Genomic DNA, 98,015 nt, shown 5'->3' with positions numbered 1-98,015 from the left:
ACCTGATCCCATGCCGAACTCAGCAGTGAAACGTAATAGCGCCGATGGTAGTGTGGGGTCTCCCCATGTGAGAGTAGGACATCGCCAGGCTCCCAATTGCTTAAGTGCTGAATAGACACGCTGCGGAGCGGTAGTTCAGTTGGTTAGAATACCGGCCTGTCACGCCGGGGGTCGCGGGTTCGAGTCCCGTCCGCTCCGCCACTATATTAAGCCCAAGTCTTACGACTTGGGCTTTTTTACGTCTGAAAATCATCTGAATTTGAGTAAAATAGTAGCTTACTTGGTTAGCCTCTTTATCTTGAAAGCAGCGGCCTGTCATGCCGGGGAGCTGATGTTCGGTATTGCAAGTCCCATCCGCTCAGCCATTTACACTAAGCCTGTAATATTTAACTAGGCGTAATACTATTTATGGCTATCGAATAGCTCTAGCAGCGCATTAAGTAATGGCTCTTTTTGTCGGCTTTGTTTACAGCATAATCCTAGCCGAAGCGGTTCTATTTTCTCTTTCTCCATCCGTTTGACTTTTCCTCCTACTGGACTGTTTTCGATCACGATATCAGGAGCAATCCCTATCCCGCAGCCTAATGCGACCATGCTTACAATGGCTTCATGCCCCCCCACCTGAGCATAGATGTTAGGGTGTATTACTTTACGTTTAAGCCATTTATTTGCTTTATACCGAGCCATTCCTGATTCTGGCAGGATATAGGGTAGCGTAGCCCACTGTGGGTTATCGGAGAGATATTTCTGTAATCCGGGCGGGGGTAGCAAAGGTGCAATGACTGACATAGAGACGTTATCTAGATCGATAAAGGTCAATTTGCTTGGTAAGTTGTCAGGCTTGGCTGCAATGGCAATATCTGCTTCATCATGCAGGATTTTATCGATAGCTTGAGCTGGATCTCCGGTAAGCAACTGTATTTCAACTTGAGGATATAGCTGACGGAATCGGTTGAGAATCTCGGGAAGGTGGCTATAGCTGGCGGTGACAGAGCAGAATAGTTTGAGTTTGCCGCGGAGAGTCTGTTGATGGGTTATCAGATCAGCTTTAACTTCTTGCCAGCTGGAAACAATGAGTACGGCCGTTGGGAACAGCGTTTGCCCGGCTAACGTTAGCTCGACACTGCGATTGTCTCGATTAAACAGAGCTTGCCCTATCTCTCCTTCAAGCCGTTGAATGACACGGCTCAGAGCGGAAGGGCTAATATGCATCGCTTGGGCGGTCTGACTAAAGTTTTTTGATTCGCACAGGTGTAGAAAAAATCGCAGATATTTTATATTCATCGTCCATGTTGCATATTTTGCAATAAGTTCTTGTGAATATAGCACTTTGCGCAATTAAGTGCGTGATCTACTATCGAAGTATTCGACAATACTGTCGACCTAAGGATAAGTACTCACGGAGTTTGTGTTATGGCTAATTATTTCAATACCTTAAATTTACGCCAACAGCTTGATCAGTTAGGCCGCTGTCGCTTTATGGATCGTGCAGAATTTGCAACGGAAGCGGATTACCTTAAAGATAAAAAGGTCGTGATCGTGGGCTGTGGCGCGCAAGGTTTAAACCAAGGTTTGAACATGCGTGATTCAGGTTTGGATGTGTCATACGCATTGCGTCAAGCGGCTATTGATGAGCAACGGCAGTCGTACAAAAACGCGAGAGAGAACGGTTTTGAAGTTGGTAGTTATGAAACTCTGATCCCGCAAGCGGATTTGGTGGTTAATCTGACGCCGGATAAGCAGCATACTAATGTGGTACAAACTGTGATGCCGTTAATGAAAGATGGAGCTGCGTTAGGTTATTCGCATGGCTTTAATATCGTTGAAGAAGGTATGCAGATTCGTCCTGACTTGACGGTGGTAATGGTTGCGCCGAAATGTCCGGGGACCGAAGTCCGTGAAGAATATAAGCGTGGGTTTGGGGTACCGACACTGATCGCGGTTCACCCGGAAAATGACCCGCAGGGTGATGGCCTTGAGATTGCGAAAGCTTGGGCTGCGGCAACGGGTGGGAATCGTGCTGGTGTACTTGAGTCATCGTTTGTCGCCGAAGTGAAGTCAGATTTGATGGGTGAGCAGACAATTCTTTGTGGGATGCTACAGGCTGGTTCTATTGTGTGCTACGAGAAGATGGTCGCTGAGGGCATTGATGCCGCTTATGCTGGTAAGTTGTTACAATTCGGCTGGGAAACTATTACAGAAGCGCTTAAGTTTGGCGGTATTACCCATATGATGGACCGCTTGTCTAACCCCGCAAAAATCAAAGCCTTTGAGTTATCAGAAGAGCTTAAAGAGCTGATGCGTCCACTGTATAACAAGCACATGGATGACATTATTGCCGGTCATTTCTCTAGTACTATGATGGCAGACTGGGCCAATGATGATAGTGACCTGCTGGGCTGGCGTGCAGAAACGGCAGAAACTGCATTTGAGAATTACCCTGATAGTGCGTTAGAAATTGCAGAGCAGGAATACTTTGATCACGGTATCTTGATGGTGGCGATGGTGCGAGCTGGGGTTGAACTGGCCTTCGAAGCAATGACTGCTTCGGGTATTATCGAAGAGTCGGCTTACTATGAGTCCTTGCATGAGCTGCCTTTGATCGCTAATACCATTGCGCGTAAGCGTCTCTATGAGATGAACGTGGTGATCTCTGATACTGCAGAATATGGTAACTATCTTTTTGCTAATGTAGCTACGCCACTGCTGCGTGAGAAATTCATGCCAAGAGTCGGTACTGATGTGATCGGTAAAGGGCTAGGCAATGTGGGCAATGATGTTGATAACGCAGCTTTGATTGCGGTGAATGAGGCATTACGTAGTCATCCGGTAGAGTGGATCGGACAGGAGCTACGTGGGTATATGACAGATATGAAGCGTATCGCGGTGGGTGGCTAATTTTCTGTCCTGTATAGCTTGATCTCTTTGTCGAAAATACTCATTTGTTAGCGCAAACTCCGTGTTTTCTCTGTGATCTATAGCTCTACAGTTTTGAAAATAGTTAGTGCCTTGTGGCTGAAAAAAGAAAGGCTTGGTCGATGACCAAGCCTTTTGTGTTTGCGGAATAAGCAGATAGTGCTGATTAAGCGTCTTTGTCTTCTGCTTTGTTTGTTAGCTTGGCTTCCAAGTCGGCTAGCTTTTGCTCCATCTCGGCCAGCTTTTGGCGAGTACGTAGTAGCACTTGTGTTTGTACGTCAAACTCTTCACGGTTGACGACGTCCAGCTTGCTAAGTTGAGCTTGGATCACCTGACGTACTTTCTGTTCAACATCGTTACCTAGCTCTTTGACTGGCTGCGGCATGGATTCGTGGATTTGTTTAGCGATTTGCTCTAGCTTTTTTGGATCGAACATAATGTGTGGCTCCGTAGCGACTAATCGTTGTTGTGGTCATTTTATGCAATGCTAAGCGGATTGTCGTGGATGAATAATGAAAATGAAAGAGGTCGCACAAGGCGACCTCTTTATTTCAGTGAGTCACTTAACAATCTCTAGCTTTCAGAGCGTTACGAGCCTCATCTGCTCGCTTTAGTTTTTCCAAATCTTTGTCTTCCACAAATACCGGTAGCGGTTTGTGAACACTTGCCAGATAGGTGTAAATCACGGGCAATACAAACAAAGTAAATATTGTACCGATCGCCAGACCTGCCACGATAACAATACCAATACTGAAACGCTGTGCGGCACCAGCACCAGTTGCATATAGCAGTGGGATCAAGCCTGCAATCATCGCGGCAGTAGTCATCAGGATTGGACGTAGACGAATTTTGGCTGCCTCCATCACCGCTGCCATTCGGTCTTTCTTGTGTAGCAGCTGCTCTTCCTTGGCTACCTCACAGATAAGAATACCGTGCTTGGTGATTAAACCTATCAGGGTGATCAGGCCGACCTGCGAGTAGATATTCATGGTTGCTGCGCCCCATGCCAGAGCAATTAACGCACCACAAATTGCCAATGGTACAGAGACCAGAATTACCAGCGGGTCACGCAATGATTCGAACTGGATAGCAAGTACCAGGAAGATAATTGCAAGTGCCAGAAGGAAGGTGGTGTAAAGCGCATTCCCTTCAGTAACAAACTGGCGAGCTTCACCCATGAAGTCGTACTGGTAGCCTGACGGTAGGTTCTTAGCTTCAGCTTGGAACCATGTAATAGCATCTCCCATCGCCACGCCAGGAGCTGGTACAGCACCTACCGTCGCTGAGTTTAGCTGGTTGAAGTGCGGTAATGAGCGTGGCTCTGCAACCACATCAATACTCACTAAGCTGCCCAGTGGGATAGCATTACCATCAGCGGCGCGTACATAGTAGCCTTTCATCGATTCAGGGTTGAGACGGTACTTACGCTCAACCTGCGGGATCACCTCATAAGAGCGGCCATTGAGGTCGATACGGTTGACGTAACCATCTGCCATCATGGTGCTCAGGGTAATACCGATGTCTTGCATCGTCACGCCGTAGGCTCCAGCCTTGTCTTTATCAATTTTGATTTTCATGGTGGCCGAATCGTAGTTCAGATCGAGATCCGAATAGACGAATAGGGCATTGTTCTTCACCTTGGTCAAAATATCGCTACTGATCTGGAACAGGCTTTCGAAGCTGTTCGGGGTAGTGATCACGAACTGGATCGGCAGACCTGAACCGGCACCAGGTAGTTCTGGCATCTGGAATGCAGTGACTGACATCTCAGGAACGTCTTTGACTAATCCTGTGACACGCTTAACCACTTCTGCTTGGCTAGCCTTACGCTCACTCCATGGTACCAGTGAGGCGATACCAAAAGCCTGATTGGAGCTCGGCACGCCTGAGAACACCTGTGCAAATGCCACTTCAGGTTGATCAACCAAAATACGGTTGACCTCATCCATGGTATTTTCGATGTAATCGAGGTTAGCATTGGACGGTGCGGTACCCATCATTACCAGTACGCCCTTATCTTCCGCTGGTGCCAATTCACTCGGGATAAACTGGAAGAGTAGCGGTAGGGTGCCAAAGACGATCACGGCAAACACAATAACCACTGGGCGCATTTTCATGATTCCGCCGAGCATTTTCTCGTAGCGGTTGGTCATGCGATCAAGGAAGTGATGTACGGTGGTTTCGAATTTGCTTGGTTTATCGTGGGCTTTCAGCATTTTCGAACACATCATTGGCGACAGTGTCAGGGCGATGATCCCTGAAACAAAGACGGCACCAGCCAGTGTTAATGCAAATTCTTTAAATAGAGAGCCAGTGATCCCGCCCATCATGGCGATAGGTGCGTATACCGCGCCCAGTGTCAGGGTCATGGCAATTACGGGTATTGCAATCTCGCGAGTACCGATGATCGCAGCCCGGAATGGCGATTCCCCTTCTTTGATATGACGGTCGACGTTTTCCAACACCACGATAGCATCATCAACAACTAAGCCTATGGCCAGTACCATGGCGAGCAAAGTCATCAGGTTCCACGAAAAACCAAAGATCTGCATCACCATCGCCACACCAATCAGCGACAATGGAATGGTTACGATAGGGATGATTACAGCGCGGAATGAACCGAGGAACAAGGTGATCACCACCAATACAATCAGTGCCGCTTCAGCAATGGTTTTGATAACTTCATTGATTGACTCGTTAATCGCAATTGTCGAGTCATACATGATGTTCATCTTGATATTGCTTGGCATATTGCGCTGCAGCTCAGGCAGCAGTTTATACACATTCGCAGCAATATTGATGGGGTTAGCACTTGGCGCAGCATTGATAGCCGCGACGACAGCTTCTTGGCCATTGGCTGAGGCACGGTAGACATCATGGCTCTTTTCTAGCGTGACTTTAGCGATATCACCGAGACGGATCACCTGACCATCTTTTGTCGACACGACCAGTCGTTCTAGCTCATCGGTATTGGTAACTTGCGTATCAGCGGTACCATTATAAACAACAAATTCGCCCGTTGCCTGACCAGTTGCCGACTGATAGTTATTGACGTTAAGGACATTCATGACATCCATCGCCATGAGGTTATAGGCCGCCATTTTGGCCGGATCTAACCACACGCGTAAGGCGTATTTCATGCCGCCGTACAGGTCAACTTTAGATACCCCGTTAACAGTAAATAGCTGTGGCGTGATTACTCGCTCAAGGTAGTCGGTGATCTGGCTCGATGCCAATTCTTCACTGGTAAAGCCGATGTACATCACCGCAGTCGTTGAACCGGTTGACATCGTTACCGTCGGGTCTTCTGACTCTTTTGGCAACTGAGAGCGAACCGAGTTGGTCTTGGCCAAGATATCAGCCAGCGCTGCATTCGGATCCGTATTTAGCTTCATCGTGACCGTGATGGTTGATGAACCCAGTACGGAAGACGAGGTCATAAAGTCGATATTATCTGCTTGAGCAATGGCTTGTTCAAGCGGTTGGGTAATAAAGCCCTGAATAAGATCGGCACTGGCACCGTAATAGCCAGTTGTTACCGTTACCACGGTATTGGTCATGTCTGGGTATTCCCGGACCTGCATTTTGAATATTGCTTGCAGGCCAAGGAGGGCAATCAGAAAGCTGATTGATACCGCTAAGACAGGACGTTTGATAAAAACATCTGTAAAGCGCATCTATCCTCCGAGTTATAGCATTGGGGTTTCAGCAGGGGCTTTTAGCGAATTGCTATCGACCACACGCACTTTGGCATGGTTACTTAGGCGAACTTGGCCTGATGTGACAATAGTCTCACCCACTTTCACGCCACTTAGGATATGGGCGTTGTTGCCTTTACGCTCACCCACTTTAATTACTGACTGCTTCACGCGCAGATCACCTTTGTCATCTTTGTAAGTGATATAGACATTGTCACCATACAAGGTGTAGGTGATAGCCGTTTGCGGCATGATGATCTGATCTGTCAGGGTTGGGAGAATAATATGGGCGCGTGCGAACATCCCGCTGCGAAGTTGACCGTCATTGTTTGGAATATCGGCTTGAACTTGTACGAGTCCACTTTGGTAGTTTACCGCTGGCTCAATGGCGCTGATCTTACCGCTAAAGGGTGTTTCAGGATAAGCGTCGACAAATATTTCAACGTCTTGGCCAAGGTGGATCTCCGGAATATCCGTTTGTGGCACAGTGAAGCGTAGCTTCATCAATGTGGTATCTTCCAGACGTACGACATCAGTACCAGGCTGGATATATTCCCCAAGGAAGACATTACGTAGGCCGATAACACCGCTGAATGGGGCATTGATAGTACGACGATCAATGGTGGCTTTCAGACTTTCGATATCAGCAACTAATGAGAAATATGACGCTTCAGCATCATCATAGGCTTCTTTTGAGATCGACCCTTTTTTGAATAGGCCTTGGTAGCGCTTATACTTGGCTTGGGCGGCAGGTAAGCGTGCTTGTGCACTTTGCAGGTTAGCAAGTTCAACATTGGCATCTAATGATAGCAGTTGTTGGCCCGCATTAACCGCTGCTCCTGATTCAAAATCAATACTTTTGATGATTCCAGCAACTTCGGTAGTGATGGTTACACCTTGGTTTGGTTCAATAAAACCAATGGCTTCGATGGCAGGGATCCAGTCGCGAGATTGTGCCGTGGTGACCGTGATCGGGAACTCAGGCTCTGGCATATTAGCCATGTATTCGGCTATTTTCTGTTGTTTAAATAGATTGAAACCAATAACGCTTCCGAAAAGCAGAAGGGCAATCAGTAGCATCAATATCCATTTTTTCATTGTCGGTTATGCTCCGAAATTGGTGAATGTGAGTGCTGAAGAATAGCGTCCCAGCAGGCTTGGATGGTGGCCTCAAGGGTCTCATCGCTGACCGTGTAAACTCCGTTTATATGTTTGCGAGCCAGGCAAGCACTTGGCTCCAGGCTTAGTACACTAAGGATTTCGTTATCGAGGTTCTTGAACAGCCCTGTGGCTTTCCCTTCGTCAAATAAGCGATCGATCTTAGCGAACATTTTCTTTTCTCGTGATCGTTGCTCCTGACCTTCGCGGCGCGGTAGGCTTTCGAATTGGCCACGATTGATCAGTGGTGCATTATCCTGCGTTGCCATGTTCCAAAGATTGAGCCAGATGGTATGAAATCGTTGTTGCAATGGCATGTCATCTGATACGTTTTTCCCCATTTTATCAGCAACATAGTTGAGGATGTGATCATGGAGTTGGCTGAGTAAATCTTCTTTGTCTTCGAAATAACGATAAATGGTTCCCGCGGCAACCCCTGCTTCCTTGGCAACCATTTGCATGGAGATACCATGAAAGCCGTGTTTGGCCAGCAAGATTTCAGTTGCATCAAGGATGCGTTTCTTTTTATCACTCATAGCAGACAGTTGTTAAAAAATATAATGAATGAATGTTCATTCGCGATTTTAAAGTGTCAGAAAAAGAGTGCAAGTCTTATTTCATATCAACAGGTTCGGTGGGCAACATGCGAGGGTGAATAGACAATAGCCAATAACCCGTTACAATGCGCCAGACTGGCCCGAAGAACAACATAGGATACACCCATGAAACTGAACCCAAGGCAAAACGAAGCGGTAAAATTTATCGCCGGACCCTGTCTCGTCTTAGCGGGAGCGGGTTCAGGCAAAACCCGGGTGATCACCAATAAAATCGCCTACTTAGTCCAGCAATGCGGTTACAAGGCGCGCAATATTGCTGCGTTGACCTTTACCAATAAAGCTGCCAGAGAAATGAAAGAACGCGTAGGCCAGACGCTGGGACGCCAAGAAGCTAAGGGGCTGATGGTATCGACATTTCACACATTGGGGCTAAATATTATACGGCGTGAGTATAAATCGCTTGATCTTAAAGCAAGTTTTTCGCTTTTTGATGATCAAGATCAGATGGCCTTGCTCAAGGAGCTCACCGACGCTGAACTTGAGGGGGATAAAGATTTACTTAAGCTGTTGCTGTCGACCATTTCGAATTGGAAAAACGACATGCAGTCACCGGCCGATGCCAAAGCGCAGGCTCAGTCGGAGCGAGATCAGCTGTTTGCTTATTGTTATGAGATGTACCAGCGTCAAATGAAGGCGTATAACGCACTCGACTTTGATGATTTGATCTTATTGCCCGTCTTGCTGCTACGTGACAATCAAACAGTACGAGAATACTGGCAAAACCGTATTCGCTATTTACTGGTGGATGAATACCAAGATACCAATACCAGCCAGTACCTGTTTGTAAAATTGTTGGTCGGTGAGCGTTCACGCTTTACTGTGGTTGGGGATGATGATCAGTCTATCTATTCGTGGCGTGGCGCGCAGCCAGAGAATTTGGCGTTATTGAGTAAAGACTTCCCGACGCTGAAGGTGATTAAGCTGGAGCAGAATTATCGCTCAACCAGCCGGATCTTACGTACCGCGAATATACTGATCGCCAACAATCCACACTTGTTTGAGAAAACCTTATTTTCAGCGTTGCCTGATGGCGAGTTGCTTAAGGTGATCACCGCCAAGAATGAAGATCATGAGGCCGAAAAAGTGGTGGGGGAGCTCATTGCCCACCGTTTCCTTAATAATACCCAGTATAAGGATTACGCGATTCTTTATCGGGGTAACCATCAGTCCCGGTTGTTTGAAAAAGCGTTGATGCAAAACCGTATCCCTTATCGGATTTCCGGTGGCACCTCTTTCTTTTCTCGGGCTGAGATCAAAGACATGATGGCGTACTTGCGGTTACTGACTAACCTTGATGATGACAATGCCTTTTTACGTATTGTGAATACACCACGTCGAGAGATTGGTCCTGTCACCCTGGAAAAGTTAGGCACTTATGCCAATATGCGAGGCAAGAGTCTGTTTGCTGCCAGTTTTGAGCTAGGATTGGAGCAGCACCTTTCCGGGCGTGGTTTAGAGTCGCTACAGCGCTTTACCCGCTGGGTGGTTGAGCTGTCCGATAACGCTGAGCGTGGCGACACCATCGCTGCGGTACGGCAGTTAGTGCGCGATATCCATTATGAAGATTGGCTGTACGAAACATCAGCCAGCCCGAAAGCGGCTGAGATGCGGATGAAGAACGTGTCTGATCTCTATAGCTGGATCACTGCGGATCTCGAGGGCGATAACTACGATCAGGAAGTGAAAACGTTAAAAGAGGTGGTGCAGCGTCTGACCTTACGTGACATGATGGAGCGCGGTGAAGATGATGATGATGCGGATCAGGTCCAGTTGATGACCCTGCATGCTTCCAAAGGGCTGGAATTTCCCTATGTATACTTGATTGGGACGGAAGAAGGTATTTTACCGCATCAGGTCAGTATTGATGAAGACAATGTCGATGAAGAGCGGCGGCTGGCCTATGTCGGGATCACCCGGGCTCAGAAAGAACTGACTTTTACCTTGTGTAAAGAGCGGCGCCAGTACGGTGAGTTGATCAAACCAGAGCCGAGTCGTTTCTTGTATGAGCTACCACAAGATGACTTGGAGTGGGAAGCGGATCGAAAACCCGTGACTCAGCAGGAGCGGATGCAAAAGGGTCAAGCCCATATTGCCAATATCCGGGCCATGTTTAAAAAATAACGATCAAAAAAGGGTTGATGGTGCACATCAACCCTTTATTTTTTCAGCACCTAGCAACCGCTATAGCCCATCAATCATGTGGTTGATGGCTGCCACTATCTCATCATCGCTGCAATCCATACAGGAGCCTTTAGCGGGCATCGCATTGAAACCGTTGATGGCATTGTCGGTCAATACCGCATTGCCTTTGGCGAGACGCAGGCTCCAGTCCGATGCATCGCCCTTCTTAGGGGCTCCCATCACGCCACTACTATGGCAGGCCGCACAGAATGTTCCATAGACAGCATCACCACTACGTGGGCCTACGGCAACGACAGGCGCTGCGGGGGCATCCCCTTCAAGATAGACCGAGCCCACAGGCTTGATGCGTTCTGCGATAGCATCGTCTGACATATCTGACGCTACGGCAGCGCCTGCGAGCGATAATGCAGCAATAGCAGATACCATGAGTTGTCGAAGAGATAATTCCATTGAGCTCACCTTACACTTCCAGAAAATTATGTGCGATTGCCACCGCCTGCTTGTATGCTTGTTATTAGTGATACTGTTGAAACAAGGCAGTGATTATTTACAAAATGTTTAAATTGTAAAAACTAAGTAAGTATATCGCCTATTGTCGCTTGGATAAACAAGGTGGCTGCGTTTGTATGATACGAATCAATGCTTATCTGTCTATATTTACAGCGAACGATAAAAAAAACAAAAAAAACACTTTACGAAAAGGAGCGTAATCCGTAATATCCACCTCCGCCGATAGGGTATGCGCCCGTAGCTCAGCTGGATAGAGCGTTGGCCTCCGGAGCCAAAGGCCGAAGGTTCGAATCCTTTCGGGCGCACCATTCCGGATTAAAGGACATTGGCAAAAAGAAACATTGGTGGCTATAGCTCAGTTGGTAGAGTCCCGGATTGTGATTCCGGTTGTCGCGAGTTCAAGCCTCGTTAGCCACCCCATATTTTAGAAGATTGATGTTATCATCAGTGTTCACAGTCTTTATGACTTAAAACAGATTTCGTCGGTGAATAGCGCAGTTTGGTAGCGCATCTGGTTTGGGACCAGAGGGTCGGGGGTTCGAATCCCTCTTCACCGACCACTTACATTGGTGGCTATAGCTCAGTTGGTAGAGTCCCGGATTGTGATTCCGGTTGTCGCGAGTTCAAGCCTCGTTAGCCACCCCATTTTCAGGTAATGTTAATATTTCCTTGGCACTGTAAGAGCCTAAAACTTGTCGGTGAATAGCGCAGTTTGGTAGCGCATCTGGTTTGGGACCAGAGGGTCGGGGGTTCGAATCCCTCTTCACCGACCACCATATGAAACCCTAGCTTTCGAGCTAGGGTTTTTTTCTATCTGTCATATTAATATTTCCCTTCGCTGTTTTAACCTATCCCTCATCATCCATATTTTGCTCGCTTAGCCTGACAACCATCTGGTGTCATTGTCGTTTTGATCTGCTGGTTTTGATTTTCACAGTAGAAAGAGTGATCGACTATATAGCTAACAACCAGATGCAAGATTATGCTTTGATATCTCTATCTCTCTTTATTTGCTTCCATTTATAACCCGCAATTCAGTTGTTTGTTTTTTAAATGTTAATTTTAAAATTGTTGGTTTTGAGTATTTATGCAAATTGCGCATTTGTGAGGTATGTCTTATAACCAATATTCTAGATTTATTCACTAGTGTTTACTGGTCGTGGTTGGTTGTGATGTGCATACGGTTGCTCCGTTTTCCTCGGAGCAATAGAACTTGATATGACTATTTATTCTTTTTTTATTCATTTTGATGGTTTTTACTCGTGTTTTGTTGATTTCCTGTGAAATGTTTGACAAATTGTGCTCTTAGTCGCTATTCAGCAAATTATGCTGATGGAAAGGATTCGTTTTTCAGACAGGGCAGAACACTGCCAAGCAGCTGGGGTCTGGTAATGGCTTTATTGGAAGTAAAAAACCTACGGATTGAATATCCGTCACGTCATGGGGTTCACGCGGCAGTGAAATCACTCTCGTTTTCTATTGAGCGGGGTGAGATTGTCGGGGTAGTGGGTGAATCTGGTGCGGGGAAGTCGACCGTCGGTAATGCGGTGATCGACTTGCTAAGTCCGCCGGGACACGTTGCTAGTGGTGAGGTATACCTTGATGGTCAGCTCATTTCTGGCCTGAGTGCTGAGCAGATGCGCTCAATTCGAGGGTCGAAAATTGGATTTATATTTCAAGATCCGATGACGTCACTGAACCCATTGTTTACGGTGGAGCAACAGTTGACCGAAACCATTGTGACCAACCTGAAGGTCAGCCAGCAGGAAGCAGTCAAACGGGCGATTAATCTCATGGCTCAAGTTGGGATCCCCCAACCTGAACTGCGTATCAAACAGTATCCGCATCAGTTTTCTGGCGGCATGCGCCAGCGAGTCGTGATTGCCATTGCATTGGCGGGTGAGCCTGACTTGATCATCGCTGATGAACCGACCACTGCTCTGGATGTGTCGATACAGGATCAGATCCTAACGCTGATTCGTGATTTGTGCGTGAAGAAGAATGTCGGTTGTATGTTGGTAACCCATGATATGGGCGTTGTATCCAATGTGACAGATCGGGTTGCGGTGATGTACCGTGGTGATCTGGTCGAGTTCGGCACGACTGAGCAGGTACTGTGCCGACCTATTCACCCTTATACCCAGAGTTTGATCGCGGCTGTGCCACGTTCCGATATCAAGCTTAAGCGTTTTCCTTTGGTGAGCTATATCGAAGAAGCGCACGAGATGAGCACTCTGGATGTTAAAACCCACTGGCTGGGCCAACGTGAAGATCAGCGTCACTATAGTGGGGCTTTGCTTCAGGTTGAAAACGTTAACCTGCGGTTCGTCACCAAAGATTCCTTTTTCGAAAGCCGGCGTGAATACGTGCAGGCATCAAACAATGTCAGCTTTGCGATTAATGAAGGGGAAACCTTTGGTTTAGTGGGTGAGTCCGGCTCAGGTAAATCAACCATTGCCCGAGTGATAGCGGGTCTGTATCCACCTAACTCAGGGCGGGTTGTGTTTGAGGGGATCGATCTGACAGCCTTGAAAAGTGAGACCCAGCGACGTCCTTTGCGCCGTCAGATGCAGATGGTGTTTCAGAATCCTTATACCTCAATGAATCCGAGAATGCGGGTGGCCGACATTATTGCCGAGCCGATCCGGTTTCACCGCTTGACCGACAGCGAATCGCATACCAGCCAAATCGTCAATGATTTGCTGGATCATGTCGGTCTCGGCCGCGGAGCCGGGGTGAAATACCCCCATGAATTTTCTGGCGGCCAGCGTCAGCGGATATCGATTGCCCGTGCGTTGGCGACTCGGCCTCGCTTACTGATTTGTGATGAGCCAACCTCAGCCCTGGATGTCTCGGTACAAGCTCAGATCCTTAACTTGTTGAAGGATCTACAGGATGAGTTGAATTTAACCATGCTGTTTATTAGCCACGATTTGCCCGTGATCCGTCAGATGTGTGATCGCATTGGGGTGATGCAGCAAGGTGTTTTGCTGGAAGTGGCACCAACCGAACAGTTGTTTACCGCCCCGCAGCATGCGTATAGCAAACACCTTATTGCGCTGATGCCTGAATTTACCGGTATGAGTCAGGAAGGATTAAAACTGGCTTAATCCCGCAATAGAAAGCACAACATACAAATACAACAATAAGTAAACACAACAAGATGGGAGTTCACTCCCAGCATAAAGGAGTTATGCAATGAAAACCCTCAAGTCCAAGCTGGCCGTTGCTGTAATGGCTGCCTGCCTAAGCTTTAGTGCTTCCGCCGCTGAAATTAAAGTCGCATATGATGCTGATCCCGTTTCGCTTGACCCGCATGAGCAGCTATCCGGCGGAACGTTACAGGTTTCCCATATGGTGTTTGATCCGCTGATTCGTTTCACCCAGTCACTGGACTTTGAACCGCGTCTCGCTGAAAGCTGGGAGCGAGTGAATGAAACAACCTATCGTTTTAAATTACGCAAAGGGGTTACGTTCCATTCCGGCAATACCATGACAGCAGACGACGTGATATGGACGTTCAACCGTTTGAAAACATCGCCTGATTTTAAGGCCATTTTTGACCCGTACTCGTCAATGAACAAGCTGGATGACTTTACTGTTGAGCTGATCTCTAAGTACCCGTATCCGTTGGTGCTTCAGACTGCGACCTACTTGTTCCCAATGGACAGTAAGTTCTATAGCGGCAAAACCGCTGATGGTAAAGATAAAGATGCCGTCGTGAAGCACGGGGATTCTTATGCTTCGACCCATGTATCAGGGACGGGGCCATTCATTGTAACGGCGCGTGAGCAAGGCGTAAAAGTTGAGTTTGAGCGTTTTGCTAACTATTGGGATACCGAGACCAAAGGTAATGTCGATAAGCTGACTCTCGTGCCAATCAAGGAAAATGCAACCCGTGTTGCCGCCTTGTTGTCAGGTGGCGTCGATATGATCCATCCGGTTGCGCCAAATGATCATGAGCGAGTGAAAAACGCGAAGGATATTGAGCTGGTTACGCTTCCTGGTACCCGTTTGATTTCGATGCAAATGAACCAGAAATCCAATGCGGCACTGAAGGATGTTCGGGTGCGTCAGGCGATCATTCATGCCATTAACAATGAAGGCATCGTGAAGAAAATTATGAAGGGGTTTGCCACTGCCGCACACCAGCAGGGCCCTGCCGGGTATGCGGGTTATGATGAGGCACTGGCACCGCGTTATGATCTGAAAAAAGCCAAACAACTCATGAAAGAAGCGGGCTACGAGAAGGGCTTTAAACTGAGCATGCTTGCGCCTAACAACCGCTATGTGAATGATGCCAAAGTGGCTCAGGCGACGGCTGCGATGCTGGCAAAAATTGGTATTAAGGTCGATTTGAAAACTTTGCCTAAGGCTCAGTACTGGCCGGAGTTTGATGTCTGTGCGGCAGATATGATGATGATTGGCTGGCATTCTGATACTGAGGATTCAGCGAACTTGACCGAGTTTTTGACCATGACCCGTAATACAGACACCGGTCGGGGTCAGTATAACTGTGGTTATTACTCGAACGCGGAAGTGGATAAGCTGATTGAGCTGTCGAATAAGGAAACTGACCCGGCGAAGCGTAGTCAGATGCTGAAAGATGTTGAAGGGATCCTCTATCGTGATGCGGCTTTTGTCCCGCTACACTGGCAGAGTGAGGCGTGGGGGGCTAAATCAAATGTCCACGCGGCTGAAATCGTCAACCCGATGGTGATGCCTTATTTCGGTGACTTGATTGTCGACTAAGGTGCAGTATACCGTGCCGGCCGAATTGGGTCGGCACGTTTTAAGGATGAGAAAAGGGGCAGGGAATGTTTACGTTTCTGGTCAAGCGCCTGTATCAGGCACTGATAGTGATGTTTGTGATCAGTCTGGTGGCTTTTGCCATTCAGGATAACCTTGGCGACCCGCTACGAGAGTTGGTGGGACAATCGGTATCAGAAGCTGAACGTCAGCAACTTCGAGACGATCTGGGTCTAAATGATCCGTTTATGACAAAATACAGCCGATTTATTACCAACGCGGTGCAGGGTGACTTGGGTACGTCGTATTTCTTCAAACGACCTGCTGCAGAAGTGATCCTCGATAAGTTAGTCGCGACCTTAGAGTTGGTGTTTGGAGCCAGCCTGATCATTGTGGTGGTGTCGATCCCGCTTGGGGTCTATTCAGCGATTCACCCGAACAGTGTTGTCACCAAAACCGTGATGGCACTGAGTAGCATCGGGATATCTATTCCGGTGTTTTTGACCGCCATTATGCTGATGTATGTGTTTTCCATTGAATTAGGGTGGTTGCCATCGTATGGCCGTGGTGAAACGGCCAATGTGCTGGGGTGGGAGTCGGGGTATTTTACCCTCGATGGTTTACGGCATTTGATCTTGCCATGTATCGCCCTCGCCTCGATTATGCTGCCGCTGTTTATTCGACTGGTTCGAGCCGAGATGCTGGAAGTACTGAGCTCGGAATACATCAAGTTTGCTAAGGCCAAAGGACTGGCAATGAATAAGATCTACTACCAACATGCTTTGAAAAATACCATGTTGCCAGTATTGACGGTTGGTGGGGTGCAAATTGGGACCATGGTGGCTTATACCATTCTGACCGAAACGGTGTTCCAGTGGCCGGGGACCGGGTTTCTGTTCCTTGAGGCGATTAACCGGGTTGATACCCCGCTGATCACCGCTTACGTTATTTTTGTTGGGCTGCTTTTTGTCGTTACCAACACCATTGTTGACCTGTTGTATGGACTGGTTAACCCCACTGTAAACCTGACTGGTAAGGGAGAGTAAGTCATGAGCAGTACGGCAATCACTACCCCAAGCCGCTGGGAACGCTTCAAGCAATCGGATTTTCTGTATTATTTCCTCAAAGATAAAGTTGCCATGTTCAGTTTTGCGGTGTTCATGGTGTTTGTATTAGGGGCGCTATTTGCTCCACTCCTGTCTCCGACAAACCCGTATGATTTGTCGACCATCGACATCATGGACTCAGAGCTGCCGCCATCCTGGATGGCAGATGGGGACAGTCGATTTTTGTTTGGCACTGACGATCAAGGTCGTGATATTTTCTCGACCATGCTGTATGGCTCGCGGCTGTCACTGACCATTGGTTTGTTGGCCGTTGGCTTGCAGCTATTGTTGGGCGTCGTCATTGGCCTGAGTGCCGGGTATTTTGGTGGGCGGGTCGATAGCTTCCTGATGCGGGTCGCGGATGTGCAGCTGTCATTTTCGACCATGATGGTAGCGATTATTGTCTCGGCCATATTCCGCACCGCACTGGGTTCTGAACTGTTTGCCCAGTATGCGGTGGTGATGCTGGTGGTGATCATCGGTGTCGCTGAATGGCCACAGTATGCCCGTACCGTGCGTGCGTCAGTGCTGGCAGAGAAAAAGAAAGAATATGTGGAAGCGGCGAAAGTGATGGGCTTTAAATCCCCAAGGATCATGTTCCGTCATATTTTGCCTAACTGTTTATCTCCGATTTTGGTGATATCCACGGTGCAGGTGGCCAATGCCATTATGTCGGAAGCGGCGCTGTCTTTCTTAGGGTTGGGTTTACCCGTGGATCAGCCGTCGTTGGGATCGCTGATCAGTATTGGCTTTAACTACATTTTCTCCGGCTCGTGGTGGATCACCGCATTTCCTGGGCTGGTCCTGATCAGCTTGGTTTTGGTGATCAACTTGCTGGGGGATTGGCTGCGGGATGTCTTTAACCCGAAAATTTACAAAGGGTAATAGCCAAATGGCCCCGAGTTCATTACCGTGTTGAGTCATAGTTTGCCAGATGAGACAGCACCATGATTGATATCGGGGTTAACCTGAGTAACAGCCGTTTTGATAAGGATCGGGATGCGGTGATCAGCCGCGCCCAAGCCGCCGGGGTGCATGGTTTGATCCTGACCGGTACCAGCATTGATGAAAGCCAGCAAGTCTTCGCTATGGCCCAGCAGTGGCCGGGATATTGCTACAGTACTGCTGGTATTCACCCGCATGACGCCAAGTCAGTGAGTGACCTGACCCTTTCCGAAATCCGAGCATTAGCCGTTCAGCCGCAAGTGGTGGCGATCGGTGAGTGTGGACTCGATTTCAATCGTGATTTTTCTCCTCGTTCGCAGCAAGAGGCAGTATTTGATGCGCAATTAGCCTTGGCGGCTGAGTTGAACCTACCTGTTTTTATGCATTGCCGCGATGCTCATGAGCGGTTTATGGCAATCCTAAAGCCGTGGCGTGATAAGTTGCCTGCCGCAGTATTGCACTGTTTTACGGGATCAGAGCAGGAGTTGCGTGATTGTTTGGCGCTGGATCTGCATATTGGGATCACGGGCTGGGTATGTGATGAGCGCCGAGGCACTGAACTGCGTGAGATTGTTGGTTTGATCCCTGATAACCGATTAATGATTGAAACTGATAGCCCGTATTTATTACCCCGAGATTTACGACCAAAGCCAAAATCTAGTCGTAATGAACCTCAGTATCTGCCCCATATTGCGAGCGTCATTGGCCAGTGTCGAGAGCAATCAACTGCGCAAGTCATTGCTAATTCTTACGCTACCACTCTGGCTTTTTTTGTCATAGGATCGCCCGTTGCCTGATGGGAGTGGTATGATCGGGAAAAAGCGATTTAACCCCCTAACAAGGAGAATGCAGTGTCTGTATCTATTCAGGGCGCGTTTCCTGCTCGCCGTATGCGTCGTATGCGCAAGCATGATTTTAGCCGTCGTTTGATGGCAGAAAACCAAATTTCTGTGAATGATCTGATCTACCCGATGTTTATTCTGGAAGGTGATAATCGCCGTGAAACGGTGGATTCAATGCCTGGAATTGAGCGGTTATCGATTGATCTGATGCTAGACGAAGTGCGCTATCTGGCGAACCTTGGGGTCCCGGCGATTGCACTGTTTCCAGTCGTATCGCAAGAATTTAAAACCGTGTGGGCGGAAGAAGCGTATAACCCACAGGGTTTGGTTCAGCGTGCAGTACGCCAGCTGAAAGAGCAGGTCCCAGAAATGGGTGTGATCACGGATGTGGCGTTAGACCCGTTCACCATCCATGGCCAAGATGGCATTATTGATGATCACGGGTATGTGATGAATGATATCACCACCGAGGTGCTGATTAAGCAGGCTTTGTCCCATGCAGAGGCGGGTGCGGATGTGATTGCGCCATCTGACATGATGGACGGTCGTATTGGCGCGATCCGTGAAGCGTTGGAAGAGGCTGGCTTTGTGCATACACAGATCATGGCATATTCCGCGAAGTATGCATCTAATTATTACGGCCCGTTCCGTGATGCGGTTGGTTCCGCCGGTAACCTCAAAGGAGGGGATAAGAAAACGTACCAAATGGATCCAGCCAACAGTGATGAAGCCTTGCATGAAGTGGCGATGGATGTGAATGAAGGGGCTGACATGGTGATGGTCAAGCCGGGTATGCCTTACCTTGACGTGGTGCGTCGGGTGAAGACCGAGCTACAGGTACCGACTTTTGCCTATCAGGTATCGGGTGAGTATGCGATGCATATGGCGGCGATTCAGAATGGTTGGTTGAAAGAGCGTGAGACCGTTATGGAGTCACTGGTCTGCTTTAAGCGCGCAGGGGCCGATGGTGTCCTGACTTATTTTGCCAAAGCAGTGGCAGAGTGGTTAGCGGAAGATGCCGCAGCGCGCAAAGCCGCATTGGATAGCCGTGCAAAATAATGGGCAACGTTGCCAGTGAGTCTGTCTGGCATCGCCAATCGAACCAAGCAAGGGCTGGGACGAGCGTTCCGGCCCTTTGTCATTAGTGTCTAGAGCGGTCAATCGTACTAGGGCTGGATGTTACGGTTGATAGGGTTTTGCAGTGAAATCAGAGTCTCTGTCGACTGGACTTCATCAATGGCCTGCAGTTTGTCGATCAGGACATATTGCAGCTCTTCAATCGATTTGCACATCAGCTTGACGAAAATATTGTAGGCACCAGTGGTGTAGTAAGCCTCTACCACTTCATCGAGTTCGCTGAGTTTAGCGAGCGCAGAGTGGTAGTCACGCGCCGCGTTCAGGTTGATACCGATAAAGCAGCAGACGTCATAGCCTAATAATTTGGGATTGACTACCACTTCGGTGCCTGTGATGATCTTCGCCGCCCGCATTTTTTCCACACGAACGTGCACGGTAGCTGGGCTGACATTAAACCGTTTCGCCATTTCGGCATAGGGTGTCCGGGCATCATTCATCAGTGCATTGAGAATTTCGCGGTCTAAGTCATCGATTTTGATAGGCATATTCATTGCGGCAATCCTTTGTGTATACGAGCATGGTCATATCTTATACTCTTGTCACTTAACACCCTCAACTATATCTAAACAAATAGGGATGATTGCTACGCTATGCGGTTTCTTGCTGTTGTACTTTTTTGTGGGATGATGCCAGTAATGGCCGCGGCCAATAGCCTACCTCTGAATACTTCCTTCGTTAACTTTTCTATTCTTTATCACCCTTTAACGAGAGAGGTTTTGATTAATCCACCGCTGGTGGACAATACCTCCGCCTCGGTCAATGTGGATTTGTCTTCTTTGCCACAGATAAAACCGTCAGAAAGCTGGTTTCATCGCTATCAGCGTGAACTTCGGGTGTTGGCTGTCGCATTTGGTGTGCTAGGAGGGGTCATTGCACTATTGACGATGGTGATAGGTCGATTGCGCAAGGGAGAGCAACGGCTACAGCAAAGCATGGCCTTATTTGAAGGGGTGTTTGATCAGAGTTTTCAGTATATCGGGATTTTAGATGCTGATGGCGTGCTGGTATCGGGTAACCTTGCTTTACAGGAATTGGTAGGGCGGTCTGTGGTGAAATATGATCGTTCGATGTGGCGCTGGTATTGTTGGAGCTCGCCCGCTGATAGTCAGTTGAAACAGGCTTTTATGTCGGCCAGTTGTGAGCAGCCGATACGTATGGAGCTCGTTATTCAAAGTCATGAAGATGGCAACAGGGTTCTGGATGTGGCGATTAAGCGCTTGCCAGAGGATGAGAGTGGTGTCGCTCAGTTATTGTTTGAAGCCCGAGATGTGACAACCCGTCATCAGATGGAGGAAAAGCTGAGAGAGCGTGAGGTCAGTTACCGTTTATTGTATGAACAGCAGCCTGTGATGCTGCTTACGGTGGACTGTCAGTCACGTATCCAGTCAGTGAACCAGTTTGCAGCCGATCTATTAGGTTACCGGAAGCGAGAGCTGTTAGGGCACAAGGTTGAGCATTTCTATGAAGGGGGCGAGCCGATGCCTCAGCAGTTTATCACGCATGCACTCGCGAGTGTGGGTCAGCGTGTCTGGCGGCGTCAGTTGCGGTACTGCTGCGCTGATGGGCGCAAGGTCTGGATACGAGAAACGATCCGTCAGGCTCAGAATCGGCAGCTATTAGTGGTGGGGGAAGATATTACCTCGACTCGTGAACTGGAAGTACAGCTGGCTTATCAGGCTTGCCATGATTACCTGACGGATCTCTATAACCGTAATCATTTTGAACAGGCGCTAGAGTGGGCATTGGTGGAGGCGCAAGAGAAAGGTGCGCAGCATGCCATGCTTTATATTGATCTGGACCAATTTAAAATCATCAATGATACCGCTGGGCATGAAGCCGGGGATGAAGCGTTAAAACAGGTTGCTTTACTGCTTAAGGGGCTGACTCCGGAGAAGGCGACATTGGCTCGACTGGGGGGGGATGAATTTGCGATTATTCTGAACCATTGCAATCAGGAAGCGGCGATAACATTTAGCCGGGAAATATTGCATCAACTTGAAGCCGCAGAGTTTTATTGGCAGAACACCCGTTTCAGTTTCAGCGCATCGATTGGTTTACGGTTGATTAACGACACGGCTGGATCGCCGCAGCAGGTGCATGCACAAGCTGATACCGCCTGTTATGCTGCAAAGGATGAAGGGCGTAACCGTTATCACCTCTATCATCCTGATGATGAAGAGTTGCGCCGCCGTGAGCGGGAAATGGCGTGTGTTAGTTTGATCCGTTGGGCGTTAGCTGAGCGGAAATTGGAGCTGTATGCGCAGCAGATCTCGCCATTGGCGGCAGGTCGTGAGCGTCAGCATTATGAAATTCTGGTCCGGATCCGTAATGAAGCGGGAGAGATTGTGCCGCCGGGATTATTCATGCCCGCGGCTGAGCGTTACAACCTGGCACACCGGATTGATCGCTATGTTGTCAGTGAAGTGATTGATTGGTTGGTCGCCCATCCTGAGGCGGTAGATGCGCTAGAAATGTGTGCGATTAATTTATCCGGCCAGTCGATGGGGGATCGCGGTTTTGTCCACTTCTTAGTCGATAAAATACGTCAATCTGGTTTACCGACTCGCAAACTGTGTCTGGAGATCACCGAAACGGCTGCGATTGGTAATATGAGTGAAGCTATCTGCTTATTTACTCAGCTTCAGGCATTGGGGTGTCGCATATCATTGGATGACTTTGGTTCTGGCCTGTCTTCGTTTGGTTATCTTAAGCGGATGCCCGTCGATATCATTAAGATCGACGGCATGTTTGTCCGTGATATGGCCGATGATGAGATGGATTTTGCGATGGTTAAAGCGATCAATGAACTGGCCAAAAAAATGGGTAAACAAACGGTGGCTGAGTTTGTTGAAAATGAGGCAATTCTGGCGCACCTTGAAGCGTTGGGGGTGGATTATGCACAGGGTTACCTGTTTGGGCAGCCTCAGCCATTGGCAGAGTTGGTTGCTCAATTGAGCCATCGCCAAGAGGTGGTATAATCCCCGCCCTATTCCCGCTGTGGCGTCGCAGCGGGAGCCTGTATCGATCGGAGATCCCTGTGCAACTAGCCCTTATTTGTGATAACCCTGAACGCCAACATGAACTTGATCAGCTTGCCGAGCGTTGGGGGCTGGCTCATGATCCAGACAGTGTGTTTGCCTTGGTTTTGACCGATGAGCAATTAGAACTGCATAAGCGGGATGAGCCGAAACTGGGCGCCGTCTATGTTGATTTGATCAGTGGCGCAGCGGCACACCGACGTAAGTTCGGCGGTGGTCGAGGTCAGGCAATTGCGAAGGCAGTAGGATTGAAAGGGGGCGTTTCGCCGACAGTGGTCGATGGGACGGCTGGTCTAGGACGAGATGCTTTTGTACTGGCATCTCTGGGGTGTCAGGTTCAGATGGTTGAAAGGCATCCTGTCGTGGCTGCATTACTGGATGATGGTCTACGCCGGGCCAAAGCGGACCCTGAGATTGGTGGTTGGATCAGCGAACGAATGACCTTGCTGCATGCATCAAGTCATAATGCATTAGAACAGCTGGCGGCGGATCCGGCCTTTGTTGCACCTGACGTGGTGTATCTTGACCCAATGTACCCACATAAAAAGAAGTCGGCGTTGGTTAAGAAGGAGATGCGGGTGTTCCAGACGCTGGTCGGGGCGGATCATGATGCGGATGCATTGTTAGCGCCCGCATTGGCACTGGCTTCGAAGCGAGTGGTCGTGAAGCGACCGGATTATGCTGACGATCTGGCAGGACAAAAACCGTCAACGGTTATAGAAACAAAGAAAAATCGCTTTGATGTGTATGTCAAAGCAGCAATGAAGTAGCCATTCTGGCGGGCTGGCGGTATATTGTAAATGAGAATGATTCACCGATTCTGTCAGCGATATTGATGCAGGGTCGGTTTGGACTGGAGGAAAAGGCGTGGTCAAGTCACTGTGTAAGTTTCGTCGGGTTGAGCTTGCCGATCAATTTTCAGCCATTAGCCGGATAGTCAGTGAACCCAACTATATCTGTAGCAGTTGTGCCCGGGTGGCGGCAGAAAAGGGGTATCTGTGCAAACCCAGTGCTCTTGCGCGTCCCCCTGTAGCAGAAGCAACAACGGCAGTGCTGACAAGGGGGATATCTCACCAGGCTCCCCTGCTTGCTCCGGTGATGTCGCCAGAAAATGCGTCTTCGCCGATGAAGTCAAAACGTTTAGCGAAACAGCTCAAGGCGGTAAAAAAGCTGGCCAAAAAGAAAAAGAAACAATTCAAAAAGGCAGCTAAAGCGTTAAAACATTATGATAAGGCGTTGCGTAAAGCGAAAACAGCGCTGCAGTTGTCGTGACGGACTTGAGATAAAAAAAACCTCCTTGCGGAGGTTTTTTTATATCTGGGTATTACGATTCTTTGACCAGTACGGCTGTCATCAGACACGTGATCACAGAAACGATGATGCCAGACACGATTAACCAAGGAAGCATATCCATCATGAGTTATCCATCGGTGAGCAACAAGAATACCCATTGAATACTTTTTACATTTTGGTATCAATAGGGTAGATACAAGATGAAACTGCTGTTAACAGTTGGAAACACTATAAGAAAATGTTTCAGAGTAATGTGCTGATAGAGAATAAAAAAAGCACCGCGGCGGGTGCTTTTTGGGACAAAATATTACTGTCGAGGACGGCTAACTTTTGGCAGGAAGGGCCAGCGTGAGTGCTTGGCGCGATAAATCGGCAGCAGCTTGGTGGTCATCGAGTTTATCCAGTACGTCGACGAGGTAGCCATAGTCCGTTACGCTCGGACGTAGTGCAATGGCTTGCTCAAAATGCCGCTTGGCCTCTTCCCATTTTTGCTCGCGCATGAATAACTGACCCAGCGCACTGTGTGTACTTGGGTTACTACCATCATGACGCAGGAGATCTTGCAGGCGAACAATGGCAGGGTGGCTGTCGGCGAGCTTGAGCGTGGGCACCAGTGTAATGAGGGACTCATCATTATGACTTTTCTTCAATGCATCACGCAGAATGGTATAGGCTTCGTTGTCGGCATTATGCTGACTCATCAGAGTAACAAAGTTGGCGATCAAGGCTGGACGCTGCTTGGCTTTACGGCTTAGGCTGTTCCAGTAGCTGAGCAAGCCCTCACTACCATGTTGCTTGGCGATGTGATTCATGATCCCGCATTCTGCTGTCAGTTCCAGTTCTGCGGTCTCATTGGCGCTGATCACGCCCGCTTTCTCTAGCTGTGGCAGCATAGCCAGCAGTGGCTTCCAGTCTTCCAGTTTTAGATAGCAGTCTTTCAGTAGGGTGAGTAGTACCGGATTACGGCTGTTGTCTTGTTTAATGCCATGTAGTGTGGCAATAGCTTGTTCGTATTGGCGTTGATGAAATTGCAGCTTCGCACGTGTCAGAGCCACCGCAAGGCTTTGGCTATCAATGTCAGCGGCAAGCTTAAGGTATTCATCACGTTGGCTGGCATTGCCTTGGCCCTGAGCCGCTTCGGCTGCGGCCAGATAATTTAGCAATGGTGTGTCACTGTACTTGGCTGACTTGATGACCAGTTTTTCTGCTTGCTTCCAGTCACCCTCAATGACCTTCATTAGGCCTGCAGAGGTTTGCTGACGTGCCTTACGGTTTTTACGACCCGTGAACCAGCCACGCGTTGTGCTGCTCATGGAAAGCAGTCGTTTGATTAGATTTTCCAGCAGGAAAAAAGCACCGAGCAAGATGATGACAAGCAAAATCAGCGTGGTCAGGCTCATTTCCAACGTTTGGTTGGCGACAGAGATCAGTACATAGCCTTGATTGCCCGCGATCATCGGGCCAGCCACGATACCGGCTATCAGTGCGACCACCAACAATAAAAGTTTGATCATGCTGGCGTCTCCTCTGTCGTCAGTGGTTTCACTTGCTGGCGCAGGCGATCACTAATGGCATCACTGATCAGTGATGGGGATTGAAGTTGGCTTGGATAGTTAACTTCGACATTTTCTTGAATGAGTTTATTTAGGGTTGCAACAAAACTTTGCACCGCCGGCGCATCCATGTCGTAGAACTGTTCAACCCACTCTTTGGCCATAGTCAGCGAGACGGTGTAAAGTTCGCCTTGTTCTCGGTATACCGACTTGATGGCCGTTTCGAGCTTCGACTTAATGTTCTCTTGCAGATAGAAATCCTGCTTTGGTGAGAGCAATGGGATCACATTGCCGTCGCGTTGACGATAAGTAATAAAGTGATCGCTGAAGCTCTTCAGGGAGGTCATCAGGTTCTGTTTCCAATCATCGACGGAATCTGAAACCTGCGCCTGTTTGACAGGTTTTGCGTCAGGCATGATGGCATTGGCTAGTGGTAGCTTGGCAATTTCCTGTTGCAAACTGGTCAGACGCATCACGAGGCCATCACGGTCAATACGCGCCACGGCTTTGAGGGCGGTGATATCACTGTGCATCGCTTGACGAATAGGCGTCAGGCTCGGGTCATTGAGTTCAGCTATTCGATGATCGGCGGATTCCAACAGAATGGTCGCGCTAACTGTGTCATGCTCTAACCACAGTTTGCGTCCTGCCATTTTAACCAGATAGTCGGCCTCTGCCAGTAGCCAGTCATTCGGGCGGCGTCCTTCCATTTCAGACAGTGCGAGCTGTAGGCCTGTGATGGATTTTTCCTGCTGCTCGAGAGAAACATCAGTACGTTGCAAGTTGGTCGTGACTTGGGCAAGCGCGGCTTGCTGATCAGTCTGTAGTGACGACTGCAGGTTGCTGATTTCTTGCTGCAAAGCGGCCATTTGGGTATTTTGTGCCAGCGTTTGCTGGTGGCCGTGATAGTACAGCCCGGCACCGAGTGCGATCACTAAGGCGATGGCTATCGCCCCAGTTTTGCTGCCACTTTTCTTGTCTGCTGGCTGCGCGGTGGCACTGGGTTTTTGCTCAGCTTTGGTCTTGTTGTCAGGTGTTGTTTTTGGCGCTTGCGCTTTGGCGCTCGCATTACCAGACTTGCCGGAAGAGGTAGGGGCTGCAGATTGTGATTGATCTGCAGGGGTATCATTATTGGTTTTTTTATCAGTCATCCGAATATCCCTTCGTGCCTATATTGCTTAGGATGGTGAAAAGCGGGCCATTGGCCGCACTGCCCACATTGGAAATTAAACGAAAACCAAGCGTGAGAGCTTGATCGGCGATTCGCTGGCTTGGTACGAATAGCTGGCAGTGAAAAAGCCAAGCCTTGGCGTTATCTGGTATCAGTTGGGTTAAATGTGCCAGTTGTTCACCGCTGGTGACGACCAGAGCGGTGACCCCGGCTTGTCGCCATTGTTGGTATAATGACAGACCATCCAGAGGTAGCCAGTCGCGTCGGTAAGTTTCACAGTAATTGACCTGCGCTCCGAGTTGTAGCAAGTGCTGGTAAATTAATTCTCGCCCCCCATTACCCCGTAAAATCAGCACCTTTCGGCCTACGGCCTGAGACAGGATGGGCAGTTTGAGTAACCCTTCACTGTCACAGTGTGTTTGTGGGGAATAGACGGGTTGGTCCGTACATTTTTTGAGTGCTGCTGCCGTTTTATGACCCACAGCTATATAATGCACGTTTTTTGGCCAGCTGGCACCTATCGATAACAAGTAATTATGCGCGAGATCAACCGCATGAACACTGACGGCAATCAGAAAATCGCCGTGTTTTAAGTGTTTTAGCTGCTGTGGCAGTAATGGCAGTTGCTGCCCCTGCTGAATTTGTAGCAGGGGCTGGGCGATGGCGCTGATCCCCGCGGCATTCAGTTGCTGGGTCAGCTGGAGGCCGTCAGGTGCCGGACGGGTGATCAGTATCGTCATCAGGCGTTGCCGTATAGCTTATCGAGAATGTTTTTAGCCCCATCGGCCAGCAGTTGTTCTGCCAGTTGGGTACCGAGCTGTTCGGCCTCGGCGATTGGGCCGCTGATCTCACCGCTCACAATCAAGCTGCCGTCAGGCTCACCAACGAGGGCGCGAAGCCAGATTTGATCGCCTTGCAGTTCAGAATAACTACCAATTGGCACTTGGCAGCCACCTTGGAGGCGATTGTTCATGGCGCGTTCGCACAGCACCCGGATTGCGGTCTCTGGGTGATTAAGTGCCGCCAGTAAGTCTCGTACCCGGGTATCATCCAAACGACATTCAATGCCGACAGCCCCTTGCCCTACGGCAGGCAAACTGATTTCTGGGGCGATGGCGGTACGGATTCGGTCTTCCATTTTGAGGCGCATCAGGCCAGCGCAGGCTAAAATAATGGCGTCATATTCACCGTCATCCATTTTTCGCAGGCGGGTATTTACATTGCCGCGTAGATCTTTGACGATAAGATCAGGGCGTTGAGCGCGCAATTGGCATTGGCGACGCAGGCTGGAGGTGCCGACAACCGCTCCCGCGGGGAGTTGATCAATATTGTCATAGTGATTAGAGACAAAGGCATCGCGAGGGTCTTCACGTTCACAGATCGTTACCAGCCCCAACTCCTCAGGAAATTCAACCGGGACATCTTTCATTGAATGCACGGCAATATCAGCGCGCCCTTCAAGCATAGCGACTTCCAGTTCTTTAACGAACAAGCCTTTACCGCCCACTTTGGCCAGCGGCGTGTCTAGAATAATGTCACCTTTAGTGACCATAGGAACCAGTTCAACAATCAGTCCAGGATGGGCCTGCTCGAGTGCCTCTTTTACAAATTCAGCTTGCCACATCGCGAGTGGACTTTTGCGGGTAGCAATGCGGATAGGGGTTTGGGTCATAGGGTAGGTTCCATGATCTGGGTTAGCAAATATCGTTTAATAATAGTAATCCTACCACTCCTGAGCTGGGATGGTAATTTGTCTGTTGCTGTCAGTGCGATGAAGCAGTATTGTCTTGATATCGACAGCGATTAATGTGATATCTCTCACGAAAGCTTGACGAAAATCTGTGATGACAGTCTGTAACGTGGCGGTTTGACAGGTTTGTACTAGCTTGAGGTGCATAAGACGAAGGATAGTCATCTGGCAAGATTTCAGTTCATTCATAATTTGTCACAAAACAGTGCGAACTTTACGGTTAATTCAAAAACTGTTAGATTGATCACGTTTTTACTCCTGGGTAGCGTCATGCCTACCGCATTAGTGACAAGATTTGGGCCGCTCTCAAGCTGGCAGCTCTTGGAAGAGTAATTTGCAGAACTATATCGAAACGCTTAAAAGTAGATTGGGTCAGCTTAACGAGCTAAGACTTGAACGCGCTCGTGCCGCAATGACGGCGCAGTCAGAGCAGGTATTTAACCTGCTGCCTGTCCTACTTCACTACAATCACCCTGCGGTGCCTGGTTATCTGGATCAGGCAGTACCGGTGGGGATCGCGTCGTTTTCTGCGACTGAGCAACAGCAACAGTTTATTGATGACTGTGCGTTAACTTTTTCAACGTCAATTACTCCTCCTCGTGACCGTAAATTGCCTATTCTTGGCCTGTATGCCATGGGCAGTACTTCCTCTTTAGGGCAAAGCCTGACCAGTGACCTAGATATTTGGGTGTGTATTGATACCGAGATGCCCGTCGATGCGCGTAAGTCACTAGAAGCGAAATGCTCACTGGTGTCTGAATGGGCGATGGCGCTGGGTGTTGAGGCAAATTTTTTCCTCATTGATGAAAATCGTTTCCGCGATAACTTTTCTGAGCAGATGACGGGTGATAACTGCGGTTCAAGCCAGCATTTGCTGTTGCTTGACGAGTTTTATCGCTCAGCGGTTCGGCTGGGTGGCCAGTGGTTGTTGTGGTTTATGGTGCCACCTGAGATGGAAGAGTGCTATGACGATTACATTCATTTTCTCAGCTCGCATGATTATATCTGCCGCGATGAGTGGATCGATTTTGGTGGCCTCTCCAGGATCCCTGCGGAAGAATATTTTGGCTCCAGCCTGTGGCAGTTGTATAAGAGTATTGACTCACCGTATAAGTCGGTCCTGAAAGCTATTTTACTTGAAGCCTATTCTTGGGAATATCCCCATACCCAGCTACTCAGCGTTGACGGTAAACGGCGTTTTTTTGCTATTGATCGAACCGAGTTCTGTATGGACGCTTACTTCCTGATGCTGGAAAAAGTGACCCGTTATCTTGAACGGATCAATGACCACCGTCGGCTTGATCTGGTCCGTCGCTGTTTCTATCTTAAAACCCATGAGAAGCTGACGCGTAAACCTGCATCAGGTTCCGTACCGTGGCGACGAAAGATACTTGAGGAATTAACCTCCGGCTGGCAGTGGTCTCATGACGTGCTGCTGGAGCTCGACAACCGTCGAGACTGGAAAGTCGAGTTGGTAAAAAATGCCCATAATGAGCTGCTTGATGCATTGATGCTGAGCTATCGTAATTTGATCCGGTTTGCGCGGAGAAATAATATTACGTCAGCGATTAGCCCAGAAGATATCAGTATCCTTGCGCGTAAATTGTATGCGGCCTTTGAGGTACTGCCTGGGAAGGTGACCTTACTTAATCCGCAGCTATCTCCTGATTTACATGAGCCTAATCTGACCTTTATCCAAGTACCTGCTGGCAGGAAAAATACCTCTGGGTGGTACTTGTATAAACAATCTCTGGATCCATTGGCGATCCTTGGGCGTGCATCGCTTGAGCATAACCGTTATCTCAGCAAATTAGTGGCATGGGCATATTTTAATGGTCTACTGACTGAGTCGACCTGTCTTCATTCTGTGGTGCGGGATTCAGCATTGGATATTGATAAGCTTTATCAGCTGGTCAGTGATATTCGCAATACTTTCCCAATCCGTCGTCCTCAGCCTAGCCTACAGGCCTTATCAAGTCCGTGTGAAATTCGCCAGCTAGGGCTGTTTATTAATTTAGAACATGATCCGACGACTGCTCTGAAGAGTCGCTCAGTTCGGTTTGATTTCAAAAATACTGATATTTTTAGTTACGGACCTGAGCAGATGTGTCTGGTCGGCAGTGTGGATTTGATCTACCGCAACTCGTGGAATGAGGTGCGTACCCTGAACTTTACCGGTGAGAATGCGATGCTTGATGCACTCAAAACCGTGTTAGGTAAAATGCATCAGGATGCGCTTCCCCCTGAGTCTGTGGATGTCTTTTGTTACAGCAAACATATGCGTGGCTTGATCCGTAATCTTGTGTACCAGCTCGTGGCTGAATGTATCGAGATGCGCCTAAAACCCGTTGAACAAGAGAAGCGGCGCCGTTTTAAAGCGATCCGTATTGGTCAGCAGACGCATGGTTTGTTTTTTGAACGCCGTGGCGTATCAGTGCAAAAGTTAGAAAATTCCGTTGATTTCTATAGCTGTATTTCGACCAATAAGTTGATTGGCTCAGCCAATTTAGTGATGGGTAAAACGGATGAGCCGCATCCGCCTGAAATCGTCGATGCGTATGCCAGTGAAGGGTTGATCCAGTTTTTCTTTGAAGACTGCGAGCAGGGATTTAATATTTATATTCTTGATGAGGCTAACCGGGTCGAGGTTTATCGCCAATGCAGTGGCGATAAGGATGAGATGGTACACGGGGTGAATCAGTTCTACACTTCGGCCAATGATCGGTTTAGTTACAGTGTTAATTTTATTAATTTTAATTTGCCACAGTTTTATGACATTGCTTACAACGAGAATGGTGAACCACAGGTCTTGCCTTATAAAAGTGGTCAGCAACCATCGCGCCGCGATAATTCTTCCGCAACGGCTGCAATGGCGAGCCTAAGCCCGCGCTAGGTCGGATCAGGGCAGCGATGATCCCATACAGAAAAGCGAGAGTGTCGAACTCTCGCTTTTTTTTCACCGCTAGTGCGAGATAGGGGGGAAGACTTACTTACCAACTGACGGTTTCGCCAGCGTGCAGTGAGCACTCTTGCTTGACCAGTGCAATCAGTTCAGCACCACTACGGGTACAGCGCCATTCACCCGCGTTATATTTAAAATGATAGCCACCGGATTTCGACGCGAGCCAGATTTCATGTAGCGGCTCTTGGCGATTGATCACTATCTGGCTGCGGTTTTCAAACTCCAACGTCAGGACATTGCCTGTTGTTTCGTATTCGATATCAGCGCCGGACTCATCGATGCCATCTTCGATGCTCATGAGTACGACATCGGCCAACTTATGAAATTCTGTATCATTCATCCCGGTTCATCCTATTGCTTTTCCTAGTGTGGGTGCGATTATAGAGGGCTATGACATGATAATCACTGGCTTTGACATATGCGTAAAGGTTTATTAGCAATTTTACTCCTAGGGGTGCTTGCCCTGACCGGTTGTGGTCAGAGTGGGCCGTTATACATGCCTGACGATGCCGAGCAGCAGCAACAACCATAAGCGATCAGACAGGGAAGAGACTACATTGGATTATTTTAACTACCAGCAAGACGGTCAGCTCTGGGCCGAAGATATTCAACTTACCACGCTAGCGGAGCGTTTTGGTACGCCGCTGTATGTTTACTCACGAGCGACGTTAGAGCGCCATTGGCATGCTTTTGATCAGGCGGTTGTGGATCATCCACACTTGATTTGTTATGCGGTCAAAGCGAACTCTAATATTGGGGTGTTGAATGTATTAGCCCGCCTTGGTTCCGGCTTTGATATTGTGTCCGGTGGTGAACTAGAGCGTGTGATTGCCGCTGGCGGTGATCCGGCCAAGGTGGTTTTTTCCGGGGTGGGGAAAACCGCCGCAGAAATGCAGCGAGCTCTTACTCTGGGGATTAAGTGTTTTAATGTGGAATCAGAGCCTGAGCTGGAGCGTTTAAATCAGGTTGCTAGCAATATGGGGCTTGTGGCTCCGGTGTCTTTGCGGATCAATCCTGATGTCGACGCCCACACTCACCCTTATATATCGACCGGATTGCGTGACAATAAGTTTGGTATCGCCTTTGAACGTGCTCCAGAGGTGTATCGTTTAGCACATCGCTTGCCACACCTTGAGGTGGTCGGCATGGACTGCCATATTGGCTCTCAGTTAACCGCTATCACTCCCTTTATTGATGCGACCGATCGCTTGCTTGCGTTGATCGATAATTTAAAATCCGAAGGCATTGTGATCCGTCATTTGGATGTCGGGGGGGGGTTAGGGGTGACCTATAATGATGAACGCCCACCCGAGCCGGCTGAGTATGCTCAGGCGCTGATGTCGCGTTTGACCGGGCACCCTGAACTGGAATTGATTTTTGAACCCGGACGGGCAATTGCTGCCAATGCCGGAGTGATGCTGACGCGCGTGGAATACCTCAAGCATACCGAATATAAAAACTTCGCCATTGTTGATGCGGCGATGAACGATATGATCCGACCAACGCTATATCAGGCGTGGCAGGCGATTGTGCCCGTGATTCCCCGTGCTGGTGAGGCGGTGAATTATGATTTTGTTGGGCCCATTTGTGAAACTGGTGATTTTTTAGGAAAAGATCGTGCGTTATGCCTAGAGGTCGGTGATGTGCTCGCAGTACGTTCTGCCGGTGCGTATGGTTTCGTGATGTCATCAAACTACAACACCCGTGCCAGGGCCGCAGAAGTCATGGTGGATGGTCAGCAAGCTCATGTCGTACGTGAGCGTGAAGTGTTGACTGAACTGTGGCAGTTAGAACATCTGCTGCCGGAATCACGATAAGGAACATCATGCAGGTACTCTTTTCGAAAATGCACGGTTTGGGTAACGATTTTATGGTCGTCGACTGTGTTACCCAGAATGTATTTTTCTCGCCGGATGCGATCCGGCGCTTGGCAGACCGCCACCGTGGTGTGGGTTTTGACCAACTCTTGGTGGTAGAGCCGCCTTATGATCCGGAGACGGACTTTCATTACCGGATTTTTAACGCTGATGGCAGTGAAGTCGAGCAGTGTGGTAACGGTGCTCGCTGTTTTGCGCGTTTTGTCTGGATGAAGGGGCTAACGAATAAGTACCAAATTTCAGTCAGTACCAAGGCGGGTAAAATGTCACTGAAGCTGGAAAATGATAATCAGGTGACAGTGAATATGGGGGCGCCCATTTTTGAACCGAGCAAAATTCCTTTTCGAGCCAAACAGAGTGAGAAAACGTATATCTTACGAGCGGGTGACGCGACACTCTTCTGTGGTGCGGTGAGTATGGGGAACCCACATTGTGTCACGGTGGTGGATAATGTAGATACTGCGGATGTGGACACGTTGGGACCGATACTCGAATCTCATGAGCGCTTTCCTGAACGGGTTAATGCTGGCTTCATGCAAATTGTGGATCGCAATACGATTCGGCTGCGGGTGTATGAGCGAGGTGCCGGAGAGACCCAAGCTTGTGGTAGCGGTGCTTGTGCCGCCGTCGCCGTGGGATGTAGTCAGGGGTTGCTTGATAGTCATGTGACGGTTTCGCTGCCTGGTGGTGATTTACAGATCCGCTGGCAAGGTGAGGGGAAACCCTTGTATATGACCGGTCCAGCGGCCCATGTGTTTGATGGGCAAATGATACTATGACGGTAATGACAGAGGTCTCGCGGCTCAACTGTGTTGAAACTGCTGCTGTAGCGAAAGAGACGGGAACATTAACCGAGCAGGATGTGGCGGCGTTTTTACAGGAAAATCCTGACTTTTTTATCCGTCAATCCGATCTGTTGACGCGGATCCAGGTTCACCACAACGAACGCGGAGTGGTATCACTGGTTGATATTCAGCTCGAGCGGCTACGTCAGCAAGTGGGGGAGCTAGAGAGTAAAATGCAGGGCTTGATTAACGCAGCAGCGAAAAATAGTCAGCTCTTTGACATCTTTGCCCGTGCTCAGCAGCAACTGTTCCAGACCCATAATATTTATCAGGCTTTTGGTGTATTGGAAACATTGGCCGATCAGTTGGGGTTAGAGGTCGGGTTACGGTTGTTTGATAGCATGGATGACAGCCTTTATCTCGATCGTCGATCGTTTGAGCATTTTCGCTGTGCTCGACTGGCTTCACGCTCTGTGTATTTGGGCCGATTACGTAAACAAGAAAGCGAATTGCTGTTTGAGCATCCGCCACACCTCGGCTCGTTCGTGGTGGTGCCGCTGGGGAATGAGCGGCTAATTGGGGTTTTGAGTTTTGCCAGTGTGGATGGCGGTCATTTCCAACCGGAAATGGACACCTTATTTGTTGAGCAGTTAGCCGTTGTACTGACACGGTTAATCCATCACTGGGAATATACTCGAGAGGTCATTGAATGAGTTTACCCGCCGATCTAGAGCAGCCACTGCTACGGTTCTATGAATATTTGCGCAGTGAGCGTGAGCTTAGCTTGCACACCCAGCAAAACTATAAACGGCAGCTGACCACCATGGCGGAGCAGTTGGTGAGTTTAGGGGTCAGTGACTGGCAGACGGTGGATGCCGGTTGGGTTCGGCAGTTGGCGAGTAAAGGCATGCGTGATGGTCTAAAGGCCAGTAGCCTGTCGATGCGGCTCTCGGCATTACGTAGTTTCTTTAGCTATTTAGTGTCGTTGGGGTTATTACCTGCAAATCCAGCGAAAGGGGTCTCGGCCCCGCGCAAGGCAAGGCCGTTACCCAAAAACCTGGATGTAGATGAAATGGATCAGTTGCTGAGTGTTGATGGTGACGATCCGTTGTCGATTCGTGATCGGGCAATGATGGAGCTGATGTATGGCGCAGGATTGCGTTTATCAGAGTTGGTGAATCTTGATGTGAAGAATATCAGTCTGCGCAAGGGTGATATTCGGGTGATTGGTAAAGGTGACAAGGAGCGGATTGTTCCGTTTGCTGGCTTGGCTCGGGAATGGGTCGGGAATTGGCTGAAGGTGCGTTCGCAACTGGCACAAGCCGGGGAGCCGGGTTTGTTTGTTTCCAAGATTGGTTCGCGGATCTCTAACCGTAATGTCCAGAAGCGTATGGCGGAGTGGGGGCAGAAACAGAGCGTGTCGAGTCATATTAATCCGCATAAATTACGCCATAGCTTTGCAACCCATGTTCTTGAATCATCAGGTGATTTGCGTGCGGTGCAAGAATTGCTTGGCCATGCCAATCTTACAACAACCCAAATTTATACTCACCTCGACTTCCAGCACTTGGCGAAGGTCTATGATGAGGCGCATCCTCGTGCCAAGCGTTAATGACCGCTTTCTAAACCGGTAACAAAGATAGTAAGTAGGTAGCGATGCAGTTTTACCGTGATTTTCCACCGCCGAAGGCGTTAACCTTTGATCTTGATGACACCCTGTATGATAACCGGCCTGTGATTCGCCGAGCCGAACAGGCTATGTATGATTGGCTGGCTAGCTGTCATCCACAAAGCAAGATGATTGGCCGTGATCGTTGGCAGGCGTTAAAGATGGCATTAGCAGCGGCAGATCCAATGTTGCGGCATGATGTGACCCAGTGGCGTTTCGAGCTGATTAAAATCGGCTTGATGCAGTTGGGATACCCTCTGGCCAAGGCGGAGCTTGCGGCCGAAGATGGCTTAGCGAGAGTGCTGGTGGTGCGAAATCAAGTAGACGTGCCGGATGAGACTCACCGGGTCTTGTCGTTGCTCAGCCAGAAATTGCCGCTAGTGGCGATCACCAATGGTAACGTTGATGCGGATAAAATTGGTCTTGCGGGCTACTTTGAATCAGTATTGATGGCTGGGCGTGATGGCTTGTCTAAGCCCGAGCCAGATCTGTTTATTAAGGCCTCGGTGCAGCTAGGGTTGGCCCCCGACGAGATCTTGCATGTTGGCGATCACTTAGTTACCGATGTTGGTGGGGCAAAGCTCAATGGTTTCCGTGCTTGTTGGTTTAATGATCAGCAGCGCATGCTCAGTCAGGAGCCTAAAGTCAGAGGGCTACCCGATATGGAAATCAACCAGTTGTCGCAGTTACTGTTGCTGATCCCTTAGTGGTTGGTGTCATCAGTAACGGGTACTTTCGTTTTCCGCATTAAGGGCAGCTTACGCTGCCCTTAATCATATTTGGGAGACGGCATGCTCGATTTTTTATTGCAGTAGACTTTGCTTAGGCTCGTTGCTAAAGAGCCGATCTAGCGAAATAGCCCCGGCCCCCCAGAATACATTCACCAGCAACATCATTCCCCACAGTTGGTGGTCAAAAAAACCGTTCTCCCATAATAGCGGGTAAGACACGACCGCCATCATATTAAACAGAAATAATGCCAGCGCCATCGGGCGGGTAAATAGCCCCAGAGCCAAAAAGACCGGCAAAATAAGCTCGGCAGTCGTACCGAGGTAAGCGGCGATATGCCATGGTAGCAGCGGCACCTGATATTCGTATTCAAACAGGTATAGGGTGCTATCCCAGCTGGAATATTTCACCATCCCGGATTTGAAAAATACCCAGGCCACCCAGATACGAGTGAAGAGCAGTAAGAGCGGAATAAGTGGGTCGGTGATCCGTTGGGCCGTGGTATCAATTTGTTTAAAGAAATTCAGCATGCTCATATTCCTTTTGGCAACCCGTCAATGTGAGTGAATATTTGTTGCTGGATCAGTTCATTGAGTTGACTCAGCATCGGTGCAGTGGCGTTGCTCAGTGGTTGGTGTTGTTGGCACAACCGCAGTAGCGAGGTCGCATCAGGGGGACATTTCACGACCACGATCCCCGTTGTTCGCAACTGGATGATGGCGGATTCTGGTTGGTTGAGATCAATCGCGTCAACTTGTTCAGTCTTGATCATCTGCCACAAGCTGGCCACTGGGTAGAGAGAATCTGTACAGCCAGTGGGTTCAGCCACGTTGAATTGTAATTGGCCAATATTGTTCTCAGTGATATGACTGAGCTGGTGGAATGGGAAGTTGGGTGAGTAAGGCGTGAGTTGGCTTATTTGATCGATCAGCCACTCTAGCCGAGCTAAGTCGGCCAGATAGGGAACCGCTTCAACGAGTGAGGGATGTTGTTCGATAGTGTTGGCCAAGTGCTCGCCATAGTGGCTGACGTCCCCTTGTTTCAACGGCAGGGCCAGAACATGCAGGCGGGTTAATTGGGCAAAGCATTCCTCACCGACAACGGCAAGGGTACAAGGGTAGGCCGCTTCCAAGACTTCTGACAAGCTGATGATGAAATTGTTGCGGTAGATCTGGAGGAGCTGCTCTGCCGGGAATGCCCCCGGACAAATACATTCACTGACCGTACTAGGTTGATAATGCAGGGCATCGGAAAATGCCTGCTGAAGTTCGTATAAGGATTTAGGGGGCATGTTGTCCATGGCGAGCCTCCTGCTGGATGATGATTTCGGCCTTGCGGGCCTCCCCTTGTAAAACGGGGAAATCAGGGATATCAAGATCCCATTCGATGAGGGTCGGGACTAAGCCGTGTTGTGCGCTGTGCTGACGAATCCACTGGCGGTAAAGTTGCCAGACAGGATCGCTGACTGGACGGCTGTGGGTATCAATCCAGATCTCACCTTCGGCATATCGCTTGACGGTAAAGCCGGCCAGATGGATCTCTTTCACCGCACGGGGATCCAATGCGGCCAAGTAGGTTTCGCAGTCAAAACCGTGATTGAAGGCACTGACATAAATGTTATTCAGATCGAGCAATAGTCCACAGCCCGTACGTTGCTGTACCTGCTGCAGGAACTCCCATTCAGGGATCACCGAATGAGAAAAACGTAAGTAACTCGACGGATTTTCAATCAGTAGCTGCCGGCCAAGAAAGTCCTGAACTTGTTCCACTTTTCGGCAGAAATGGCGGAGAGCCTCTTCGGTGTAGGGCAGCGGCAGTAGGTCATTAAAGTATTGTCCGTTAACCGAACTCCAGCTGAGATGATCGGAGACGGCGATAGGATCAATGTCATTAACCAGTTGTTTAAGCTGCAGGAGGTGTTGAGTGTCCAGAGGGTCGGCTGAACCCAGAGACAGGCCGATACCATGACAGCTGATTGGGTAGTGGTTAGCAATTTCTTTGAGTTGTTGGCGAGCGGGAGAGTGGGCAGAAAAATAGTTCTCGCTGTGAATTTCAAGCCAGCCTATATCTGGTTGCTCAGTGAGGATGGTCTGAATGTGGGGGGGGCGAAGCCCCACCCCGACCATTTTGCGAGTTGATAGCCGATCCAATTATTTACTTCCTGTACTGCCACCCACAAGACGGTCGCAGAGGCCTTTGGGAACCATGACGAATGCATCTTTTTGACCATCAACCTTGGCCGTACCGGCACAAGAACTGGTTTTCGTTGCGCAGTCATTCTTTCCTGCTTTAGAAACGCCATAACATTTCTCTTTACCTTCAGCAGCAACGGCCGTGGTGGTGGTCATCGCCGTACCAGCCAGAGCCAGTAGACCTGTAACAGCAGTGGCAAGGGCGATATTGGTTGTCTTTTTCATGGTTAATCCTCTTTGGTATGTGCTGACCGTTGCAAGTTATCGCAACATTTTCCTGGTTAGGGTTTGGTATCTTTATGATGCTCTCGATGTATAAGAAAGGGAGATAGGATAATTTATTTCACCCTGATTTCATTTTTTTAACCCTTTGTTAACGTAGACCAGTTCGAAGGATAGAACAAAAGTGTTTGTGCAACGGGTGATAAGAGCGCTGATTCGGTATCTCGGTGGCTCGCATCCTGGCGGGCTTTGCGGTTATAATCATCACCATTGTATAAATAACCAGTAGAGCGCGATGGACGTTTCACTTCTGTTAGATGGCCTGAATGACAAGCAACGCGAGGCGGTGGCTGCGCCGCTAGGGAATCACCTAGTGTTAGCGGGTGCCGGGAGTGGTAAAACCCGGGTTCTGGTCCATCGTATCGCCTGGTTGATGACGATTGAGCAGGCCTCTCCGTATTCGATCATGTCGGTGACATTTACCAATAAGGCAGCCGCTGAGATGCGAGGCCGGATCAACGAGCTGATGCATGGTTCGTCTGCCGGTATGTGGAACGGTACGTTTCATGGCTTGTGTCACCGGATGTTGCGCGCTCATTACCTTGATGCGAATTTGCCGGAAGATTTTAATATCCTCGATTCGGATGATCAGTTACGTCTGTTACGCCGTTTGATAAAAGCGCAGAATTTAGATGAGAAGCAATGGCCTGCGCGTCAGGCGGTGTGGTACATCAACAGCAAGAAAGATGAGGGCTTGCGCCCGCAGCATATTGATACCTTCAATGATCCGGTGGAGCAGACGTGGTTACGTTTATATACCGCCTATCAGGAAGCGTGTGATCGTGCTGGGCTGGTCGATTTTGCGGAATTGTTGTTACGTGCCTTCGAGTTGTTGCAGCGGAACAAGCACGTTCGTGAGCACTATCAGGCTCGCTTCAAGCATATTCTGGTCGACGAATTCCAAGATACTAACAATATTCAGTTTGCCTGGTTACGTTTGATGGCAGGCCCTGGCTGTAATGTGATGATTGTCGGAGATGATGATCAGTCTATTTACGGTTGGCGTGGTGCGAAGGTAGAAAATATTCAGCGTTTCCTGCGTGATTTTAACGGTGCCAGTTCGATTTTTCTTGAGCAGAACTACCGCTCAACCGGGAACATTCTGAAAGCGGCTAATGAACTGATCGCCAATAACAATGAGCGGATGGGTAAGAACCTCTGGACCGATGGGGCCGACGGTGAGCAGATCTCGATATATTCCGCATTCAATGAGCTGGATGAAGCCCGATTCGTCGTTGGCAAAATCAAAGAATGGCGCGATAACGGCGGTGCATTACAAGATACCGCGATGCTGTACCGTAGTAATGCTCAGTCGCGGGTATTGGAAGAAGCGCTGATCCAAGCGGGGATGCCATATCGCATCTACGGCGGGATGCGTTTCTTCGAGCGGCAGGAAATCAAAGACGCCTTGTCTTATCTGCGCTTGATGGCAAATCGTCATGATGATGCGTCGTTTGAGCGGGTGGTTAATACTCCAACCCGCGGCTTGGGTGATCGCACGTTAGATACGATCCGGATGGCCGCGCGCGATCGCGGTGCGACAATGTGGCAGGCCAGTATTGCCCTGCTTGAAGAGCAGGTTCTGGCTGGCCGCGCCGCCAATTCGTTACGCCGCTTTATTGAATTAATCAATGCACTGGAAGATGATACCCGCGAGTTACCGCTATACCAGCAGACCGATGAAGTGATCCGCAACTCTGGGTTGCGCGCGATGTATGAGCTGGAAAAAGGCGAGAAAGCCCAGGCTCGAATTGAAAACCTGGAAGAACTCGTGACCGCTACCCGGCAGTTTGAAGTGCCAGAAGAAGCCGAGGCGATGAGCCCGTTGTCGGCATTCTTATCCCATGCTGCACTGGAAGCCGGGGATGGTCAGGCCGATGATTTTGAAGATGCGGTCCAGCTGATGACCATGCACAGTGCCAAGGGGCTAGAGTTCCCGATGGTGTTTATGGTGGGTGTTGAAGAGGGTATGTTCCCCAGTTCTCGGACCACTGAAGAAGTGGGACGTCTCGAGGAAGAGCGCCGTTTGTGCTACGTCGGTATGACACGGGCGATGCAGAAGCTGTATATCACGCATGCTGAGATGCGCCGTTTATACGGTAAAGATAACTTTCATAAGCCATCACGATTTATTCGCGAGATCCCACAGGAGCACGTCGAAGAAGTCCGGATGAAGGCCAAGGTTTCGCGGCCAGCCAGCAGTGGCCGTTTTAGCCAGACGCAGGTGAATGATAACTTTAATCAGACTGGGTTTAGTTTGGGTCAGAGAGTGAGGCACCCCAAATTTGGTGAAGGAACTATCATCAACTTTGAAGGCAGTGGTGCTCAAAGCCGAGTGCAGGTGGCGTTCAACGGTGAAGGGATCAAATGGTTGGTGACTCAGTATGCCAAGCTTGATCCAATGTAAATTTGCGTTGTAATCACCGGATGGTGATATCAATAAAAAGCCCATATGACAGCATCATGTGGGCTTTTTTATTATTCAGATTGGGGTGAAAAAGGGGGCAATGCGGGAAATTTAACCGTCTAGCATCTCTTTTTTCAAACCTTTATCGATAGGGCTATCACCTAACCAAATCGCCAGCACAGCTTTGCGGAAGGCTTCGCCACTGGTAATGGCCAACTGCTCACCGTTTTTGTAGCTGATAATGCCAGTGTTTGGCACGCTCACTAACGTAAATTGATCGCCTTCTTTTATCGGGCTTGAAAAGGCGGTAATGAAAGCATTGATGTTATCGGCTATCGGGGCGGTATTACCATCGGTCGCCAGATCAAATCCTTCATGCATCGCATCAATCATCTTCTCTGAAGTGATCATGCCTGAGGTAATATTAAGGCGCACGGCTGAAACTTGCTCACCATTAATAATATTATCGGCATTGTCCATTTTCTCTGCGGTGTACAATGAGCTGACATAGAGATCCATAAAGAACTTACTGCGAATACCGGCACCGTTCAGTTGCAGCGGTTGCTCGTTATAGCTGATGGTTTCAGCTACATCGACGCCAGCAATTTCAGCGGCTGACACATTGAGGGTACTTAGCAGCAGAGTGCTGGCTAATAACAACATTTTCTTTTTCATTTTCACTCCATGAATGTAATGGATGACATATTACGACTTGATGAGGCTAACGATCCGCGCAATATCAAGGCGGTAGTAGCATTATCAGTCTCTAATTCCACCGGTATTGGCGGTTAAAGGAAAGCTGCATGTGAATATCTCTTGTTATCATACTGATAATGTATTGATACCACTACTGAATATATTAATATTCCAGCTATAGATAGCAGGCTTAATGCGCGATGACTTTTCCTTCTCGACGTGGGTCTGCGGCACCGATGAGGTCATTTCCCTTGAGCAAGATCGCCTGAATGCCTGAGTTGAGTGGTTTGATTTGGGTCTGGAAGCCCAGTTGTTCCAGTTTGGGTTGCCACCTTTGTGCTGCGGTACCTTGCTCAAGCTCAAACGGACCAAAGCGGTTATTCATATTGGGTAAGTCGATGGCTTGCTGTAGAGCTAGCCCCCAGTCGAGATGGGCAATCAGGGTTTTGGCCATATAGCCGATGATCTGGCTGCCGCCGGGAGAACCGATGGCGAGATAGGGGGAGCCTTGCTTCATCACGATGGTCGGGGCCATTGATGAGCGCGGGCGCTTTCCCGGCTCAACGCGGTTGGCGATGGGGTAGCCGTTGTGGTGGCTGCGAAAAGAAAAGTCGGTCAGTTCATTGTTGAGCAAAAAGCCACGTACCATCAGTCTGGAGCCAAAGCCATTTTCGATGGTGGAGGTCATGGAAACCACATTGCGATTTTTATCGACAATGGTGAAATGGCTGGTAGAAGGCAACTCCAGAGACTCATCCATCGCGTAATGCATGGCATGGCTCCAGGGCGGCTCTCCGGCATCGGCACTGGCTAGTGCTGTTTCTCTATCTAGCAAAGTTGCTCGTTGCTGCAGATAATCATCAGCCAGCAGGCCGTCGGTTGGCATGGGAACATAGTCACTATCTGCCATATAGCGGCCTCGATCGGCAAAGGCAAGACGAGATGCATCGCCCAATAGTCGCCAGCTGGTGGCATTATCCGGTCCCAATTGTGCCAGTGGATAATGGCTCAGTATCCCCATGATCTGGCCGAGAGTCAGGGCGCCTGAGCTCGGTGGACCCATACCGCAGATCGTGAATTGGCGGTATGGTGCGCAGAGAGGCGCCCGTTCTTTGACTGTGTAAGTAGCTAAGTCCATCGCGCTCAGTACACCGGGATTGTCCTCGTCAGTGCGCACTGCTTTCACGATATCTTTGGCTATCTCACCGGTATAAAACGCACTGGCACCCCGTTCAGCAATGTGCTGCAAGGTGGTAGCATAGGCTGGGTTTTTGAGACGCTCTCCAGCCTGAATAGGTCGACCATCGGCATGGAAGAAATAGGCGCGGGTAGCAGTAAAGCGTTTAAGGTGCTTCTCGCTGTCAGCCACTAACACTGCAAGGCGGGGGCTGACAATAAAGCCGTCTGTGGCCAATTCGATAGCGGGTTTGAAGAGTGAGTGCCAAGCCAGTTTGCCATGACGTTGATGGGTATACCACATTAGTTTGACGGTGCCTGGCGTGCCGACAGATCGTCCGCCCACTACCGCATCATAAAAGGCGAGTGGTTGGCCTTGGCTATCTTGAAACAGGGTCGGTGTGGCAGCAATGGGAGCCGTTTCGCGGCCATCGAAGGTGGTGAGCGCTTCTTGCTGGCTGTCCCAGTACACCAAAAACGCCCCGCCCCCGAGGCCGGAAGATTGGGGTTCGGTTAACCCGAGCATCAGTTGAGTCGCGATCATGGCATCGATTGCATTTCCTCCCTGACGGAGTATGGCCGCGCCAGCCTCACTGGCATAAGGATTGGCGGCCGCAACCATCCAGTCTTTACCTGTCACTACCGGCTGCACCATGCGCCCCGTTGTTGCTTCGGGGGAGATGTGATCGCTAGCTTGTGGCGTTGGTGTGGCCGCGGAGAAACCCGGCACGAGCAAAAGGGCAGAGATAAGGATGATGACTCTGTAGCGGGCATTCCATTCCATGGTGAAATCCTTTTCAATATCAGGCTGTCCTTAGCCTAAGTGGCAGTGACTCGCCCTGTCTAATAGCTTGCATGCATTTTGTGCAGAGTATCAACTCTCGGCGGTTTCTATCTGAGTTTCCACGGTTATTTCGATAGCAGCAGGTTCACCAACATCATGCTACCGATCACGGTGAACAGTAAGCCGCATAGGGCATCAATGGCGGGGGTCCAGCGCTGAAGCTGTTGCTGTAGCCGAGCGCCAGTCAGCAACCAGGCCAGCATGCCAAACCATAACAGGGAGGTGATCCACAGCAGGCCAATCGCCACACTTTTTCCTGTCAGTGACATATCGGCTGGCACGAGGGTCGACAGAAGACTGAGAAAAAAGACCAGTGCTTTCGGGTTGAGAATGTTGGTGGTAAAGCCCTTTGCCAGTGCTTGCTTGCGGTTGGCAATCAGCCGGGCGGGTGGGGTATGAGAGGGGCTGGATACGATATCGGATTGACGGCGCTGCTGCCAGAGTTGCCAAGTGCCTTTTAATGCGCCGAATCCCAGCCACAGTAAGTAACTGCCGCCAGCCCCTTGCAATAATGCAAATAGGGTGGGATGCTGGTGGATCAACAGGCTGGCACCCGTCAGGCTGAGGATAGAATGGAGCAATATACCTAGCGATAAACCCAGTGCGATCATCAAGCCCGTCTGGCGTCCATAGCGGCCGGCATTTTGGACCACAAGGGCGAAGTCTGGTCCTGGGCTCATGAGTGCCACAATATGGACCGTTACAAGGGTGATCAGGGTGGTGGTTTCGTTCATTATTGAGATCTATTACTTGGATTGGGAAAGCTGAGTTTGGGTTATTTTTGTGTTGTGTCGACGGTGTCTGAGGCCATCGATACTAAAGAGCAGCAGTGCAGCCCAGATGAAAGCAAAGGTATAGCCCTTGTCGACGGTAAAGGTTTCGTCATACAGGACGATAGCCAAGATAAACATTAAGCTCGGGCCAATATATTGGAAAAAGCCCAGCGTGGAGAGTTTGAGTTTGGTCGCCGCGCCCGTAAAACAGAGTAGCGGTAAGGTAGTGACAATGCCTGCTGCCATCAAAAGGATGTTGGTTGAGAGTGGGTTCGCGGTCCAGTCAGACGTTGGACTGCTGGCAAATAGCAGAACATAGATGGCTGCCAGTGGCAGCAGTACACAGGTTTCCATGAACAGGCCTGTTGCGGCATCGAGGTTAATTTTTTTCCGAAGCAGACCATAGAGACCAAAACTGCAGGCGAGTGCCAAAGCTATCCAGGGTAGAGAGCCAAATTGGATTAACTGGACGGCGACACCACCACCCGCGATGGCAACGGCGACCCATTGCAGAGGGCGTAACCGCTCCCCCAGAAATAGCATACCGAGTACCACATTGATCAGTGGGTTGATGTAGTAACCGAGGCTAGCATTTAGCATGTAGTTGTTATTGATTGCCCAGATGAAGATGAGCCAGTTAGCGCCAATCAGCAGCGCGGTGGCCGTTAGCATCAGCACCCGTTTAGGTTGAGCGAGTACGGCGCGCACTTGCCCCCAGCCTCGGCTAAGGATGAGTAATCCGGTTAAAAAGAAAAAGGACCAGATCACCCGATGGCTGAGAATCTCCAGTGCCCCGACATGCTGCAGTGATTTAAAGTAGATGGGCGCAATACCCCACATGGTATAAGCCAGTAGGGCGAGAATGACCCCGCGTTGGGTTTGTTTGTTCTGATCGTCCATGGGTACCTAGGAAAAATATGCAGAATATGCCGATATGGCAGAATAAATATGCATGTTGAGATGTAGGCGCAGTATAAATCGTGTTCAGTGCCAATACTATTGGCTTCTAATTGCCGCGGCTTATTTTTCATGGCCAATCATGCGGGGGAATCGGCGGCGTTGGTCTGGCGAACAATAAATTCGCGCAGAAACGCGCATCTTGAGGTGACTTGGGTATAGAATAGCCCGCTTATTTCTATCGCTGTCCTGCCGCGAAAATGCCACCGTTGATGAGTTGAGTTATGTCCCTAAGCCTCGTATGTCAGTCAGAAAGTCCCCCCTCCAGCAGTGAGCAAGTGCTGCAGGATGTGTTTGGCTATCAGGCATTTCGTTCCGGGCAGCAGTCGGTTATTGACGCCGCAGTAGCGGGGCAAGACTGTCTGGTGATCATGCCAACGGGAGGGGGGAAGTCACTCTGTTACCAAATCCCAGCCTTATTACGTGAGGGGCTGACAATCGTGGTTTCTCCGTTGATCTCTTTGATGAAAGATCAGGTTGACCAGTTGCAGGCTAATGGGGTGGCAGCGGCCTGTATTAACTCGACGATGTCGCGTGAGGCAATGCAAGAAACTTTTCTGGCGATGGCGCAGGGCAGTATCAAGCTGGTGTATGTTTCACCGGAACGGGCACTGGGACGGGAATTTATCGAACGGCTGATCACCTTACCGCTGACGTTGTTAGCGGTCGATGAAGCTCACTGTATCTCTCAGTGGGGGCACGATTTTCGCCCTGAATATGCCGCGCTGGGCCAATTGCGACAGCACTTCCCCACTTTGCCCGTCATGGCCTTGACGGCAACCGCCGATGAGACCACCCGGCAAGATATTGTGACGCGCTTGGCCTTGACGGATCATCATGCTTATTTGGGCAGCTTCGACCGGCCCAATATTCGTTACACCTTGCAAGAAAAATATAAACCGCTGGCCCAGCTGACCCGTTATTTGGCGGGCGTGCGGGGACAGAGTGGGATCATTTATTGCAATAGTCGCAAGCGGGTGGAGCAGATCAGTGAAAAGCTGAGCGAAAGCGGGATCCGAGCCGCGGCATACCATGCTGGATTGGATCATGATCAGCGTGCCTGGGTGCAGGAAGGCTTTCAGCGTGATGATATTCATATTGTCGTGGCGACGGTAGCCTTTGGCATGGGGATCAATAAGCCCAATGTCCGCTTCGTGGTGCATTATGATATACCGAGAAACATAGAATCCTATTATCAGGAAACCGGGCGCGCAGGGCGTGATGGGCTGCCTGCCGAGGCCATCATGTTCTACGATCCTTCCGATTTGGCGTGGTTGCGTCGCTGTCTGGATGAGAAAGAAGAAGGGCCGCAAAAACAGGTTGAAAGCCATAAGCTTAATGCGATGGGGGCATTTGCTGAAGCGCAGACCTGTCGCCGTCAGGTATTACTTAACTATTTTGGCGAGGCTCGCGAGGAGCCGTGTGGTAACTGCGATATTTGTCTTGATCCACCAAAGCGTTTTAATGCCTTAGAAGTGGCTCAGAAGGCATTGTCTTGCGTCTACCGAGTGAATCAAAATTTCGGGATCAACCATGTTGTGGAAGTGCTACGGGGTATGCAGAACCAGCGTATTCGCGAACAGGGTCACGATAAATTGACCACTTATGGCATTGGCCGCGATCATAGCCATGAGTTTTGGGTCAGCATCTTACGCCAGTTAGTCCATCGCGGTTATTTAATCCAGAGCATAATGCGTAGCTCTACCTTGCAGCTCACCGAAAAAGCCCGGGCAATTTTGCGCAGTGAGGTGAGTCTGGAGCTGGCTGTGCCGCGATTGGACACGGCGGCCCGTAGTACCAAGACCGATAAGTTCGCTAATCGCCAGTATGACAAGAAGCTGTTTGCCAAATTACGCAAAGTACGTAAAGCCATTGCGGATGAGGAAGATCTGCCACCGTATGTGGTCTTTAATGATGCCAGCCTGATGGAGATGGCGGAGCGGCTCCCGACATCAGCCGGAGAGATGCTGGCCGTCAATGGGGTCGGGCACCGTAAGCTGGAGAAATATGGCACCGTGTTCATGGGAGTGATTGAAGAGCACCTGACCGCAGGAGAGTAAAATTAGTGCTGAATCTATATACTTGCCGTTATCTTGATGAGTCCGCCCGAGTTCTGGAACTGGGGTGTCCTGACTTTGATTTCGACAGTTTTTTCGACGTCGCCGCTCCTTTATTGATATTGCTGGGATTAAGGGTGATAGAGCAGGAGTGTAATGCTGATCTCCATGTCTGGTTGGTGGACTTTGACGGTTGTCGACTGATGCTCAAGGGCGAGCATTACAGTGGCCAGATGTGGCTGGAAGGCGTGGGGGCTGATGCCGAAGAAACCTTGGTTTACCTCGCCCAGTTACTTCGAACGGTTAGCCTCTAGGCAACGCCGCTGGTTACTGTATAATCGCTGCCTTCGGTTGCTGCTGCCTGAGTGAGATCCGGTAGCAGTGTTTTGGGTTCCCTCTCCCCCAATGACAAAAAGGTCTGATTAATGACGACTTCTCAATTTTCACCTGCGCAACAACGTAAAGCCCTTTCCTTTCTGGTGGTGTTCCATCTGCTGATCATTGCATCCAGTAATTATCTGGTACAGCTGCCGTTTACTGTTTTTGGCTTTCATACCACCTGGGGGGCATTTACCTTCCCGTTTATTTTCCTGGCTACCGATCTCACGGTCCGGATTTTTGGTGCGGGGATGGCGCGTAAAATTATTTTACGGGTTATGTTGCCTGCACTGGCTATCTCGTACGCCTTATCGGTTCTGTTTTATCAAGGGGAATATCAGGGTTGGTCGCACCTCGGGGAATTTAATCTGTTTGTTGCGCGGATCTCGATTGCCAGTTTTATGGCCTACCTGTTAGGTCAGATCATGGATGTCTCGGTATTCAACCGCTTACGCCAGACGAAGCAGTGGTGGGTCGCCCCGACCTGTTCAACCTTGATTGGCAACGCGCTTGATACCCTCGCCTTTTTCTCTATCGCCTTTTATAACAGCCCTGATCCATTTATGGCTGCGAACTGGGTGGAGATTGCGTTGGTCGACTATAGCTTCAAGTTAATCATCAGTCTTGGGCTGTTTGTCCCGATGTATGGTGTGTTACTTAATTACTTGATAAAACGCCTGACGACGTTAACGGCAACGCATGAGGCGATAGAACCTGTTCAAGAGCGGTTGCAGATGTAATTTTGACCATCACATAAGCATAGGTAGTACGATGAGGCCAGCGATTTGCTGGCCTTTTTTATGGATTAATGGGGAAAATGAAGATACGTGAAGCCTGTATGATTGAAGTGGCAGCTGCATCAAGTAACTAAATGACAATTATTCTCAATAAATGCTTGCATAACAAATGCGAATGGTTATTATTAACGCGCAATCAACGAGAAAGATCGCCAAAGGCTTTCTCGTTTGAAGGCACGACATTGCTCACATTGCTTCCAGTGTAATTTAGCGAAGGTTAGGTTTTTGGTGTAGGGCTGAAAACGTGAACCACTTCTGCTGAGCGGCTGCTTCCTTCTGTCCTATGGATGGAAAGTCGCGCCGCTTTTTCTTTTATATGCCCCCTCATTGATCTCTGATTCATTATGTAACGTTAGAACCGCTCAAAATCACCGCAACTTTCTTCATGATGGCTTCCTTTGTGTTCATATTTGACCAGTTTTGGTCTCAAATCATCTTATTTAAGATAGCTCTGTTAACCTTTTCCACAATCAATGATCATTTTAGGATCGAGGATCAAGTGAGTGAATTTGTTGCAACCTGCTGTTTATACTGTCATTTTTTATGAATTTAATGTTCTATTTCCAGATTGATCAATGACTTAAATTGAAATACTAACAAACTTATCCACAGATTGAGGGGCGCAAAGGGAAAACAGCAGTTAACAGTTGAGAGGAGTCATGGCATCCTAGTGATCTCACTCTTTCATCCCCCGGATATAAGAATATCTTTATGGCAACTATCCCAGAAAATCCCCTCATCTTGATTGATGGATCGTCGTATCTTTATCGTGCCTACCATGCCGCACCCAATTTCACTAATTCCGATGGTGAGCCAACGGGTGCTGTGTATGGTGTTGTAAACATGCTTCGTAGTTTGTTGCGTCAGTTTTCCACCGAGCATATTGCCGTGATCTTTGATGCAAAAGGTAAAACATTTCGTGACGACATGTACTCTGAGTATAAGGCGAATCGTCCACCGATGCCGGATGACCTGCGTGGTCAGATCGAGCCATTACATGCGGTGATCCGAGCGATGGGGCTACCGTTGATCTCGATTACCGGGGTTGAGGCTGATGATGTGATTGGAACACTGGCCAGTCAGGCATCTCAGGCAGGTATGCCAGTGTTGATCAGTACCGGTGATAAAGATATGGCTCAGTTGGTGGATCAGAATGTGACGCTGATCAATACCATGACTGATGTCGTGATGGGACCTTACGGGGTGGTGGAAAAATTCGGGATCGGTCCTGAGCTGATCATCGATTACCTTGCGCTGATGGGGGATAAAGTCGATAACATACCCGGTGTGCCGGGCGTGGGTGAAAAGACCGCTAAAGCCTTGTTGACAGGGATTGGTGGACTAGATGCGCTCTACGACAATCTAGATGATATTGCCGCTTTAGGTTTCCGTGGCTCAAAAACCATGGCGAAAAAACTGCTCGATAATAAAGATGCTGCGTATCTTTCTTATCAACTAGCGACCATCAAGCTGGATGTTGAATTGGATGTGACACCGGATCAGCTCGTGAAGGGGCAGCCTGATACCGATGAGTTGACTAAATTGTTTGGTAAGTTGCAATTCCGTCGCTGGTTGGAAGAAATGCTTGGTGGCAGTGATGGCCGTATTGTGGCGGATGAGAAGGCAGCGGCACCGATTGCCGAGAGTAAAACTATTGTCCCTGTGATTGACCGCAGTGGTTATGAAACGGTACTGGACGAAGCGACCTTTGAAGCATGGCTAGCACAGCTGCTGGATGCAGAGGTGGTGGCATTTGATACCGAGACAGATGGTCTGGATTACATGACGGCGAATTTGGTTGGTCTTTCATTTGCGGTGGAGGAAGGTAAAGCCGCTTATGTGCCGGTTGCTCATGATTATCTTGACGCTCCTGCTCAGCTTGATCGTGACTGGGTGTTAGCCCAGCTCAAGCCGCTATTGGAAGATCCGAATCACGCTAAAGTCGGACAAAATCTAAAATTCGATGCCAGCATTCTGGCTCGTTATGACATTGATATGCAGGGGATCCGTTTTGATACCATGCTGGAGTCTTATGTCTTTAATAGCGTGGTGGGCCGTCATGATATGGATAGCCTGTCGTTGCGCTATTTAGAGCACAAAACGATCAGTTTTGAAGACATTGCTGGTAAAGGGAAGAAGCAGCTGACTTTTAACCAGATCGATCTGGATCAGGCGGGCCCGTATGCCGCAGAAGATGCCGATATTACCCTGCGTCTGCACAACATGCTGATTGAAAAAGTGAACGCTGATGACAAGCTAAAGTCAGTGTTTGACGAGATTGAAATTCCGCTCGTTCCGGTGTTATCACACATTGAGCGTACCGGGGTCTTGATTGACAGTATGCTATTGGGGGCGCAGTCGTCTGAGATAGCGGTTCGTCTTGATCAATTAGAGCGTGAAGCTTATGAGTTGGCGGGGGGCGAATTCAATCTGAGTTCCCCCAAGCAGCTGCAGGCCCTGCTGTTTGAAAAAATGGGACTACCAGTACTGAAGAAAACCCCATCGGGTACGCCATCAACCAATGAGGAAGTTCTGCAGGAATTGGCGCTGGATTACCCATTACCTAAATTGATTTTGGAATACCGCGGGTTAGCTAAACTGAAATCGACCTATACGGATAAGCTGCCGAAAATGGTCAATCCAGCGACTGGTCGCGTGCATACGTCGTACCATCAGGCCGTGACAGCAACCGGTCGCCTGTCATCCAGCGATCCAAACCTTCAGAACATTCCGGTGCGTAATGAAGAAGGTCGCCGGATCCGTCAGGCTTTCATCGCTCCAACCGGATACAAAGTTTTAGCCGTCGACTATTCACAGATCGAATTGCGGATCATGGCACATTTGTCAGGTGATAAAGCGTTATTGGATGCCTTCCGTCACGGTAAAGATATTCACGCGGCCACGGCCGCAGAGATCTTGGGGATCCCGCTGGAAACCGTAACCAGTGAGCAACGTCGTCGTGCTAAGGCGATCAACTTCGGTTTGATCTACGGTATGAGTGCTTTTGGCTTGGCCAAGCAGTTGGATATGGGACGTAAGGAAGCACAGGATTATATGAATGTGTATTTTGAGCGTTATCCTGGTGTGCTTGAATATATGGAAAGTACCCGTAATCAGGCCAGCGAGCAGGGTTATGTCGAGACGTTGTATGGTCGTCGCCTCTATTTGCCTGATATTAAATCGCGTAACGGGATGCGCCGTAAAGCCGCAGAGCGGGCAGCGATCAATGCCCCTATGCAGGGAACAGCGGCAGACATTATTAAACGCGCGATGATACTTGTTGATCAGTGGATTAGTGATCAACCTGAAGGGCGAGTTAGACTTTTGATGCAAGTACACGACGAACTTGTACTTGAAGTACAAAATATGGAAGTTGAAAACGTTTCTGCAGAGATTTGTCGTTTAATGGAGTCAGCGGCTGTGCTCGATGTCCCTCTTATTGCTGATGCTGGTATCGGTGATAACTGGGACCAGGCTCACTGATAAATCACCAATTTCAGTATTATTGATGATAAAACAGTCAATATTTAGTGGCTGTTTTTTGATGAAAATTAAATGCTCTATAAATTACTTATTGTTGAAATTACTTACGTAATGGTGAAAAAAAACTACAAAAGAGCTTTTCAACCCTGAGCAATTGATATACAGTTAATGACGTAGGGTACAGAGGTAAGATGTTCTATCTTTCAGACCTTTTGTTTCACGTTATTGGATTTGGCTGATTCAGCCGCCCTGGCCACTTGGTCAGGGCGTTTTTTATTCTGCTACACTACTATTCCATTCTCTCCGTAATCTCTGTTTCATTATCTTCCCCCACCATATGCACAACCACACCATTTCTGGTGGTGTTTTAGACGATTTGTACACGGTATTGCTGATTTTTTCTGCAACGTGGTGATAGGAATTGTGATCGTGGTACGAACTAGGTCGTGATAAAATTTAGAGTATTTACTTTAATTTTTATCGGTAGATCGGTATAATAACAACCGCTTCTTGTTCATATTTGTTTTTGTTGGGCGGCGAGATCCTCCAGCAGAAATACAGACATGAAATGGCCACCTTCAACTTGATGGTGGCTTTTTTTTCATCTCGATATTTATAAAACTGTAATTTAATTCCAGTTTTCCTACCAGGTAAGTCTCTTTCTTAGGCCTTTATTTTCAATAAAAAACAACTTCATGGTGTTTTCCTGATGAAATCGGTAAAACCCGATATTGATAGAGGCTCAGGCGGGGTAGGTTGCTTATGATAGTGCGGGAAAAACGCACAAAAACTGTATAAAAAACTTGCGTTAAAGGGGGAAATAAATAATGCTTCCTAGACAAAAACAATAACCTCCTATTTCTCTCCCATTGCCCCATCTAGCTGGTGGGGTATTTTTATGTCTTTAAAGACAGCGAGTTTATTGAAGACATAAAAAAGGCTCCGGAACAGGAGCCTTTATTGTATTGGGTCTTGATTATTCGTTATCGGCTTGTGCTTGGTCTTCAGCCATAAAGAGTCGTTGGCGCTCCAATTCAGGGGCAAACCAACCATCGAGTTTACGGCGAACTTGCTCCACCCCGATACCCTTCAGAGAAGAGAAGGCTTCAACTTGCACATCACCACCAAAAGTGGCGACAGTTTCGCGAACTTTCATTAGTTGCTGTTTGCGGGCACCACTTTTAAATTTATCGGCTTTAGTCAGCAATACCAATACGGAGAGATCGCTTTCAATGGCCCACATGATCATCTGTTGATCCAGATCTTTTAGTGGGTGACGAATATCCATTAACACGACCAGTCCTTCGAGACACTTACGCTTTTGTAGGTATTCCCCCAGCGATTTTTGCCACTTTAGTTTCATCTCCAAAGGAACCTGAGCAAATCCGTATCCCGGTAAATCGATCAGGTTGCAACCATGCACCACCTCAAACATGTTAATAAGTTGAGTACGGCCTGGTGTTTTAGAGGTACGTGCGAGGCTTTTCTGATCCGTGATGCGGTTCAGTGCACTTGACTTGCCTGCATTGGAGCGGCCAGCAAATGCGATCTCAACGCCGATGTCGTTTGGCAAGTGCCGGATATCAGGTGCACTTGTGATAAATCCTGTGTTTCTATAGTTGAGAGGTTGATTCACTGTTAACTCCGTCAAGTCTTGATGTAGTCGACTGATTACTTTTTTGTGAAATTGTGTAAAATATATGGGAACTGTGCTTAGTCAGTGGTCGCATTGTATACCATGTTACTGAGCATTACTTGTGGTACTGGAAGCTCTATAATTATAAACGGAATGTCATGAAGAAATTAGCATTGATATTGGCTTTTTTGGCCAGTTATTCAGCCTGGGCGCAGGGAGACGCAGAAGCCGGAAAGATGAAAGCCGCAACGTGTGCCGCCTGCCACGGGGTAGATGGTAATGGAATAATGGCGCAATACCCTAAAATTGCAGGTCAGCATCCTGGTTACCTTGAGAAGCAGCTTAAGGATTTTAAACAAGCAATATCAACGGGAGGTAAGCAAGGACGTAATGATCCCGTGATGGGGGGGATGGCAATGCCGCTCTCCGAGCAGGATATGGCCGATCTTGCTGCTTATTATGCATCACTGCCTATTTCTGACAATGCCACCCCAGAGTCATCGGTTGAATTAGGTCAGACTTTGTATCGCGCAGGTGATCTTGACCGTGGTATAACCGCTTGCACCGCGTGTCATGGCCCCAGAGGTAATGGCACGGGGTTATCAGGATTCCCGAAAATCTCTGGGCAGAATGCTGAATATGTTCAGTTGCAGCTAGAGAAATTTCGATCGGGTCAGCGAGGGAATGACATGAATGGCATGATGCGTACCGTAGCTGCGAAGTTGACTGATGCTGAAATTAACGCCCTGTCTCAGTATGTGGGAGGGCTACACTGATTGATTTTTTGGCAGCTTGTCAATCGTGAGAAAAGGTAGCGTGAGCTGCCTTTTTTATTGGCGATCAGACAACGTACTGACTCCGGTACTTTTTTGTGAGTATATTTCTCGCTCTGTTGGTAGTGCACATTTCTCCATCAAATCTGCTATGATACGCGGCTTCATTGAGAGCCGTGGCAATGCCCTGACGGGAAAGCCCTAACCAGAGAGCTGAAATGCAGATTTGTCCGCTATGCGATAGTCATAATGTTGATGTCTTTCATCAAGATCGGCGTCGTCAGTATTTCCGTTGTGGTAAGTGCGCCTTGATTTTTGCTGATCCGCTGGCAAGGCTGTCGCCTGAAGCTGAAAAAGCGCACTATGATCTGCATGAGAATAATCCAGACGATCCGGGGTACCGACGTTTTCTTGATCGCCTTGCCGCGCCGTTACTGACTCGATTGGGGGAAACACCACAGCAGGGGTTGGACTTCGGTTGTGGACCAGGGCCGACCTTGTCGTTGATGCTGGCAGAGGCTGGCCATAATATGGCTATCTATGATCCGTATTTTGCCGCTCACCCAGAGGTACTGGAGACCGTGTACGATTTTGTCACTTGTACTGAGGCGATTGAACACTTTTATCAGCCTGCAAAGGAATGGGGGCAGCTACTTGGAATGGTAAAACCTGGCGGATGGCTAGGACTGATGACCAAGTTAGCAACTGATGCAGATGCCTTTGCGCAATGGCATTACAAGAACGATCCCACGCACGTGAGCTTTTTCAGTCGCGAGACGTTCCACTCCTTGGCCGAACGAGATGGCCTGGACGTCGAATTTGTTGGGAATGATGTAATTTTGCTGAGGAAAACCCAGTAATGACACGTAAGAAAAGAACACGCAAAGTAGGATCGGAAGGTCCTGCAGTATATAAAGAGAAATCGACTAACCAGGCTAATATTGAAGGTCTGCAGCGCAAGAAAGAGAAAAAGCGCAAAGGCCTCAAGTCTGGCAGCCGCCATTCAGCAGTAGAGTTGGCAGATCCGCGTACTGCGGCTAAGCGTAAAGATCCTCGTCATGGTAGCAAAAAATTGGTGCCGTTGGTTGTTGAAGCGAAACCGACTACCAAGAAAGAGCGTCGTCTAAGTGCAGAGCAGGAATTGGCAATGCTTGAGAATGATGCACAATTGATAGTGCTGTTAGATCGCATTGATGCCGGTGAGAAACTGGGTGCAGGTCTGCAGAAGCAGGTCGATCAGAAACTCGATCGTATCGAGCGCCTGATGAAGCAGCTAGGCTTGTTTGATGACGAAGAACCCGCGTTCGAAGCAGCACCTGTGGCTAAAAAAGGCCCGCGTTCTGATGATGATTTGCTGGATATGTTTGAAAACATGGATTACGACGATTTCGACAAGGAGTAACCCTTGCAGGATATGACGCTTTGGCTAGGACTGGCTGTAATCATCATTGTTGTACTGGCGTCGTACGCCAGTTACTTGCTTGCAAAGCTGTATCGTCAGCACCAGCGCCATCAGGCCTTTTTGGCTCGGGCGCAACAGCAACAAGTTGAAGGTATTAGGCAGCGCAACGCCAATATCATGGACAGTGTGATGATTATTGCTGAAGCTGGTAAGCAAGATCAGTGCGATATGTCTGAAGTGACCATTCGCCTGTATAAACTGATGGAAGTGCTGCAAGGCGCACAGCAGGTCGATTTCTGTCATCAGTATCCCGCGATGTACGAGCTTTATCAGGTGGTGAAAGACATGCCTCGTGGCGAGCAGCGTCAATCGTTGGAGAAAAAAGAACGCATGAAACTCGACTTAGAGCGTATGAAAGCAGAAGCTCGGCTCCTTGATGCGATCAAGGCTGAATTGGCTCAAATCCTAGTAAACAAAGCGACAGCCTAATCGTTGTTTGGCCGCGATCCCCTTATTGATGCATCGTTGATAGGAGGATTGCGGATCCATCGGTTGCCCCGCTATCTATCTACATCGTTATCGAGTTATGGCACACTTGGTATATCGCAACCTCTTCTCCTCCTTATTTTAAGTGGAAGTATGTCATGTCAAATGAGCAGATTATTTGGGATCAGGCCTTAATCGAAAAATACAATTATTCTGGCCCACGTTACACCTCCTATCCGACAGCCCTAGAATTTCATGAAGCCTTTACGTCAGCAGAATTCGATATGGCGTGTGCTCTGTATCCGGATCGCAAACTTTCACTGTATGTTCATGTCCCGTTTTGCCATAAGCTCTGTTACTACTGTGGCTGCAATAAGATCATTACTCGTCATCAGCATAAAGCAGATGAATATCTGGATGTGTTAGAGCAGGAAATTCGCCAGCGTGCCACGTTGTTGGGTGATCGCCAAGTGAGTCAACTGCACTGGGGCGGTGGTACGCCAACCTTCCTCACGAAACCTCAGATCAGCCGTTTGATGACGATGTTGCGTGAGCAGTTTTCGTTCGACGATGATGCTGAAATCAGTATTGAAGTTGATCCGCGTGAGATAGAGTTAGATATTCTCGACCACCTGCGTGCCGAAGGGTTTAACCGATTGAGTATCGGGGTGCAGGACTTTAACAAAGAAGTCCAAAAACTGGTGAATCGAGAGCAAGATGAAGCGTTTATTTTTGCGATGGTTGAACGAGCCCGTGAATTGGGTTTCCGCTCCACAAACCTTGATTTGATTTATGGCCTGCCAAAGCAAAATTGCGAGCTCTTCGCACAAACGCTGGAGCAGGTACTGACGATGCGCCCAGGTCGACTATCGGTGTTTAACTATGCCCATATGCCTGCGCTATTTGCTGCGCAACGTAAAATTAAAGATGAAGATTTGCCGGCAGCAAAAGAGAAGCTAGCGATGTTGCAAAATACCATTGCAACCCTGACCGGGGCCGGTTATCAGTTTATCGGCATGGATCACTTTGCGTTGCCGGATGATGAATTAGCTATTGCCCAGCGCCAAGGTATTTTGCATCGTAACTTCCAGGGTTATACCACCCAAGGTGAGTGTGATCTGCTGGGGCTTGGGGTCTCGGCGATTTCCATGATTGGTAACTGTTACGCCCAGAACCAGAAAGAGCTCAAGCATTACTACACCAACGTGGGTGAGAAGCATCAAGCCTTATGGAAAGGTGTTTTATTGGATGCTGACGATTTGCTGCGTCGTGAGGTTATCAAAGCATTAATTTGTAACTTTAAGCTTGATAAGCAAGTGATTGAGCAACAGTTTGACATTGATTTTGACCAATATTTTGCTGAAGACTTAACGTTGTTGAAAACCTTCATCAATGATGAGTTAGTCATAGTGGATGAGCACTCAGTGAACGTGGCATTAAAAGGGCGCTTGCTGATCCGTAATATTTGTATGTGCTTTGATAAATATTTACGCGATCGCGCCCGTCAGCAGCAGTTTTCTCGGGTGATTTAACGCATCAGCGCTGTGACATTGATTATCCCAGATAAAACAGCCCCCGAACCAGCAATGGCTCGGGGGCTGTTTTGCAATTATCTGCGCTGCTCCTGATTGGTATTAGCCGCGTGTTGCCGCTTTATCTTTCAGGCTCTGCTTGTCATTGTCAGACAGGAAGGCAAGCTCTAGGCCGTTAATTTGCGCTTGGCGGATCTGAGCTTGGCTTAGTCCGACTTGCTGGGCAGCCACTTCATATTCATGGGGTAATTCAATGCCTTCAACCGCAGGATCGTCGGTATTGAGACAAGCGAGGATCCCATGCTCAAGGAACTGTTTAACCGGGTGAGTCGCAAACGACGCGACGGTGCTGGTCTGGATGTTTGAGGTCAGGCATGACTCGATCCCAATTTTATGTTCGGCGAGATAATCCATCAGCGCAGGGTCTTGGATTGCTTTTACACCGTGACCGATACGTACCGCGCCGAGATCTCGAATGGCTTGCCACATACTTTCCGGACCAGCAGCTTCACCTGCATGAACCGTAACTTGTAGGCCGGCATCGCGTACTTGCTTGAAGTGGGCAAGGAACTGATCGCCCGGTTGGCCGAGTTCATCACCCGCCAGATCGATGGCAACTAAATGGTTTTTCTGGCTGAGCAGAGCATCCAATTCCTGCTGACAAGCTTGGGAACCAAAGGTACGGCTCATGATCCCGATAAGGTTGGCCTGGATACCAAAATCACGACAGCCAGCACGAACACCATCAACCACGGCTTCTACTACACCAGCCACCGGCAGGTTGTGTTTCATTGCCATATAGAAAGGGGAGAAACGCAGTTCTGCGTAATCAATCTGGGCATTCAACGCATCTTCCACGTTCTCATAAGCCACGCGGCGACAGGCATCAAGATCACCCAATACGGCCACACCCCAGTCTAATTTAGCGAGGAATGCGACGAGACTTGGCTCAGCTTCGACAATCTGAACGTGTGGACGCAGGGACTCGAGACTATTGCCAGGTAGTGCCATACCGAACTGTTGGCCGAGTTCAAGAATTGTTTGGATGCGAATGTTGCCATCAAGGTGGCGATGGAGATCAGTTAAAGGAAGCTGCTTGGTAATCATAATTATTGGTATCCCATGTAAAACTGGTAGGGCAGTATACGCAAGTAACCCGTGACAATCATTATAGATAATGACGCAGATTGTCGCTGCGAAGAGAAACTCTGTTGATGCTTACCTGCGCTGTTGATCTCAGAGCCGCGACAGCCCTTTGCCTATTCGATATCACTAATCCGTAATAATATCGAGCTCCTTCAGTTTGCGGGTGAGGGTATTACGTCCCCAGCCTAATAGACGGGCTGCTTCTTGCTTATGACCATGGGTGTGATCCAAGGCCGCTTCTAGCAGGATTTTTTCAAATTCGGGTAGGGCTTCCCCAAGCAGATTATGATTGCCTTGACGTAAGTTATCGGTCGCCCATTTTTCCAGGGCATGATGCCAGTGCTGGTGGCTGGAATGGGTTTCCACTGATGATGCAGGGGCGATCAACTCAGGGGGGAGATCGTTTGGCAGTATTTCTTTACCACTGGCCATGACGGTGAGCCAGCGACAGGTATTTTCCAGCTGACGTACATTACCGGGCCAGTTAAGCTTGGTTAAAGCGTCATCGGTATCGGGGTGGAGGATTTTGGCTTCGACGCCTAATTCATCGGAGGCCCGCTGGAGGAAATGGCGGGTTAATTGAGGAATATCCTGTCGGCGATCTTTGAGGGCAGGGAGGTGCACCCTGATCACATTAAGGCGGTGAAAGAGATCGTCACGAAAATCGCCGTTGGCGACTAATTGCTCCAGATTTTGGTGGGTGGCGGCAATGATCCGAACATCGACATTGACTGGTGAGTGACCCCCAACACGATAGAACTGGCCATCCGCCAATACGCGCAGTAGGCGGGTCTGGATATCTAGCGGCATGTCGCCAATCTCATCTAAGAACAAGGTGCCGCCGTTTGCCTGTTCGAAGCGACCCTGACGCACGCTGTTGGCCCCGGTGAAAGCGCCTTTCTCATGACCAAACAGCTCTGATTCGATAAGGTCTTTAGGAATGGCAGCCATGTTGAGGGCAATGAATTCTTTTTGGCTGCGGGGGCTGTGACGGTGCAATGCATGGGCGACCAACTCTTTGCCTGTCCCTGACTCGCCGTTGATCAGAACCGAGATTGAGGAGCGGGATAGTCGGCCGATCGCCCGGAAAACTTCCTGCATGGCTGGTGCTTCACCGATAATTTCTGGTGTGTTGGGCTTCAGGGGCTCCGGCTTTTGCTGGCGTTTTTGTTCTTGGCTGTGGGTGACCGCACGCTCAACAAGGCTTACCGCATCATCAATATCAAACGGCTTAGGCAGGTATTCAAAAGCACCTTCCTGATAGGCATTCACGGCCGCATCGAGATCGGAGTGGGCCGTCATGATAATCACAGGAAGCGTCGGGTAGCTGTGCTGCAGGTTTTTGAGCAACGTGAGCCCATCCATGCCGGGCATCCGGATATCAGAGACCAAGACATCGGGAACACTGCGTTCCAGTGCCGCCATTACGCTATCAGCATTGGCAAAGGTTTCACATTGTAGCCCGGCAGCGTTGAGTGTGCGTTCTAGTACCCAGCGAATCGAGCTGTCATCGTCAGCGACCCAGATTAGTCCTTTGCTCATAGCGAATCCTCTTGTCTATCGGTTTATGGTGTGGGGAATAGCCGTTATTTTATCGGGAGGTACAGAGTGAATTTGGTATGCCCCGGCCAGCTTACCACTTCAATTTTGCCTTGATGTTGGTCGACAAGCGTCTGGGCAATCGATAAGCCTAACCCTGTCCCACCCTGTCTACCTGTAACCATGGGGTAAAATAGGGTGTCTTGGATATCACGCGGGATCCCTGGACCATCATCGATAATGTCAATTTTGGCAACAACGCGATAATGCCGCCCGTGGATCAGTGTCTGATGGGCTGTTCGGGTCTTCAGGGTAATATTGCCGCCACCAGCTTGTTGCAGGGCTTGGGCCGCATTACTGACGATATTGAGTACCGCTTGCTCGAGTTGTTCCGGATCCATCATAAAGTCTGGCAGGCTAGGATCGTAATCGCGGTGAATTTGAATTGTGTCATCACTATCAAGGCTGATCAGTTGACGAACTTTCTCTAGTACAACATGGATATTGTCCTCGTGACGGGTTCCGGGACGCTGAGGCCCTAAGAGGCGATCAACTAGATTACGCAGCCGATCGGCCTGTTCAATAATCATTTGGGTATATTCGGTATAACTGGGATCGGGGAGGGTCTTTTCCAGTAACTGAGCCGCCCCGCGTAAGCCACCCAGCGGGTTCTTGATTTCATGAGCGAGGCCACGGACGAGCTCTTTGGCGGCCTGTTGTTGGGCATGTTGGCTGAGCTCCTGGCTGATCCGGCGCTGTTGATCTATGGGTTTGAGCTCAAGCAGAATCAACAATTCGCGCTGCCATGACAATGGACTGGCACTGAGTTCTAATGTGTGATGGCGACCATCAATAACGAAGGTGACATCACTGTCGGCTAAGCCTTGCCCGCTATGCAGCGTAGCTTGGATCAGCGCAAGGTCGAGCGAGGTATGCTGAAGTAGATTAGCAAAGCAAGTATTGTCCAGTCGGCGTTTGCTGAATGAGAGCAACTGCTCTGCTGCTGGGTTGACGTAGCGAATGGTCAACTTTTCGTCGAGCAGTACAATGGCCGTTACCAGATTGTCTAGGATCATGGGCGAAAATTCAGCCGTCACAGTTACCATCCTTGTTGGTTCAGTGCGTTATGGTGCATTGAACTTCGATCGCACCAATATGGTGCATTCAAGTGTAGCCTGTCTATCGGATAGCGTGAAGAAAAAGTCGCCAAACCTGTTATTTGGGCATGGGTTTGCTCGGTTTTTGCTGCTTAATGCTGGCACGGTGCAGATAGACAGTGATCTTATCTGATGATGCAATTACCTTGCCGTATTTTAGTAATTCGATTTGCAACGTATGGCTGCCGCGGTCGAGATGATTGAGCTGCCAATCAAGTTGAGTTTGCGAGCGACCACTGATATTGCCGTCAAGGCGTAATCTTACCGTATGTCCTTTGTTGAGTTTTCGATTGCTGCTGGCCGTGACGGTGATATTGCCACTGTTATCACGCAGCGTTGCCTGATGGGCAGGACTGAGTAGGATCACTTCTGGAGGAAGGAAAGCGGCGTTATCCTCAGCCTTTTTAACGATGTCTGCTTGCACGGTGTCAGCTGCTGGTTCTGGGGCGGATTGGATTTTGGGTGGTTTGATCTCCAGTGGTTTCGCTTCTGGGTGAGGTTGATCAGAAAAATGCACAACTCCGTCGTCATCTTCCCAGCTATAGATGGTATCGGCAGTGGCGGTACTGATATGAAGGCTACAAATTAGGCCACTAAGAAGAATGAAGTAGAGTGTTTTCATGACTTGACCGACATGGCTGTGGATGGTCTGGTTATTGTTGGCGGGGTTACCGCTGGCAGCAATATGAAAAAGGCCAGCATGTGATGCTGGCCTAAGTTTATCGTGTTATTGCTGTACCGATTACTTATACAGAGTAGTACAGTTCGAACTCTAGTGGGTGAGTGGCCATATTGATTCGCTCTACATCGGCAGATTTTAGCTGGATGTAAGAGTCAATGAAGTCATCAGAGAATACGCCGCCAGCCGTGAGGAACTCACGATCTTCATCAAGGTTCTTCAGCGCGATGTCTAGAGATTCCGCTACTTTTGGAATCTCTGCAGCTTCTTCTGCAGGTAGGTCGTACAAGTCCTTGTCCATGGCTTCGCCTGGGTGGATCTTGTTGTTAATACCGTCAAGGCCAGCCATTAGCATGGCAGCAAATGCCAAGTATGGGTTCGCTGCTGGGTCACCAAAACGAACTTCGATACGACGAGCTTTCGGGCTTGGTACCACTGGGATACGGATAGAGGCAGAACGGTTACGGGCAGAGTAAGCCAGCATGACGGGGGCTTCATAACCTGGTACCAGACGCTTGTACGAGTTGGTTGCTGGGTTTGCAAAAGCATTGATGGCACGTGCGTGCTTGATGATACCGCCAATGTAGTACAGTGCCATTTCAGATAGGCCGCCGTATTTATCACCCGCAAATAGGTTCTGGCCGTCTTTATTTAAAGACATGTGTACGTGCATACCGCTGCCGTTATCACCAACCAGTGGTTTAGGCATGAAGGTCGCCGTTTTGCCAAATGCATGTGCCACGTTGTGGACAACATATTTGTAGATTTGGATTTCATCGGCTTTGGTGGTCAGGGTATTGAAACGTGTTGCGATTTCATTCTGACCTGCAGTCGCTACTTCGTGGTGGTGTGCTTCAACCACTAGGCCCATTTCTTCCATGACCAAACACATAGCCGAACGGATATCTTGTGATGAATCAACCGGTGCCACTGGGAAGTAACCGCCTTTCACGCCTGGGCGGTGACCTTTGTTACCACCGGCGATATCAGAGCCAGTGTTCCAAGCGGCCTCGATGTCATCGATTTTGAAGAAAGAACCTGACATGTCAGTGTTGAACTTAACGTCATCAAACAGGAAGAACTCTGGCTCAGGACCCACTAATACCGTGTCAGCAACGCCAGTTGCACGCATAAAATCTTCAGCGCGCTTAGCAATAGAGCGTGGGTCTCGATCGTAACCTTGCATGGTGGCTGGCTCGAGGATGTCACAGCGGATGTTCAGTGTTGCGTCTTCAGTGAATGGGTCAAGTACCGCACTTGCTGCATCTGGCATCATGACCATGTCTGATTCGTTGATGCCCTTCCAGCCAGCAACAGATGAACCATCGAACATCTTACCGTCTTCAAAGAAGTCAGCATCGATTTGGTGAGATGGGATAGAGATATGCTGTTCTTTACCTTTGGTATCGGTAAAGCGTAGGTCAACAAACTTCACTTCGTTTTCCTGGATCAGCGCTAGTACGTTTTCAACTGACATCTTGAGTAACCTCCGGTGTTAGATTGGGCAGCGGCCGCAACAAATTTATTGTGAGCAGTGTTGTGCTCTATTGCAATATAGGTATGCGATAACCGTGCCAACTTTTAAAAGCCCTAAAGCAGCGCATTTGTGGTGCTGCGGGCCGATGAAATTCCATTCTCTGCACTAATATGGGGATATATTGCACCATATTGGTGCGCCAGGTATGACTTCACCCTGACGGTGTGCGCATCTACTATTAGCCCGTGTTGAATATTGTCAATCAGCAAGGTAAATAATAAGTAACTAGGATGTGGCTTTATAGGGTGTTTTTTTGTCTGAAAGAAGTGGAAAAACAGAGTCTAAGCAGGATGAATAAAAAAGGCGGTGATATAAATCACATATTACGTGGGTTTTAGCGTAAAATCTGTTAGATTATGAGCCGTTTTTTTAACCAAGTGGCGCCATCCGGCCGCTGCATGTTCTGAGTGAATGTGAATCCATGTCTAATCAACAGATCGACAAATTAAGAAATATCGCAATTATTGCGCACGTTGACCACGGTAAAACTACCTTGGTTGACAAACTGCTTCAGCAGTCTGGCACGTTAGAGTCTCGCGGTGAAGTTGAAGAACGCGTAATGGATTCCAACGACATCGAAAAAGAGCGTGGTATTACCATTCTTGCTAAGAACACAGCGATTAACTGGAATGACTACCGTATCAACATCGTAGATACCCCAGGACACGCCGATTTCGGTGGTGAAGTTGAGCGTATCATGTCAATGGTTGACTCTGTGCTTCTTATCGTTGACGCCGTTGACGGCCCAATGCCTCAAACGCGTTTCGTTACACAGAAAGCGTTTGCTCACGGCCTGAAGCCAATCGTTGTAATCAACAAAATTGACCGTCCTGGTGCGCGTCCTGAGTGGGTAATGGATCAAATCTTTGACCTATTCGACAACCTAGGTGCATCTGACGAACAGCTAGACTTTAAAGTGGTTTACGCATCAGCACTGAACGGCTGGGCAACCCTAGAAGAAGGCGAAATTGGCGAGAACATGGAACCGTTGTTCCAAGCTATCGTTGATAACGTTGATGCGCCAAACGTTGACGTTGATGGTCCGCTACAGATGCAAATCTCTCAGCTTGACTACAGCTCTTACGTAGGTGTTATCGGTGTTGCGCGCGTAACACGTGGTTCAGTCGTACCAAACCAGCAGGTTTGTGTTGTTGGTGCTGACGGTAAGAAACGTAACGGTAAAGTGGGCACAGTTCTAGGTTATCTAGGCCTTGAGCGTCACGATATCGAGAAAGCAACCGCTGGTGACATCATTGCTATCACTGGTCTTGGCGAGCTTAAGATCTCTGACACTATCTGTGATGTGAACAACCCAGATCCGTTAACTCCGCTATCTGTTGATGAACCAACAGTAACGATGACGTTCCAGGTAAACACCTCGCCGTTCGCAGGTAAAGAAGGTAAGTACGTAACTTCACGTAACATCCTTGAGCGTCTGCAGAAAGAATTGGTTCACAACGTAGCACTACGCGTTGAAGAAACTGAAGACCCAGATAAATTCCGCGTATCAGGCCGTGGTGAACTTCACCTGTCTATCCTGATCGAAAACATGCGTCGTGAAGGTTTCGAGCTAGCAGTATCTCGTCCAGAAGTAATTCTGAAAGAAGAAGACGGCAAGCTAATGGAACCGTTTGAAACAGTAACTATCGACGTGATGGAAGAGCATCAGGGCGGTATCATGGAAAACATCGGCCTACGTAAAGGCGAGATGACTGACATGGCACCCGATGGTAAAGGCCGTGTTCGCATGGACTTCATGATGCCTTCTCGTGGCCTTATTGGCTTCCAGACTGAGTTTATGACCCTGACTTCAGGTTCAGGTCTGCTTTACCATACTTTTGATCATTACGGTGAGCACAAAGGCGGTACTATCGGCCAGCGTAACAACGGCGTATTGATTTCAAACGCAACAGGTAAAGCACTGACTTACGCACTGTTTAACCTACAAGAGCGTGGTCGTCTATTTGCTGAGCATGCAGATGAAGTATACGAAGGTCAGATCGTTGGTATTCACAACCGTTCTAACGACCTAACTGTAAACTGTCTGAAAGGTAAGCAGCTAACAAACGTTCGTGCTTCTGGTACTGATGAAGCTCAAACACTTTCTCCTGCAATTAAGTACACCCTTGAGCAGGCACTAGAATTCATCGACAACGATGAGCTAGTAGAAGTAACACCTGAAAGCATTCGTATCCGTAAGAAACTTCTTACTGAAAACGATCGTAAGCGCGCAGGTCGTTCAGTAAAATAAATAACGTTGTGATCCAGCGTTAATCAATCCCCCCATCGGTGCTACCATGGGGGGATTGTTGTATCTGGCCCCTACAAAAAATAAAAAGAAGAATTTATGCAGCCTATTATCATTACCGGCGGCCCCGGCGCGGGTAAGACCTCGTTAGTTGAGGCGTTGACCCAGCGAGGATATATGACATTTGCGGAGGTCTCTCGTACCCTGATCCGTGATCAGTCAGCACAGGAAAACGGGATCTTGCCCTGGACGGATCTCCCCCGCTTTGCTGCGCTATGCCTGGATATGATGAGTCTCCAGCGTGAGCAAGCTGGACGTGGCACGATGCCGGCATTTGTCGATCGAGCAATTGGGGATATTTGTGCTTATTTGTCCCTTGGTGGCCATCAAGTTACAGCGGATTATCTTGATGCTGCGAAAGGGTATTATCCGACCGTATTTTTCTGTGCGCCGAACCGTGAAATCTATGTTCAGGATGAGGAGCGGCCACATACTTTTGAAGACGCCGAGCAAATTCATCAGCAGCTGTTAGCGACCTATCAAGGACTGGGGTATCAAACTATTGAGGTGCCATGGCTGGTGCTGGAAGCACGCACCAATTGGCTCCTCGCCCACCTGAAGCAGGCGGGCGCGGTATAGATTGACGGGCTAAGCTTTTTTGAGCTGAGAGATAAACTTGTCTGATTCCGCAATGGCGGCTTCCATATCGGAAATTGCGCGTGAAATATCACGTTGCAGGCTATGGAATTCACCTTGCAAAGACCCAATCGCAGCGGCATTGAGGTTATGCTTGAGGTAGAGGGTATTATCTCGCAGCGTATTGAGTACCGGGGTCATTTTGCTTTCTGCTTTGATCATAGCGCGGAGCATACGTTGGTAAGAGGCTTTGGTGCTGGTGAGTTTGCGTTCGCTGTCGCGACGCAGGGTCGCACTGGAGTACAGTGCGAGCTCATCTTGCCATTCATCAAACAGGGCATCGGCGACATCTTCGATAGCGGCAATGCGTTCGCTAACCTTTTCTGCAGCGTCGCTGCTGGCTTGATATTGGTCGTTAATTTGATTATAAGCGGCTTCGAGATCACCTCCATCAAACTGGTTGAGTGCTTTGAGTGCATCCAGTGCACTCGTGAATTGTTGTTGCGCATCTTGCTGTGCTTCATTGGCGTCTTCAACGCGATCAACCATTATGTCGCGCTTATAAACGCCAACCTTTTCCATGGCTGAATAGTAAGCACTCTGGCAGCCAGTGAGGGTGGTCAAGCTGAGTAAAATAGCGAGCAGATAAGGCATAATGATCTCCAATTGTTCTAGAATTTTTTCTATAAACTTGAATTTTAGAAGTGAATACAAGCAAATAATGACATGACTATGGCTGACAAAAAGATAACAGGCAAGCGCCAGTGGCGGCAGGGGGTACAGACTGTGATAGCGTATAGTAGTTATCTGTATCATCGAATTGGCCATGATCGGCTAACAGTGACTGCTGGTTCAATGGCTTATGTTACGTTGCTCTCACTGGTACCGTTGATCACGGTGGTGTTAGCGGCGCTGTCTGCTTTTCCGGTTTTTTCCGGGCTGGGAACGCTGTTGCAGGATTTTGTAATAGAGAATTTTGTCCCCGCAGCAGGTGACGTGGTTCGCACCTACCTCAATGAATTTGTTGCCAATGCGGGCAAGATGACGGCAGTCGGGATTGGCGCGCTGTTTGTGGTTGCGATGATGCTGATCTCGTCGATCGATCAAGCATTAAACTATATTTGGCGGGCGCATGAAAAACGCCGTCCGGTCATTTCCTTTTCGATTTACTGGATGGTATTAACGTTAGGGCCTATTTTGATGGGGTCAAGCATTGCCGTCAGCTCCTATTTGGGCTCGCTGAACTTATTGGACAGTGAGGCGGTGAATGGCATGTTGCAGCGTAGTTTGCGCTGGCTACCCGTTTTGATGTCGAGCAGTGCCTTTCTTGGGCTTTATATGTTAGTACCCAATACCAAGGTGCGTTTTAATCATGCGTTGATCGGTGCAGTAACAGCCAGCGTGCTGTTTGAGCTGAGTAAGAAAGGGTTTGCGCTTTATATCGCCAATTTCCCGTCGTACCAGATGATTTATGGTGCTTTGGCTGTTGTGCCGATCCTCTTTGTTTGGGTCTACCTGTGTTGGTGTATCGTGTTGATTGGGGCAGAAATTACCGCTAGTTTGGGAGAACGGGCTCATTGGCATCCTGATTGTAAGGCGACACAGGCGACGGTGCCGACGGTCGCCGAATTAAATGACATCACTAAAAATAAAGGTAATGAAACATGATTGCGCTTATTCAACGCGTAAGTGAGGCGAGTGTGACGGTCGATGGCCAGATCACAGGCACTATCGGCAAAGGGCTGCTGGTTCTACTTGGGGTCGAGAAAGGGGATGATGACGCTAAGGCAAAGCGCTTGCGTGATAAAGTACTGGGCTATCGGGTGTTTGAGGATGACGCTGGTAAGATGAACCTCAATGTGCAGCAGGCAGGAGGGAGTGTATTGGTGGTGTCGCAATTTACCTTGGCGGCTGATACCAATAGCGGCATGCGCCCGAGTTTTTCGGCGCGAGGCGCGGCCCCAGCAGATGCCGAGCGGCTGTATGATTATTTTGTTGAGTGCTGCCGAGACACTGCGATTAAGACGGAAACCGGGATTTTTGCTGCAGATATGAAAGTCGCATTACTGAATGATGGTCCGGTGACATTTTGGTTGCAGGTATAACGACGGCGTGAGGACGGATGTCCTCAGGATAGTAAGAGAGGGATTTCATGTTTCGACTGATCACACCAAAGACGGCAGACGAGCTGGCCCGTTATTACGACTTTCGTTGGCGGATGCTCCGTGAACCTTGGCATATGCCGGTAGGCTCGGAGCGGGATGCCTACGATGACATGAGTTGTCACCGGATGATAGTGAGTGACAGTGATGACACCATTGCGATTGGCCGGTTGTATATGACCCCCGATAATGATGGCCAGATCCGCTATATGGCCGTGCATCCTGCGCATCGTCACCAAGGTATGGGGGCGATTGTATTGATGGCATTGGAATCGTTAGCCCGGCAGGATGGTGCGAAGCGGCTGGTCTGTAATGCCAGAGAAGATGCAATACCGTTTTATTTACGTGGTGGCTTTACCAGTCAGGGAGAGCTGAGTGAAGAAAAAGGACCGGTACGGCACCAGCAGATGCTCAAGCATTTGGATCCACTGAATGAGGTCGTACGTCATCCGGAATGGTGTCAGCAGTTACAGGCATTATGGCAGGCACAGATCCCTATTAGCGAAAAAATGGGGATAAAAATTAGTCAGTACACCGGGTATCGATTCGAGGTCAGCGCGCTGATCAATGCCAACCTCAACCCGAGCGAGAGTATGTTCGCTGGCAGTATTTTTACCATGGCGACATTGGCAGGGTGGGGCTTTATCTGGATGTTACTGAAAGAACGTAAGCTAGGAGCGGAGATAGTTCTGGCTGATAGTCATATCCGTTATCTGTCTCCGGTAAAAGAACGGCCACGGGCTATAGTGACCGTTGAGGATCTGCAAGGTGATGTGGAACGCCTAGCCAAACACCGTAAGGGACGGGCGGTAGTGAAGGTACATGTTTTTAGTGGTGAGACGCTGGCCGCCAGCTTCAATGGTACTTATATGCTTTATCCTTCGCAGGATGATACGGATAGCGTCTGATGTTCTACATGCCAGTGTCGTTGCAGGCGCTGGCAATCCCGTGTTGCATCCACGCTAATCTGTTGCTCGTCGGGGACGGCTAAGTCCCACTTTCCTTTTACAACCGCCGTTAGATCGGCATGTGTTAAGGAGAACGGAGCTAGCTGAATCCGCCCACGGTCACTGTGAATCATCAATGGTGACAGATCAACGCGCTGCGACAGACTTGCGGTGTTTGATAGAGGAGGCTGATTGCCCTCCTGTTTTTGTTGAACGCCTTCCTGCTCTGAATCTGCGTCCATGGCCCATTGCTGCCACAGGGTGGCGACAGGTGTGGTGAGAGAGGTATCACGGAAGGTGACGGATACTGTCCCATCTAGGCTGTAGGCTAAACTGGTTTGATGTTGGCCAAGCCCACTGGCATGGGCGCTGAGGTCCATTTTCCCTGTGACAGGCAGAGGCAGATCCAGCCATTGGCTAAAAATACGGGTTGGCAGGCTGTCACCTTCAGCAGTGACTGACCAAGGTATGCCATCCGCACCAAGATCCAATCTCCCCTGAGCGTCGAGTAAACCGTCTTTGAATGGGATTATCGCCTGCGATATCTGCCAATGCCCCTGATTGGCCTGCATTTGAATCAGTGGCTCAATCAGATCGATGGTGTTCAGACTGGCTAAGTAGGCACTGGTTGTCAGTGATCCTTGCCATAACCCTGGTTTGCCACCTTGCATGATGATCAGATCATGGCCGCTGACATTAAGCCCTGAGATCTGCCATGGCCAACTTTTTTTAGCCGCTGTCAGTTGCGTGTAGCCGATATCAAGGTTGTTGATGGTGACCTGTTTCAGGTGGTCGACGGCTGGTGGGTATGGTATCTCCGCATTGTCTGACTGCAGCCACTTAACGCCATTGATGGCCAGGTTATCAATTAACAGGCTATCAGGTGTGAGAGTTCCATCGGTACGCCAGTAACCTTCTAGCGCCTTAATCGATGCACCATTAATCTTTATCTGCTGCGGAGTGAATGCCAGATCGAACAGAGGGTCATTAAAGGCGGTGTGGTGCCAGATCCCACTATCTGCATTGAACGATAGCCAGGCCTTGGTTTGCTGAAAAGCGGACTGGGGCCAGTGCCAGTTTTCTAATGACAGGCTGGCATGGTTCAGGCTTGCAGTGGGCAGTTCAATACTGCTGTTGAGGATATCGAGCTGGCTGACAGTGGCACTAAAGCCGGTGTGTTCGAGTTGCTTGAGTGTATCGAGCACAGGTGCCAGCATGTCATCAGATTGCAGCTTCAGTCCGGCAAGAGTGAGCTGGTGAAGGGTGAGATGGCGCTCGTTAGTATTGTATTCCAATTGACCATTGAGGCTCGCTTGCTGCCATTTGGCAGAGAGGCCGTATAACGTCCAGTGGTCACGATGATGCTCACCATCGAGCAATACCGTTTTGAACGGTAGCTGTTGCCAGTTTAAGCTATCGGCTGTGAGTCGAAAGTCACCGTCAAATTGCTGCCAGAATGGGCGTGGGTCAGTTGGCTGAAAATGCCAGTTATCCAATTCTATTTTGCCATTATTCAAGCTAAGGCTTGCGAGGTTTACTGTCAGGTTTCGGAGTGCTAATCGTTGACTGCGTATTTCAGGCAGTGAAAAGGGCGAGACTTGTGTATTGGTTAAACTCGGTTTATCAATAAGAATCGTATCGAATTGCCAGTGTCTTTGGATGAGGCTTACTGGGTTAAGCCATAGGATCAGTTGCTGGGCCGTCAGTGGTGGCTGTCCTTCCGCGACAGAAAGAGCGGGGTGTGTAATCGTCAACTGCCAGGGGGTATCGATGTGGTAATCAATACGATCGGCTGCGAGCGAATAAGGACTGAACCCGTTGATGATTTGCAGTGCGATTGGTGTGGCATAGTGGGTATGCATCAGCGTCAGGGTCATGCTGACCCCAAGAGCTAACAATACCAACAGGGTAGCCATTATTTTCCCAAACAGGCGCATGCATTCTCCTGACACAGAATAGTGATGATGCGGTTATTAGGCGATAAAACCTTACATGCTGCAAGGCTCTGCTCGCTATTTTGCGCGGGCCCAATAAAAAGGCCCCTCGAGTGAGGGGCCAGATCGTTTGTTAGCTTATGTCTTAGTCTAGCTGTGGGCCAGCTGTAACCAGAGAGGCACCTTCGCTTGTATCCGTGTACTTGTCGAAGTTGTTGATAAAGCGCTCAGCCAAATCTTTCGCCTTGCTTTCCCACTGAAGTGGATCAGTATACGTATCACGTGGGTCCAGAATTTCTGGATGCACTCTTGGTAGTGATGTTGGGACTTCAAGGTTAAAGATAGGAACGATTTTGGTTTCTGCTTTATCTATTGAACCATCAAGGATCGCATCGATAATGCCACGGGTATCTTGAATAGAGATACGCTTGCCTGAACCGTTCCAGCCAGTGTTAACCAAGTAAGCTTCTGCGCCAGCCGCTTCCATACGCTTAACCAGTACTTCGGCGTACTTGGTTGGGTGTAGAGTCAGGAACGCATTACCGAAACACGCAGAGAATGTTGGCGTTGGTTCGGTGATACCACGCTCAGTACCAGCCAGTTTGGCCGTAAAGCCTGACAAGAAGTGGTATTTGGTTTGCTCAGGCGTCAGCTTCGATACCGGAGGAAGAACCCCGAACGCATCGGCAGACAGGAAGATAACCTTGTTGGCATGGCCACCCTTTGATACCGGCTTAACGATATTCTCGATGTGATAGATTGGGTAAGAAACTCGGGTGTTTTCTGTCTTTGAGTTATCGTCAAAGTCAATAGAGCCATCGCTGCGTACAGTGACGTTCTCAAGCAGCGCATCACGACGGATAGCATTATAGATATCAGGCTCTGCTTCTTTGGACAGGTTAATGGTTTTGGCGTAGCAACCACCTTCAAAGTTAAAGACACCGTTGTCATCCCAACCGTGCTCATCATCACCGATCAATGCACGTTTAGGGTCGGTGGATAGGGTTGTCTTGCCAGTGCCAGATAGGCCGAAGAATACGGCAACGTCACCTTCTTTACCCATGTTAGCTGAGCAGTGCATTGATGCAATGCCTTGTAGCGGAAGGAAGTAGTTCATCATTGCGAACATACCTTTCTTCATTTCGCCGCCGTACCAAGTACCGCCGATCAGTTGCATTTTTTCTGTTAGGTTGAAAACGGTGAAGTTTTCAGAGTTCATGCCGTGTGCTTCCCAGTTCGGGTTAGTACACTTGGCGCCATTCATGACCACAAAGTCAGGTTCAAAAGAGGTAAGCTCTTCTTCTGTCGGACGAATGAACATGTTTTTGACAAAGTGAGCCTGCCAAGCAACTTCCGTGATCACTCGGATACACAAGCGTGTATCTGGGTTAGTACCACAGTAGCCATCGATGACAAACAGGCGCTTGCCAGACAATTGGTTGGTAACTAGAGCTTTCAGATCGTTCCACGCTTCTTGACCAATGCTCTTATTATCATTTTTGCCTTGGTCAGCCCACCACATGGTGTTTTCAGTAGTGTCATCTTTGACGATGAACTTATCTTTTGGCGAACGGCCGGTAAAAATACCGGTGTCGACAGAAACGGCACCTAGCTCGGTAACGATACCTTTTTCGTATCCTTCCAGGCCAGGTTTGGTTTCTTCTTCGAACAGAACCTCATAACTTGGGTTACGCACGATTTCTGTAACATTGCTGATACCGTACTGAGATAGATCCATATTTATTGCAACCTTTTTTTCGACGTTCATAACGGTCATAGGTGCTCCTTGGGTAAGATGATGTTCAACTGTTAACCATGCTAGCAACCCTAAAGGGGTAATTCAGGGATGTTTATCAAAAAACAATCATTAAAAAGTTAAGTTAAAGTAAAATATTGAGCATATTCTGGGTTTTAAGTTTATCGCGATGTAAATCATTTGCGCTAGGTATAATGATTAATATTTCTACTTAAAAAAGCGGGGATTGGTGTGTTACTGAGTTACGATTGCTGGCGGGAATATGAAGGATCATGTTATTTAGGAATAAAAAAGCCAGACAGAGTCTGGCTTTTGTAATTATCTTTCAGGCTTAATTAGAGCCAATAATTAATGCAACTGATCGCTGTCGTTTTTAGCCGCGTTTTCGAATAATGCCGCCACATCAACACTGTCAAAATCATAGCTACTGCCACAATAGTCGCAATGTAGGGCAATTTTGCCTTCTTCTGCAACAATGTGTTCCACTTCGCTGCGGTCGAGCGAGCAAATTGCCGAGGCGCTGCGCTCACGGGAGCAGCCACACTGGAAGGTGACGTTCTGAGGATCGAACAGTTTTACCGTCTCTTGGTGGTAAAGGCGGTATAGCACGTCTTCAGCAGCTAGGCCGAACAGTTCTTCGTCTTTTACTGTATTGGTTAGCTGCTCAAGGTGGTCAAAGTCACTGTCATGGCCTTTGTCGTCTGGCAGGATCTGCAGCAACATACCTGCCGCTTTGGCTTCGCCGTTAAATTCACCGGTACGTAGCCAGATACGGGTCTTGAGCTGCTCTGATTGGGCGAAGTAGCCTTCTAGACATGCTGCTAGGCTATCACCTTCAAGGCCAACAACACCTTGGTAGCGCTCACCTTTCGTCGGGGTGATAGTGATCACCATGTGGCCTTTACCCATCAAATCATGGATTGAGCCAGACGTTGGTACATCACCTTCCCAGCGTGCTACACCACGTAGTTTCTGATCATTGTCGCCATTAATCACCGCCAGTTTCACCGGACCATCGCCTTGCAGTTGAACGGTGATTGAGCCAGAAAACTTGAGGGTTGCGGTCAGCAAACTAGTCGCAACCAGTAATTCACCCAGTAGTGATTGCACGGGAGCAGGGTATTCCTTGCTGGAAATAATTTGTTGATAGGTATCGCTGAGCTGAACCAGTTCACCACGTACGGATACACCGTCAAACAGGTAACGGTATAGACTGTCATTTGTCATTAGCTTGTTTTCTCCAGCATCTGTTTGGAATGACCAATTTTGAGCGAGGCTGCCAGTATAATGAAACTATCTGGCATTCTTGTTACCTAATGGTCTGAATTGGAATTACTCTTAAACTTAATTATATCGCGTCGTTGTTTTTTATCTGGACGCTTATCAGGGCTAGGGCTGTCATACGCATTGAGTTTACGCATTTTGGCGTGTTCTTCTCGCTGCTGGATACTGGCTGTCGTTTCTTGATACAGAGCCTGAGCTTCAGGTGCCCCGCGACGAGTCGCAGACAGTTGTTCAATAATGACAGTTTTTTCTTCATTACCCTGACGTAATCGAATTTCAGCACCGAGTTCGACCATTTTACTGGGTTTGGAACGCTGACCGTTATAATGCACCTTGCCACCGTCCACCATGGTGCGGGCAATCGAGCGGGTTTTATAAAAACGCGCGGCCCATAACCATTTATCGAGACGGACCTGAAGGTGGTCAGGATGGGGTGTTTGTTGGCCCACAATCTGCTCCTTACCCAAAAGGGCGCTAAAAGTACCATATTGCCCACATGGCGTCAGCAGGCGGTTAAGTGTAATAAATGGTGATATGAGCGCGGGATTTCAACAACAAACTGGGATTAAATCACATAATATAGCTAGTCTCTTGATAGTAGATGTAATTTTTTCCGTGATCTCTTTGGGTAATCTGTGATCATTTATGAATTTAACGATGCCGTTTGTGCTTGAGAACGGTATCCTGTGAGGTTCTGGCATTATTGCCGATTTTTTTATTCCGCAGGACGATGGACTTTTCATGGTAGCAGCAAATTGGTTAGGCGCTCTGCAGTCGAAGCGTTGGTTCTCCATTCCTTCACTGACACGTTTCCTGACAGGGCTTATGGTTATTACACTGGCCTGGATTTTAGGACGTTTGGTATGGCTGGCATTGCAGCCTGCTGTGGCGCCAACTCACTGGCAGCCTTCTCCTGTGACGGTAATGGCCTCTTCTCAGGAGCGTTCTGAGGTCGCTGATATCTTGGCGATGAATTTGTTTGGGCGTTATCAAGAAAATGCACCAGTGGCTGAAGTGAAACAGCCTGTGAAGCAGGATGCGCCACAAACGCGCCTCAGTCTCACCTTGGTCGGACTGGTTGCCAGCTCTAACCCACAGACGGCATTAGCGGTGATCACCCACCGCGGTAAACAAAACACCTATGGGCTTCATGAAGCGATTGATGGTACTCGAGCCACGTTACAGGCTGTCTATGTTGATCGCGTGATTATTCGTAATAGTGGGCGTGATGAAACGCTGATGCTTGATGGGGTGGAGTTCAATAAAACGTTAACCACACCAGCACCACAGACGCGAGCGTCGGCGCCAGTTAAACAAAACAAACAAGATACTAGTGCCGATCTTGGGCGTATCAAGCAGGAAATCCTCGATAAACCACAAACGCTGTTTAGCTATATTCGGTTATCTCAAGTCAAACGTGATGGTGAATTGGCTGGTTATCGAGTAAATCCAGGTAAAGATCGGGCACTGTTTGATGCTGTCGGTCTTCAGGCCAATGATTTGGCGGTAAGCCTTAATGGTAACGATCTGACCGATGCGACAGTGATGGCCAAGTTGTGGACTGAGTTATCCAGTGCCACCGATTTTACCCTGACCGTCGAGCGTGATGGTCAGCTACATGATATTTATATTGAGCTGCAGTAGCGGTTTAAGACGAACATGCGATAGCGCAGGAGTTTTTTGTGAAAAAATGGATGGGTAAAAGTGCCCTCTGGTTATTAAGTAGCTTGATGTGCAGTTCAGCATTAGCGAGTGAGTTTAGTGCCAGTTTCAAAGGAACCGATATTCAAGAGTTCATCAATATCGTTGGCCGTAATCTGGAGAAAACGATCATTGTCGATCCGGCAGTGCGTGGCCAGGTTAACGTCCGGAGCTATGATCTGCTCAATGACGAACAGTACTACCAGTTTTTCCTCAACGTGCTTGAAGTGTATGGTTTTGCTGTGGTTGAGATGGACAACGGCGTGCTCAAAGTGGTGCGAGATAAAGATGCCAAAATTTCAGCTATTCCTGTGGTAGGTGATGGTAATCAAGCTAAGGGTGATGAAGTTGTCACCCGAGTGATTACCGTACGTAATGTCTCAGTACGTGAACTTTCTCCGTTGTTACGCCAGCTCAATGATAATGCCGGTGCGGGTAACGTGGTGCATTATGATCCAGCCAATATCATTATGATCACCGGGCGGGCTGCTACCGTAAACCGACTCGCGGAAATTATCGAACGGGTTGACCGGGCCGGTGATAAAGAAATTGATGTGATCGAGCTGCGAAATGCTTCGGCTGCTGAAATGGTCCGTATCGTTGATGCCTTGAATAAAACCGCTGATGCGAAATCAACGCCGCCATTCCTGCAGCCCAAATTGGTTGCTGATGATCGGACTAACTCTGTGTTGCTCTCGGGTGACCCACAAGTGCGAAATCGCTTGAAGCGTCTTATTCATCAGTTGGACAAAGAAATGGCCTCATCGGGTAATAACCGGGTGGTCTACCTGAAATATGCCAATGCAGAAGATTTGGTCGATGTCCTAAAAGGGGTATCTGATAACCTTCAGGCGGAAAAGCAGGGTAGCGCGAAAAGCTCAGCGAATAAGAGTGAGGTGATGATATCCGCCCATGACGATACTAATGCCCTGATCTTGACTGCGCCGCCGGATATTATGCGTGCGCTGGAAAATATTATTGCCCAGTTGGATATTCGTCGTGCTCAGGTATTGATTGAGGCGATGATTGTTGAACTGTCTGAAGGTGACGGGATTAACCTTGGCGTGCAGTGGGGCAGTGCAGACACTGGCGGCGTAGTGCAGTTTGGTAACTCTGGTGTACCGATTGGCCAGTATGCTATTGGCCTAAAAGAAGCGGAGGAAGTCAAAGGTACTACCGTGACGGATTCTAACGGTAACATTACAGTGAATCCAGACAAGCAAGGTGACTTCAGTACCCTCGCTAGCGTACTCGGCGGGGTGAATGGTGCCGCGCTGGGTATCGTGATGGGGGACTGGACCATGCTGGTCAATGCCGTGGCTTCCGATCGTCATTCCAACATTCTGTCATCACCGAGTATTACGGTGATGGATAATGGTGAAGCATCGTTCATTGTCGGTGAGGAAGTGCCAGTTGTTACCGGCTCCACTTCAAGCTCGAGCAATGATAACCCGTTCCAGACCGTTGAGCGTAAGGAAGTGGGTATCAAGCTGAACGTGACCCCGCAGATCAACGAAGGGGATTCGGTACAGCTGAAAATTGAGCAGGAAGTTTCTAACGTACTGGGTGCTGATGGCGCCGTGGATGTGCGGTTCTCTAAGCGTCAGTTGACCACATCGGTACTGGTGCAGGATGGTCAGATGATCGCGCTGGGCGGCTTGATCCAAGATCAGGTCAATGAGAGTGAGCAGAAAATTCCGATTTTGGGGGATATTCCGGTATTGGGCCATCTGTTCAAGTCGACCAATACCACCAAGAGCAAGACTAACCTGATGGTCTTTATCAAGCCGACGATTATTCGCGATGGCGTTACTGCTGATGGGATCACTCAGCGTAAATATAACTACATTCGTGCTGAGCAGTTGTATCGTGCTGATCAAGGCCTGCGTCTGATGCCAAATACGGATGTTCCGGTATTGCCAAAATACGGAGACGATATTGCGCTACCACCTGAAGTGCGCGCCTTTATTGCTCAGTTGGAGGACAACCAGTAATGGCTGATGTGAGTCCGCAACTGGCAATGCCGTTGCCGCTACGGCTGCCATTTTCTTTTGCCAAGCGCCACCGGGTTGTGCTTGAAACCGTGGAGCAGGACGCGGTTCTGTTCTACAGCGGTAGCCTAACGGCCGCCGTGTTAGCCGAGATCCGTCGGGTCTCAGGTTACAGTTTTGTGCCGCATGAATTGGATGATAAGGCGTTTGAACTGAAACTGACAGAGGCCTATCAGCGAGACTCATCAGAAGCGCGTCAGTTAATGGAAGATCTTGGCTCTGACAGTGATGACTTTTTTTCATTGGCCGAAGAGCTGCCGCAAACGGAAGATTTGCTGGAGTCGGAAGATGATGCTCCGATCATTAAACTGATCAACGCCATGTTAGCGGAAGCCATTAAGGAAGCCGCATCGGATATTCATATTGAGACCTTTGAGAAAGTTTTGTCGATCCGTTTTCGAGTTGATGGCGTTTTGCGAGAAGTATTGCAACCGAGCCGGAAATTGGCCCCGCTGCTGGTTTCTCGTATTAAAGTCATGGCGCGGCTGGATATTGCCGAGAAGCGTGTTCCTCAGGATGGACGCATCTCGCTGCGAATTGGTGGTCGAGCGGTTGACGTGCGGGTTTCCACCATGCCGTCATCGCACGGTGAGCGGGTGGTACTGCGTTTGCTGGATAAAAATGCCACCCGATTGGATCTCCACAGTTTAGGGATGACTGCGGCCAATCATGCTAATTTCCGTCGTCTCATCGAGCGCCCTCACGGTATCATTCTGGTGACTGGCCCGACAGGCTCGGGGAAATCGACCACGTTGTACGCAGGGTTGCAGGAGCTTAATGGTAAAGAGCGCAATATTCTGACGGTTGAAGACCCAATTGAATTTGATATAGATGGTATCGGTCAGACTCAGGTGAATACGAAGGTCGATATGACCTTTGCCCGAGGTCTGCGTGCTATTTTGCGTCAGGATCCCGATGTGGTGATGATTGGTGAGATCCGTGATCAGGAAACCGCCTCGATAGCGGTTCAAGCCTCTCTGACCGGCCACATGGTGCTTTCTACATTACACACCAATACCGCGATTGGTGCGGTGACCCGTATTCGCGATATGGGGGTTGAGCCATTCTTGATTTCATCTTCTCTGCTTGGGGTGTTGGCACAACGCTTGGTCAGAACCTTGTGTAAAACGTGTCGACAGCCGTATGACGCAGACATTGAGCAGAAGAAACTGTTTGGATTAACACCGTCAGAACCATTGACCCTTTATCATGCTAATGGCTGTGAAGCCTGTAATAACAAAGGTTACCGTGGTCGAACAGGTATTCATGAACTCTTGATTATTGATGAGCAGGTGCAGGAGCTGATCCACGCGGAAGCGGGTGAGATGGCGATTGAAAAAGCCATTCGGGATCATACACCCAGTATCCGAGATGATGGTTTGGATAAGGTAAAGGCCGGTATTACGACCCTGGAGGAAGTAATGCGGGTGACCAGAGAGGGTTGATAAATGGCGGCGTTTGAATATAAGGCGCTTGATGCTAAAGGGCGCCACAAAAAAGGGGTGCTCGAAGGTGATACAGCCCGTCAGGTGCGTCAGCAACTGCGTGAGCAGGGACTGATCCCGGTCGAGGTGGCCGCGACCTATGAACGAGAAAAAAAGAAAGCCAGCGGAGGTTTCCAGTTACGGCGAGGGATCAGTACCAATGAGCTCGCACTGATCACCCGCCAGTTGGCGACCTTAGTGCAAGCATCGATGCCGCTTGAAGAATGTATCAAAGCGGTCGCTGAGCAGAGTGAGAAGCCACGGCTGAAAAATATGTTGCTGGCCGTACGCTCACGGGTGGTTGAAGGTTACACCTTGTCGGACAGTATGGCGGAGTATCCGCATATTTTTGATCAATTATTCCGAGCGATGGTGGCTGCCGGGGAAAAATCGGGTCATTTAGATACGGTGCTCAACCGCTTGGCCGATTACACTGAAAACCGTCAGCAGATGCGTAGCAAGCTGCAACAGGCAATGATCTATCCGACCATGCTGACGCTGGTCGCAGTATCAGTGGTTGCGTTCCTGTTGGCGACCGTGGTGCCGAAAATCGTCGATCAGTTTGTCCAGATGGGACAAGGGCTACCTGCCATTACCGAGGTCTTGCTGGCTGCCAGTGATTTTGTACAAAACTGGGGGCTGGTGGTTGTACTGCTGGGGGTGTCGTTGATCATCTTGCTGAAAACGGCCCTGAAACGGCCGGATTTTCGTCTCAAGTGGGATCGTCGGATGATGAAGTTACCCGTGATTGGCAAGGTGGTCAGAGGATTAAATACCTCCCGTTTTGCCCGGACACTCTCGATTTGTACCTCCAGTGCGATTCCGCTGCTTGAGGGGATGAAAGTGGCATCGGATGTGATGACTAACACCTGGGTGAATAAGCAGATCCGTGAAGCGTCAGATAAAGTCCGTGAAGGATCGAGTCTGCGGGTGTCACTGGAGCAAACCAAGCTGTTTCCGCCAATGATGCTGCATATGATCGCTAGTGGTGAGCGCAGTGGTGAATTAGAGCAGATGCTGACCCGTGCGGCAGATAACCAGGATCGGGATTTTGAATCTCTGGTGAATATGGCATTGGGGGTGTTTGAACCGTTATTGATTGTTGCGATGGCAGGCATCGTGATGTTTATTGTTATTGCTACCCTTATGCCGATCATTGAATTGAACAACATGGTCGGAATGTAATTTTTTGGAGGTCTTTTTAATGCAACGCAAACAACGCGGCTTTACGCTATTGGAAGTTATGGTCGTGATCGTCATCCTTGGCGTCTTGGCCAGTTTGGTCGTTCCAAACCTGTTAGGTAACAAGGAAAAAGCAGATCAGCAAAAAGTGGTGACGGATATCAGTGCTTTAGAACAGTCGCTAATGATGTATAAGCTGGATAACAGTGTTTATCCAACGACTGATCAGGGGTTAGAGGGCTTAGTGAGCAAGCCATCAGCCAGCCCTGAACCTCGTAACTATCGTGATGGCGGCTATATTATGCGCTTACCTAAAGATCCATGGGGTTATGAATACAATTACATCATGCCGGGTGAGCATGGTGATGTGGATATTTTCAGTTTAGGTGCTGATGGTCAGGAAGGTGGTGACGGGGTGAATACCGATATTGGTAACTGGAACATGCTGGACTACAAATAACTGATGATGAGCAAGCGTGCAGCGGGATTTACCCTGATTGAAATATTGCTGGTGCTGGTGTTATTAGCATCCAGTGCCGTGGTGGTGATCATGACCTTGCCTGAAAGCAAGGACGATACGGTCAGGGAGGAAGCTGCGCGCTTTCATCATCTGGTTCAGCTGTTGGGCGAAGATGCCCTTCTTAACGGGACCGATTATGGGATCCGAGTAGAGCGTAACCGTTACCAGTTTCTTCAGCTAACCAGTCAAGACTGGCAGCCGCTTAAAGAGTCGCGTTTTTTCACTGAGGTCGAGATGCCAGATGCTATCCACCTTGAAGTGGAGATCGGCAGTTATTCTTGGCAAGACAAAGATCGTTTGTTTAAGCCCGGCTCGCTGTTTGATGAAGACTTGTTTGCTGAACACACTGATAAAGACAAAATCAAGCCGCCGCAGGTGGTTGTGATGGCCAGTGGGGAATATACCCCATTTACCCTTGAATTTGAGGTCGATGGCGAGAATGAATTCTGGCGGGTACAGGCTGATGAGCTTGGGCAACTGTTTTTATTACCGCCGGGAGAGACCATTGAGAGTCTGAAAGAGAAGGAACAGCCGTGAAACGATATCCATGTCAGCAGCGTGGTATGACGCTGCTCGAGGTGTTGGTCGCGTTAGCTGTCTTTGCTGTGGCCGCTCTTAGTGTAATAAATGCGGTTAATCAGCATATTAATACGTTAAGTTACCTGGAAGAGAAAACCTTTGCAGCCATGGTGGCGGATAATGAACTGGCCAAGGTTCGTTTATCCGGTGAGATCCCGACCTCGGTCAAGCGCGGTAAATCAGAACTGGCAGGCCGAGAGTGGTACTGGTCAATAAAAAGCACCAAAACGGCTGACGGTTACCTCCGCGCCTTAGATGTTACCGTTACAACAGATGAAGCCCGAAAAAAATCGGTCGTTACGCTGAGAACCTATGTTGAGAACTAAGTCTTTTTATCTCGGTGCCGCTTATCGCCGAAGGAAGCCCCTGCAGTCCGGTTTTACTTTGCTGGAAGTATTGGTGGCGATTGCGGTGTTTGCCTCGCTTAGCATGTCGGCCTATCAGGTGTTGAATGGCGTGCAGCGCAGTGATGCCCAATCCCGCGAGCATAATGCCCGATTACAGGAAATTCAGCAGGCGTTGGTGATGATGGATAGTGATTTCCGTCAGATAGTGGCGCGGAAAGTTCGTAATCAGGGTGAAGCACCAAGTGATAAGATTTTGCAAAGTAGTGAGTACTTATTGGATTCATCCAGCTATGGCATTATTTTCCCTCGTCTTGGTTGGCAGAACCCGCAGCAAATGTTTCCTCGTGGTGAGGTCGTGAAGGTCGGTTACCGAGTCGTGGACGATACGCTTGAGCGGGTATGGTTTCGTTATCCGGATACTGTCGTCGGCAGTGAAGCACTGGTTCGTCCCATCTTGAGTGGGGTTGAGAAGGTATCTTTTCGCTTTTACAGCGATAAAAAATGGTCAGATGGCTGGAATAAGAAAGCCGCGTTACCACAAGGGGTGAGCGTTCAGCTGACTTTGAAAGACTTCGGAGAGATAGAGCGCGTTTATATGTTGCCGATATCCCCTCTCAATGCTGAGGGCGAAGAGTCATGACCCGCATGAAACAGCAACGTGGAGTAGCGTTGATTGTCGTGTTGCTGCTAGTGGCGATGATGACGATACTGGCGGCACAGATGAGTGAACGGTTGCACATCAATTTTTATCGGGTGGAGAGCCAGCTCCAGAATCAGCAGGCGTATTGGTTTGCATTGGGTATGGAAGAGCTGGGCAAAGTGGCGGTACAGCAAGGCATTGATGACAGTGATACTGTCAATCTTAGCCAGGCCTGGGCCACTCAAGGTCAGCGCTATCCGCTGGACGGTGGTGAGGCCATTGGTGATATTGTTGATCGTCAGGCCTGTTTTAATATCAATGCTCTGTTGGGCGTTAAGCCTATGACAGATCGGAGCAATAAGCCGTATTTAGTTAAGGCTCTGCAGGCCACTTTAGAAGAAGTGGGTGTTGAAAGTTATGATGCTGAAGTGGTGGCAGACTCCAGTTGGGAATATGTTGATCCGGAAGAGGCGGTCATCGCCCCCTTCGGCGCGGGTGATAGTACCTATGAAGGGTTCCGTCCGCCGTATCTTCCTCCGCGAGATATGATGGCTGACATCAGTGAGTTTCGAGCCATTAACGGTGTCTCTGCTGATATTTATAAAAAAGCAATGCCAGTACTGTGCGCTATCCCGACGAATACTTTGGTTGTGAATGTGAACACCATTAATGAGCCGCAGGCTGCCGTCCTGGTCGGTTTATTTACACCGCAGTTGTCTTTGTCAGATGCTCAGGCTTTGATCAAGGAACGGCCTTATGATGGTTGGGCAAGTGTGGATGATTTTTTTGCCGAATCACAGTTAGTTGCGATGGATGCCGAGGTGAAAAAACAGGTTAAAGAGCATCTGGCGGTGACCAGTGACTATTTTCAATTAGACACCGAAATTTTGGTGGATAGATCCCGGGTTCGGCTAGTGGCCTTGCTCAAGCGAGATAGTGAAGACAAGGTGACGGTCGTCCGTCGCCGTTATGGAGGAATTAGTGAGCGAATTTCTGACAATCAGGCTAAATAGCCGTGCTGATCAGCCGGTGCAATGGCTTGTCTGGTCGCCACAACAACAAGAAGTGATCGCATCGGGTCAGCTGCAAGATATCAGCCAGCTTGAGGAGATTGCCGACTATGCCGCTCAGCGAGCAGTGTATGCATTGGTCCCGGCCAGTGATGTGCTGATGACTCAAGTGGCGATTCCTGCGGGTAGCAGCCGTCAGTTAGCGACAGTACTGCCTTTTTTGCTCGAAGAAGAGCTGGCACAGGATGTTGATAACTTACATGTGCATTTACTCCAGAAAACGGGTGATATAGCTCACGTTGCCATTATTGAGCACCGTAAGGTCGAGGGGTGGTTGTTAGCGTTGACAAATGCAGGGATAGACGTGAAGGCTTTGGTGCCAGATTGCTTGTGTCTCCCGCTGTTTGATCCGGGTTACTCAGCAGCAGAAATTGACGGGCAATGGCTGATTCGGCAGTCGGAGGTACAAGGCGTTGGCGCGGAGCTCGCTTGGCTTGGCACTTGGCTGGCATTGCAGCAAGCACCGACGGTCGCAGATGATATTGATGATGATACAGACCGTTCGGATGACGCGGAACAGGCTCAACAACAGGCGGCGCCGGAACTGGTGATCCACCACTACACCCCAGCCCCTGCAGGCATGCCAGGGCAGTGGAAGGCAGAAACGCCAGAATTGGTAATGCAGTTACTGGCGCAAGGGGTGACCAGTAACAAAGTGAACTTGTTATCGGGTGTTTATAAAGCACAGCCTGCCTGGCGAAAGCACTTAAAACCATGGCGTAAGGTTGCGATTGCCGCTGGATTGCTGTTGACGACGGTGGTGGTTGAACATGTCGTTTCAGTGCAGGCTATGGACAAACAGGCGTCGGTTTATAAAGCGGAAAGCGAACGCATATTCCGTCAGGTTCTGCCCCAGTTTAAGCGTGTACCATCACAGAGTTACCTGAAACGTCAGATGAACAGTGAAATGACGCGTTTGGGGGGCGGAAGTGGTAATGGTGGTTTATTGCCGTGGCTGGCACAGTTACAACCAATGTTATCCCAAGTCCCACAGTTAACAGTGCAGAACGTAAAGTATGATCAGAATCGAGAGGAAATACGATTTCAGGCTGTGGCCGCTGAATTCCAGCACTTTGAGCAGTTACGAACGTTGCTGATTGACCAATTTACGGTAGAGCAAGGGCAGTTAAATCGGGATGGCAATCAAGTAAGCGGCGCTATCGTGCTAAGGAGAAAATCATGAAGGCCTGGTGGATAGGGTTGAATTCACGTGAACAGCGACTGGTATTGGTCGGGGGAATTTCCCTGCTGATTGCTGGGCTGTATTGGGGAATTTGGCAACCTTTGGCCCATTCGGCTGATAATGCTGAGCGCCGTTTGCAGAGTGAACGCCAGTTGCTGGGTTGGGTTACCACCAAAGCCGATGAGATCACGGCATTGCGTGGTACGACGGGATCGACGGGTTCTGTGAGTGATAAAGGCCTAAACCAAGTGATCAATGAAACGACCCGTCGGTTTCGTATTGAGTTGATCCGGATGCAACCCCGTAGTGAGGCCGTACAGGTGTGGGTTAAACCCCTGCCGTTCAATACCTTGATCAATTGGTTGGCGTTTTTGCGTGATGAACATGGAATTGATGCGCAGTTTCTGGATATATCAAAAACAGATCAGGCTGGCATGGTTGAAGTTAACCGCTTGCAGTTGGGGCGGGGGTGAGTGTGAAGTATAAATTGTTATTGGGCACCTCATTTGGTGTTGTGCTGGCAGGGAGCTTAGTGGCCCATATTCCGGCGAGTTGGTTATGGCAACACGCACCCGCTGTGCGTGGGTTAGAGGTGTCGGGGATCCATGGTACCCCTTGGCAGGGAGCGGCAAGTCAGGTTCGTTGGCAAGGTAAAAATTTTGGCCGTCTACAGTGGGATATGAACCTTTGGTCATTGTTCACAGGGAAAATTCAGCTGGATGTGCGTTTTGGTAAGGGGGGCGATATGGGGCTTTCCGGACGTGGTGGGATAGGTTATCGCAGCTCGGGGCCGTTTGCCGAAAATTTATTGCTCTCTATGCCAGCCAAAGAGGCCTTGAGATTTGCGCCAATGGCATTGCCTATTACGGTTGCCGGTAACCTAGAGCTGACGTTACGCAGCTATCAGTTTGCTCAGCCATATTGTGAACAACTTGATGGGGCGTTAGCCTGGACCGCCGGGCAGGTATCCTCGCCGCTAGGCGGATTGAAGCCGGGGCCGGTGATTGCAGATTTATCGTGTGACCAAGGCAAGGTACTGGCAACCGTTGATCAGTCTTCGGCGGACGTATCAAGTGAATGGCAGGCCACATTGGCACCGGGTAATTCCTATACTTTAGCTGGTTGGTTTAAGCCCGGTGCCGAGTTTCCGGCGCAATTAGCTCAGCAGCTTAAGTGGTTAGGCAGTCCGGACCCGAAAGGGCAATATAAAATCAATTATAGCGGCCGCTTATAAAGTGCTTTATTTCACCTGCCTATTACCATTTAATAGAGCTTATTGTCTGGGTCATTACCCGTTGTAGTGACCCGTATTACGACAGGATATTGCATGGCTGCGGATAACAACAAACCTAAAATTTTGGCAACCGAAGTGGTTGCTCAGTCTCAATTGTTTCAAATCGAGTCCGTTGATTTACGTTTTTCCAATGGTATTGAGCGAACCTATGAACGGATGAAACCGTCTGGCCGCCATGCGGTGCTGATTGTGCCAGTAACGGCAGAAGGGGATCTTTTACTGATCCGCGAATACTCGGTTGGCACTGAACGTTATGAATTGGGATTTCCTAAAGGCTTGGTAGATGAAGGGGAATCAGCCGCTGAGGCCGCAAACCGAGAGCTGAAAGAAGAAATTGGGTTTGGCGCTCAAACATTACGACCATTGAAAGAAGTGGTTTTGGCCCCTTCATATTTTTCCAGTCGGATGACGTTGTTTTTGGCTCAAGACCTGTATGCAGAGCAACTTGAAGGCGATGAGCCTGAGCCATTAGAGGTTGTTCGCTGGCCTCTCAATCAAGCTGAAGAACTGCTTACTCATCTTGATTTTGCCGAAGCAAGAAGCATTGCTGCCTTGTTTCTCGCCCTTCAACAGCTGTCACAATAGGAGCGGAGATGGATTTATCGAGTCTATTACCCAAGGTTATTGATATCGCACGTGAATCTGGGCAGGTGATTTTAGATATTTATCAGCGAGGCCAGTTTGAAAAGCACATTAAACAAGATAATACACCTGTCACCAGTGCAGATTTAGCCGCACATAAGCTGGTTGTTACTCGTTTGTCTGCGTTGACGCCAGATATCCCGGTACTTTCTGAAGAAGATGCAGAGATCCCCTTGTCAGAGCGGAGAGGTTGGTCGCGTTACTGGCTGGTGGATCCGCTTGATGGTACACAGGAGTTTATTGCGGGCAGTGGTGATTTTGCCACGATTATCGCCTTGGTCGATAACCATAAACCAATAATGGGTGTCGTCTATGCGCCAGTTTCAGGTGTTGCTTATTATGCTTATCAAGGTAAAGGCGCCTGGAAAACCACCCCAGAAGGCGAGTCAGTCCGAATATCAACTCATAAATATGAACTACCAACCCAATCTCTCGCGGTCGCTATCAGCCGTCGGCAGGATATTGGGATGATCACCAACAGGCTGGATCCCGCTCTGAACTATGAGTTGGTTCCATTGGGATCCGCGGCCTTGAAATCTTGCTTAGTGGCGGAAGGTGTCGTTGATTGCTACTTGCGTTTGGGGCCTACTGGAGAATGGGATACGGCTGCTACTGAGTGTATTGTTGAAGAGGCGGGTGGACGGATTTTGAATACACATCTGTCACCGTTGTCTTATAACCAACGCGACACACTGGAAAATCCAAACTTCATCACTTTGGGTGATGAGTCATTGCCGTGGGCATCGATATTGACGCCAGATAACCGGCTTATCAGTATAAATTAACCATGTAAAAAACGGAGCTCGATGCTCCGTTTTTATTATTAATATTAAAATAGTCGATTTAGGCCATTGAGTGCAGCTACGCGGAAGGCTTCGGCCATCGTTGGGTAGTTAAACGTCGTATTGACAAAATAATTTATATTATTGCCTTCGCCTTTTTGCTCCATGATGGCTTGCCCGATATGAATGATCTCGGCAGCCCGCTCGCCAAAACAGTGGATACCGAGGATTTTCTTCGTTTCTCGATGAAATAGAATTTTTAGACTGCCGACCTCGGTGCCTGCAATTTGTGCTCGGGCCAGATGTTTGAACTGTGAGCGACCAACCTCATAGGGCACTTTCTCTGCCGTAAGTTCTTGCTCGGTTTTTCCGACAGAACTGATTTCGGGTATGGTGTAAATCCCGGTGGGTATATGGTCAATTAACTGGCCTTCTGCAGCACCATAGGCGATAGCCTGTGCGACAAAGCGGCCTTGATCATAGGCAGCGCTGGCGAGGCTAGGGTAGCCAATGACATCTCCAACAGTATACACGTGCTCAATGTCCGTTCGGTAATTTTGATTAACCTTGAGTTGCCCACGAGAATCTGGGTTGAGACCGACATTGTCCAGATGAAGCCGGTCGGTATTACCCGTTCGGCCATTAGCGTAGAGCAAGCAATCGGCACGCATTTTTTTACCTGACTGCAGATGTAAGATCACACCATCTTTCGTCCCTTCAATGTGCTCATAGGCTTCACCATTGCGGATCATTACCCCACTGTTCCAAAAGTGATAAGAGAGCGAGTCGGAAATTTCATTGTCGAGAAACTCTAAGAGTCGATCACGGGTATTGATAAGATCAACCTTGACTCCCAGCCCACGGAAGATAGACGCATACTCACTGCCAATAACGCCTGCTCCGTAGATTATGATATGGCGTGGGTCGTGTTTCAGTTGGAGGATGGAATCACTGTCGTAGATCCGAGCATGGTTGAAATCAACATTATTTGGCTGGTAAGGGCGAGAGCCCGTTGCAATCACAAACTGATCGGCACTGTAGTATTCAACGCTGCCATCGGGTTTCGTTACAGCAATAGTGTGGGAGCCCGTAAAACTGGCTTCACCGAAAATGATAGTGCACTGATTGCGATCGTAAAAGCCTTGACGCATTCGGGTTTGTTTGTTGATTACATCCTGAGCATGTCCAAGAATTTGGCTAAATGTGCTGTGTAAGGTGGCGTTGTTTTTGCCATAGAGGGGGTTCTGGTTGTATTCAATGATCCGGCTAACAGCATGGCGCAGGGCTTTGGATGGAATGGTTCCCCAATGGGTACAGCCGCCTCCAACACTTTCTTCTCGTTCGATGATGGCGACATTGAAACCGGCTTTGGTTAATCCCATTGCGGCGCCTTCACCACCAGGACCACTGCCAATAATAATGGCATCAAAATGTTGGGTAGTGGAATGTTTACTTGTGGTCATGCTTAACCCTTCTTATCATCTTTGCAACATTATCGTTTTGTTATATTAACTTTTTACAAAGGCAGGTAGAATCTATCTGCGGTCATATAGAGGGAAGGATCACGTTGTTGATGGCAATAACAGTTAAAAGTTGGAGGTCGTTGGTGCTTTTGCTGATGCTTGACGTTTGGTTAGAGTTTGTGAGCCAGTAGGTAAACTCAACGTTCAGGCTTTGATTCCGCACCAGCCAGCAATTACTATGTTTTGATGGCCGTGAAAAAGCGCGTATAGTGACAATAACCTTGACGCAAGATAATTCAAAGAGAAACAAAAAACCCATGGGTATCAGGGCTCAGCAGAAAGAAAAAACTCGCCGCTCACTGATTGATGCAGCATTTAACCAATTAAGTGCCGAACGCAGCTTTTCAAATCTTAGTTTGCGGGAAGTGGCCAGAGAAGCCGGGATTGCACCGACTTCATTTTACCGTCACTTCAAAGATATGGATGAGCTCGGTTTGACGATGGTGGATGAAGGCGGTTTGATTTTACGTCAGTTGATGCGTCAGGCTCGTCAGCGCATAGCCAAAGAAGGCAGCGTGATCCGCACCTCCGTTGAAACCTTTATGGAGTTTATAGATAGCAGTCCGAACGTGTTTCGGTTGTTGTTACGTGAACGTTCCGGAACATCGCCAGCATTCAGGGCGGCGGTGGCTCGTGAAATTCAGCATTTTGTGGCAGAGCTGACAGAGTATCTGGTCGCAAAAACAGGAGTCACCCATGAAGAAGCCTACACGCAGGCGGAGGCATCAGTAACCTTGGTGTTTAGCTCGGGTGCGGAGGCGCTAGACTTAGATAGTCATGCTCGTGGTGAGCATGCTGAAAGATTAATTATGCAATTGCGGATGATTGCAAAGGGTGCCTACTGGTACCGAAAAGAGCGTGAGCGTCGTGAGCTCAGGCTGAAACTCTAACTTCGTTATGTTGGTGAATGGATATGAACAAGGAACAAATTAAAGCTGAACGAAAAACTCTCGTATTATCATTGCTTGCCGGCCTGTGCGGTAATGCCACTTTAGCAGTGTTAACATCTGGTGCTGTTTCGTTTTCTATTTTCCCAGTGATTGCGTTTGCATTGGCGGCGTACTGCTTGTATCAAGAATACCTGAGTAAACCCATGGCAGATGGCACACCAGCTATCGCTTTTGCTTGTTTCTTGGTCGGTGCATTTGGTTATTCCGCATTTTTGCGCGCCGCCTTACCTGAAATGGGGTCAAACTTTTTACCGCTGATAATCTGCTTGGGATTACTCTTCTGGGTAGCTTATAAGCTGGGTATTATGTCACCAAAGGCTGATGCATAGGTTTAGCACCTAGCGGTTGTTATGCTATAAAAAAGGCGCCTGAGGCGCCTTTTTTGATCGTGATGAAATTATCGTCTTTCTAGCAGTACACCCGCTTCCATGTGATGGGTATAGGGGAATTGGTCAAACAGAGCAAAACGGGTGATATGGTGCGTTTCGTTTAAAATGGCCAGATTCTCTTTCAGAGTGTCCGGGTTGCATGAAATGTACATGATGCGGTCATAGCCTTGCACCATACGGCAAGTACCTTCGTCCATGCCGGATCGTGGTGGATCGACAAAGATTGTGTTGCAGTTGTAGCTCTGTAGATCGACATTTTGATCTTTCAGGCGGCGGAACTCACGACGGCCTTCCATTGCATCGGTAAAGTCTTCTGCTGACATCCTGATGATCTGGACATTGTCGATATTGTTAACGGCAATATTGTACTGTGCGGAGTCAACGGATGGTTTAGCCAGTTCAGTTGCGAGGACGCGCTCGAAGTTCTTGGCTAGCGCCAGAGAGAAGTTACCGTTACCACAGTAAAGTTCCAATAAGTCACCTTCGCTATCCTGCGTACAGTCAACGGCCCATTCCAACATTTTTGTCGCCACTTCACCATTTGGTTGAGTAAAGCTGTTTTCGACTTGCTTATACGTTAGAACTTGTTCGTTGACCTTCAGCTTTTCAATAACAAACTCTTGGTCCAAAACGATTTTTTGTTTACGAGCTCGACCGATGAAGTTCAGTTTGAAGCCTTCATCGTTCAGGCGCTGTTTTAGTGCTTTTGCTTCTGCAATCCACGCGTCATCAAGCTGGCGGTGGTATAGCATTGAGACCAGAATCTCACCGCTTAGCGTTGATAAGAAATCAACCTGAAACAGTTTGTGGCGAAGGGCTTTTACCGGTTTTAGCGCCTCAATCAGCAGTGGCATCATGTCATTGATTAACCGACTGGCTGCTGGGAACTGATCAACACGGTATTTTTCGTGGGTTTCCTGATTGAACATGATGTAGTACAGCTCATCACCTTCATGCCAGACGCGAAACTCAGCACGCATACGGTAGTGTTCGGCAGGAGAGGCAAACACCTCAAGCTCAGGGGTTTCAAAATCGGCAAAGATATTTTGAATACGCGCTGCTTTTTCATCTAGCTGTGTTTGGTACTCAGCTGGATTAATGTCGGTGGATGCCATAGTGGTTGCCTTAAGCTGCTCAAAATAAGAGCGCCGATTTTATTGTATTGTTGACTGATGTCCAGTGTTCAGCCAGAGAAAAATGTTGAAAGGGGCGATATTTTCTCATATATGGTAAATCTTACTAGACAATAACAAAGAGGATAATTAGCATGCGTCTTGCGCTGGTTTGCCTGAACTCAGGCTAGGGAACGCGGTGGAAATCCGCGACTGACGCGCAGCGGTGATAGAGAACGAAAGCACATGGACGTTAGTTCTAAACACTGCTTCTGTAGATGGTGCAATACCATTGATTGAAGTGGGAAGTTGTTGCCTAGGTGGTTGTTCAACCATGCTCTTAAGTCCGAAGACCGACCAGTGTACCGAGTAGAAAAGCTACTCAGTAATCGACGCGACTTAAGGTATCCATATAATGAAAAAAACGCTTTTAGCAGTGGCGTTGGCGCCGTTGTGCCTGCCCAATCTTGCTGCCGCCCAAATTTCAGCTGATGAAGTCATGGTCATCACCGCGAACCGATTCGAACAACCCCTCAAAGAGGTCATTGCACCTGTCTCCGTCGTGACCAAAGAAGATATTGATGCCATTCAAGCGAAGTCTCTGGCAGAAGTTTTGCGTCGCCTTCCTGGCATTCAAGTTGTATCTGGTGGTTATGGTCAGAACACGGAAGTGTATGTTCGAGGGACCTCTTCTAAGCATTTACTGGTCATGATTAATGGGGTACGAATTGGTAGTGCGACATTGGGTAGTGCCGATTTCAGCCAGATCCCGTTAACCGGGGTTGAGCGAATTGAATTTATTCGTGGCTCACGGGCTGCGCTATATGGTTCGGATGCCATTGGTGGTGTACTTAATATCATTACAGACTATCAGCCTGATGAGCAGCAGGCGCAAGTAACTGCTGGTGTTGGTAGTGATGGTTATACCCAGCTCAGTGGTTCAGTTGCTGGCGCACTAGGACAAAATAGTTGGGGAAAATTGGCGGTGAAAACAGAGCAGGCGGATGGTTTCTCCGCACGCCAGTTACCGTTTGAGCAGGATGATGACGGCTTTGACAGTCACAATGTGGTTGCAGAAGTCGGCACGGCCATTAATGAAAATTGGCAGCTGAGCTTGCAGGGTTACTACCATGATGGTAAGGCTGACTATGATGATGGCTATGGCGCTCTTGGCGCTTATACCGACAGTAGTTTGTATAATATAGCTGCGAAAATTGGGTATGTGCGTGATGACTTCATCAGTGCAGTGACGGTGGCGCACAATCAGGATAAAGCCCAAAATAATAGTCAGGGAGTGTCCGGCAGTGAAATTAAAACCGATCGCTTACTGGCCAATTGGCAGAATCACTACCAGTTTAATCAGCAACTGGGCTTGGGCGGTGGGCTTGAGTTTTATCGTGATTCAGTCTCTAACAGTACAACTGTTTATGAAGAAGATCAGCGCGATAACGCCGCAGCTTATATTAATACAGTCTATCGTGCGGGGGATGTACAATTAGAGGGTAGCCTGCGTACAGATGATAATGATAGTTACGGAACCAATACTACTTGGTTGGTTGCTGCTGCTTATTCATTTTTAGAGAGTTACCAATTATCAGCTAGCGCAGGTACTGGTTTTAAAGCACCAACCTTTAATGATTTCTATTGGCCGGACTCAGGTAATCCAGAACTTAAGCCTGAGGAGTCGACCAATTATGAGCTGTCACTCTCTGGTAGTCATACGTGGTTAGATTGGCGTATTACTGGCTATCGTAATGATGTTGATCAGTTGATTGCTTGGGCGCCAGTTGATAGCAGTGATCCGTTCAGTGACTGGTTGCCGATGAATGTCGAGGAAGCCCGTTTGCAAGGCCTAGAGCTGACAACGCATTTTAATACAGGTCCGTTATACCACGATGTTAGCTACGACTATCTGGATGCTGAAGATGCTAAGACTGGTAAGCAGTTGATCCGTCGAGCAAAGCATAGTGTAAAATGGAATGTCGCTTACTTGCTGGATCAATGGCAATTTGATATGAGTGCGCTTTATAAAGGCAAGAGTTATGAAGATAGCACCAATACAGAAACCTTGGATGCGTATGTGTTGGTTGATGTCGCGGCGAGCTATTTCTTGAATGACAATATTGTACTTCGAGGACGTATTGCTAACGTATTCGACGAAGCGTATACCTTAAGAGATACCTATAACGTTCAGGAGCGTAGTTACTACGCGACCGTCACGTATCAGTTCTAAACTTATCACTAAGCCACCTTCGGGTGGCTTTTTTGAAGGAATGTATGTCAGCGATAAAAACCGTAGTCAGTTGGTCTTCTGGTAAAGACGCAACACTGACATTGATCCGGCTACTCAACGATCCTAATTATGAGGTGGTTGGTTTATATACCACATATTTGGTCGATGAAGTGCCTTTTCAGGCAACGCCGATAGCGGTTGTTCGAGAGCAAGCTAGGTTGGTGGGTTTGCCATTAATTGAAATTGCATTGCCTACTGTTTTTCCGCCGAATGACATCTATCAGTCATTAGTGATCAATGGGCTGCGTCAAAGTGGGTTAAACATAGAGGCGGTTGCATTTGGCGATATGTTTTGTAATGGGATTGCTGAATATCGTCGTAGCTATATTGAACCCGCAGGCTGGCAATGTGTGTTCCCGCTGATGGGAGAGCACAGTCATAGTTTGGCCAGAGAAATTATCGATTGTGGGATCCGAACTTTGGTTGCTACGGTAGATACGAGTCAGCTTGATGGTCGTTATTGTGGCCAATGGTATAGTCATACCTTCATTGAATCGCTCCCAGCCGGCGTTGACCCATGCGGTGAAGACGGGGAATTTCATACTTTGGTGGTTCAAGCACCTTGCTTTAACGGCGAGTTAAAGCTATCCCTTACAGCTATTGATCAGCAGCCTCGCTTTCACTACCAGCGCTACACATTATATGAGAAATAATGCGGGAGATTTTTGGTGCTTACAGTGTTTAGCAGTATCATGAACTTTCTACATTAGCATTATTGATAGGTTAGATAGTGAAGCGGGTATTGATTTTTGATTCTGGTGTCGGTGGTTTGTCAGTATACCAAGAAATTTACGCTCAATTGCCCAAGGTTCAGTATATCTATGCCTTCGATGATGCTGCCTTTCCTTATGGCGAATTACCTGAATCTGAGCTTATAGCACGCACTCAGCATATTGTTTCCTTGTTGGTTGAACGGCATCAGGTGGATTTAGTTGTTATCGCCTGTAATACCGCCAGTACAGTGGTATTGCCAACATTACGGAGTATATTGACTATTCCAGTGGTTGGTGTTGTCCCTGCGATCAAACCTGCCGCTTTAGTCAGTCAGCGAAAAGTGATTGGTTTACTGGCCACTCCGGCGACGATTCAACGAGAATATACCAATGCCTTGATCAATCAATTTGCCAGTGATTGTGAAGTATTACGCATTGGTTCAACGCGGTTAGTTGAAATGGCTGAGCAGAAACTGAGAGGACATTCCGTTCCTATGGCTGAACTTGGTGACATTCTCAGACCTTGGCAAGATCAAGTGGATAGTATTGTACTGGGTTGTACTCATTTCCCATTGATTAGAGATGAGATTATTGCGGTATTTCAGGTGCCGATTCAGATTATCGATTCAGGTAAAGCGATTGCTAATAGAGTGAAAGCATTATTGGGTGACATTGCGGAAGAAGATGGTGAAAATGCACTGAATTATACATACAACAGTGCCACCGGAAGAGAATTGGTGGCACTGAATCGAAGTTTACAACAAATACATCTACAGGCGACTAGATCTCTGCATTATCCTCGCTCTTCGGATCGTTAGCCTCTCGAACCTTCAGCGTGCGTTGACCATATTCTTTGTTATTCAGTTGTTCGATAGCATTGTCAGCATCTTTACTGCTCATTACAACAAAACCAAACCCCCGTCTTTTTCCAGTGCGCTTGTCTTTCATTAGACGAACAGCAAACACTTCACCATGCTCAGCGAATAATTGATTAACTTCGTTTTCATTGGCACGGTAGGGCAGATTGCCGACATAGAGTGTCTTACTTGCCTGAGAGTTTTCTTCTTCTAGAGAGGTTGTTTTGGGAGTGGTAGGTATAAGCGGTAAAATAAAGGCAGTGCATAAAGCACCTAACGCAAAGGCTATGCCAGGAGGTAGAGGGAGGAAGCTAAAAACTATGCCTCCGGCAATGGCGACTGCGAGGACCGGTAATAAAGTTTGATTGGATAATTTCATATATAAAACTACATCGTCAGAAAATGGGTAAAAAGAAGGCGCTATTGGTTATTTTAACAACAGAATCACATTGATATTACTTTCATTGCCTTAGAATTGCTAGCAAGTGAATGTGACGTTCCTCTAATGTTGAATTTAGAGGCAGTTATCTCACATTAGCTGAAATAACCATCAGGTGATATTTTTTTTAAAAAAAACACTTGTCAGTGTGTTCTAAGTCTCTATAATGCCGCCTCACTGACACGGACAACGGCGCTAGCCGGTGACGTAAGTCAGTATTGTTCTTTAACAATTTGACCATGCAATCTGTGTGGGCACTCGTGAAATGATAGTCAACAAAAGAATTATCAATGAAACTGAGTGACCAAATCGAATCGTAAGATTCGGCACAGTCAATTCATTCATTACTTCGGTAATGAATATACAGTATTTCATTGAGCCGCTATTTATAGCAGCAAACACTTTTAATTGAAGAGTTTGATCATGGCTCAGATTGAACGCTGGCGGCAGGCCTAACACATGCAAGTCGAGCGGTAACAGAGAAGAAGCTTGCTTCTTTTGCTGACRAGCGGCGGACGGGTGAGTAATGCCTGGGAACATGCCTTGGTGTGGGGGATAACTATTGGAAACGATAGCTAATACCGCATAACGTCTACGGACCAAAGAGGGGGCTCTTCGGACCTCTCGCGCCAAGATTGGCCCAGGTGGGATTAGCTAGTAGGTGGGGTAAAGGCTCACCTAGGCGACGATCCCTAGCTGGTCTGAGAGGATGATCAGCCAC

87 protein-coding genes, 6 tRNA genes, 2 rRNA genes and 1 riboswitch are annotated in these 98,015 nt (G+C 48.8%); of the genes, 61 read left to right on the top strand and 34 right to left on the bottom strand.

What is annotated here, in order from left to right; translation table 11 throughout:
- Positions 1 to 90: ribosomal RNA gene (gene rrf, locus L4D12_RS14655) — 5S ribosomal RNA — on the top strand; the annotation flags it as partial.
- A gap of 34 nt (positions 91 to 124) precedes the next feature.
- A tRNA-Asp gene (locus L4D12_RS14650) sits at positions 125 to 201 on the top strand.
- 201 nt (positions 202 to 402) lie between these two features.
- Here L4D12_RS14650 and ilvY read toward each other — a convergent pair.
- Complete coding sequence (gene ilvY, locus L4D12_RS14645) at positions 403 to 1,284, bottom strand: HTH-type transcriptional activator IlvY (RefSeq protein WP_428448585.1); 882 nt, start codon at positions 1,282 to 1,284, stop codon at positions 403 to 405.
- Positions 1,285 to 1,413: 129 nt separating this feature from the next.
- On the opposite strand from ilvY, the gene ilvC reads away from it, so the two are divergent.
- Positions 1,414 to 2,898, top strand: coding sequence for a ketol-acid reductoisomerase (ilvC, locus tag L4D12_RS14640; RefSeq protein ID WP_428448584.1), 1,485 nt, complete (start codon positions 1,414 to 1,416; stop codon positions 2,896 to 2,898).
- A 184-nt stretch (positions 2,899 to 3,082) separates the two neighbouring features.
- On the opposite strand, the gene ubiK is transcribed toward ilvC, so the two are convergent.
- The 4 genes from ubiK to L4D12_RS14620 all read right to left on the bottom strand — a co-directional run bounded on the left by ubiK (position 3,083) and on the right by L4D12_RS14620 (position 8,308).
- A complete protein-coding gene (gene ubiK / locus L4D12_RS14635; RefSeq protein ID WP_428448583.1) occupies positions 3,083 to 3,352 on the bottom strand; it encodes a ubiquinone biosynthesis accessory factor UbiK in 270 nt (89 codons plus the stop codon).
- Positions 3,353 to 3,479: 127 nt separating this feature from the next.
- On the bottom strand, positions 3,480 to 6,593 hold the full coding sequence (locus tag L4D12_RS14630) for a multidrug efflux RND transporter permease subunit (RefSeq protein WP_428448582.1): 3,114 nt from the start codon (positions 6,591 to 6,593) through the stop codon (positions 3,480 to 3,482).
- Positions 6,594 to 6,605: 12 nt separating this feature from the next.
- Entirely contained in the window at positions 6,606 to 7,712 is a 1,107-nt protein-coding gene (locus L4D12_RS14625; protein WP_428448581.1) for an efflux RND transporter periplasmic adaptor subunit, read from the bottom strand.
- On the bottom strand, positions 7,709 to 8,308 hold the full coding sequence (locus tag L4D12_RS14620; RefSeq protein WP_428448580.1) for a TetR/AcrR family transcriptional regulator: 600 nt from the start codon (positions 8,306 to 8,308) through the stop codon (positions 7,709 to 7,711). Before L4D12_RS14620 ends, L4D12_RS14625 begins: the two co-directional genes overlap by 4 nt.
- Before the next feature lie 186 nt (positions 8,309 to 8,494).
- Here L4D12_RS14620 and rep point away from each other — a divergent pair, with 186 nt between their 5' ends.
- Positions 8,495 to 10,510 (top strand): DNA helicase Rep, encoded by a 2,016-nt coding sequence (rep, locus tag L4D12_RS14615; RefSeq protein WP_428448579.1) that lies wholly within the window; start codon positions 8,495 to 8,497, stop codon positions 10,508 to 10,510.
- A 60-nt stretch (positions 10,511 to 10,570) separates the two neighbouring features.
- Here the strand turns inward: rep and L4D12_RS14610 are convergent, their stop codons facing one another.
- Positions 10,571 to 10,981, bottom strand: coding sequence for a c-type cytochrome (locus L4D12_RS14610; protein ID WP_428448578.1), 411 nt, complete (start codon positions 10,979 to 10,981; stop codon positions 10,571 to 10,573).
- A 291-nt stretch (positions 10,982 to 11,272) separates the two neighbouring features.
- Between L4D12_RS14610 and L4D12_RS14605 the strand changes: the two genes are divergently transcribed.
- From L4D12_RS14605 to hemB, 11 genes are all read left to right on the top strand, one after another.
- A tRNA-Arg gene (locus L4D12_RS14605) sits at positions 11,273 to 11,349 on the top strand.
- Between the two features lie 36 nt (positions 11,350 to 11,385).
- Positions 11,386 to 11,461: transfer RNA gene (locus L4D12_RS14600), tRNA-His, on the top strand.
- Positions 11,462 to 11,524: 63 nt separating this feature from the next.
- A tRNA-Pro gene (locus L4D12_RS14595) sits at positions 11,525 to 11,601 on the top strand.
- A gap of 9 nt (positions 11,602 to 11,610) precedes the next feature.
- A tRNA-His gene (locus L4D12_RS14590) sits at positions 11,611 to 11,686 on the top strand.
- A gap of 51 nt (positions 11,687 to 11,737) precedes the next feature.
- Positions 11,738 to 11,814: transfer RNA gene (locus L4D12_RS14585), tRNA-Pro, on the top strand.
- Between the two features lie 618 nt (positions 11,815 to 12,432).
- Positions 12,433 to 14,151: a dipeptide ABC transporter ATP-binding protein gene (locus tag L4D12_RS14580; RefSeq protein WP_428448577.1), complete on the top strand. Its 1,719-nt coding sequence runs from the start codon at positions 12,433 to 12,435 to the stop codon at positions 14,149 to 14,151.
- Between the two features lie 88 nt (positions 14,152 to 14,239).
- Entirely contained in the window at positions 14,240 to 15,793 is a 1,554-nt protein-coding gene (locus tag L4D12_RS14575; protein WP_428448576.1) for an ABC transporter substrate-binding protein, read from the top strand.
- A gap of 65 nt (positions 15,794 to 15,858) precedes the next feature.
- Entirely contained in the window at positions 15,859 to 16,836 is a 978-nt protein-coding gene (locus tag L4D12_RS14570; RefSeq protein WP_428448575.1) for an ABC transporter permease, read from the top strand.
- A 3-nt stretch (positions 16,837 to 16,839) separates the two neighbouring features.
- Positions 16,840 to 17,781 (top strand): ABC transporter permease, encoded by a 942-nt coding sequence (locus L4D12_RS14565; RefSeq protein ID WP_428448574.1) that lies wholly within the window; start codon positions 16,840 to 16,842, stop codon positions 17,779 to 17,781.
- A 62-nt stretch (positions 17,782 to 17,843) separates the two neighbouring features.
- Complete coding sequence (gene tatD / locus L4D12_RS14560) at positions 17,844 to 18,638, top strand: 3'-5' ssDNA/RNA exonuclease TatD (RefSeq protein ID WP_428448573.1); 795 nt, start codon at positions 17,844 to 17,846, stop codon at positions 18,636 to 18,638.
- Between the two features lie 54 nt (positions 18,639 to 18,692).
- Positions 18,693 to 19,742, top strand: a complete 1,050-nt coding sequence (hemB, locus tag L4D12_RS14555; protein WP_428448572.1) for a porphobilinogen synthase — start codon at positions 18,693 to 18,695, stop codon at positions 19,740 to 19,742.
- 107 nt (positions 19,743 to 19,849) lie between these two features.
- Here hemB and asnC read toward each other — a convergent pair whose 3' ends face one another.
- Positions 19,850 to 20,311, bottom strand: a complete 462-nt coding sequence (asnC, locus tag L4D12_RS14550; protein WP_428448571.1) for a transcriptional regulator AsnC — start codon at positions 20,309 to 20,311, stop codon at positions 19,850 to 19,852.
- 99 nt (positions 20,312 to 20,410) lie between these two features.
- On the opposite strand from asnC, the gene L4D12_RS14545 reads away from it, so the two are divergent.
- The 3 genes from L4D12_RS14545 (at position 20,411) to L4D12_RS14535 (ending at position 24,130) form a co-directional block, all read left to right on the top strand.
- Positions 20,411 to 22,798, top strand: a complete 2,388-nt coding sequence (locus tag L4D12_RS14545) for a putative bifunctional diguanylate cyclase/phosphodiesterase (protein WP_428448570.1) — start codon at positions 20,411 to 20,413, stop codon at positions 22,796 to 22,798.
- 59 nt (positions 22,799 to 22,857) lie between these two features.
- A complete protein-coding gene (locus L4D12_RS14540; RefSeq protein ID WP_428448569.1) occupies positions 22,858 to 23,628 on the top strand; it encodes a class I SAM-dependent methyltransferase in 771 nt (256 codons plus the stop codon).
- Between the two features lie 97 nt (positions 23,629 to 23,725).
- Complete coding sequence (locus tag L4D12_RS14535) at positions 23,726 to 24,130, top strand: hypothetical protein (RefSeq protein WP_428448568.1); 405 nt, start codon at positions 23,726 to 23,728, stop codon at positions 24,128 to 24,130.
- Between the two features lie 344 nt (positions 24,131 to 24,474).
- Here the strand turns inward: L4D12_RS14535 and L4D12_RS14530 are convergent, their stop codons facing one another.
- The 4 genes from L4D12_RS14530 to hemC are packed head-to-tail and all read right to left on the bottom strand — an operon-like array spanning position 24,475 to position 28,547.
- On the bottom strand, positions 24,475 to 25,665 hold the full coding sequence (locus L4D12_RS14530; protein ID WP_428448567.1) for a heme biosynthesis HemY N-terminal domain-containing protein: 1,191 nt from the start codon (positions 25,663 to 25,665) through the stop codon (positions 24,475 to 24,477).
- On the bottom strand, positions 25,662 to 26,855 hold the full coding sequence (locus L4D12_RS14525; protein ID WP_428448566.1) for a uroporphyrinogen-III C-methyltransferase: 1,194 nt from the start codon (positions 26,853 to 26,855) through the stop codon (positions 25,662 to 25,664). The genes L4D12_RS14530 and L4D12_RS14525 overlap by 4 nt, the downstream gene beginning before the upstream one ends.
- A complete protein-coding gene (locus tag L4D12_RS14520; protein WP_428448565.1) occupies positions 26,848 to 27,615 on the bottom strand; it encodes a uroporphyrinogen-III synthase in 768 nt (255 codons plus the stop codon). Before L4D12_RS14520 ends, L4D12_RS14525 begins: the two co-directional genes overlap by 8 nt.
- Complete coding sequence (gene hemC / locus L4D12_RS14515) at positions 27,615 to 28,547, bottom strand: hydroxymethylbilane synthase (protein WP_428448564.1); 933 nt, start codon at positions 28,545 to 28,547, stop codon at positions 27,615 to 27,617. The genes L4D12_RS14520 and hemC overlap by 1 nt, the downstream gene beginning before the upstream one ends.
- Before the next feature lie 412 nt (positions 28,548 to 28,959).
- Between hemC and L4D12_RS14510 the strand changes: the two genes are divergently transcribed.
- Positions 28,960 to 31,518 carry a class I adenylate cyclase gene (locus tag L4D12_RS14510; protein ID WP_428448563.1) on the top strand — a complete coding sequence of 853 codons (2,559 nt, stop codon included), beginning with the start codon at positions 28,960 to 28,962 and terminating at the stop codon, positions 31,516 to 31,518.
- 97 nt (positions 31,519 to 31,615) lie between these two features.
- On the opposite strand, the gene cyaY is transcribed toward L4D12_RS14510, so the two are convergent.
- Positions 31,616 to 31,927, bottom strand: coding sequence for an iron donor protein CyaY (gene cyaY, locus L4D12_RS14505; protein ID WP_428448562.1), 312 nt, complete (start codon positions 31,925 to 31,927; stop codon positions 31,616 to 31,618).
- A 78-nt stretch (positions 31,928 to 32,005) separates the two neighbouring features.
- Between cyaY and lptM the strand changes: the two genes are divergently transcribed.
- Genes lptM through yigB form a run of 6 tightly spaced genes read left to right on the top strand, consistent with a single transcriptional unit; the run spans position 32,006 to position 36,625 of the window.
- On the top strand, positions 32,006 to 32,119 hold the full coding sequence (gene lptM, locus L4D12_RS14500) for an LPS translocon maturation chaperone LptM (protein ID WP_428448561.1): 114 nt from the start codon (positions 32,006 to 32,008) through the stop codon (positions 32,117 to 32,119).
- Between the two features lie 25 nt (positions 32,120 to 32,144).
- Complete coding sequence (lysA, locus tag L4D12_RS14495; RefSeq protein ID WP_428448560.1) at positions 32,145 to 33,404, top strand: diaminopimelate decarboxylase; 1,260 nt, start codon at positions 32,145 to 32,147, stop codon at positions 33,402 to 33,404.
- 8 nt (positions 33,405 to 33,412) lie between these two features.
- Positions 33,413 to 34,243, top strand: coding sequence for a diaminopimelate epimerase (gene dapF / locus L4D12_RS14490; protein WP_428448559.1), 831 nt, complete (start codon positions 33,413 to 33,415; stop codon positions 34,241 to 34,243).
- Positions 34,240 to 34,962, top strand: a complete 723-nt coding sequence (locus L4D12_RS14485) for a DUF484 family protein (RefSeq protein WP_428448558.1) — start codon at positions 34,240 to 34,242, stop codon at positions 34,960 to 34,962. Before dapF ends, L4D12_RS14485 begins: the two co-directional genes overlap by 4 nt.
- A complete protein-coding gene (xerC, locus tag L4D12_RS14480; RefSeq protein ID WP_428448557.1) occupies positions 34,959 to 35,861 on the top strand; it encodes a tyrosine recombinase XerC in 903 nt (300 codons plus the stop codon). Before L4D12_RS14485 ends, xerC begins: the two co-directional genes overlap by 4 nt.
- 44 nt (positions 35,862 to 35,905) lie before the next feature.
- Complete coding sequence (gene yigB / locus L4D12_RS14475; protein WP_428448556.1) at positions 35,906 to 36,625, top strand: 5-amino-6-(5-phospho-D-ribitylamino)uracil phosphatase YigB; 720 nt, start codon at positions 35,906 to 35,908, stop codon at positions 36,623 to 36,625.
- Positions 36,626 to 36,721: 96 nt separating this feature from the next.
- Here the strand turns inward: yigB and L4D12_RS14470 are convergent, their stop codons facing one another.
- From L4D12_RS14470 to L4D12_RS14455, 4 genes are read right to left on the bottom strand one after another with little or no spacing between them, the layout of a single operon-like run.
- On the bottom strand, positions 36,722 to 37,177 hold the full coding sequence (locus tag L4D12_RS14470; RefSeq protein ID WP_428448555.1) for a DoxX family protein: 456 nt from the start codon (positions 37,175 to 37,177) through the stop codon (positions 36,722 to 36,724).
- A gap of 2 nt (positions 37,178 to 37,179) precedes the next feature.
- Positions 37,180 to 37,947 (bottom strand): HvfC/BufC N-terminal domain-containing protein, encoded by a 768-nt coding sequence (locus L4D12_RS14465; protein WP_428448554.1) that lies wholly within the window; start codon positions 37,945 to 37,947, stop codon positions 37,180 to 37,182.
- Complete coding sequence (bufB, locus tag L4D12_RS14460; RefSeq protein WP_428448590.1) at positions 37,928 to 38,773, bottom strand: MNIO family bufferin maturase; 846 nt, start codon at positions 38,771 to 38,773, stop codon at positions 37,928 to 37,930. The genes L4D12_RS14465 and bufB overlap by 20 nt, the downstream gene beginning before the upstream one ends.
- 24 nt (positions 38,774 to 38,797) lie before the next feature.
- Positions 38,798 to 39,064: a BufA1 family periplasmic bufferin-type metallophore gene (locus L4D12_RS14455; protein WP_428448553.1), complete on the bottom strand. Its 267-nt coding sequence runs from the start codon at positions 39,062 to 39,064 to the stop codon at positions 38,798 to 38,800.
- A gap of 292 nt (positions 39,065 to 39,356) precedes the next feature.
- Here L4D12_RS14455 and uvrD point away from each other — a divergent pair, with 292 nt between their 5' ends.
- Positions 39,357 to 41,528 (top strand): DNA helicase II, encoded by a 2,172-nt coding sequence (gene uvrD / locus L4D12_RS14450; protein WP_428448552.1) that lies wholly within the window; start codon positions 39,357 to 39,359, stop codon positions 41,526 to 41,528.
- A 111-nt stretch (positions 41,529 to 41,639) separates the two neighbouring features.
- On the opposite strand, the gene L4D12_RS14445 is transcribed toward uvrD, so the two are convergent.
- The 4 genes from L4D12_RS14445 to rarD form a co-directional block, all read right to left on the bottom strand.
- Entirely contained in the window at positions 41,640 to 42,203 is a 564-nt protein-coding gene (locus tag L4D12_RS14445) for a chalcone isomerase family protein (protein ID WP_428448551.1), read from the bottom strand.
- A 211-nt stretch (positions 42,204 to 42,414) separates the two neighbouring features.
- A complete protein-coding gene (gene ggt / locus L4D12_RS14440; protein WP_428448550.1) occupies positions 42,415 to 44,184 on the bottom strand; it encodes a gamma-glutamyltransferase in 1,770 nt (589 codons plus the stop codon).
- A gap of 125 nt (positions 44,185 to 44,309) precedes the next feature.
- Positions 44,310 to 44,978: a LysE family translocator gene (locus L4D12_RS14435; protein WP_428448549.1), complete on the bottom strand. Its 669-nt coding sequence runs from the start codon at positions 44,976 to 44,978 to the stop codon at positions 44,310 to 44,312.
- 12 nt (positions 44,979 to 44,990) lie between these two features.
- Positions 44,991 to 45,917 carry an EamA family transporter RarD gene (rarD, locus tag L4D12_RS14430; protein WP_428448548.1) on the bottom strand — a complete coding sequence of 309 codons (927 nt, stop codon included), beginning with the start codon at positions 45,915 to 45,917 and terminating at the stop codon, positions 44,991 to 44,993.
- A 281-nt stretch (positions 45,918 to 46,198) separates the two neighbouring features.
- Here rarD and recQ point away from each other — a divergent pair, with 281 nt between their 5' ends.
- The 5 genes from recQ (at position 46,199) to spfP (ending at position 52,928) form a co-directional block, all read left to right on the top strand.
- Complete coding sequence (gene recQ, locus L4D12_RS14425) at positions 46,199 to 48,034, top strand: ATP-dependent DNA helicase RecQ (protein ID WP_428448547.1); 1,836 nt, start codon at positions 46,199 to 46,201, stop codon at positions 48,032 to 48,034.
- A 5-nt stretch (positions 48,035 to 48,039) separates the two neighbouring features.
- The gene (locus L4D12_RS14420; RefSeq protein ID WP_428448546.1) at positions 48,040 to 48,345 is read left to right on the top strand and encodes a DUF3630 family protein; all 306 of its coding nucleotides are present in this window, start codon (positions 48,040 to 48,042) and stop codon (positions 48,343 to 48,345) included.
- Positions 48,346 to 48,456: 111 nt separating this feature from the next.
- Positions 48,457 to 49,149 (top strand): 7-cyano-7-deazaguanine/7-aminomethyl-7-deazaguanine transporter, encoded by a 693-nt coding sequence (locus L4D12_RS14415; protein ID WP_428448545.1) that lies wholly within the window; start codon positions 48,457 to 48,459, stop codon positions 49,147 to 49,149.
- 768 nt (positions 49,150 to 49,917) lie between these two features.
- On the top strand, positions 49,918 to 52,689 hold the full coding sequence (polA, locus tag L4D12_RS14410) for a DNA polymerase I (protein WP_428448544.1): 2,772 nt from the start codon (positions 49,918 to 49,920) through the stop codon (positions 52,687 to 52,689).
- A gap of 191 nt (positions 52,690 to 52,880) precedes the next feature.
- A complete protein-coding gene (gene spfP / locus L4D12_RS25555; RefSeq protein WP_438616993.1) occupies positions 52,881 to 52,928 on the top strand; it encodes a small protein SpfP in 48 nt (15 codons plus the stop codon).
- Between the two features lie 737 nt (positions 52,929 to 53,665).
- On the opposite strand, the gene yihA is transcribed toward spfP, so the two are convergent.
- Positions 53,666 to 54,325, bottom strand: a complete 660-nt coding sequence (gene yihA / locus L4D12_RS14405) for a ribosome biogenesis GTP-binding protein YihA/YsxC (RefSeq protein WP_428448543.1) — start codon at positions 54,323 to 54,325, stop codon at positions 53,666 to 53,668.
- Positions 54,326 to 54,483: 158 nt separating this feature from the next.
- Here yihA and L4D12_RS14400 point away from each other — a divergent pair, with 158 nt between their 5' ends.
- The 5 genes from L4D12_RS14400 (at position 54,484) to hemN (ending at position 58,518) form a co-directional block, all read left to right on the top strand.
- Positions 54,484 to 55,101 (top strand): c-type cytochrome, encoded by a 618-nt coding sequence (locus L4D12_RS14400; RefSeq protein ID WP_428448542.1) that lies wholly within the window; start codon positions 54,484 to 54,486, stop codon positions 55,099 to 55,101.
- A gap of 215 nt (positions 55,102 to 55,316) precedes the next feature.
- The gene (locus tag L4D12_RS14395; RefSeq protein WP_428448541.1) at positions 55,317 to 55,958 is read left to right on the top strand and encodes a class I SAM-dependent methyltransferase; all 642 of its coding nucleotides are present in this window, start codon (positions 55,317 to 55,319) and stop codon (positions 55,956 to 55,958) included.
- On the top strand, positions 55,958 to 56,500 hold the full coding sequence (yihI, locus tag L4D12_RS14390; RefSeq protein WP_428448540.1) for a Der GTPase-activating protein YihI: 543 nt from the start codon (positions 55,958 to 55,960) through the stop codon (positions 56,498 to 56,500). The genes L4D12_RS14395 and yihI overlap by 1 nt, the downstream gene beginning before the upstream one ends.
- A 12-nt stretch (positions 56,501 to 56,512) precedes the next feature.
- Positions 56,513 to 56,989, top strand: coding sequence for a DUF2489 domain-containing protein (locus L4D12_RS14385; RefSeq protein ID WP_428448589.1), 477 nt, complete (start codon positions 56,513 to 56,515; stop codon positions 56,987 to 56,989).
- A gap of 155 nt (positions 56,990 to 57,144) precedes the next feature.
- Complete coding sequence (hemN, locus tag L4D12_RS14380) at positions 57,145 to 58,518, top strand: oxygen-independent coproporphyrinogen III oxidase (protein WP_428448539.1); 1,374 nt, start codon at positions 57,145 to 57,147, stop codon at positions 58,516 to 58,518.
- 102 nt (positions 58,519 to 58,620) lie between these two features.
- Here the strand turns inward: hemN and add are convergent, their stop codons facing one another.
- The 5 genes from add to glnA form a co-directional block, all read right to left on the bottom strand.
- Positions 58,621 to 59,625 carry an adenosine deaminase gene (add, locus tag L4D12_RS14375; RefSeq protein WP_428448538.1) on the bottom strand — a complete coding sequence of 335 codons (1,005 nt, stop codon included), beginning with the start codon at positions 59,623 to 59,625 and terminating at the stop codon, positions 58,621 to 58,623.
- Positions 59,626 to 59,790: 165 nt separating this feature from the next.
- Entirely contained in the window at positions 59,791 to 61,206 is a 1,416-nt protein-coding gene (gene glnG, locus L4D12_RS14370) for a nitrogen regulation protein NR(I) (RefSeq protein WP_428448537.1), read from the bottom strand.
- A 44-nt stretch (positions 61,207 to 61,250) separates the two neighbouring features.
- The gene (gene glnL, locus L4D12_RS14365; RefSeq protein ID WP_428448536.1) at positions 61,251 to 62,309 is read right to left on the bottom strand and encodes a nitrogen regulation protein NR(II); all 1,059 of its coding nucleotides are present in this window, start codon (positions 62,307 to 62,309) and stop codon (positions 61,251 to 61,253) included.
- 109 nt (positions 62,310 to 62,418) lie between these two features.
- Positions 62,419 to 62,982 (bottom strand): DUF4124 domain-containing protein, encoded by a 564-nt coding sequence (locus tag L4D12_RS14360; RefSeq protein WP_428448535.1) that lies wholly within the window; start codon positions 62,980 to 62,982, stop codon positions 62,419 to 62,421.
- Positions 62,983 to 63,106: 124 nt separating this feature from the next.
- Positions 63,107 to 64,516 carry a glutamate--ammonia ligase gene (gene glnA / locus L4D12_RS14355; RefSeq protein WP_428448534.1) on the bottom strand — a complete coding sequence of 470 codons (1,410 nt, stop codon included), beginning with the start codon at positions 64,514 to 64,516 and terminating at the stop codon, positions 63,107 to 63,109.
- Positions 64,517 to 64,997: 481 nt separating this feature from the next.
- On the opposite strand from glnA, the gene typA reads away from it, so the two are divergent.
- Both typA and L4D12_RS14345 read left to right on the top strand, forming a co-directional pair.
- Positions 64,998 to 66,827: a translational GTPase TypA gene (gene typA, locus L4D12_RS14350; RefSeq protein WP_428448533.1), complete on the top strand. Its 1,830-nt coding sequence runs from the start codon at positions 64,998 to 65,000 to the stop codon at positions 66,825 to 66,827.
- A 96-nt stretch (positions 66,828 to 66,923) separates the two neighbouring features.
- Positions 66,924 to 67,463, top strand: a complete 540-nt coding sequence (locus L4D12_RS14345; protein ID WP_428448532.1) for an AAA family ATPase — start codon at positions 66,924 to 66,926, stop codon at positions 67,461 to 67,463.
- Positions 67,464 to 67,472: 9 nt separating this feature from the next.
- Here L4D12_RS14345 and L4D12_RS14340 read toward each other — a convergent pair whose 3' ends face one another.
- The gene (locus L4D12_RS14340; RefSeq protein ID WP_428448531.1) at positions 67,473 to 68,114 is read right to left on the bottom strand and encodes a DUF2959 domain-containing protein; all 642 of its coding nucleotides are present in this window, start codon (positions 68,112 to 68,114) and stop codon (positions 67,473 to 67,475) included.
- Between the two features lie 78 nt (positions 68,115 to 68,192).
- On the opposite strand from L4D12_RS14340, the gene L4D12_RS14335 reads away from it, so the two are divergent.
- Genes L4D12_RS14335 through L4D12_RS14325 form a run of 3 tightly spaced genes read left to right on the top strand, consistent with a single transcriptional unit; the run spans position 68,193 to position 70,530 of the window.
- Positions 68,193 to 69,128 (top strand): virulence factor BrkB family protein, encoded by a 936-nt coding sequence (locus L4D12_RS14335; protein ID WP_428448530.1) that lies wholly within the window; start codon positions 68,193 to 68,195, stop codon positions 69,126 to 69,128.
- A complete protein-coding gene (dtd, locus tag L4D12_RS14330) occupies positions 69,125 to 69,565 on the top strand; it encodes a D-aminoacyl-tRNA deacylase (protein WP_428448529.1) in 441 nt (146 codons plus the stop codon). Before L4D12_RS14335 ends, dtd begins: the two co-directional genes overlap by 4 nt.
- A gap of 47 nt (positions 69,566 to 69,612) precedes the next feature.
- Positions 69,613 to 70,530: a bifunctional GNAT family N-acetyltransferase/hotdog fold thioesterase gene (locus L4D12_RS14325; protein ID WP_428448528.1), complete on the top strand. Its 918-nt coding sequence runs from the start codon at positions 69,613 to 69,615 to the stop codon at positions 70,528 to 70,530.
- Here L4D12_RS14325 and L4D12_RS14320 read toward each other — a convergent pair.
- The 4 genes from L4D12_RS14320 to hslR all read right to left on the bottom strand — a co-directional run bounded on the left by L4D12_RS14320 (position 70,497) and on the right by hslR (position 75,992).
- Positions 70,497 to 72,506 (bottom strand): AsmA family protein, encoded by a 2,010-nt coding sequence (locus L4D12_RS14320; RefSeq protein ID WP_428448527.1) that lies wholly within the window; start codon positions 72,504 to 72,506, stop codon positions 70,497 to 70,499. The genes L4D12_RS14325 and L4D12_RS14320 overlap by 34 nt on opposite strands.
- Positions 72,507 to 72,648: 142 nt before the next feature.
- Positions 72,649 to 74,280: a phosphoenolpyruvate carboxykinase (ATP) gene (pckA, locus tag L4D12_RS14315; RefSeq protein ID WP_428448526.1), complete on the bottom strand. Its 1,632-nt coding sequence runs from the start codon at positions 74,278 to 74,280 to the stop codon at positions 72,649 to 72,651.
- Between the two features lie 327 nt (positions 74,281 to 74,607).
- Positions 74,608 to 75,486, bottom strand: coding sequence for an Hsp33 family molecular chaperone HslO (gene hslO / locus L4D12_RS14310; protein ID WP_428448525.1), 879 nt, complete (start codon positions 75,484 to 75,486; stop codon positions 74,608 to 74,610).
- Positions 75,487 to 75,572: 86 nt separating this feature from the next.
- A complete protein-coding gene (gene hslR, locus L4D12_RS14305) occupies positions 75,573 to 75,992 on the bottom strand; it encodes a ribosome-associated heat shock protein Hsp15 (RefSeq protein WP_428448524.1) in 420 nt (139 codons plus the stop codon).
- Between the two features lie 292 nt (positions 75,993 to 76,284).
- Here hslR and gspC point away from each other — a divergent pair, with 292 nt between their 5' ends.
- The 14 genes from gspC (at position 76,285) to cysQ (ending at position 89,021) form a co-directional block, all read left to right on the top strand.
- A complete protein-coding gene (gene gspC, locus L4D12_RS14300) occupies positions 76,285 to 77,187 on the top strand; it encodes a type II secretion system protein GspC (RefSeq protein ID WP_428448523.1) in 903 nt (300 codons plus the stop codon).
- Positions 77,188 to 77,225: 38 nt separating this feature from the next.
- The gene (gene gspD, locus L4D12_RS14295) at positions 77,226 to 79,238 is read left to right on the top strand and encodes a type II secretion system secretin GspD (protein WP_428448522.1); all 2,013 of its coding nucleotides are present in this window, start codon (positions 77,226 to 77,228) and stop codon (positions 79,236 to 79,238) included.
- The gene (gspE, locus tag L4D12_RS14290) at positions 79,238 to 80,740 is read left to right on the top strand and encodes a type II secretion system ATPase GspE (protein ID WP_428448521.1); all 1,503 of its coding nucleotides are present in this window, start codon (positions 79,238 to 79,240) and stop codon (positions 80,738 to 80,740) included. The genes gspD and gspE overlap by 1 nt, the downstream gene beginning before the upstream one ends.
- A gap of 3 nt (positions 80,741 to 80,743) precedes the next feature.
- On the top strand, positions 80,744 to 81,964 hold the full coding sequence (gspF, locus tag L4D12_RS14285) for a type II secretion system inner membrane protein GspF (protein ID WP_428448520.1): 1,221 nt from the start codon (positions 80,744 to 80,746) through the stop codon (positions 81,962 to 81,964).
- 19 nt (positions 81,965 to 81,983) lie between these two features.
- On the top strand, positions 81,984 to 82,421 hold the full coding sequence (gspG, locus tag L4D12_RS14280) for a type II secretion system major pseudopilin GspG (RefSeq protein ID WP_428448519.1): 438 nt from the start codon (positions 81,984 to 81,986) through the stop codon (positions 82,419 to 82,421).
- Positions 82,422 to 82,427: 6 nt separating this feature from the next.
- On the top strand, positions 82,428 to 83,018 hold the full coding sequence (gspH, locus tag L4D12_RS14275; RefSeq protein WP_428448588.1) for a type II secretion system minor pseudopilin GspH: 591 nt from the start codon (positions 82,428 to 82,430) through the stop codon (positions 83,016 to 83,018).
- Entirely contained in the window at positions 83,015 to 83,386 is a 372-nt protein-coding gene (gene gspI / locus L4D12_RS14270; protein ID WP_428448518.1) for a type II secretion system minor pseudopilin GspI, read from the top strand. Before gspH ends, gspI begins: the two co-directional genes overlap by 4 nt.
- Positions 83,373 to 84,047 (top strand): type II secretion system minor pseudopilin GspJ, encoded by a 675-nt coding sequence (gene gspJ / locus L4D12_RS14265; protein WP_428448517.1) that lies wholly within the window; start codon positions 83,373 to 83,375, stop codon positions 84,045 to 84,047. The genes gspI and gspJ overlap by 14 nt, the downstream gene beginning before the upstream one ends.
- Positions 84,048 to 84,052: 5 nt before the next feature.
- Positions 84,053 to 85,060, top strand: a complete 1,008-nt coding sequence (gspK, locus tag L4D12_RS14260; protein ID WP_428448587.1) for a type II secretion system minor pseudopilin GspK — start codon at positions 84,053 to 84,055, stop codon at positions 85,058 to 85,060.
- Positions 85,029 to 86,300, top strand: coding sequence for a type II secretion system protein GspL (gene gspL, locus L4D12_RS14255; RefSeq protein ID WP_428448516.1), 1,272 nt, complete (start codon positions 85,029 to 85,031; stop codon positions 86,298 to 86,300). The genes gspK and gspL overlap by 32 nt, the downstream gene beginning before the upstream one ends.
- Positions 86,297 to 86,773, top strand: a complete 477-nt coding sequence (locus L4D12_RS14250) for a type II secretion system protein M (protein ID WP_428448515.1) — start codon at positions 86,297 to 86,299, stop codon at positions 86,771 to 86,773. Before gspL ends, L4D12_RS14250 begins: the two co-directional genes overlap by 4 nt.
- A gap of 2 nt (positions 86,774 to 86,775) precedes the next feature.
- Complete coding sequence (locus tag L4D12_RS14245) at positions 86,776 to 87,534, top strand: type II secretion system protein N (RefSeq protein WP_428448514.1); 759 nt, start codon at positions 86,776 to 86,778, stop codon at positions 87,532 to 87,534.
- 93 nt (positions 87,535 to 87,627) lie between these two features.
- Positions 87,628 to 88,179 carry an ADP compounds hydrolase NudE gene (gene nudE / locus L4D12_RS14240; RefSeq protein WP_428448513.1) on the top strand — a complete coding sequence of 184 codons (552 nt, stop codon included), beginning with the start codon at positions 87,628 to 87,630 and terminating at the stop codon, positions 88,177 to 88,179.
- A gap of 8 nt (positions 88,180 to 88,187) precedes the next feature.
- Positions 88,188 to 89,021, top strand: coding sequence for a 3'(2'),5'-bisphosphate nucleotidase CysQ (gene cysQ, locus L4D12_RS14235; protein WP_428448512.1), 834 nt, complete (start codon positions 88,188 to 88,190; stop codon positions 89,019 to 89,021).
- Positions 89,022 to 89,065: 44 nt separating this feature from the next.
- Here cysQ and sthA read toward each other — a convergent pair whose 3' ends face one another.
- Positions 89,066 to 90,481: a Si-specific NAD(P)(+) transhydrogenase gene (gene sthA, locus L4D12_RS14230; protein ID WP_428448511.1), complete on the bottom strand. Its 1,416-nt coding sequence runs from the start codon at positions 90,479 to 90,481 to the stop codon at positions 89,066 to 89,068.
- A 317-nt stretch (positions 90,482 to 90,798) separates the two neighbouring features.
- Between sthA and fabR the strand changes: the two genes are divergently transcribed.
- Positions 90,799 to 91,431: an HTH-type transcriptional repressor FabR gene (gene fabR / locus L4D12_RS14225; protein ID WP_428448510.1), complete on the top strand. Its 633-nt coding sequence runs from the start codon at positions 90,799 to 90,801 to the stop codon at positions 91,429 to 91,431.
- 23 nt (positions 91,432 to 91,454) lie between these two features.
- On the top strand, positions 91,455 to 91,820 hold the full coding sequence (locus L4D12_RS14220) for a YijD family membrane protein (RefSeq protein ID WP_428448509.1): 366 nt from the start codon (positions 91,455 to 91,457) through the stop codon (positions 91,818 to 91,820).
- Positions 91,821 to 91,888: 68 nt separating this feature from the next.
- On the opposite strand, the gene trmA is transcribed toward L4D12_RS14220, so the two are convergent.
- On the bottom strand, positions 91,889 to 92,995 hold the full coding sequence (gene trmA, locus L4D12_RS14215; RefSeq protein ID WP_428448508.1) for a tRNA (uridine(54)-C5)-methyltransferase TrmA: 1,107 nt from the start codon (positions 92,993 to 92,995) through the stop codon (positions 91,889 to 91,891).
- Positions 92,996 to 93,143: 148 nt separating this feature from the next.
- Positions 93,144 to 93,368, top strand: a riboswitch (cobalamin riboswitch).
- A 39-nt stretch (positions 93,369 to 93,407) separates the two neighbouring features.
- Between trmA and L4D12_RS14210 the strand changes: the two genes are divergently transcribed.
- The 3 genes from L4D12_RS14210 (at position 93,408) to murI (ending at position 96,816) form a co-directional block, all read left to right on the top strand.
- A complete protein-coding gene (locus tag L4D12_RS14210) occupies positions 93,408 to 95,225 on the top strand; it encodes a TonB-dependent receptor domain-containing protein (RefSeq protein ID WP_428448507.1) in 1,818 nt (605 codons plus the stop codon).
- A gap of 44 nt (positions 95,226 to 95,269) precedes the next feature.
- A complete protein-coding gene (locus L4D12_RS14205; RefSeq protein WP_428448506.1) occupies positions 95,270 to 95,938 on the top strand; it encodes a Dph6-related ATP pyrophosphatase in 669 nt (222 codons plus the stop codon).
- A gap of 74 nt (positions 95,939 to 96,012) precedes the next feature.
- Positions 96,013 to 96,816, top strand: a complete 804-nt coding sequence (gene murI / locus L4D12_RS14200; protein WP_428448586.1) for a glutamate racemase — start codon at positions 96,013 to 96,015, stop codon at positions 96,814 to 96,816.
- Here murI and L4D12_RS14195 read toward each other — a convergent pair.
- The gene (locus tag L4D12_RS14195) at positions 96,779 to 97,234 is read right to left on the bottom strand and encodes an RNA recognition motif domain-containing protein (RefSeq protein ID WP_428448505.1); all 456 of its coding nucleotides are present in this window, start codon (positions 97,232 to 97,234) and stop codon (positions 96,779 to 96,781) included. The genes murI and L4D12_RS14195 overlap by 38 nt on opposite strands.
- 465 nt (positions 97,235 to 97,699) lie before the next feature.
- On the opposite strand from L4D12_RS14195, the gene L4D12_RS14190 reads away from it, so the two are divergent.
- Positions 97,700 to 98,015: ribosomal RNA gene (locus L4D12_RS14190) — 16S ribosomal RNA — on the top strand; the annotation flags it as partial.

Source organism: Photobacterium nomapromontoriensis (assembly GCF_050336815.1).
GTDB classification, from domain to species: domain Bacteria; phylum Pseudomonadota; class Gammaproteobacteria; order Enterobacterales; family Vibrionaceae; genus Photobacterium; species Photobacterium nomapromontoriensis.
Note: the sequence above shows the minus strand (reverse complement) of the source record. Positions and strands in the feature narration are given on the sequence as shown.

Excerpts from the sequence above, each read along its gene's own strand:
- ilvY (WP_428448585.1), bottom strand. The coding sequence starts at position 1,284 with ATGAATATAAAATATCTGCGATTTTTTCTACACCTGTGCGAATCAAAA.
- ilvC (WP_428448584.1), top strand. The coding sequence starts at position 1,414 with ATGGCTAATTATTTCAATACCTTAAATTTACGCCAACAGCTTGATCAG.
- ubiK (WP_428448583.1), bottom strand. The coding sequence starts at position 3,352 with ATGTTCGATCCAAAAAAGCTAGAGCAAATCGCTAAACAAATCCACGAA.
- L4D12_RS14630 (WP_428448582.1), bottom strand. The coding sequence starts at position 6,593 with ATGCGCTTTACAGATGTTTTTATCAAACGTCCTGTCTTAGCGGTATCA.
- L4D12_RS14625 (WP_428448581.1), bottom strand. The coding sequence starts at position 7,712 with ATGAAAAAATGGATATTGATGCTACTGATTGCCCTTCTGCTTTTCGGA.
- L4D12_RS14620 (WP_428448580.1), bottom strand. The coding sequence starts at position 8,308 with ATGAGTGATAAAAAGAAACGCATCCTTGATGCAACTGAAATCTTGCTG.
- rep (WP_428448579.1), top strand. The coding sequence starts at position 8,495 with ATGAAACTGAACCCAAGGCAAAACGAAGCGGTAAAATTTATCGCCGGA.
- L4D12_RS14610 (WP_428448578.1), bottom strand. The coding sequence starts at position 10,981 with ATGGAATTATCTCTTCGACAACTCATGGTATCTGCTATTGCTGCATTA.
- L4D12_RS14580 (WP_428448577.1), top strand. The coding sequence starts at position 12,433 with ATGGCTTTATTGGAAGTAAAAAACCTACGGATTGAATATCCGTCACGT.
- L4D12_RS14575 (WP_428448576.1), top strand. The coding sequence starts at position 14,240 with ATGAAAACCCTCAAGTCCAAGCTGGCCGTTGCTGTAATGGCTGCCTGC.
- L4D12_RS14570 (WP_428448575.1), top strand. The coding sequence starts at position 15,859 with ATGTTTACGTTTCTGGTCAAGCGCCTGTATCAGGCACTGATAGTGATG.
- L4D12_RS14565 (WP_428448574.1), top strand. The coding sequence starts at position 16,840 with ATGAGCAGTACGGCAATCACTACCCCAAGCCGCTGGGAACGCTTCAAG.
- tatD (WP_428448573.1), top strand. The coding sequence starts at position 17,844 with ATGATTGATATCGGGGTTAACCTGAGTAACAGCCGTTTTGATAAGGAT.
- asnC (WP_428448571.1), bottom strand. The coding sequence starts at position 20,311 with ATGAATATGCCTATCAAAATCGATGACTTAGACCGCGAAATTCTCAAT.
- L4D12_RS14545 (WP_428448570.1), top strand. The coding sequence starts at position 20,411 with ATGCGGTTTCTTGCTGTTGTACTTTTTTGTGGGATGATGCCAGTAATG.
- L4D12_RS14530 (WP_428448567.1), bottom strand. The coding sequence starts at position 25,665 with ATGATCAAACTTTTATTGTTGGTGGTCGCACTGATAGCCGGTATCGTG.
- L4D12_RS14525 (WP_428448566.1), bottom strand. The coding sequence starts at position 26,855 with ATGACTGATAAAAAAACCAATAATGATACCCCTGCAGATCAATCACAA.
- L4D12_RS14520 (WP_428448565.1), bottom strand. The coding sequence starts at position 27,615 with ATGACGATACTGATCACCCGTCCGGCACCTGACGGCCTCCAGCTGACC.
- hemC (WP_428448564.1), bottom strand. The coding sequence starts at position 28,547 with ATGACCCAAACCCCTATCCGCATTGCTACCCGCAAAAGTCCACTCGCG.
- cyaY (WP_428448562.1), bottom strand. The coding sequence starts at position 31,927 with ATGAATGATACAGAATTTCATAAGTTGGCCGATGTCGTACTCATGAGC.
- lptM (WP_428448561.1), top strand. The coding sequence starts at position 32,006 with ATGCGTAAAGGTTTATTAGCAATTTTACTCCTAGGGGTGCTTGCCCTG.
- dapF (WP_428448559.1), top strand. The coding sequence starts at position 33,413 with ATGCAGGTACTCTTTTCGAAAATGCACGGTTTGGGTAACGATTTTATG.
- L4D12_RS14485 (WP_428448558.1), top strand. The coding sequence starts at position 34,240 with ATGACGGTAATGACAGAGGTCTCGCGGCTCAACTGTGTTGAAACTGCT.
- xerC (WP_428448557.1), top strand. The coding sequence starts at position 34,959 with ATGAGTTTACCCGCCGATCTAGAGCAGCCACTGCTACGGTTCTATGAA.
- yigB (WP_428448556.1), top strand. The coding sequence starts at position 35,906 with ATGCAGTTTTACCGTGATTTTCCACCGCCGAAGGCGTTAACCTTTGAT.
- L4D12_RS14470 (WP_428448555.1), bottom strand. The coding sequence starts at position 37,177 with ATGCTGAATTTCTTTAAACAAATTGATACCACGGCCCAACGGATCACC.
- L4D12_RS14465 (WP_428448554.1), bottom strand. The coding sequence starts at position 37,947 with ATGGACAACATGCCCCCTAAATCCTTATACGAACTTCAGCAGGCATTT.
- bufB (WP_428448590.1), bottom strand. The coding sequence starts at position 38,773 with ATGGTCGGGGTGGGGCTTCGCCCCCCCCACATTCAGACCATCCTCACT.
- L4D12_RS14455 (WP_428448553.1), bottom strand. The coding sequence starts at position 39,064 with ATGAAAAAGACAACCAATATCGCCCTTGCCACTGCTGTTACAGGTCTA.
- uvrD (WP_428448552.1), top strand. The coding sequence starts at position 39,357 with ATGGACGTTTCACTTCTGTTAGATGGCCTGAATGACAAGCAACGCGAG.
- L4D12_RS14445 (WP_428448551.1), bottom strand. The coding sequence starts at position 42,203 with ATGAAAAAGAAAATGTTGTTATTAGCCAGCACTCTGCTGCTAAGTACC.
- ggt (WP_428448550.1), bottom strand. The coding sequence starts at position 44,184 with ATGGAATGGAATGCCCGCTACAGAGTCATCATCCTTATCTCTGCCCTT.
- L4D12_RS14435 (WP_428448549.1), bottom strand. The coding sequence starts at position 44,978 with ATGAACGAAACCACCACCCTGATCACCCTTGTAACGGTCCATATTGTG.
- rarD (WP_428448548.1), bottom strand. The coding sequence starts at position 45,917 with ATGGACGATCAGAACAAACAAACCCAACGCGGGGTCATTCTCGCCCTA.
- recQ (WP_428448547.1), top strand. The coding sequence starts at position 46,199 with ATGTCCCTAAGCCTCGTATGTCAGTCAGAAAGTCCCCCCTCCAGCAGT.
- L4D12_RS14415 (WP_428448545.1), top strand. The coding sequence starts at position 48,457 with ATGACGACTTCTCAATTTTCACCTGCGCAACAACGTAAAGCCCTTTCC.
- polA (WP_428448544.1), top strand. The coding sequence starts at position 49,918 with ATGGCAACTATCCCAGAAAATCCCCTCATCTTGATTGATGGATCGTCG.
- L4D12_RS14400 (WP_428448542.1), top strand. The coding sequence starts at position 54,484 with ATGAAGAAATTAGCATTGATATTGGCTTTTTTGGCCAGTTATTCAGCC.
- L4D12_RS14395 (WP_428448541.1), top strand. The coding sequence starts at position 55,317 with ATGCAGATTTGTCCGCTATGCGATAGTCATAATGTTGATGTCTTTCAT.
- yihI (WP_428448540.1), top strand. The coding sequence starts at position 55,958 with ATGACACGTAAGAAAAGAACACGCAAAGTAGGATCGGAAGGTCCTGCA.
- L4D12_RS14385 (WP_428448589.1), top strand. The coding sequence starts at position 56,513 with ATGACGCTTTGGCTAGGACTGGCTGTAATCATCATTGTTGTACTGGCG.
- hemN (WP_428448539.1), top strand. The coding sequence starts at position 57,145 with ATGTCAAATGAGCAGATTATTTGGGATCAGGCCTTAATCGAAAAATAC.
- add (WP_428448538.1), bottom strand. The coding sequence starts at position 59,625 with ATGATTACCAAGCAGCTTCCTTTAACTGATCTCCATCGCCACCTTGAT.
- glnG (WP_428448537.1), bottom strand. The coding sequence starts at position 61,206 with ATGAGCAAAGGACTAATCTGGGTCGCTGACGATGACAGCTCGATTCGC.
- glnL (WP_428448536.1), bottom strand. The coding sequence starts at position 62,309 with ATGGTAACTGTGACGGCTGAATTTTCGCCCATGATCCTAGACAATCTG.
- L4D12_RS14360 (WP_428448535.1), bottom strand. The coding sequence starts at position 62,982 with ATGAAAACACTCTACTTCATTCTTCTTAGTGGCCTAATTTGTAGCCTT.
- glnA (WP_428448534.1), bottom strand. The coding sequence starts at position 64,516 with ATGTCAGTTGAAAACGTACTAGCGCTGATCCAGGAAAACGAAGTGAAG.
- typA (WP_428448533.1), top strand. The coding sequence starts at position 64,998 with ATGTCTAATCAACAGATCGACAAATTAAGAAATATCGCAATTATTGCG.
- L4D12_RS14345 (WP_428448532.1), top strand. The coding sequence starts at position 66,924 with ATGCAGCCTATTATCATTACCGGCGGCCCCGGCGCGGGTAAGACCTCG.
- L4D12_RS14340 (WP_428448531.1), bottom strand. The coding sequence starts at position 68,114 with ATGCCTTATCTGCTCGCTATTTTACTCAGCTTGACCACCCTCACTGGC.
- L4D12_RS14335 (WP_428448530.1), top strand. The coding sequence starts at position 68,193 with ATGGCTGACAAAAAGATAACAGGCAAGCGCCAGTGGCGGCAGGGGGTA.
- dtd (WP_428448529.1), top strand. The coding sequence starts at position 69,125 with ATGATTGCGCTTATTCAACGCGTAAGTGAGGCGAGTGTGACGGTCGAT.
- L4D12_RS14325 (WP_428448528.1), top strand. The coding sequence starts at position 69,613 with ATGTTTCGACTGATCACACCAAAGACGGCAGACGAGCTGGCCCGTTAT.
- L4D12_RS14320 (WP_428448527.1), bottom strand. The coding sequence starts at position 72,506 with ATGCGCCTGTTTGGGAAAATAATGGCTACCCTGTTGGTATTGTTAGCT.
- pckA (WP_428448526.1), bottom strand. The coding sequence starts at position 74,280 with ATGACCGTTATGAACGTCGAAAAAAAGGTTGCAATAAATATGGATCTA.
- hslO (WP_428448525.1), bottom strand. The coding sequence starts at position 75,486 with ATGACAAATGACAGTCTATACCGTTACCTGTTTGACGGTGTATCCGTA.
- gspC (WP_428448523.1), top strand. The coding sequence starts at position 76,285 with ATGGTAGCAGCAAATTGGTTAGGCGCTCTGCAGTCGAAGCGTTGGTTC.
- gspE (WP_428448521.1), top strand. The coding sequence starts at position 79,238 with ATGGCTGATGTGAGTCCGCAACTGGCAATGCCGTTGCCGCTACGGCTG.
- gspF (WP_428448520.1), top strand. The coding sequence starts at position 80,744 with ATGGCGGCGTTTGAATATAAGGCGCTTGATGCTAAAGGGCGCCACAAA.
- gspG (WP_428448519.1), top strand. The coding sequence starts at position 81,984 with ATGCAACGCAAACAACGCGGCTTTACGCTATTGGAAGTTATGGTCGTG.
- gspH (WP_428448588.1), top strand. The coding sequence starts at position 82,428 with ATGAGCAAGCGTGCAGCGGGATTTACCCTGATTGAAATATTGCTGGTG.
- gspJ (WP_428448517.1), top strand. The coding sequence starts at position 83,373 with ATGTTGAGAACTAAGTCTTTTTATCTCGGTGCCGCTTATCGCCGAAGG.
- gspK (WP_428448587.1), top strand. The coding sequence starts at position 84,053 with ATGAAACAGCAACGTGGAGTAGCGTTGATTGTCGTGTTGCTGCTAGTG.
- L4D12_RS14250 (WP_428448515.1), top strand. The coding sequence starts at position 86,297 with ATGAAGGCCTGGTGGATAGGGTTGAATTCACGTGAACAGCGACTGGTA.
- nudE (WP_428448513.1), top strand. The coding sequence starts at position 87,628 with ATGGCTGCGGATAACAACAAACCTAAAATTTTGGCAACCGAAGTGGTT.
- cysQ (WP_428448512.1), top strand. The coding sequence starts at position 88,188 with ATGGATTTATCGAGTCTATTACCCAAGGTTATTGATATCGCACGTGAA.
- sthA (WP_428448511.1), bottom strand. The coding sequence starts at position 90,481 with ATGACCACAAGTAAACATTCCACTACCCAACATTTTGATGCCATTATT.
- fabR (WP_428448510.1), top strand. The coding sequence starts at position 90,799 with ATGGGTATCAGGGCTCAGCAGAAAGAAAAAACTCGCCGCTCACTGATT.
- L4D12_RS14220 (WP_428448509.1), top strand. The coding sequence starts at position 91,455 with ATGAACAAGGAACAAATTAAAGCTGAACGAAAAACTCTCGTATTATCA.
- trmA (WP_428448508.1), bottom strand. The coding sequence starts at position 92,995 with ATGGCATCCACCGACATTAATCCAGCTGAGTACCAAACACAGCTAGAT.
- L4D12_RS14210 (WP_428448507.1), top strand. The coding sequence starts at position 93,408 with ATGAAAAAAACGCTTTTAGCAGTGGCGTTGGCGCCGTTGTGCCTGCCC.
- L4D12_RS14205 (WP_428448506.1), top strand. The coding sequence starts at position 95,270 with ATGTCAGCGATAAAAACCGTAGTCAGTTGGTCTTCTGGTAAAGACGCA.
- L4D12_RS14195 (WP_428448505.1), bottom strand. The coding sequence starts at position 97,234 with ATGAAATTATCCAATCAAACTTTATTACCGGTCCTCGCAGTCGCCATT.